The organism is uncultured Maribacter sp., from assembly GCF_947496775.1.
In the GTDB taxonomy this organism is placed as follows: domain Bacteria; phylum Bacteroidota; class Bacteroidia; order Flavobacteriales; family Flavobacteriaceae; genus Maribacter_B.
In genome coordinates this window covers 288,357-403,699 of sequence record NZ_CANMDU010000002.1, presented here as the reverse complement: position 1 = coordinate 403,699, position 115,343 = coordinate 288,357, and the positions used below count along the sequence as shown (strand labels likewise).

123 protein-coding genes and 1 tRNA gene (2 of these 124 cut by a window edge) are annotated in these 115,343 nt (G+C 32.3%); 63 read left to right on the top strand and 61 right to left on the bottom strand.

The genetic code is table 11. From position 1 onward, the window contains the following. From Q0856_RS06460 to Q0856_RS06440, 5 genes are all read left to right on the top strand, one after another. A protein-coding gene (locus tag Q0856_RS06460) for a hypothetical protein (RefSeq protein WP_298503531.1) crosses the window boundary here: on the top strand, window positions 1-65 show its end. Its footprint begins 895 nt before the window's first position; 65 of the gene's 960 nt are visible here — the last part of the coding sequence; the start codon falls outside the window, past its left edge; it ends in the stop codon at window positions 63-65. Window positions 66-468: 403 nt separating this feature from the next. Beyond that, window positions 469-1,170, top strand: a complete 702-nt coding sequence (locus Q0856_RS06455) for a hypothetical protein (protein ID WP_298503530.1) — start codon at window positions 469-471, stop codon at window positions 1,168-1,170. Between the two features lie 9 nt (window positions 1,171-1,179). Further along, on the top strand, window positions 1,180-1,617 hold the full coding sequence (locus Q0856_RS06450) for a hypothetical protein (protein WP_298503529.1): 438 nt from the start codon (window positions 1,180-1,182) through the stop codon (window positions 1,615-1,617). After that, on the top strand, window positions 1,547-2,179 hold the full coding sequence (locus Q0856_RS06445) for a hypothetical protein (protein ID WP_298503527.1): 633 nt from the start codon (window positions 1,547-1,549) through the stop codon (window positions 2,177-2,179). The genes Q0856_RS06450 and Q0856_RS06445 overlap by 71 nt, the downstream gene beginning before the upstream one ends. Continuing rightward, entirely contained in the window at window positions 2,176-3,168 is a 993-nt protein-coding gene (locus Q0856_RS06440; RefSeq protein WP_298503526.1) for a hypothetical protein, read from the top strand. The genes Q0856_RS06445 and Q0856_RS06440 overlap by 4 nt, the downstream gene beginning before the upstream one ends. 711 nt (window positions 3,169-3,879) lie before the next feature. On the opposite strand, the gene Q0856_RS06435 is transcribed toward Q0856_RS06440, so the two are convergent. After that, window positions 3,880-4,830, bottom strand: coding sequence for a DUF4138 domain-containing protein (locus Q0856_RS06435; protein ID WP_298503524.1), 951 nt, complete (start codon window positions 4,828-4,830; stop codon window positions 3,880-3,882). Window positions 4,831-5,142: 312 nt separating this feature from the next. On the opposite strand from Q0856_RS06435, the gene leuC reads away from it, so the two are divergent. The 4 genes from leuC (at window position 5,143) to leuB (ending at window position 9,911) form a co-directional block, all read left to right on the top strand. After that, window positions 5,143-6,555, top strand: coding sequence for a 3-isopropylmalate dehydratase large subunit (leuC, locus tag Q0856_RS06430; RefSeq protein WP_298503521.1), 1,413 nt, complete (start codon window positions 5,143-5,145; stop codon window positions 6,553-6,555). A 95-nt stretch (window positions 6,556-6,650) separates the two neighbouring features. Beyond that, window positions 6,651-7,247 carry a 3-isopropylmalate dehydratase small subunit gene (leuD, locus tag Q0856_RS06425; protein ID WP_298475816.1) on the top strand — a complete coding sequence of 199 codons (597 nt, stop codon included), beginning with the start codon at window positions 6,651-6,653 and terminating at the stop codon, window positions 7,245-7,247. A gap of 35 nt (window positions 7,248-7,282) precedes the next feature. Then, a complete protein-coding gene (locus tag Q0856_RS06420; protein WP_298475817.1) occupies window positions 7,283-8,800 on the top strand; it encodes an alpha-isopropylmalate synthase regulatory domain-containing protein in 1,518 nt (505 codons plus the stop codon). 55 nt (window positions 8,801-8,855) lie between these two features. Further along, the gene (gene leuB, locus Q0856_RS06415; protein WP_298475819.1) at window positions 8,856-9,911 is read left to right on the top strand and encodes a 3-isopropylmalate dehydrogenase; all 1,056 of its coding nucleotides are present in this window, start codon (window positions 8,856-8,858) and stop codon (window positions 9,909-9,911) included. Between the two features lie 114 nt (window positions 9,912-10,025). Here leuB and Q0856_RS06410 read toward each other — a convergent pair whose 3' ends face one another. The 13 genes from Q0856_RS06410 to Q0856_RS06350 all read right to left on the bottom strand — a co-directional run bounded on the left by Q0856_RS06410 (window position 10,026) and on the right by Q0856_RS06350 (window position 25,721). Further along, entirely contained in the window at window positions 10,026-11,339 is a 1,314-nt protein-coding gene (locus Q0856_RS06410; protein WP_298503519.1) for a serine hydrolase domain-containing protein, read from the bottom strand. Window positions 11,340-11,547: 208 nt separating this feature from the next. Further along, window positions 11,548-13,137 (bottom strand): NADP-dependent glyceraldehyde-3-phosphate dehydrogenase, encoded by a 1,590-nt coding sequence (locus Q0856_RS06405; protein ID WP_298503518.1) that lies wholly within the window; start codon window positions 13,135-13,137, stop codon window positions 11,548-11,550. Between the two features lie 168 nt (window positions 13,138-13,305). After that, a complete protein-coding gene (ilvA, locus tag Q0856_RS06400) occupies window positions 13,306-14,556 on the bottom strand; it encodes a threonine ammonia-lyase IlvA (RefSeq protein WP_298503517.1) in 1,251 nt (416 codons plus the stop codon). A 45-nt stretch (window positions 14,557-14,601) separates the two neighbouring features. After that, window positions 14,602-16,077, bottom strand: a complete 1,476-nt coding sequence (gene ilvC / locus Q0856_RS06395) for a ketol-acid reductoisomerase (protein ID WP_298475827.1) — start codon at window positions 16,075-16,077, stop codon at window positions 14,602-14,604. 29 nt (window positions 16,078-16,106) lie between these two features. Next, on the bottom strand, window positions 16,107-16,634 hold the full coding sequence (gene ilvN, locus Q0856_RS06390) for an acetolactate synthase small subunit (RefSeq protein WP_298475828.1): 528 nt from the start codon (window positions 16,632-16,634) through the stop codon (window positions 16,107-16,109). Between the two features lie 32 nt (window positions 16,635-16,666). After that, on the bottom strand, window positions 16,667-17,245 hold the full coding sequence (locus tag Q0856_RS06385; protein ID WP_298475830.1) for a class I SAM-dependent methyltransferase: 579 nt from the start codon (window positions 17,243-17,245) through the stop codon (window positions 16,667-16,669). After that, the gene (gene ilvB / locus Q0856_RS06380; protein ID WP_298503516.1) at window positions 17,245-18,978 is read right to left on the bottom strand and encodes a biosynthetic-type acetolactate synthase large subunit; all 1,734 of its coding nucleotides are present in this window, start codon (window positions 18,976-18,978) and stop codon (window positions 17,245-17,247) included. Before ilvB ends, Q0856_RS06385 begins: the two co-directional genes overlap by 1 nt. Window positions 18,979-19,045: 67 nt before the next feature. Beyond that, window positions 19,046-20,722: a dihydroxy-acid dehydratase gene (gene ilvD / locus Q0856_RS06375; protein WP_298503515.1), complete on the bottom strand. Its 1,677-nt coding sequence runs from the start codon at window positions 20,720-20,722 to the stop codon at window positions 19,046-19,048. Window positions 20,723-21,092: 370 nt separating this feature from the next. Next, on the bottom strand, window positions 21,093-21,941 hold the full coding sequence (locus Q0856_RS06370; protein ID WP_298475839.1) for a biotin-dependent carboxyltransferase family protein: 849 nt from the start codon (window positions 21,939-21,941) through the stop codon (window positions 21,093-21,095). Continuing rightward, window positions 21,934-22,665: a 5-oxoprolinase subunit PxpB gene (pxpB, locus tag Q0856_RS06365; RefSeq protein WP_298475842.1), complete on the bottom strand. Its 732-nt coding sequence runs from the start codon at window positions 22,663-22,665 to the stop codon at window positions 21,934-21,936. The genes Q0856_RS06370 and pxpB overlap by 8 nt, the downstream gene beginning before the upstream one ends. Next, complete coding sequence (locus Q0856_RS06360; protein WP_298503513.1) at window positions 22,662-23,402, bottom strand: LamB/YcsF family protein; 741 nt, start codon at window positions 23,400-23,402, stop codon at window positions 22,662-22,664. The genes pxpB and Q0856_RS06360 overlap by 4 nt, the downstream gene beginning before the upstream one ends. Window positions 23,403-23,411: 9 nt before the next feature. After that, complete coding sequence (locus Q0856_RS06355; protein WP_298475850.1) at window positions 23,412-24,605, bottom strand: Nramp family divalent metal transporter; 1,194 nt, start codon at window positions 24,603-24,605, stop codon at window positions 23,412-23,414. Further along, entirely contained in the window at window positions 24,606-25,721 is a 1,116-nt protein-coding gene (locus Q0856_RS06350; protein ID WP_298475853.1) for a DUF2891 domain-containing protein, read from the bottom strand. It abuts the gene before it with no gap. Between the two features lie 221 nt (window positions 25,722-25,942). Between Q0856_RS06350 and Q0856_RS06345 the strand changes: the two genes are divergently transcribed. Then, on the top strand, window positions 25,943-26,386 hold the full coding sequence (locus Q0856_RS06345) for a hypothetical protein (protein WP_298475856.1): 444 nt from the start codon (window positions 25,943-25,945) through the stop codon (window positions 26,384-26,386). A 17-nt stretch (window positions 26,387-26,403) separates the two neighbouring features. Further along, the gene (locus tag Q0856_RS06340; protein ID WP_298503510.1) at window positions 26,404-26,967 is read left to right on the top strand and encodes a hypothetical protein; all 564 of its coding nucleotides are present in this window, start codon (window positions 26,404-26,406) and stop codon (window positions 26,965-26,967) included. A 30-nt stretch (window positions 26,968-26,997) separates the two neighbouring features. Here Q0856_RS06340 and Q0856_RS06335 read toward each other — a convergent pair whose 3' ends face one another. Further along, the gene (locus tag Q0856_RS06335) at window positions 26,998-27,594 is read right to left on the bottom strand and encodes a recombinase family protein (protein WP_298475862.1); all 597 of its coding nucleotides are present in this window, start codon (window positions 27,592-27,594) and stop codon (window positions 26,998-27,000) included. 255 nt (window positions 27,595-27,849) lie between these two features. Between Q0856_RS06335 and Q0856_RS06330 the strand changes: the two genes are divergently transcribed. Both Q0856_RS06330 and Q0856_RS06325 read left to right on the top strand, forming a co-directional pair. Beyond that, window positions 27,850-28,125 (top strand): hypothetical protein, encoded by a 276-nt coding sequence (locus Q0856_RS06330; protein WP_298503508.1) that lies wholly within the window; start codon window positions 27,850-27,852, stop codon window positions 28,123-28,125. 50 nt (window positions 28,126-28,175) lie between these two features. Then, window positions 28,176-28,595 (top strand): hypothetical protein, encoded by a 420-nt coding sequence (locus Q0856_RS06325; protein ID WP_298503506.1) that lies wholly within the window; start codon window positions 28,176-28,178, stop codon window positions 28,593-28,595. Window positions 28,596-28,914: 319 nt separating this feature from the next. Here the strand turns inward: Q0856_RS06325 and Q0856_RS06320 are convergent, their stop codons facing one another. Both Q0856_RS06320 and Q0856_RS06315 read right to left on the bottom strand, forming a co-directional pair. Continuing rightward, entirely contained in the window at window positions 28,915-29,370 is a 456-nt protein-coding gene (locus tag Q0856_RS06320) for a hypothetical protein (protein WP_298503504.1), read from the bottom strand. Continuing rightward, complete coding sequence (locus Q0856_RS06315) at window positions 29,370-29,882, bottom strand: hypothetical protein (protein ID WP_298503503.1); 513 nt, start codon at window positions 29,880-29,882, stop codon at window positions 29,370-29,372. The genes Q0856_RS06320 and Q0856_RS06315 overlap by 1 nt, the downstream gene beginning before the upstream one ends. Window positions 29,883-30,248: 366 nt before the next feature. Here Q0856_RS06315 and Q0856_RS06310 point away from each other — a divergent pair, with 366 nt between their 5' ends. From Q0856_RS06310 to Q0856_RS06280, 8 genes are all read left to right on the top strand, one after another. Continuing rightward, window positions 30,249-31,127 carry a hypothetical protein gene (locus Q0856_RS06310; protein WP_298503501.1) on the top strand — a complete coding sequence of 293 codons (879 nt, stop codon included), beginning with the start codon at window positions 30,249-30,251 and terminating at the stop codon, window positions 31,125-31,127. A gap of 153 nt (window positions 31,128-31,280) precedes the next feature. Continuing rightward, window positions 31,281-31,700 (top strand): HTH domain-containing protein, encoded by a 420-nt coding sequence (locus Q0856_RS06305; protein WP_298503499.1) that lies wholly within the window; start codon window positions 31,281-31,283, stop codon window positions 31,698-31,700. After that, window positions 31,613-31,966, top strand: coding sequence for a WYL domain-containing protein (locus Q0856_RS18125; RefSeq protein ID WP_366139597.1), 354 nt, complete (start codon window positions 31,613-31,615; stop codon window positions 31,964-31,966). The genes Q0856_RS06305 and Q0856_RS18125 overlap by 88 nt, the downstream gene beginning before the upstream one ends. A gap of 61 nt (window positions 31,967-32,027) precedes the next feature. Then, the gene (locus Q0856_RS06300) at window positions 32,028-32,657 is read left to right on the top strand and encodes a GyrI-like domain-containing protein (RefSeq protein ID WP_298503497.1); all 630 of its coding nucleotides are present in this window, start codon (window positions 32,028-32,030) and stop codon (window positions 32,655-32,657) included. A gap of 215 nt (window positions 32,658-32,872) precedes the next feature. Then, window positions 32,873-33,430, top strand: coding sequence for a hypothetical protein (locus tag Q0856_RS06295; protein WP_298503496.1), 558 nt, complete (start codon window positions 32,873-32,875; stop codon window positions 33,428-33,430). Window positions 33,431-33,562: 132 nt separating this feature from the next. Next, complete coding sequence (locus tag Q0856_RS06290) at window positions 33,563-34,429, top strand: helix-turn-helix transcriptional regulator (RefSeq protein ID WP_298503494.1); 867 nt, start codon at window positions 33,563-33,565, stop codon at window positions 34,427-34,429. Between the two features lie 186 nt (window positions 34,430-34,615). Then, complete coding sequence (locus tag Q0856_RS06285; protein ID WP_298503618.1) at window positions 34,616-35,524, top strand: NAD(P)/FAD-dependent oxidoreductase; 909 nt, start codon at window positions 34,616-34,618, stop codon at window positions 35,522-35,524. 6 nt (window positions 35,525-35,530) lie between these two features. Then, window positions 35,531-35,773 carry a hypothetical protein gene (locus Q0856_RS06280; RefSeq protein ID WP_298503493.1) on the top strand — a complete coding sequence of 81 codons (243 nt, stop codon included), beginning with the start codon at window positions 35,531-35,533 and terminating at the stop codon, window positions 35,771-35,773. Window positions 35,774-36,461: 688 nt separating this feature from the next. On the opposite strand, the gene Q0856_RS06275 is transcribed toward Q0856_RS06280, so the two are convergent. Next, entirely contained in the window at window positions 36,462-36,818 is a 357-nt protein-coding gene (locus Q0856_RS06275; RefSeq protein ID WP_298503491.1) for a nuclear transport factor 2 family protein, read from the bottom strand. 89 nt (window positions 36,819-36,907) lie between these two features. Here Q0856_RS06275 and Q0856_RS06270 point away from each other — a divergent pair, with 89 nt between their 5' ends. The 5 genes from Q0856_RS06270 (at window position 36,908) to Q0856_RS06250 (ending at window position 40,441) form a co-directional block, all read left to right on the top strand. Next, window positions 36,908-37,345: a helix-turn-helix domain-containing protein gene (locus Q0856_RS06270; RefSeq protein WP_298475893.1), complete on the top strand. Its 438-nt coding sequence runs from the start codon at window positions 36,908-36,910 to the stop codon at window positions 37,343-37,345. 156 nt (window positions 37,346-37,501) lie between these two features. Further along, the gene (locus Q0856_RS06265) at window positions 37,502-38,068 is read left to right on the top strand and encodes a TetR/AcrR family transcriptional regulator (RefSeq protein ID WP_298475896.1); all 567 of its coding nucleotides are present in this window, start codon (window positions 37,502-37,504) and stop codon (window positions 38,066-38,068) included. A gap of 58 nt (window positions 38,069-38,126) precedes the next feature. After that, on the top strand, window positions 38,127-38,699 hold the full coding sequence (locus Q0856_RS06260; RefSeq protein ID WP_298503489.1) for a carboxymuconolactone decarboxylase family protein: 573 nt from the start codon (window positions 38,127-38,129) through the stop codon (window positions 38,697-38,699). Between the two features lie 93 nt (window positions 38,700-38,792). Then, the gene (locus Q0856_RS06255) at window positions 38,793-39,857 is read left to right on the top strand and encodes a helix-turn-helix domain-containing protein (RefSeq protein WP_298503488.1); all 1,065 of its coding nucleotides are present in this window, start codon (window positions 38,793-38,795) and stop codon (window positions 39,855-39,857) included. 83 nt (window positions 39,858-39,940) lie between these two features. Continuing rightward, entirely contained in the window at window positions 39,941-40,441 is a 501-nt protein-coding gene (locus Q0856_RS06250) for a hypothetical protein (protein WP_298503487.1), read from the top strand. Between the two features lie 413 nt (window positions 40,442-40,854). On the opposite strand, the gene Q0856_RS06245 is transcribed toward Q0856_RS06250, so the two are convergent. From Q0856_RS06245 to Q0856_RS06235, 3 genes are all read right to left on the bottom strand, one after another. Then, entirely contained in the window at window positions 40,855-41,493 is a 639-nt protein-coding gene (locus tag Q0856_RS06245; protein WP_298503486.1) for a class I SAM-dependent methyltransferase, read from the bottom strand. A gap of 210 nt (window positions 41,494-41,703) precedes the next feature. Then, a complete protein-coding gene (locus Q0856_RS06240) occupies window positions 41,704-41,940 on the bottom strand; it encodes a helix-turn-helix transcriptional regulator (protein ID WP_298503485.1) in 237 nt (78 codons plus the stop codon). Window position 41,941: 1 nt separating this feature from the next. After that, window positions 41,942-42,397: a hypothetical protein gene (locus Q0856_RS06235; RefSeq protein WP_298503484.1), complete on the bottom strand. Its 456-nt coding sequence runs from the start codon at window positions 42,395-42,397 to the stop codon at window positions 41,942-41,944. 296 nt (window positions 42,398-42,693) lie between these two features. Between Q0856_RS06235 and Q0856_RS06230 the strand changes: the two genes are divergently transcribed. The 4 genes from Q0856_RS06230 to Q0856_RS06215 all read left to right on the top strand — a co-directional run bounded on the left by Q0856_RS06230 (window position 42,694) and on the right by Q0856_RS06215 (window position 45,552). After that, window positions 42,694-43,473, top strand: coding sequence for an AraC family transcriptional regulator (locus Q0856_RS06230; RefSeq protein ID WP_298503482.1), 780 nt, complete (start codon window positions 42,694-42,696; stop codon window positions 43,471-43,473). A 131-nt stretch (window positions 43,474-43,604) separates the two neighbouring features. After that, on the top strand, window positions 43,605-44,666 hold the full coding sequence (locus Q0856_RS06225) for an SRPBCC family protein (RefSeq protein WP_298503481.1): 1,062 nt from the start codon (window positions 43,605-43,607) through the stop codon (window positions 44,664-44,666). After that, the gene (locus tag Q0856_RS06220; RefSeq protein WP_298503480.1) at window positions 44,666-44,809 is read left to right on the top strand and encodes a hypothetical protein; all 144 of its coding nucleotides are present in this window, start codon (window positions 44,666-44,668) and stop codon (window positions 44,807-44,809) included. Before Q0856_RS06225 ends, Q0856_RS06220 begins: the two co-directional genes overlap by 1 nt. Window positions 44,810-45,099: 290 nt before the next feature. After that, window positions 45,100-45,552 carry a nuclear transport factor 2 family protein gene (locus Q0856_RS06215; protein WP_298503478.1) on the top strand — a complete coding sequence of 151 codons (453 nt, stop codon included), beginning with the start codon at window positions 45,100-45,102 and terminating at the stop codon, window positions 45,550-45,552. Window positions 45,553-45,742: 190 nt separating this feature from the next. Here Q0856_RS06215 and Q0856_RS06210 read toward each other — a convergent pair whose 3' ends face one another. From Q0856_RS06210 to Q0856_RS06200, 3 genes are read right to left on the bottom strand one after another with little or no spacing between them, the layout of a single operon-like run. Next, entirely contained in the window at window positions 45,743-46,159 is a 417-nt protein-coding gene (locus Q0856_RS06210) for an MGMT family protein (RefSeq protein ID WP_298503476.1), read from the bottom strand. Continuing rightward, window positions 46,146-46,592 (bottom strand): hypothetical protein, encoded by a 447-nt coding sequence (locus tag Q0856_RS06205; protein ID WP_298503474.1) that lies wholly within the window; start codon window positions 46,590-46,592, stop codon window positions 46,146-46,148. The genes Q0856_RS06210 and Q0856_RS06205 overlap by 14 nt, the downstream gene beginning before the upstream one ends. Before the next feature lie 2 nt (window positions 46,593-46,594). Next, complete coding sequence (locus Q0856_RS06200) at window positions 46,595-47,401, bottom strand: RNA polymerase sigma factor (protein ID WP_298503472.1); 807 nt, start codon at window positions 47,399-47,401, stop codon at window positions 46,595-46,597. Window positions 47,402-47,668: 267 nt separating this feature from the next. On the opposite strand from Q0856_RS06200, the gene Q0856_RS06195 reads away from it, so the two are divergent. The 11 genes from Q0856_RS06195 (at window position 47,669) to lpxD (ending at window position 55,741) form a co-directional block, all read left to right on the top strand. Then, window positions 47,669-48,157 carry a sigma-70 family RNA polymerase sigma factor gene (locus tag Q0856_RS06195; protein ID WP_298503470.1) on the top strand — a complete coding sequence of 163 codons (489 nt, stop codon included), beginning with the start codon at window positions 47,669-47,671 and terminating at the stop codon, window positions 48,155-48,157. Then, window positions 48,144-48,815, top strand: a complete 672-nt coding sequence (locus Q0856_RS06190; RefSeq protein ID WP_298503468.1) for a hypothetical protein — start codon at window positions 48,144-48,146, stop codon at window positions 48,813-48,815. The genes Q0856_RS06195 and Q0856_RS06190 overlap by 14 nt, the downstream gene beginning before the upstream one ends. A 472-nt stretch (window positions 48,816-49,287) precedes the next feature. Beyond that, window positions 49,288-50,238 (top strand): NAD(P)-dependent alcohol dehydrogenase, encoded by a 951-nt coding sequence (locus tag Q0856_RS06185; RefSeq protein WP_298503467.1) that lies wholly within the window; start codon window positions 49,288-49,290, stop codon window positions 50,236-50,238. A gap of 112 nt (window positions 50,239-50,350) precedes the next feature. After that, complete coding sequence (locus tag Q0856_RS06180) at window positions 50,351-50,728, top strand: DUF2200 domain-containing protein (RefSeq protein WP_298503466.1); 378 nt, start codon at window positions 50,351-50,353, stop codon at window positions 50,726-50,728. Window positions 50,729-50,744: 16 nt separating this feature from the next. Then, a complete protein-coding gene (locus Q0856_RS06175; RefSeq protein WP_298475944.1) occupies window positions 50,745-51,320 on the top strand; it encodes a Crp/Fnr family transcriptional regulator in 576 nt (191 codons plus the stop codon). Window positions 51,321-51,383: 63 nt separating this feature from the next. Continuing rightward, window positions 51,384-52,346: an MBL fold metallo-hydrolase gene (locus tag Q0856_RS06170; protein ID WP_298475947.1), complete on the top strand. Its 963-nt coding sequence runs from the start codon at window positions 51,384-51,386 to the stop codon at window positions 52,344-52,346. Window positions 52,347-52,424: 78 nt separating this feature from the next. Beyond that, window positions 52,425-53,015 (top strand): TetR/AcrR family transcriptional regulator, encoded by a 591-nt coding sequence (locus Q0856_RS06165; RefSeq protein WP_298503464.1) that lies wholly within the window; start codon window positions 52,425-52,427, stop codon window positions 53,013-53,015. Window positions 53,016-53,088: 73 nt separating this feature from the next. Continuing rightward, window positions 53,089-53,553 (top strand): hypothetical protein, encoded by a 465-nt coding sequence (locus Q0856_RS06160; RefSeq protein ID WP_298503461.1) that lies wholly within the window; start codon window positions 53,089-53,091, stop codon window positions 53,551-53,553. Window positions 53,554-53,555: 2 nt separating this feature from the next. Further along, on the top strand, window positions 53,556-53,873 hold the full coding sequence (locus tag Q0856_RS06155; protein WP_298503459.1) for a DUF3817 domain-containing protein: 318 nt from the start codon (window positions 53,556-53,558) through the stop codon (window positions 53,871-53,873). Window positions 53,874-53,946: 73 nt separating this feature from the next. Beyond that, window positions 53,947-54,249, top strand: coding sequence for a hypothetical protein (locus Q0856_RS06150; protein ID WP_298475962.1), 303 nt, complete (start codon window positions 53,947-53,949; stop codon window positions 54,247-54,249). Between the two features lie 502 nt (window positions 54,250-54,751). Further along, the gene (gene lpxD / locus Q0856_RS06145) at window positions 54,752-55,741 is read left to right on the top strand and encodes a UDP-3-O-(3-hydroxymyristoyl)glucosamine N-acyltransferase (protein ID WP_298503457.1); all 990 of its coding nucleotides are present in this window, start codon (window positions 54,752-54,754) and stop codon (window positions 55,739-55,741) included. A gap of 142 nt (window positions 55,742-55,883) precedes the next feature. Here the strand turns inward: lpxD and Q0856_RS06140 are convergent, their stop codons facing one another. From Q0856_RS06140 to Q0856_RS06065, 16 genes are all read right to left on the bottom strand, one after another. Beyond that, a complete protein-coding gene (locus Q0856_RS06140) occupies window positions 55,884-56,216 on the bottom strand; it encodes a hypothetical protein (protein ID WP_298475968.1) in 333 nt (110 codons plus the stop codon). 265 nt (window positions 56,217-56,481) lie between these two features. Beyond that, the gene (locus Q0856_RS06135) at window positions 56,482-56,892 is read right to left on the bottom strand and encodes a hypothetical protein (RefSeq protein WP_298475971.1); all 411 of its coding nucleotides are present in this window, start codon (window positions 56,890-56,892) and stop codon (window positions 56,482-56,484) included. Window positions 56,893-57,052: 160 nt separating this feature from the next. Further along, entirely contained in the window at window positions 57,053-57,208 is a 156-nt protein-coding gene (locus Q0856_RS06130; protein WP_298475974.1) for a hypothetical protein, read from the bottom strand. A gap of 25 nt (window positions 57,209-57,233) precedes the next feature. Continuing rightward, window positions 57,234-58,028 (bottom strand): RNA polymerase sigma factor, encoded by a 795-nt coding sequence (locus Q0856_RS06125; RefSeq protein ID WP_298503456.1) that lies wholly within the window; start codon window positions 58,026-58,028, stop codon window positions 57,234-57,236. 61 nt (window positions 58,029-58,089) lie between these two features. Next, window positions 58,090-58,575 carry a nuclear transport factor 2 family protein gene (locus tag Q0856_RS06120; RefSeq protein WP_298475982.1) on the bottom strand — a complete coding sequence of 162 codons (486 nt, stop codon included), beginning with the start codon at window positions 58,573-58,575 and terminating at the stop codon, window positions 58,090-58,092. Between the two features lie 319 nt (window positions 58,576-58,894). Then, window positions 58,895-59,248 (bottom strand): DoxX family protein, encoded by a 354-nt coding sequence (locus tag Q0856_RS06115; protein ID WP_298475985.1) that lies wholly within the window; start codon window positions 59,246-59,248, stop codon window positions 58,895-58,897. A 1-nt stretch (window position 59,249) separates the two neighbouring features. After that, a complete protein-coding gene (locus Q0856_RS06110) occupies window positions 59,250-60,110 on the bottom strand; it encodes an SDR family oxidoreductase (protein WP_298475988.1) in 861 nt (286 codons plus the stop codon). A gap of 52 nt (window positions 60,111-60,162) precedes the next feature. Then, window positions 60,163-60,714 (bottom strand): TetR/AcrR family transcriptional regulator, encoded by a 552-nt coding sequence (locus Q0856_RS06105; protein ID WP_298475990.1) that lies wholly within the window; start codon window positions 60,712-60,714, stop codon window positions 60,163-60,165. Between the two features lie 97 nt (window positions 60,715-60,811). Then, window positions 60,812-61,834: a phosphotriesterase gene (locus Q0856_RS06100; RefSeq protein WP_298503455.1), complete on the bottom strand. Its 1,023-nt coding sequence runs from the start codon at window positions 61,832-61,834 to the stop codon at window positions 60,812-60,814. Between the two features lie 562 nt (window positions 61,835-62,396). Continuing rightward, window positions 62,397-63,032 (bottom strand): MOSC domain-containing protein, encoded by a 636-nt coding sequence (locus Q0856_RS06095; RefSeq protein WP_298503453.1) that lies wholly within the window; start codon window positions 63,030-63,032, stop codon window positions 62,397-62,399. Window positions 63,033-63,162: 130 nt separating this feature from the next. Continuing rightward, on the bottom strand, window positions 63,163-64,698 hold the full coding sequence (locus tag Q0856_RS06090) for a YifB family Mg chelatase-like AAA ATPase (RefSeq protein ID WP_298475998.1): 1,536 nt from the start codon (window positions 64,696-64,698) through the stop codon (window positions 63,163-63,165). Window positions 64,699-64,706: 8 nt separating this feature from the next. Further along, window positions 64,707-67,118: a penicillin acylase family protein gene (locus Q0856_RS06085; protein ID WP_298503451.1), complete on the bottom strand. Its 2,412-nt coding sequence runs from the start codon at window positions 67,116-67,118 to the stop codon at window positions 64,707-64,709. Window positions 67,119-67,413: 295 nt separating this feature from the next. Beyond that, the gene (locus tag Q0856_RS06080) at window positions 67,414-69,384 is read right to left on the bottom strand and encodes a cytochrome c biogenesis protein CcdA (RefSeq protein ID WP_298503449.1); all 1,971 of its coding nucleotides are present in this window, start codon (window positions 69,382-69,384) and stop codon (window positions 67,414-67,416) included. 1 nt (window position 69,385) lies between these two features. Beyond that, window positions 69,386-70,687, bottom strand: a complete 1,302-nt coding sequence (tilS, locus tag Q0856_RS06075) for a tRNA lysidine(34) synthetase TilS (RefSeq protein ID WP_298503447.1) — start codon at window positions 70,685-70,687, stop codon at window positions 69,386-69,388. A gap of 40 nt (window positions 70,688-70,727) precedes the next feature. Continuing rightward, complete coding sequence (locus tag Q0856_RS06070; RefSeq protein ID WP_298476007.1) at window positions 70,728-72,023, bottom strand: anthranilate synthase component I family protein; 1,296 nt, start codon at window positions 72,021-72,023, stop codon at window positions 70,728-70,730. 3 nt (window positions 72,024-72,026) lie between these two features. Next, a complete protein-coding gene (locus Q0856_RS06065; RefSeq protein ID WP_298476009.1) occupies window positions 72,027-72,563 on the bottom strand; it encodes an NAD(P)H-dependent oxidoreductase in 537 nt (178 codons plus the stop codon). Between the two features lie 129 nt (window positions 72,564-72,692). On the opposite strand from Q0856_RS06065, the gene Q0856_RS06060 reads away from it, so the two are divergent. Continuing rightward, window positions 72,693-73,877, top strand: coding sequence for a heparan-alpha-glucosaminide N-acetyltransferase domain-containing protein (locus tag Q0856_RS06060; protein ID WP_298503446.1), 1,185 nt, complete (start codon window positions 72,693-72,695; stop codon window positions 73,875-73,877). Here the strand turns inward: Q0856_RS06060 and mgrA are convergent. After that, window positions 73,874-74,884 carry an L-glyceraldehyde 3-phosphate reductase gene (mgrA, locus tag Q0856_RS06055; protein WP_298503445.1) on the bottom strand — a complete coding sequence of 337 codons (1,011 nt, stop codon included), beginning with the start codon at window positions 74,882-74,884 and terminating at the stop codon, window positions 73,874-73,876. The two genes, Q0856_RS06060 and mgrA, sit on opposite strands and share 4 nt — an antisense overlap. A 363-nt stretch (window positions 74,885-75,247) precedes the next feature. Between mgrA and Q0856_RS06050 the strand changes: the two genes are divergently transcribed. Then, on the top strand, window positions 75,248-75,478 hold the full coding sequence (locus Q0856_RS06050) for a CDGSH iron-sulfur domain-containing protein (protein WP_298476019.1): 231 nt from the start codon (window positions 75,248-75,250) through the stop codon (window positions 75,476-75,478). Between the two features lie 53 nt (window positions 75,479-75,531). Here Q0856_RS06050 and lpdA read toward each other — a convergent pair whose 3' ends face one another. Together lpdA and Q0856_RS06040 are read right to left on the bottom strand one after the other, a co-directional pair. Then, the gene (gene lpdA, locus Q0856_RS06045; protein ID WP_298503443.1) at window positions 75,532-76,938 is read right to left on the bottom strand and encodes a dihydrolipoyl dehydrogenase; all 1,407 of its coding nucleotides are present in this window, start codon (window positions 76,936-76,938) and stop codon (window positions 75,532-75,534) included. Window positions 76,939-76,989: 51 nt separating this feature from the next. Beyond that, the gene (locus Q0856_RS06040) at window positions 76,990-77,451 is read right to left on the bottom strand and encodes an Lrp/AsnC family transcriptional regulator (RefSeq protein ID WP_298476025.1); all 462 of its coding nucleotides are present in this window, start codon (window positions 77,449-77,451) and stop codon (window positions 76,990-76,992) included. 153 nt (window positions 77,452-77,604) lie between these two features. On the opposite strand from Q0856_RS06040, the gene Q0856_RS06035 reads away from it, so the two are divergent. The 5 genes from Q0856_RS06035 to Q0856_RS06015 all read left to right on the top strand — a co-directional run bounded on the left by Q0856_RS06035 (window position 77,605) and on the right by Q0856_RS06015 (window position 81,779). Then, the gene (locus Q0856_RS06035) at window positions 77,605-78,825 is read left to right on the top strand and encodes an aminotransferase class I/II-fold pyridoxal phosphate-dependent enzyme (RefSeq protein ID WP_298476028.1); all 1,221 of its coding nucleotides are present in this window, start codon (window positions 77,605-77,607) and stop codon (window positions 78,823-78,825) included. A gap of 73 nt (window positions 78,826-78,898) precedes the next feature. Further along, complete coding sequence (nhaC, locus tag Q0856_RS06030; protein ID WP_298503441.1) at window positions 78,899-80,368, top strand: Na+/H+ antiporter NhaC; 1,470 nt, start codon at window positions 78,899-78,901, stop codon at window positions 80,366-80,368. Between the two features lie 206 nt (window positions 80,369-80,574). Further along, complete coding sequence (locus Q0856_RS06025; RefSeq protein WP_298476037.1) at window positions 80,575-81,219, top strand: peroxiredoxin; 645 nt, start codon at window positions 80,575-80,577, stop codon at window positions 81,217-81,219. 7 nt (window positions 81,220-81,226) lie between these two features. Beyond that, complete coding sequence (locus Q0856_RS06020; RefSeq protein ID WP_298503439.1) at window positions 81,227-81,541, top strand: thioredoxin family protein; 315 nt, start codon at window positions 81,227-81,229, stop codon at window positions 81,539-81,541. Beyond that, window positions 81,522-81,779, top strand: a complete 258-nt coding sequence (locus tag Q0856_RS06015; protein WP_298476042.1) for a hypothetical protein — start codon at window positions 81,522-81,524, stop codon at window positions 81,777-81,779. The genes Q0856_RS06020 and Q0856_RS06015 overlap by 20 nt, the downstream gene beginning before the upstream one ends. A gap of 77 nt (window positions 81,780-81,856) precedes the next feature. Here the strand turns inward: Q0856_RS06015 and Q0856_RS06010 are convergent, their stop codons facing one another. Together Q0856_RS06010 and katG are read right to left on the bottom strand one after the other, a co-directional pair. Next, window positions 81,857-82,330, bottom strand: coding sequence for an ankyrin repeat domain-containing protein (locus tag Q0856_RS06010; protein ID WP_298476045.1), 474 nt, complete (start codon window positions 82,328-82,330; stop codon window positions 81,857-81,859). A 73-nt stretch (window positions 82,331-82,403) separates the two neighbouring features. Further along, window positions 82,404-84,596, bottom strand: coding sequence for a catalase/peroxidase HPI (gene katG / locus Q0856_RS06005; RefSeq protein WP_298503437.1), 2,193 nt, complete (start codon window positions 84,594-84,596; stop codon window positions 82,404-82,406). Window positions 84,597-84,835: 239 nt separating this feature from the next. Here katG and tpx point away from each other — a divergent pair, with 239 nt between their 5' ends. From tpx to ribB, 6 genes are all read left to right on the top strand, one after another. Beyond that, the gene (gene tpx / locus Q0856_RS06000; RefSeq protein ID WP_298476051.1) at window positions 84,836-85,342 is read left to right on the top strand and encodes a thiol peroxidase; all 507 of its coding nucleotides are present in this window, start codon (window positions 84,836-84,838) and stop codon (window positions 85,340-85,342) included. Continuing rightward, complete coding sequence (locus tag Q0856_RS05995) at window positions 85,335-85,700, top strand: diacylglycerol kinase family protein (RefSeq protein ID WP_298476054.1); 366 nt, start codon at window positions 85,335-85,337, stop codon at window positions 85,698-85,700. Before tpx ends, Q0856_RS05995 begins: the two co-directional genes overlap by 8 nt. Window positions 85,701-85,762: 62 nt before the next feature. After that, window positions 85,763-88,156: a DNA translocase FtsK gene (locus Q0856_RS05990; protein ID WP_298503436.1), complete on the top strand. Its 2,394-nt coding sequence runs from the start codon at window positions 85,763-85,765 to the stop codon at window positions 88,154-88,156. Between the two features lie 6 nt (window positions 88,157-88,162). Next, a complete protein-coding gene (locus Q0856_RS05985) occupies window positions 88,163-88,807 on the top strand; it encodes an outer membrane lipoprotein carrier protein LolA (protein ID WP_298476059.1) in 645 nt (214 codons plus the stop codon). 25 nt (window positions 88,808-88,832) lie between these two features. After that, window positions 88,833-90,326, top strand: coding sequence for an LptF/LptG family permease (locus Q0856_RS05980; RefSeq protein WP_298477205.1), 1,494 nt, complete (start codon window positions 88,833-88,835; stop codon window positions 90,324-90,326). 5 nt (window positions 90,327-90,331) lie between these two features. Beyond that, a complete protein-coding gene (gene ribB, locus Q0856_RS05975) occupies window positions 90,332-91,465 on the top strand; it encodes a 3,4-dihydroxy-2-butanone-4-phosphate synthase (RefSeq protein WP_298477207.1) in 1,134 nt (377 codons plus the stop codon). A gap of 3 nt (window positions 91,466-91,468) precedes the next feature. Here the strand turns inward: ribB and Q0856_RS05970 are convergent, their stop codons facing one another. From Q0856_RS05970 to Q0856_RS05950, 5 genes are all read right to left on the bottom strand, one after another. Then, window positions 91,469-92,665, bottom strand: a complete 1,197-nt coding sequence (locus Q0856_RS05970) for a DegT/DnrJ/EryC1/StrS family aminotransferase (RefSeq protein WP_298503434.1) — start codon at window positions 92,663-92,665, stop codon at window positions 91,469-91,471. 99 nt (window positions 92,666-92,764) lie between these two features. Further along, window positions 92,765-93,400 (bottom strand): nitroreductase family protein, encoded by a 636-nt coding sequence (locus Q0856_RS05965; RefSeq protein ID WP_298476065.1) that lies wholly within the window; start codon window positions 93,398-93,400, stop codon window positions 92,765-92,767. Window positions 93,401-93,411: 11 nt separating this feature from the next. Next, the gene (locus tag Q0856_RS05960; protein ID WP_298503432.1) at window positions 93,412-94,167 is read right to left on the bottom strand and encodes a sulfite exporter TauE/SafE family protein; all 756 of its coding nucleotides are present in this window, start codon (window positions 94,165-94,167) and stop codon (window positions 93,412-93,414) included. 112 nt (window positions 94,168-94,279) lie between these two features. Beyond that, complete coding sequence (gene kbl / locus Q0856_RS05955; RefSeq protein WP_298503429.1) at window positions 94,280-95,470, bottom strand: glycine C-acetyltransferase; 1,191 nt, start codon at window positions 95,468-95,470, stop codon at window positions 94,280-94,282. A gap of 7 nt (window positions 95,471-95,477) precedes the next feature. Beyond that, a complete protein-coding gene (locus Q0856_RS05950) occupies window positions 95,478-96,437 on the bottom strand; it encodes an NAD-dependent epimerase/dehydratase family protein (RefSeq protein WP_298503427.1) in 960 nt (319 codons plus the stop codon). 164 nt (window positions 96,438-96,601) lie between these two features. Between Q0856_RS05950 and Q0856_RS05945 the strand changes: the two genes are divergently transcribed. The 3 genes from Q0856_RS05945 to Q0856_RS05935 all read left to right on the top strand — a co-directional run bounded on the left by Q0856_RS05945 (window position 96,602) and on the right by Q0856_RS05935 (window position 97,717). Next, window positions 96,602-97,063: an Lrp/AsnC family transcriptional regulator gene (locus Q0856_RS05945; RefSeq protein ID WP_298503425.1), complete on the top strand. Its 462-nt coding sequence runs from the start codon at window positions 96,602-96,604 to the stop codon at window positions 97,061-97,063. 223 nt (window positions 97,064-97,286) lie between these two features. After that, complete coding sequence (locus Q0856_RS05940) at window positions 97,287-97,490, top strand: hypothetical protein (protein ID WP_298476079.1); 204 nt, start codon at window positions 97,287-97,289, stop codon at window positions 97,488-97,490. A 142-nt stretch (window positions 97,491-97,632) separates the two neighbouring features. Continuing rightward, window positions 97,633-97,717, top strand: a tRNA-Ser gene (locus Q0856_RS05935). A gap of 77 nt (window positions 97,718-97,794) precedes the next feature. Here Q0856_RS05935 and Q0856_RS05930 read toward each other — a convergent pair. From Q0856_RS05930 to Q0856_RS05905, 6 genes are all read right to left on the bottom strand, one after another. Next, window positions 97,795-99,099 (bottom strand): TRAP transporter large permease subunit, encoded by a 1,305-nt coding sequence (locus Q0856_RS05930; RefSeq protein WP_298503423.1) that lies wholly within the window; start codon window positions 99,097-99,099, stop codon window positions 97,795-97,797. Between the two features lie 2 nt (window positions 99,100-99,101). Then, window positions 99,102-99,593, bottom strand: a complete 492-nt coding sequence (locus tag Q0856_RS05925) for a TRAP transporter small permease (protein ID WP_298476119.1) — start codon at window positions 99,591-99,593, stop codon at window positions 99,102-99,104. A 13-nt stretch (window positions 99,594-99,606) separates the two neighbouring features. After that, window positions 99,607-100,500: a TRAP transporter substrate-binding protein gene (locus Q0856_RS05920; RefSeq protein ID WP_298503616.1), complete on the bottom strand. Its 894-nt coding sequence runs from the start codon at window positions 100,498-100,500 to the stop codon at window positions 99,607-99,609. Between the two features lie 85 nt (window positions 100,501-100,585). Continuing rightward, complete coding sequence (gene uxaC / locus Q0856_RS05915) at window positions 100,586-102,004, bottom strand: glucuronate isomerase (protein ID WP_298503421.1); 1,419 nt, start codon at window positions 102,002-102,004, stop codon at window positions 100,586-100,588. After that, complete coding sequence (gene uxuA / locus Q0856_RS05910; RefSeq protein ID WP_298503418.1) at window positions 102,004-103,182, bottom strand: mannonate dehydratase; 1,179 nt, start codon at window positions 103,180-103,182, stop codon at window positions 102,004-102,006. Before uxuA ends, uxaC begins: the two co-directional genes overlap by 1 nt. Before the next feature lie 16 nt (window positions 103,183-103,198). After that, window positions 103,199-104,026, bottom strand: a complete 828-nt coding sequence (locus Q0856_RS05905; RefSeq protein ID WP_298503416.1) for an SDR family oxidoreductase — start codon at window positions 104,024-104,026, stop codon at window positions 103,199-103,201. A 186-nt stretch (window positions 104,027-104,212) separates the two neighbouring features. Between Q0856_RS05905 and Q0856_RS05900 the strand changes: the two genes are divergently transcribed. After that, on the top strand, window positions 104,213-105,304 hold the full coding sequence (locus Q0856_RS05900; RefSeq protein WP_298503415.1) for a LacI family DNA-binding transcriptional regulator: 1,092 nt from the start codon (window positions 104,213-104,215) through the stop codon (window positions 105,302-105,304). 263 nt (window positions 105,305-105,567) lie between these two features. After that, a complete protein-coding gene (locus Q0856_RS05895; RefSeq protein ID WP_298503414.1) occupies window positions 105,568-106,023 on the top strand; it encodes a small multi-drug export protein in 456 nt (151 codons plus the stop codon). Here the strand turns inward: Q0856_RS05895 and Q0856_RS05890 are convergent. Then, window positions 106,020-106,412 (bottom strand): DUF983 domain-containing protein, encoded by a 393-nt coding sequence (locus Q0856_RS05890; protein WP_298503412.1) that lies wholly within the window; start codon window positions 106,410-106,412, stop codon window positions 106,020-106,022. The genes Q0856_RS05895 and Q0856_RS05890 overlap by 4 nt on opposite strands. Before the next feature lie 142 nt (window positions 106,413-106,554). Between Q0856_RS05890 and Q0856_RS05885 the strand changes: the two genes are divergently transcribed. The 4 genes from Q0856_RS05885 (at window position 106,555) to Q0856_RS05870 (ending at window position 112,099) form a co-directional block, all read left to right on the top strand. Beyond that, complete coding sequence (locus tag Q0856_RS05885) at window positions 106,555-107,424, top strand: AraC family transcriptional regulator (protein WP_298476139.1); 870 nt, start codon at window positions 106,555-106,557, stop codon at window positions 107,422-107,424. 221 nt (window positions 107,425-107,645) lie between these two features. After that, window positions 107,646-108,893, top strand: a complete 1,248-nt coding sequence (locus Q0856_RS05880; protein ID WP_298503410.1) for a cell envelope biogenesis protein OmpA — start codon at window positions 107,646-107,648, stop codon at window positions 108,891-108,893. 108 nt (window positions 108,894-109,001) lie between these two features. Next, on the top strand, window positions 109,002-110,756 hold the full coding sequence (locus tag Q0856_RS05875; RefSeq protein ID WP_298503408.1) for a type IX secretion system membrane protein PorP/SprF: 1,755 nt from the start codon (window positions 109,002-109,004) through the stop codon (window positions 110,754-110,756). A 722-nt stretch (window positions 110,757-111,478) separates the two neighbouring features. Further along, complete coding sequence (locus Q0856_RS05870; RefSeq protein ID WP_298476147.1) at window positions 111,479-112,099, top strand: response regulator transcription factor; 621 nt, start codon at window positions 111,479-111,481, stop codon at window positions 112,097-112,099. A gap of 145 nt (window positions 112,100-112,244) precedes the next feature. Here Q0856_RS05870 and thiH read toward each other — a convergent pair whose 3' ends face one another. From thiH to Q0856_RS05850, 4 genes are all read right to left on the bottom strand, one after another. Then, the gene (gene thiH / locus Q0856_RS05865) at window positions 112,245-113,360 is read right to left on the bottom strand and encodes a 2-iminoacetate synthase ThiH (RefSeq protein ID WP_298503406.1); all 1,116 of its coding nucleotides are present in this window, start codon (window positions 113,358-113,360) and stop codon (window positions 112,245-112,247) included. Between the two features lie 62 nt (window positions 113,361-113,422). Further along, window positions 113,423-114,193: a thiazole synthase gene (locus Q0856_RS05860; RefSeq protein WP_298503404.1), complete on the bottom strand. Its 771-nt coding sequence runs from the start codon at window positions 114,191-114,193 to the stop codon at window positions 113,423-113,425. An 11-nt stretch (window positions 114,194-114,204) separates the two neighbouring features. Beyond that, complete coding sequence (gene thiE, locus Q0856_RS05855; RefSeq protein WP_298503403.1) at window positions 114,205-114,852, bottom strand: thiamine phosphate synthase; 648 nt, start codon at window positions 114,850-114,852, stop codon at window positions 114,205-114,207. Window positions 114,853-114,880: 28 nt separating this feature from the next. Continuing rightward, window positions 114,881-115,343, bottom strand: the 3' portion of a protein-coding gene (locus Q0856_RS05850) for a hydroxymethylpyrimidine/phosphomethylpyrimidine kinase (RefSeq protein WP_298503401.1). Its footprint extends 317 nt past the window's final position; 463 of the gene's 780 nt are visible here — the last part of the coding sequence; the start codon falls outside the window, past its right edge — the gene reads right to left on this strand; the stop codon is at window positions 114,881-114,883.

The following is a 115,343-nucleotide window of genomic DNA, read 5'->3' as shown; positions in this document are numbered from 1 at the left end:
TCCCATCTATAGATTTATACCTACCAAAAGGTGAATCTTTAGAAAATCTACGAAGAATTGAGTAACCCCAGCTAGCACTCGTTTATAACAAGTGCTGTACAGAGTAAGAAACAATAAAGTAAAAAGAAAGCTATCTAAAACTTAGATAGCTTTCTTTTTACTTTATTGTTGTTTCTTTTGCTACTATATATTGGATAAATGTATTAGACAAGAATATTTTAATATTCTATTAGAAAGCGTTGTTTCTGGTTTTGTTAGCATTGCAATAGATTACAAATAAAATAGTGCTAAAAACTTTGCAGATGACCATACAGTACTAAAATTGACGATATTGGCTTGTTAGAATATAAAATAACTAGGACGGCACTCGCTATAAACGAGCGCTAGCGGGGGAAGATCAGGATATTTTAGAAGCAATTTTTAAGAAAAAACAAAAATATAAAATGATTAATTTATAATTGTATGAAAATGAAAAATGTAATCAAAACTGTAATTATATTATGTATATTAATTACCTCTTGCAACTCACAAAATAAGATGGATTTATCAGATATTAAGCTACCAGCTGAAAATAACGTATTTATTAACAAAAAGTATAAATTAACTGAGTCTGAATATATCGCAGAAACAGGTTACACCATATACAGATCCTTTGACCACGATTTATTAGTATTTAACGGTGAAAATATATCTAGCAACTTTGAAGGTGACCCTGATCATAATACAAACTACGGTTTTTTTTATATGAACAATGAAAACAAATTATTTTCATTAATTAAAATGACCAGTTTTGAAACTGATAAAACAAAATTACTCCATGATGCATTACTAGAAAAATTTGGAACACCTAATTATTATAAAAGTATTTCATTTGCCAGCTATAGTGTTTGGGAAAATAAAAAAACTAAAAACATATATTTTTATGAACATAATTATGGAGGTAAATCAAACAACATTCCTTTTGAAGAAGGCATTTTATATATTATAGATATGAATGATGAAACTCTAATTAATAAATATTCAATAGGTGGTTATACTTATTATATAAAATATTTAAAGCAAAGAAATAAAGATGGCAAAGAATATACCTATGAAGAATTTGCGAAGAAAGAAAATGAAGATGGAACAGATAGATATTTAAAAGCAATATCAAACCCTGTTAAACATTAAAAAAATCTAATGAAATTATTAATACATTTTACTCTTATCTGTTTACTTGCACTGACAACTTACAGCTGCAAACAAAAAGAAAAAGGGATTGATATTGCCGAAATTATTACCGATAAAAACCCTGAGGCTATAAAATCTTATCTACAAGATTTAAGTACTTCTGAGTCAGATTATGGTGATTTTACAATGACAAGTTATTTTTATGCTGGAGATTCTATTCCTAATCTTAAAATTATAGATATACCAATCCAAAATATTACAGCTAGCTATTTTGATAATGAATTTGTGCATTTATCAATTCATATTAATAAAAAAGAAAACCTAAGTAAACTAAGAGATAGCTTAATAACACAGTTTGGAGAACCAAAAATAACAGATGAAATGGGAGATACTAATTATATATGGATTACAAGCCAAACCCTTTTTAGCACTAAACCATACCTATGAATTTGATGACAGGGTCTTAGAAAATTTTAAAGAACTAAAAAAGTTTAACCTTAAGGTAGTTACTACAGGGGAAATTAACTTTGATTTAAAAATAAAATACCATAGTTTGGCTAAAACGTTCGTAGTTGAAGACCATGATGCAAATACAGAAAGAAAGTTAAACCCAAGTGATATTTATCAAATGCAGGGGGCTATTACCTTCTTACTTGATACCGAAGTAAAAGGAGAATTAAAAAAAGAATTTGAATTATGGAAATTAGGTTCTTTAGAAACGACATTAGACTTTGAAGGCAAACTTAAAGCAACTTCAGCAATACGTGTAAGCCGTAAAATAGGTGTTGATAAAATTAGAGGGCCTTACTTAGAAGATGTACTCGATTTTGATGGAGTTAAAGGTTCTTACTTTCAAAAGGTAGTTGGGAAAATTGGAGGTGAAAGAGGATTAAAACATGATACTAATCCAAATAATAAAATAGAACCTTTTACCCTTTTTGAATCCAAAAGAACTAATTTACGCAAACATTATTTATTCGAACTCTTTTCTAAACCCTCAGAAAAATGAAAAAAATTTTAATACTTAGTATTTTGTCTTTAAGTATAATAGGTTGTGCTCAAAAAACAAAAAACAAAAAACATATGAAAACAAGACCAATAGTCCAACTATACAATAATCCCAAAAAATTAGATTATAGTTCCATGCCAGTTTATCATTTAATGGATCCTTCTCAGAGTGGCTGTTATTATGAAGTTTATGTAAATGGAGTTTTAGTTTCTAAACTTTATGAAAATACTACTAGAATTGGAAACTTTGTTCCTCTAAATGATGTCATTTTAAAAAGTGGCAAACAAAAAGTAACTATAAAACTATTCCCTGTGGAGAATAATGATGGTACACCATCTTTAACATTAGGTTCCGATGTTATTTTCAAACTAGAAATTGCAATGTACGATGCCAAAAAAGAGAATGATGAGGGTGTATCGGTAAAAACATACTCCATACCTACCACAACCGGTAAATCGTACAATACATTTAAATACCCAGATGCACCTTATTACGAAGAAACCTTTACTTTTGAAGCCGAAGTACCTTATACTCTAACCGGTTGGAGCGAAAGCCAGGATTTAAGCAAAATGGATAAAGGTATGCTAGAACAGGAAGTATTGGATTTTTATGCTGAATACGATAAGCTAATACAGAGCCAAGATGAAGAAAAATGGGTGGAAATGGCACGTAATTCTGAATTGGAATATTATAAATCAGTTGCTTATAACAACGTAGAAGATTCTGAGATAAAAGATCGAATTAAAGAATACTCTAATTTCATGGATAGTGAGTTAATAAAATCATACCCATTAGATTCATATGAAATGGTTTTTTTGGCTGAGGGTAAGGTCGTAACTTTAAGAAGCTTGGAATTCCCAGGGGAATCTGCTTACACTTTTGGAAGAATGATTGATAATAATGGAAAAAGAGTTGAAACTAGATCCTCAAGATATTTATTTCTACATAAACCAAAAAGCAGTAACAAACTAGAAATTATACGTTTATAAAAAAATGAGAGTTTTTTGGTTTCTGAGTATTTTTAGGATGTTCTTTTTTGTCTGGTCCTGAAATAAGTTTACAAATTTATACTTAATCCTAATATAGATTTACCCCGCTAGCACTCGTTTTTAACGAGTGCCATACAGAGTAAGAAACAACAATAAAAACTATCTAAGTTTTAGATAGCTTTTATTGTTGTTTCTGGTTTTGTTAGCATTGCAATAGATTACAAATAAAATAGTGCTAAAAACTTTGCAGATGACCATACAGTACTAAAATTGACGATATTGGCTTGTTAGAATATAAAATAACTAGGAGGGCACTCGTTATAAACGAGCGCTAGCGGGTGATGCTTTTGATGAATACCGTAAAGCGGATTATAAACGTAGAAAAGAAGAAGGCTTTCCCCCTCCTATTTTTAGAAGTTTTATACAAACTCGAGAGTACAAAGACAAATGGCAAAAAGAAAGAGACAAACATTGGAAAGATATTATTGATACCAATGAAAAAGGAAACCAATTGCACCGTATATGGCAATCTGCAGAAAATGTAGAACGCCATGGAGAATGGGAAGCTGTAGTACCACAATAAAAATAACCATGAAAAAAACTATTCTAAATTTTAACAGAAAAGTTACCCATACTTCCTACATAAAGAAAAGAAAAAAAAATGCTTTTTGGGCAGGGTTATAAACAGCAACTTATATATACCTGAAAAAACTACCCGTTTATTATTTTATTAGTTAATGGTAACATTAAAAAACGATTACCATCAAATCCGTTTAAAATAATATAAACATGTTGATTTTCACTTAGTTTAAAATTTTTAAAAACATAAACACTACTAAAACTGCTATTGGGTTTTAAAACATTTTTAGTATTAAACTCATAAAGAGGAGTTAAAGAAAGCTCTTCCGAACCACCTCGAGTTTTAATATAAAATTGTAAATCGTTTATAGGGTAACTCTTTAGAGAGCCATTAGTTAATTGTAGTGTAATATACATTTCATTCTTATCAGAAGCAACATGGTTTATTTTTAACTCAATAACACCAGTTTTTCTCGCCACTTTTTTAATGGTTGGTTTTTGTAAATAAGTATTTTCGCAAAAAACTTCATAGTACGTTTCTGGATCCGACCTATACAAATCTAATTCTGGTTCCAGAACAGCCATAGGCTTTTCATTAAAATCTAGTACATTATTTTCAACAATCGGAATATTACTATTCTCTAGGACTGTACTATTTTCCTCTATCTTTTTTAATTTCGTAAGAGGTATGGATATAGTATCTTCTTTACTATGTATTGCTTTTGTACTAGAACCATGCATTTTTCCAATCGCTTGTTCTGGTGTTAAAACAAAAACAAAATGATTAACCTCTTTGGCATACTGCAAAACAAAAGAAAATATATTTCCATCATTTGTGGTAACTGTTAAATTACTTAAATCCTTTCCCTTTTTAGCTTTTAAGACACCCATATTACTTTGCTTGTCGTAACTAAAATGAAAATCATGAGATGGCTCTATTACAGTAGCTATTTCCGAAGGAAAAAATAAAGTAATGCTATTGGTTTCATTAAGAGTTACTTTTATAGGGCCTACGGAAGCACTTATAAACCAACAAGAAAAAAAGAAACCAATAAAAATACTATTCTTTAAAAAATTACGCATTGTACACTTTAATTTATTTAATAGTCCTATATATAAAGACAATTATTAATACTTTATAAAAAATATTTTTTTAATAAAACAGCAATATACATAAGAGTTAACTTACTTTTTGCACAAAATCGTTGTAAGTGCATTTTAATAAGACCAAAAAAAAAGAAACGTAGATTAATAACCCAGGTAGAAACTTTAATTGGGCCCTAAAATTTGTTATTTATAACAAAAAAAGGTCTTGAACATCGTAATTTACACCCACAATAATTTCTAAAAAGAACTAGTTTTCCTAGTTTTGTTAGCTTAGAATACAAATAAATTATGAGTACAAAAAAGACGTTATTTGATAAAGTGTGGGATTCCCACGTAGTAAAACATGTAGAAGATGGTCCAGATGTATTATTTATAGATCGCCATTTAGTACATGAGGTTACTAGCCCTGTTGCCTTTTTAGGTATAAAAAACAGAAAATCTGGAGTTTTATTTCCGAATAAAACCTTTGCTACTGCAGATCACAACACCCCTACCATAAACCAACATTTACCAGTTGCAGACCCTCTTTCTGCAAACCAACTTAAGGCATTAGAAGAAAATGCAAAAGAATACGGTATTAGTCACTGGGGGCTTGGTCATGAAAAAAACGGAATTGTACACGTTGTAGGACCTGAATACGGAATTACGCAACCTGGAGCAACAATTGTTTGTGGTGACTCTCATACATCTACGCACGGTGCTTTTGGTGCAATAGCTTTTGGTATTGGTACTTCTGAGGTAGAAATGGTATTATCTACACAATGTATTATGCAGCCTAAGCCAAAGAAAATGCGTATTAATATTGAAGGAGAGTTAAACTTTGGAGTTACTCCTAAAGATGTTGCTTTATATATCATATCTCAATTAACTACTTCTGGTGCTACAGGGTATTTTGTAGAATATGCTGGTGATGTTTTTGAAAACATGACTATGGAAGGTCGTATGACGGTTTGTAACCTAAGTATAGAAATGGGTGCTCGTGGTGGTATGATTGCTCCAGATGAAAAAACTTTTGAGTACGTTAAAGGAAGAGAATTTACTCCAACTGGTGCTGCATGGGATAAAGCCATGGCATACTGGAAAACTTTAAAAACAGACGAAGGCGCTGAGTTTGATAAAGAACTTACTTTTAGTGCTTCTGATATAGAACCAATGATTACGTATGGAACCAATCCAGGAATGGGTATGGGAATTTCTAAAAGTATTCCAAATGCTGAAGATTTAGAAGGTGGCGTTGCTACGTATAAAAAATCTTTAGGTTATATGGCTTTTAATGAAGGGGAAGATATGATTGGTAAGCCTATAGATTTTGTTTTTATAGGTAGTTGTACTAATGGTCGTATTGAAGATTTTAGAGCCTTTACTTCTATTGTAAAAGGACGCAAAAAAGCGGATAATGTAACCGCATGGTTAGTACCAGGTTCTCATAAAGTAGAATCTGCTATAAAAGAAGAAGGTCTTTTAGATATTTTAACAGAAGCTGGTTTTGAATTAAGAGAACCCGGATGTTCTGCTTGTTTAGCTATGAATGATGATAAAGTACCTGCAGGAAAATTAGCAGTTAGTACATCAAACAGAAACTTTGAAGGGCGTCAAGGTCCAGGATCAAGAACCTTATTAGCTTCTCCACTAGTTGCTGCTGCTGCTGCTGTTACAGGAAAAGTTACAGACCCAAGAGAATTAATGAAAGAATTGGCATAGCCAATTTGCTTTTAGCTATTGACTGCTGGTCATTAGCAAAATCAATGTTAAATTAAAGCTAGAGGCTAACAGCCAATAGCAAAAAGCTATAAAAAATGGCATACGATAAATTTGAAATATTAAATAGTACGGCTGTTCCACTTCCAATAGAGAATGTAGATACAGACCAAATAATACCAGCTCGTTTCTTAAAAGCTACAGAACGTAAAGGTTTTGGAGATAATCTTTTTAGAGATTGGCGTTACAATGGAGACAATACTCCAAAATCTGATTTTGTTCTTAACAACCCAACATATTCTGGTAAGATATTAGTTGGTGGTAAGAACTTTGGTTCTGGTTCTTCTAGAGAACATGCTGCTTGGGCAGTTTATGACTATGGATTTAGATGTGTAATCTCAAGTTTCTTTGCAGATATCTTTAAAGGAAACTGTTTAAATATTGGTGTTTTACCAGTACAAGTTAGTCCAGAATTTGCTGCAAAAGTTTTTGCTGCAATAGAGGCCGACCCAAATACAGAAATCTCTGTTAATTTACCAGAACAAACTGTTACTATTGTAAAAACAGGAGAAAAAGAGTCTTTTGATATTAATGGATACAAAAAACAAAATATGCTTAATGGTTTTGATGATATTGATTACTTAAACAATATTAAATCGGAGATAAGCGAATTTGCAAAAGAATTACCATTATAAAACATAAGATTTAAGCAGGTATTGCTGTACATACCATGGAAAAAAGAAAACTTGAAATAATGGATACCACCCTGAGAGATGGTGAACAAACCTCAGGAGTATCCTTTTCATCTTCCGAAAAACTTACACTAGCACAATTATTATTAGACGAACTTAAAGTAGATCGTATAGAAGTTGCATCTGCAAGAGTTTCTGATGGTGAATTATTGGCGGTACAAAAAATTACGGAATGGGCTGCAGAAACAAACAACTTAGACCGTGTTGAAGTTTTAACCTTTACAGATGGAGGTATTTCTTTAGATTGGATGGAAAAAGCAGGTGCAAAAGTGCAAAACCTTTTAACTAAGGGCTCTCTTAACCACCTAAAATACCAACTTAAAAAAACTCCTGAAGAACATTTTTCAGACATTGCTTCTATTTTTAGTAAGGCTAAAGAAAAAGGATATACTAATAATATATATTTAGAAGATTGGAGTAACGGAATGCGTAATTCTAAAGAATATGTATTTCAATTTCTAGATTTTTTAGCAACACAACCTGTAAAGAGAATATTGTTGCCAGATACTTTAGGCATACTAACGCATACCGAAACATTTTCTTTTATATCTGAAATAGTACAACGTTACCCTAATTTACATTTTGATTTTCATGGTCACAATGATTATGATTTAGGTGTTGCAAATGTTATGGAAGCGGTAAAAGCGGGTTGCCATGGCCTACATCTTACCGTAAATGGTATGGGAGAAAGGGCAGGAAACGCTCCTATGGCAAGTGCAATTGCTGTAATAAATGATTTTTTACCAGAAATAGCAATTAACGCTAATGAAACCGCTTTACACAAAGTGAGTAAATTAGTTTCTGCTTTTACTGGTTTTAGAATACCTGCAAACAAGCCAATTGTAGGAGACAATGTTTTTACACAAACCGCTGGTATTCACGCAGATGGAGACAATAAAAACAATCTTTATTTTAACGATTTACTTCCGGAACGTTTTGGACAAAAACGTAAATACGCACTTGGAAAAACTTCTGGAAAAGCCAATATTCAAAAAAATCTTCAAGATTTAGGTTTAACTCTAAATGATGAGGATTTAAAGAAAGTTACCCAAAAAGTAATTGCTTTAGGAGACAAAAAAGAAAGAGTAACTAAAGAGGATTTACCTTATATAATTTCTGATGTTTTGGATAGTCAGGAATATTTAAACAAAATAGTAATAAAGTCTTATGTGCTTACGCACTCTAAGGGATTAAAACCATCTACCACTATAGCCATAGAAATAGAAGGAGAATTAATTGAAGAAAACGCTCAAGGCGATGGTCAATTTGATGCTTTTATAAATGCCTTGAAAAAAGTTTATAAAAGTAAGAAGTTAGATTTTCCTAAACTTACAGATTATGCGGTTCGTATACCTCCTGGAAGTAATTCGGATGCGCTTTGCGAAACTAGTATTACTTGGGAGAAAAATGGAAAAGAGTTTACCACACGTGGATTAGATTCTGACCAAACCGTATCAGCAATTAAAGCTACAGAGAAGATGTTAAACATCATATAAAAAAATAGAAACCAATATTAACACCACAATAAAAATTATTGTAAAATAAAATAGAATGAAATTAAATATAGCATTATTAGCTGGGGACGGAATTGGCCCTGAAGTAATAGACCAAGCCGTAAAAGTATCTGATAAAATTGCAGAAAAATTTGGACATGATATTTCATGGACTCCAGCTTTAACAGGTGCTGCAGCGATTGATGCTGTAGGAGAACCTTATCCAGATAGCACACATGCTATTTGTGAAGCTGCAGATGCTGTTCTTTTTGGAGCTATAGGTCACCCTCGTTTTGATAATGATCCTTCTGCTAAAGTAAGACCAGAACAAGGATTACTTAAAATGCGTCAGAAATTGGGGCTTTTTGCTAACGTAAGACCAACATTTACCTTCCCTTCTTTAATTGATAAATCTCCATTAAAAAGAGAACGTATAGAAGGTACAGATTTAGTTTTCTTAAGAGAACTTACTAGTGGTGTTTATTTTGGTGAAAGAGGAAGAAAAGATGACGGAAACATTGCTTTTGATACCATGACTTATACTCGCGAAGAAATTCAAAGACTAGCAAAAAAAGGGTTTGAATTAGCAATGACACGTTCTAAAAGATTATGCTGTGTAGATAAAGCCAATGTTTTAGAATCTTCTAGACTATGGAGAGAAACCGTACAAGCAATGGAAAAAGAGTATCCAGAAGTAACAGTTTCTTATGAGTTTGTAGATGCTGTAGCTATGCGTTTAGTACAATGGCCAAGTGATTATGATGTTTTAATCACTGAAAACTTATTTGGTGATATTTTAACGGATGAAGCTTCCGTAATTTCTGGTTCTATGGGATTAATGCCATCTGCATCTGTAGGAACGGATAATAAATTATATGAGCCAATTCACGGTTCTTATCCACAAGCAGCTGGGAAAGATATTGCTAACCCACTAGCAACGGTTTTATCTGCGGCAATGATGTTTGAAGATTTTGGTTTAACAGCAGAAGCTAAAGCTATAAGAGATGTAGTAAACAAATCTTTAGCAGAAGGTGTTGTAACAGAAGATTTGGCAGATGGAGCTAAAGCTTATAAAACGAGTGAAGTTGGTGATTGGTTAGCAGGAAACATCTAACAGAAGAAATCTCTACTACTATAAAGAAAAAGGCTGTCTAGAAATATTTTAGACGGCCTTTTACAGTTTTACACACTACTATTTTACTTGTTTCTTACATATTGAAGTCTCACCCTATTCCGTAGCTTGCAACGCAGCGTAACCATCTAATTTCACTTCTTTTTTAGTTAAAGAAAGACTATATACTTTTTTCACTATATCATGTAAATCTGGTATAACATTTCTTGCGAGTTTAGAATTGCCATTTAATAAAACGCAAATACCTAAATCCGATTCGGGGTAGACTGCAATTTCATTTCTATAATTATTTACACTTCCTCCATGATGCCACATAGTAGTGCTTTCATTAGTTTCATGGTCCTTAAACTCATGTATACGCCAACCAAAACCGTAAGCAGACTTTACATGCCCCGGCCAACGTTGGTAATACTTTCTATGACCTTTAAGCTCTATAAAAGGTTTAAAAACCTCTCCAATAGCATTTTTTCGCATAACCTCAGGGTTGTGCCCCAATAAAAAACGCATCCATTTCGCCATATCTAATGAACTAGCATTTATACCTCCTGCGGATACAGCGTTATAATATTTATTCGTTAAAGGTAAACTTCTCCATCCCTTAGTTCCTTTTGTATGTGGTAAGGCTACATTGTTATAACTTAATAATGCTTTGTGATCCATAGATACTGTAGACATTCCTAAAGGTTTAAAAAAGCGATTCTTTAGAGCCATTGTTATTTCATTACCAGTAGTTTTCTTTATAACTTCTTGACTCAAAGAAAACATAGCATTTTGGTAACTATATACCTGCCCTGGCTCACTAATAGGTTTTATAGCATTAAAACGCTTTGCTATAGTTGTTATGGGTAAACCTGCTTCTACTAAATTGGTAAAGCTATGATACGCTGTACCCGAAGTATGAGATAAAATATGGGCTAATTTTATATGCGATGTATTTTCGTCATCACCGAAATGAAAGTCGGGCAGGTAATCGGTAATTTTATCATTCCAATTAAGTTTTCCTTCTTCTTTTAAATCGGCCGTTAAGATGCCTGTAAAACCTTTAGATAGCGAACCTAAACGAAAAACTGTTTCTCCATTTACCCTTTCTTTTTTATGTATATCTCTTTTTCCAAATCCATCTGAAAGTATAATAGAATCTCCTTTTACAATACTGATTCCTGCTCCAACAATACCACCTGATTTAATTTCCTTTTCAAAATAAAGGCGTATTCTCTTATACAACTCTTCCTTATTTTGTAGATACCTAAGTTCCTTTTCTTTATTAATTTTTATTTGTTCTGAAGAAAGTATTAAAGCTGATTTTTCAATATCAATTAAATCTTCTCTTTGCTTATTAATATAAGTAAATGCAGCAATATATAGCAGGATTAAAAGTGTGGTGCCTGCCAAAATTTTAAAACGTTTCACGTTAAGTCTTAATTTGGTTAAAAATTTGGGGTTAATGGTTAAGCCATTCGGCTTAATTAACTAAACGCAACTATTGTAAAAATGTTTTGCTCATGTAACAGTTAATTAATAACAGTATACACTATAAGTTTTAAGACCTATAAAAAACAAAATCCGCCTTAGGTTATGTAGAAAGAAAACCTAAAGCGGATTTTTATATGAGATAGTATTATAAAATATAATCGGTGCTTATAAAGTTAGATATTTTTGCATCTAATAGCTTCTCTAATATTTCATTATTAATATCATTATCTTTGGATGCAACAAAAGTTCTAATCGAGAACGAACGTAAAGCATCATGAACACTTAATGTTGCTTGCGCGGAATCTTTTCTTCCTGTAAAAGGGTATACATCTGGTCCTCTCTGACAAGAACTATTTAAGTTTACTCTACAAACTAAATTTACCAAAGAATCTACTAGTGGAGCAATCGCATAAATATCTTTCCCAAATAAACTTACTTGTTGTCCATAGTTACTTTCCGCCATATCATCTAACGGTTCTTCTATATCTTTAAAAGGAACCACAGGAATTACGGGACCAAATTGTTCTTCTTGGTACACTCTCATCTCTTTATTAACAGGATATAAAACTGCAGGCCAAATATAATTATCTGTTATAGCACCACCCTTTTTATTCAATATTTTAGCACCTTTTGTTTTTGCATCAGAAATTAGCTCTTGAATATATTGTGGTTTACCCGGCTCTGGCAATGGGGTTAACTTAGCTCCATCATCCCAAGGATTTCCAAACTTTAAAGCATCCACTTTTTCTGCAAAACGTTTATTAAATTCTTCAACAATATCTTCATGAACATATAACACTTTTAAAGCTGTACATCTTTGTCCGTTAAATGATAAAGTACCTGCCAAGCATTCATTAATTGTTAAATCTAAATCTGCATCTGGTAAAACAATACCTGGGTTTTTAGCCTCTAAACCTAATACTAAACGTAAACGGTTACTTTTTGGGTGTTGGTCTTGTAAAGCATTAGCTGATTTACTATTCCCTATTAAAGCCAGCACATCTACCTTTCCTGTTTTCATTATTGGCGCTGCTACGGCTCTTCCCCTTCCAAAAACAATATTCACTACACCTTTAGGGAAACTACTTTGAAAAGCTTCTAAAAGCGGTGTAATTAACAATACGCCATGCTTTGCTGGTTTAAAAATAGTAGTATTTCCCATTATAATTGCAGGAATTAACAAAGCAAAAGTCTCATTTAAAGGATAGTTATATGGGCCCAAACATAAAACAACACCTAATGGACCTCTTTTTATATGTGCATATACACCATCCTGCTTTTGAAATTTAGCAGCATTACGGTCCAATTGCTTATAATCTTCAATGGTATCGTTAATATATTCTACCGTACGATCAAATTCCTTTTGGGAATCTGGTAGCGATTTTCCTATTTCCCACATTAATAGCTTTATAATCTCTTCTCTTTTAGAGCTCATTTTCTTTACAAAGGTTTCCATACATTCAATACGGTCCTTAACATGCATGGTAGGCCAAACCCCTTGCCCTTTGTTATATGCGCCCAATGCAGCATCTAAAGCATTTAAAGCTTCTGGTTCTCCCATATCTGGAATACTACCTAAAAATGTAGGTTTGTATTCGTCCGTTGAAGAGATTGTAGAATAAACATCTGATGTATTACCGTCCCATTCTTTTAACTCACCATTCAATAAATACTGTTTTTGATGAATTTCCTCATTAATTTTATATGCTTCAGGGATAGTTGTATTTGTGCTCATTTGTTGTAGTTTTTAATCAATTTATTACGCTAAAATTCAATTGAATTACACGAATTTAGTGAAAACAAAAAGTAAAATACCTTGTTTAACCCCTTATTTTAAAGACTTTAGCAATGAAAACGTTTTCGCAATTATAATTTAATGAAACATCAACATTCTGTGATTATACTACACTAAGTATTGAAAAAGGTCTGGTTTATTATTTAAATACTCTCCAAAAAAGTTGTTTTGTTTCATCCTTAAAATCAAAGGTTCCAAATCTTTGGGACTTTTTAACTCTATACCTACCACGGCTGGTGCATTTTCTTTACTAGATTTTTTGGAGTATTCAAAATGAGTAATATCATCTGTAGGTCCTAATATTTTAGTAACAAACTCTTTTAATGCTCCTGGACGTTGCGGAAAACGAACCATAAAATAATGCTTTAACTTGCCATATAGGAGAGCTCGTTCTTTTATCTCTGCTGTCCGTGTAATATCATTATTACTACCACTAATTACGCAAACCACATTCTTTCCTTTTATTTCTTCTATAAAATCATCTAAAGCACTAATTGTCAATGCTCCTGCGGGTTCTACAACAATTGCATCTCTATTATACAAATCTAATATAGTCTGGCATACTTTGCCTTCCGGAACAGTAACCATTTTATATAGGTTTTCCTTGCAAATATTAAACGTATAATCTCCTACTCTTTTAACAGCTGCGCCATCAATAAATTTATCTATCTGACGTAATTCTGTATTAACGCCATTAGTTAAAGATGTTTTCATGGAGGGAGCACCCTCTGGCTCTACTCCTATTATTTTTGTGTTCGGGGAGAGTGCTTTTATTACTCCTATTACACCAGAAATAAGTCCACCTCCACCAATGGGGGCAAAAATATAATCTATGGGTCCTTTAGATTGTTGAAGTATTTCTAGACCTACTGTTCCTTGCCCTTCTATAATTTGTGGATCATCGAAAGGATGAATAAAAGTTTTATCCTCTTTTTCGCAATAGTTTTTAGCAGCTTTAAAAGAATCGTCAAAAGTATCTCCTTCTAAAATAACTGTAATCCAGTTTTCTCCAAACATTTTGGTTTGTTCTACTTTTTGTTTTGGCGTTACAGCTGGCATGTAAATAGTGCCTTGTATACCTAAGTGACTACAAGCAAAAGCCACACCCTGTGCATGGTTTCCTGCACTTGCACAAACTACTCCTTGTATTCTTTCTTCTTTGGAAAGGGAACTTATTTTATTAAATGCACCCCTAATTTTATAAGAACGCACACGTTGCAAATCTTCTCTTTTTAAAAGAATATTAGCATTATAAATTTTGGAAAGTCGTAAACTAGAAGAAAGCGGCGTAACATCCACAACCTGTTGAATGTTATTCGCCGCTTTCTTTATATTCTCAATGCTCGGGAAGTACTTCATAGTCCTGTACTCCCTTAAGCTCTCCCAAGGGAGGGAAAATATTAATTATACAATTGGTTTCATTGCTGTCATAGAAGCTCTAAGTCTTGCTCCAACAATCTCCACTGGGTGCTCTCTTAAAACTTTATTAATTTCAATTAATTTAGCATTATCAACTCCATTACCATTAGATTCACCAAAGCTTTTACCAATAACATCGGTATCAATATTCTTCATGAAGTCTGTTAATAAAGGCTTACAAGCATGATCAAATAAATAACAACCGTATTCTGCTGTATCTGAAATTACTCTGTTCATTTCAAATAATTTCTTTCTTGCTATAGTATTTGCAATTAATGGCGTTTCATGCAAAGATTCGTAGTAAGCGGACTCTCCAATAATTCCTGAATCGGTCATTGCTTCAAAAGCCAACTCTACTCCTGCTCTTACCATTGCAACCATTAAGACACCATTGTCATAAAACTCTTGCTCTGAAATCTCTACATCACCAGCTGGCGTTTTTTCAAAAGAAGTTTCTCCTGTTGCCGCTCTCCATCCTAATAAATTTTTATCATCATTAGCCCAATCCTCCATCATAGTCTTAGAAAAATGACCTGTCATAATATCGTCCATATGTTTTTGGAATAACGGACGCATAATATCTTTCAATTCTTCAGAAAGTTCAAAAGCCTTAATTTTAGCTGGGTTAGACAAACGATCCATCATGTTCGTTATTCCACCATACTTCATTCCTTCTGTAATAGTTTCCCATCCAAATTGAATAAGTTTAGAAGCATACCCTGCATCAATTCCTTTTTCTATCATTTTATCAAAACAAAGAATAGAACCTGTTTGCAATAAACCACAAAGAATAGTTTGTTCTCCCATTAAATCAGATTTTACCTCTGCAACGAAAGAAGAATCGAGAACACCTGCTCTATGACCACCTGTACCAACTGCATATGCCTTTGCTTCTGCCTTACCTTTTCCTTGAGGATCATTCTCTGGGTGTACTGCTATCAATGTTGGCACACCAAAACCTCTTTTATATTCTTCTCTTACTTCAGAACCAGGACTTTTAGGAGCTACCATAATTACCGTAAGATCCTCTCTAATTTGCGTTCCTTCCTCAACAATATTAAATCCGTGAGAATAAGAAAGTGTTGCTCCTTTTTTCATTAACGGCATAACTGCCTTTACTACAGCGGTATGCTGCTTATCTGGAGTTAAGTTTATCAACAAATCTGCTGTAGGGATTAATTCTTCGTAAGTACCAACGGTAAACCCATTTTCGGACGCATTTTTAAAAGACTGTCTTTTTTCTTTTATAGCAGCATCTCTTAATGTATAGGATACATCTAAACCAGAATCTCTCATGTTAAGACCTTGGTTAAGCCCCTGAGCACCACAACCTACAATTACAATTTTTTTTCCTTTTAAAGCCGATACACCATCGGAGAATTCACTAGATTCCATGAATCTACATTTACCCAATTGGGTTAATTTATCTCTTAAGGATAGTGTATTAAAATAATTTGCCATTTTATGTTCTTATTTTGATTTTTGATTATTTATTTTTCTTGAAATTCTTGTAATAATGCTGTAATATTCATTTGTTCTTTAGAAACAGATATGCGGCCTGAACGTACAAATTGCATAATTCCAAAAGGTTTTAATTGATTATACATTTCTTCAATTTCATTCCTTCTTCCAGATTTTGCAATTACAAAGAAATCTCTTGCCACTGTTACTATTTGAGAATTACTATCTTTTATTATATTTTGTATTTGACGCTCATCAAACAATAAATCTGACTTTATCTTAAACAATGCCGATTCTTGATAAATAGTTTCATCGTCTGTATGATAAAATGCCTTTATTACTTCTATTTGTTTTTCTATTTGACCAACAATATTAAGCACCCATTTTTGCGTTGTGTAAACAACAATAGTAAATTTAGATACATTATCTATTTCCGATTTAGAAACATTTAAACTTTCTATATTTATATGGCGCTTTAAGAATATTCCTGATATTCTATTTAGCAAACCTACATTATTCTCTGAATAAACCGATATGGTAAACCATTCTTTTTCCATTACTACAAATTCTTTTCTCTTATTCTTTTCTACTATTTTTTTACTGCTAAAATTAATCCAGTAGACCAATTAAACTTAGTAATAACAAAATCTTTACGTTGTTCTAAATAATCTACTAGTTCTAGCACTTTTTTCTGGTGTCCTTTTGGCCAATTTGGTTGCTCGGACATATCGTCGATAACATAAAATCCGCCAACTTTAACCAAATCTAAAATTTCTTCTATTTGGCTATACTTTCCTGGCCAAGCATCTGCAAAAACTAGGTCGAACTTATTACCACGATACTCTTTTATCCAATCTGCTGCATCTTTGCATACTACCTCTATACGACTATCTCCTCCAAAATAACTCTTTGCTATTTCTGTTAACTCAGTATTATTATCTACTGTAATAAGTGTAGACTCTTTATCTAACCCCTCTATCATCCAAGCTAAAGAAAGACCTATTCCTGTTCCTAACTCTAAAACTCTTGCTTTAGGCTTAGATACTATTAATGTTTTTAAAAATGATCCTATATATAAATCAGAAGGCATCCCAAAAGAAATTTCTTTGGACTTCCTTTCTATCTCTGAAAGAATTTCTGGTTTATTTAAGAATATTTTATCGTTCATTACTTTAATCGTATCTCTGAAACAGAAGCTCCAGCAGGTATCATTGGAAATACATTATCTTCTTTTTCCACACGTACTTCTAAAAAGTAAGGATCTTTTGAGGCCATCATTTCTTGTACTGCACCTTTTAAATCTTTTCTATCAGATACTCTTGTAGATTTTATATGATAACCTTCTGCTATTTTTACAAAATCGGGATTAGTCATTACTGTAGAAGCATATCTTCTATCGAAAAACAATTCTTGCCATTGACGAACCATACCTAAGTGTTCATTATTCAGTACCACAATTTTTACGGGAACATTGTGTTGAAAAATAACTCCTAACTCTTGAATAGTCATTTGGTAGCCACCATCTCCGATAATTGCAACAACTTCGCGATCCATTGCTCCCATTTTAGCGCCAATGGCAGCTGGTAATGCAAAGCCCATAGTTCCTAATCCACCAGAAGTAATATTACTTTTTGTCTGCTTAAATTTAGCATACCTGCAAGCAAACATTTGGTGTTGCCCAACATCAGAAACAATTACTGCTTTGTTTTCTGAAGCAATATTGATTTCCTTTAATACTTCTCCCATCGTTAATCCTTCTTTTGTTGGATTAAGCTGCGGAGTTATTATTTGATCTAATTCTATTTGGTACTTCTCTTTAAAAAGATTGTGCCAAGCTTCATGTTTATTTTCTTTAATTTTTGGTAAAATAAGAGATAATGTTTCCTTTGAATCTCCTAAAACAGCAACTTCCGTCGTCACATTCTTATCTACTTCAGCGGGGTCTATCTCAAAATGAATAACCTTGGCTTGTTTAGCATAATCATTTAATCTACCGGTAACACGATCATCAAAACGCATTCCGATAGCTATTAGAACATCGCACTCATTCGTTAAAATATTTGGCGCATAATTCCCGTGCATACCAACCATACCTACATTTAATGGGTGGTCCGTATCCATAGCAGAAAGACCTAAAATAGTCCATGCCGCTGGGATTCCTGCTTTCTCTACTAAAGCTTTTAATTCTTCTTCTGCCTCTCCTAAAATAACCCCTTGACCAAAAACAATTAAGGGTTTTTTAGCATTATTAATTAGTGTAGCAGCAGCATCTATCGCCTCTAAATTAGGCTTAGGTACAGGTTTATAACTGCGAACACCTGTGCATTTCTCATAACTAAAATCGAACTCATCTATCTGCGCATTCTTGGTAATATCAACCAAAACGGGACCTGGGCGACCAGATTTTGCTATATAAAAGGCTTTTGCTAAAATTTCTGGTATTTCACTAGCTTGCGTTACTTGGTAATTCCATTTTGTAACTGGTGTAGAAATACCTATAATATCTGTTTCTTGAAAAGCATCTGACCCTAATAAATGCCTAGGAACCTGTCCTGTTATACAAACCATTGGTGTAGAGTCTATCTGAGCATCTGCAATTCCTGTAACCAAATTTGTTGCTCCGGGACCAGAAGTCGCCATTGCAACACCAACTTTTCCGGTTACTCTTGCATATCCCTGCGCTGCATGGGTAGCTCCTTGCTCATGACGAGCTAAAATATGCGTTAATTTATCTTGAAACTTATACAGTTCGTCATAGACAGGCATAATTGCTCCTCCAGGATAACCATATAATAAATCTACACCTTCTGCTACTAAACAATGTATAATAGCTTCAGCTCCACTAATTTTAATAGTGGCTTGCTTTTTAGTTTCTTTCTTATTTGCTTTTAATGTTTCCATAAGCCTTATCCCAACTTAAGTGTTAAGTTTTTTTGGGGATTGTTTAATTAACTATTCCTTTTATACTTTAAAATTCGTCTGTAACACAACCTTGCGCTGCGGAAGAGACAGAGCGTGCATATTTATACAGTACTCCTTTTTTAAACTTTAATGCTGGTTCTACCCATTCCTTTTTACGCTTAGCCAACTCCTCATCAGAAACTTCTACGTTAATAGCATTTGTTTCTGCATCAATAGTAATTACATCTCCGTCTTTTACCAGTGCAATAGTTCCTCCCTCTTGCGCTTCAGGAGAAATGTGCCCTACTACAAAACCATGTGTTCCTCCAGAGAAACGACCATCTGTAATAAGTGCTACTTCTTTACCTAAACCTGCTCCCATAATAGCAGCTGTTGGCTTAAGCATTTCTGGCATTCCTGGGCCACCTTTTGGTCCTTCATAACGTATTACAACAACATTTCCTTTCTCAACTTTTCCTCCTCGGATAGCATCATTAGCATCATACTCGCTATTAAAAACTTTTGCTGTTCCTTTAAATAATAATCCTTCTTTTCCTGTAATCTTCGCTACAGAACCATTTTCTGCTAAATTTCCATAAAGCATACGTAAATGGCCAGTAGCTTTTATAGGCTTATCTAATGGCATTATAACATCTTGACCTTCTTCTAAATCTGGAACACTTTCTAGATTTTCGGCCAATGTTTTTCCAGTAACTGTTAAACAATCACCATGCAATATTCCATTTTTTAATAAATATTTTAAAACTGCCGGAATACCACCAATACGGTGTACATCTTCCATTAAATATTTACCACTTGGCTTTAAATCTGCAATAAATGGCGTTGTGTCACTAATATGTTGAAAATCTTTCAAAGTAAAGTCAATATCTGCCGCTCTAGCAATTGCTAAAAAGTGCAGTACTGCATTAGTAGAACCTCCCATTATAGTAACCAAACGAATGGCATTTTCTAATGACTTACGTGTTACTATATCTAATGGTTTAATATCTTTTTCAATAAGAATACGCATCTGCTTACCAGCTGCAATACATTCTTCTTCTTTGTTATTGCTTATTGCTGGGTTAGATGAATTGTATGGCATAGACATACCCAACGCCTCAATTGCGGAAGCCATGGTATTTGCAGTATACATTCCACCACAAGCTCCTGCTCCTGGAATAGATTTTTTGATTACCTCTCGATATTCATCGTTCTCCATGGTGCCTGCAACTTTTTCTCCCCATGCTTCGAACGCAGAAACAATATCTAATTTTCTGTCGTTATGACAACCTGAAGCAATTGTACCTCCGTAAACCAATATGGAAGGGCGGTTCAAACGCAACATAGCCATTAAGGCTCCAGGCATATTTTTATCACATCCTACAACAGTTACTAAACCATCGTAAGACATACCTTGTACTACGGTTTCCATAGAATCCGCGATAATATCTCTAGAAGGTAAAGAAAAGCGCATTCCCGGAGTTCCCATAGAAATACCATCACTAACACCTATGGTATTAAAGATAAGACCAACTGTTTCTTTTGAGTTAACTCCTTCTTTTACCAATTTGGCTAAATCATTTAAATGCATGTTACAAGGGTTTCCTTCGTACCCTGTACTTGCTATTCCTATTAAAGGTTTTTCAAAATCTTCATCTTTAAAACCAATAGCGTATAACATGGCTTGTGCTGCTGGTTGTGTTGGATCCTGAGTAACGTTTTTACTATATTTATTTAATTCCATTTGAGACATTTCTAAGTATTCTATAAAATCACTATAATATTGCTAGTATATCAAAGATATATGTTTATAATACCTTAATATTTTAACAAGAATTACTGGTTTAAATTCAATTACACAATATTTTACATAATCATCTGTTTTTCAGGTTTTTAGTATTTGTTTTTATATCACATTCAATAGTTATAATTTTTAGATTCGGAGAATAAAAAAAGCCTGTATCTAATAGGTTTAGATACAGGCTTCTCTTTAATCAATAGAACACTATATCACCCCAAACAAGGGATAAGTACAATGACATTGCTAAGGACTAAATTTGTTTTCATGTTACAATAGTAAGATTTTTTTTAATATCTACCTATAATAACAAACCTTAATTAGAAACACTTAATCTAAAAGATAGTTTATCTCTATACTTTTTTTGAGCTAAAATACATATTGCCTCCTCTGTTAATTGTAATATTCTTGGGTAACCTCCGGTAGTTTGACCATCTTTCATAAGCACAATTAATTTACCTGAAGGAGTTAATTGTATTGTTCCAGGTAATGTTGCTGATGTTAGCATAGAATAAGTTAAACCTTCAATGTTTTCCTCTATTTGGTATGCCATCCTATCATTCTCTTTAGCTACTGAAAACTCTTTAGAGAATAATGAGGCTAACTGATTGTCATTAAGCAAATAAAACTCTGGCCCTTTATACACTTTTATTACATTCTCACCGAGTAAACTTTTTAAACGTAGAGGACTTATTTTTGGAGAAAAATCGGAACACTTTTCATATACCATTGTAGTATTAGATTCCAAACACCTTTCTTTTGTTATAGGATAATAATAAGACCTACTTCCTAATAGTTTCTCGGTAAGAAATCCATTCTTGATAGCTAAATACCCCCTAAGTCCTTCTAATAACTTACCATAAGATAAAATATCGCCTGCATAAATTTTATATACCTTATTATTTGTTATTGGTTTATTATTTAGCGTTGCTGATAACTTTGCGCCTGTTAAAGAAATATAGGTTTCTTTTTCAAATACTAATGTAGGACCTGTCATTGTTATTTCTAATACCGCAGCATTATCCCTATTGTCTAAAAGTTGGTTCGCAATTAAAGCCGCATTAGCATCCATATTACCAGATACTGGTACCCCTTTATTTAAATACCCTATTCTTCCTATATCTTGCACTGTAGTGTAAAACCCAGGCTTTAATACTTTAAGCATGTATCTTTGATTTTTCTATATTAAAAACACCTACTTCATTTTCTATTTTTATAAGATCATACACTTTTTTTTCTATCCTATAAAATTGCACCTTATCACCAACAGAAACAAAACAAGGCTTCTCCTCCTTTGGATTAAACATTGGTACCGGACAATTACCTATAATATTCCAACCGCCTGGGGAGTTTTGAGGATATATTCCTGTTTGTTTCCCTGCCAACCCAACCGAGCCCTTTTCCACTTTTGGCCGTGGAGATGCTCGTCTTGCTATTTCTAATTCTTTTCCCAATCCTCCGAGATACATAAATCCTGGTAAAAAGCCTATTCCATAGACGGTATATTCTTTTTCTGTATGGCATTTAATTAGCTCTTCCATAGACAAGTTTAATACATCACAAGTTTCTTTTAAGTCTATACCGAATGAGGCATCATAACAAACTGGTAATTTCCACAAAAATGAATCTTTTATATATGGTGTTTTCTGGGAATACCATTGCTGTAATTGCTCTTTAACCTTATTAAAGACTATTTCTTTCTTTCTAAATATTAAGGTAAGAGAATTGTAGGCAGGTATAACCTCCCAATCTTTTGCATCTATACAAGTATGTATTAAATATTCTTTAAATGATAAAATGTCTTCTAGAATATCTTCTTTTACATGATTTGGCCATTCTATTAAGATAGCATGCACTCCGTAGGCTCGTATTGAAATACTGTAATTCACTTAGTGTATATATTAAATGTTGGTAACTCAGTAGAAATATACTCTAAAATATCTAATGCAGAACTAGTATCTCCATGAACACAATATGTATTTGCTTTTATATTTACCAAAATACCAGAAATAGTAGCTACTTTACCTTCTAAACACATCCTCTTTAAGTGCATTAAAACAGCTTTTGGTTCTTTAATTATAGCTTCTTCTAATTTTCTAGAGACCAAACTTAAATCGCTATTATAGTTCCTATCGGCAAAGGCTTCATATTGTACAAGGAACCCATTTTTAATTGCCTCTACTGCGATTACAGAACCATAAGGTGCATACAAATATGCCTTATCTTTATAACACCCTAGAGCTCCCAAAAAAGATTTTGCTAACGCTACATCCGTGGCAAGATCGTTGTACAATGCTCCATGTGCTTTAATATGATGTAACTTCTTTTCTTTTTGGCCTAAAACAGTATCGATATTATGCATTTGTTCCTGTATAGATTTTATAAATGTATCTTTTGGCATATTAATAGATACTCTCCCAAAATTATTCTTATCTGGGTAAGAGGGGTGCGCCCCTATTTTTACATCATTCTTAATGGCCAAATCCACAGTTTTTTTAATCGAATCTGCCGTTCCATAATGACCTCCACAAGCAATATTACAAGAAGAAATATACGGAAACAAACTCTCTTCGACAGGAATACCTTCTCCTACATCGCAATTAATATCTATATATTTTTTATTCACATTTTTTGATTAAAAAAGTCCCATTACTTTAAGTATACTTTTAATCCCTAATACCAACGCAAGAATTATAATAATACTCCCTATTACATTTTGCCAATTAGAATTCTTATGCTTTCCCATTACAGATTTTTTATTTACTACCCAAAGTAAAAAGATAGCAATTACAGGCAATAGAAGGCCATTGGCTATTTGCGCAAATTTTATTACTTCTATTGGTTTTATTCCAAAGAACATAAAAAACACGCCCAAAAAAAGTATAATCATCCAGACCAGCCTAAATCTATAATCTTTTAAACCTGCTTTCCAACCAAAACAACTATTTACTACATATGCTGCTGCCAAAGGTGCTGTAACAGAAGATGTTATACCAGCAGCAAATAAACCTATTCCCATAAAATATTTCGCTGCGTTACCATAAAGGGGTTCTAATCCTTTTGCTAAATCGAGAACATTGGTAATTTCTTTTCCGGGTATGTTAGATGCCGCTATAATGATTGCCATAGAAACTATTCCACCCAGCGCAATTGACATTACCGTATCTTTTCTTGCCGTTTTTAAATCTGTAATAGATTTCCATTTTTCACTAACCAACGAAGCGTGCAAAAACAAATTATATGGCACCACCGTTGTACCCACCAACGCAATGACAGTAAGTATACCATTTTCTGGCATTGTTGGAACAAACAAACCTTTTACAACCTCTATTATATTTGGCTTTGTAATTAATGCAGTACACAAGAAAGAGATGCTCATCAGTACCACCAAAGTAACCAGTATTTTTTCTAATCTTTTGTAACTTCCTAAATACAATAACGCAAAAGAGAAAAGACCAATTATTATAGAATAAAAACTAGAGAACTCTTTACCAAAAATAGCTTCTAACCCTAGTACGGCACCACCTATATTACCTGCTTCATAAGCGGCATTACCAATTACAATTGCTGCAAGAATTATTGTAATAACTGTAAATTTAAGAATAGGTGTTTTTAGCTCTTCTTTGATAATATCTGCTAGTCCTTTTTGCGTTACAATCCCTAACCTAGCTGACATTTCTTGCAGTACTATAGTTGCCACTACAGAGAGTAACATTGCCCATAATAAAGCGTACCCAAAGCCTACACCTGCCAATGTACAAGCGGTTACTGTTCCCGGGCCAATAAAGGCCGCGGCTACTAAAACACCAGGTCCTATTTTTTTAAACATCTACTTGGGAGATTTATTTAAAGAATAAAGCGCAAACGTTCCTAACCAATGGGTGCCACTGTAATTACCGTCTACAATATTAGGAAGGGAATGTAAAATATGATTCCCTGCTATTACCTCTAGATGCTTATACTCTGGAATACTATTAGAAATGCCGTATAAACACCAAGCTCTACTAAAATTTAAACCATCTAAATGCACCATTTTGCCATCCGCACGGTCTGATACTTTACCTGGCTCTAGCTCAAAATCTACATTTGTTAATTGCGGTAAAAAAGCATCTAACCATCTTTTAAAATCCGCGGGAGTCATAAATCGCCTAACAATATTTGCTTCTTCTAAACATGGCGAAAGAAAATCGAATCCGCTTGGCTCCCAGCCCAATGGGCAATTTTTATCTTTTATGTAAAATCTATTTACTGTAGATTCTATACTATTTTTTAACTCTACACTATTTACAACTTCTGCATAATCTAATGCTAGACTTAGTCCAAATGCCGTATTAGAATGTTCTCCCACTCTAATTGGATAGTTTAATTTAGGTAAAAAAACGGTATATGCTTTTACTATATAATCTGTTAATGGCTGTAAGTTAGTTTCTAACTCTCTTGCTAGGGGAGTATCCCAAGTATGTAACTCTTCGGCTAATTTTAATACCCAAGCCCAACCATAAGTCCTTTCATAGGTAGCATTTCCTTTTCTTTTAAAATAAGCTAGTTCCGCTTCTATGTTTTCTTTAGATATATTGGTCTTTAATTTTTCTTTAATCTCTTGGCCATTTTCTATACTAGGAAATTGTTTTAACAAAGATACCAAGGACCAATGTCCATGTACCGCCGAATGCCAATCAAAACAACCATAAAATGCCGGATGCAATTGTTTAGGCATTCCTAAATGCGCAGAATCATTCATGGTCTGGTTTAATTTATTAGGGAACTCCACCTGCATACATTCTAAGGGCAAACTCGCAAGACGATTAGCCTCGGAAAGCGTTAGTTTTATTTCAGGTAAAGTTATAGAAGTACCTGTTTTTCCCGTGGCACCCTCCTCCTTACAACTAAACACAAAAAAGGCTATAAAGGCATAAATTATAAAATTTCTTTTTTTAAGAACCATATCTAAACAAATTACAAAATGAGATATTAAAGATAAGGGCTTTAATTATAACATATGTGATCCTTAATTCCTTTTATCTAAAAATAATTTTAACACAAAACGTGCAGTTCGTCTAAAAAAATGCAGTTCGTCTAAAAGTTAGGTGCATTACATCGAACTAGTATAATAATCCAAAAAATACAAGGTTATAGTAGTCCCAAATTTAAAGTTCCCTACGAATAATGACATGTTTAGAATGTAATAAAGAGCTCGGTTATTTAGATCATAAAAACGCTATGGAATCTCTTGGCGTAGAATTATGTGATCAACACCAAGCTAGAATAGAAAAGTTAATAGAAAAGAATAACACCCCTCTAGAAGCTATACAATTGTATTATGGCTTAAAAGAAGCTGGTGTTAGCGCTATGCTAGAATGGTGGGATGGAAAAAAATCTATTGACATTGCCATTTCTAGAGTAAAACTAAATATTGAAATAGACTCTCAATACGACAAACTTAGTCACGAGCAGGCTATTAATGATTTAGAAGAAGATATGCATTCTTTTAAAAATGGGTTTACAACCATACGTATTCCTCATGTATTAATTAGATATTATTTAAAGGAAACAGTTAATAACATCATAGGTATTATGGAAGGTTTAAAAGCCAATATAAAAGCAATATGATATAAAATTAAAAAGTTATGGCTAGTACTAAAAAAATACTAAAAATACCGATTCGAATTACTATCGCTGCTCTCTTAGCAGGAATGCTATCGAGGGTTTTAAATTGGCCATACGCTTTTGAAATTATTTTAATTTCTTTCTGTTTACTAAGTATATTATACGCCATTAGGTTTTATAAAAAAGAAGAGAAAAAAACAGTAGATTATGTTAAAATGACACTTGTATTATTCTGGACTACTAATGGAATTTTAAACCTACTCGATTTCCCGTATACCCTATTTTTTCAGATAGTAACGGGGATAACTTTTATAACTTGGTTTGTTATGGAAGGCACTGCGTATTTTATGGATGAAGATCGAAGAGCCAAAAACAGCTTAACACAAATCTTTTGGAATATTGCAATGCTTATTGGTACACTTGCTATAATTTCTGGAAGCCTTTTAAAAATATTAGATTGGCAATATGCCATTCCGTTACTTACTGTTGGTATACTAATTATTGCATCTTATATTCTTAAAGACCTTTTTATAATGCAATCACCAGAAGAGAAAGACCAAAATAACGGAGAACTACAACTTTAAGAAGAAAACAGAAAAAGAATGGTTCTTTTACTAAAGTAGCTTTTTAACTTTTTGTACCGTTCCTAAACTAACCTTACAAATTTTTGCTGTTTCTCGCAGGCTTTTCCCTGTAGAAAGCACCTTAATAACTTTATTATATTTCTTAAGAACAACTTCCTTAGGCTCTACAGAACCTTTTATTCGGCCTTTATACACCCCTTTGGCTTTGGCTTTAGCAATGCCTTTTTTCTGTAAATCTAACATAGTTTTCTTTTCCATATCCGCAATATTGGTAAGCGCATTTACAAGTAAAACAAAAGTTTCATTTGGTTTTCCTTTTACCAAAGACTCTATCTTTAGGTTATCTATTTTAATTGTTAAACCTAACTGATTAAATACTGTAATAGTGGAAAGTATATCGTGTATATTTTTACCAAATTCATCCAAAGAGTTTACGCTTATATAATCTATTTTAAATCCTTCTAATGTATTTAAAAAGTTTAATAATTCTTTACTCCTTAATCTTTCTTTAAATGGTATGCTAGAACTGCATACATCTATAAACAATTCTTCTGTTTTGTATTTTTTTTCTAATTCTTTCTTGGTTTTAGACGTAATAGAATCTACCCTATAATATCTTGCTCTCATATTGTAAATATAAGGCTAAATATATATTTGTATTAATTTTAAGGTAGTTGTTTTTAACACACTTTAGTGATTTACAAAAAACACAATTGTATCATGTTTAGGATGTGTTATATTGACACATTTGTTTAAGAAAAATAATATTTTGAAGAATTTTCTTTCGATTTAATAAAGATTAATTAGATTCGTCCTATAAAAGATATATAGATTACTAGTGATCTATATTCAATTGTTACCACACATTAAAAACAGTTATTTATGGAGGAGTTTAAATTAAAATATGAAAAATTAAATTGTGATAGATTTTACTCCGAAATAATAATAAATCATAAAAATTCAAAAGAAGAAAGGTTATTTGATAAAATAATCACACCTAAAAACTTCAAAAATATTGATTACGATTCTTTAATATCTATGAAATGTGCTTTAAAGGAATTCGCTCCTGTTGACCCAGAATTGGTAGAAAACCTAGCTAATAGGAGTAAATTGATTCAAGAAGCAATAGATGCTATTTTTGAAGACGATTGTAAGTAGTAAAATATTAATTCTGAAAAAACTTTATCTCCTAACTAATAAAAACCAAAATGACAGAAAACGAATTTGAGCAATCTTTTCAAAAAGCAATAAAACTTTCGTTCTTTAAATCTCGTGATTACAACAAAGAACCGCCTGTTATTGCAATAATATTTTCTAACGATAAAGACGGAATAGAATCGTACCGTTTTTTACAAAATGAATTGACAAAAGATGAAATAAGCATTGTATTTAGACCTATAGAAAATGAAAAAATGAACTTAACAATCGTAGATAATAAAAACTCTAAGGTATTTAATATCTCTGATTTAAATTACTCAAAATCCGAATTAACTGATTTTAGAAAAAACGGGGAATTTGGTAAGTATTGTGTTTTCTGTATTTCACAAATAATTAATAATCAACTTATTTTGTCGTCTGTTGTCAGAGAAAAACCTTTAATGGTTTCGGAACTTGTCTTTTCTAAATAGGGAATAAATTTGACTCCCCCTTTTCTCTATTTAACTAAATAAAACGACCATTTAATTTTAATACTGATATAGCAACTGAATAAAAACGTGTGGTAACACTATATATAGCAAATAGGGCGATTGGTGTTTAATCAAAAAATAGTTGTGTATTTGCGAAGTCGCCAAATCTTTTGATTTGGTATTAAAAGAGAAAAATTAAAACAAAATAAAAAGATTTGGCTTGTGGCTAAAACGAAATTAATCGCTTATTTTTTGCCCAACTTGCCATATATTTAACGTTAGGCGTAATTTGAACCAAATTTTATGCGAAACTAAATTATTAAAAAGTGTAAGATATTTGAATATTTTCTCTTTCTAATTTAGGAACTATCCAGCCTTTTATATTTGATAAATATTCTTTAGAATCTCTTAATCTACCTTTCCTTAAAGTTTTACCAATCTTTGAAGAAAAATAACCATCATATCTAGAATTGTACGATAACTGTCTTAAGTTAAGATAATCATTTCTGATTTTTCCATCAATAATTAATTCTGGTCGCATACCTGTTCCCTGTGATTTTGTTTTTTCGTTAAAATCGGTATGACTTTCTAAATTAACTCCCTTTGTATTGGCGTATGATTTCATATAATGCAAACCACAATAAAAAACTATTGTTGTTTTCCAATCATAGAATTGTGACGGATTGTTTGCTTCAACAACTACTAAAAAATTTTCATTTGATACTGCTTGCTTGCAGAAACTACAAACAGTTTTAAGCTGAACTGATTCTGACATTAAATAAGATTCCTGATTTCAATAACGTCATCTGAAATAACATCTTCCTTTACAATTTCCTTAGGCAGGAAATCAATATCTACATTTAGAATATCGCTATATGGTTTACTATAAAACTTTTCTTGAATTTCATTTCTAAAAGAGTCTCTATTTTCAAAAGTATTACTTAAAAGCTTTACTAGATAAAAATTTGAATTGCTTTTAGGTATAAACAAAAGTTCAATTTCTTCCTTCCTTTTAGAAAAAATTTCTTCAATCATTTTATTGTGTATCAATTCGCCCAAAAACATTTTAGAGATAGTGGCCATTTTATAATTTGATTCAATTGGGTGGCTATGAATTTGCTCTATATTTTTAGCAATTTCATCTTTTTCACCTTTCAAATCCAATTTAACAACGCTACTTTGAATTTTATCCAATAGCTCACTTACTTTTTCGCCATACTGTTCGACTAAAAAAGCAATTATGCTGTTATTATCAGCAATTTTAGAATTTTGTATTGTATTGTTCACCAGGTGTAATTGATATAAAAAGCTTTAAATTATCCGTTTAGGGAAAACTCACCTCTTTAAATATAACGAAACAAATATAGTAACTTATATAAGTTTAGCTAAATTTATTTGATAAACTTACCTAATTATCTATTTAAATACAAAAACTACGCCTAACAAAACCTAAAATTAATGCGGGAGGTTTGGTGTTTATTCCAAAGGGTTATGTAATTTTATAATGTCGCCAAATCAGTTTGATTTGACATTTTAATTATTAAAAAAATAAACGCAAACAAAAAACTTTGGCTTCGTGCGTAGACTGAAACAAAAGTGTTTCCTTGCTCTCCGCACTAACTTTAGCTCGGGCGTAAGCAATAATTAAACTAAATGCGCGAACTAATTGAAAAACTAAATAAAAGTACAATTAACCTCTCAAAACTTGAGAAAAAGGAAGCTCTAAAGTTTTCCAAAAGACTTGAATCTTACACTCACGTTCCAACGAACAAAAAGGAAATTGAACGAATGAACTCCTTTATATCTAATGAGTTTCTTGTAAGCTTCGTACTTCAAATAATAGAGAACTATAAGTACCCAAGAGAAAGCAAATATCCTTTTGACATTATTTCTTATTGGTACTGTTTGTGTTTTTTGATTTTATCTAATCAAGATAAAGCCACAGAGTTTAGTATAAATTTAGGAAACCAATTTCTTGAAAAGAATCATAATGATTTATGGCAATTTAGACGATTGTTGGAATTTATTGATAATCCAAAATTTAAAGTATTAACTAAAAATATAGAGAATTACTTTTTATCGAAACAAAATGACTTGGAGTCCTATAAATGGGCAAAGGAAATAGGATTGGAATTACCCAATGACAATAATTGGGCATTGTTTTTTGAAATATCTACAGATGGAAGGTTTCGATTTGGAAATGATTTAACACCCAAAGAAAAAGAAAGCAGATTAAGAATAACAACTTCTGTTTATCCTCTTCAAGGGGGAAAATGCTGGGAAATTGAACTTAAAAATTGGAACAATACTGTTTCTGCTAGGTGGCCTACTCTTTTTAAAAATGAAATCAGACTTGAAAAAAAACGAAAGAATTATGTTTTAAAAATAGAACCTTCATTAAGAAATTTAAAACTAGTTATTGAGGAAATAGAAACTATTTTAGATACTCGATTTGATAAAACTATGTATATGAAGCGATTTAAAGGGAAAATAAAAAATAAAAATGCTGTTAAGAAATGGCTTTTAGAGTAATAAACTATTGCCGCAAATAACTGAGGTAAAAACAAATAAAATCTTCTTTAATTTAAAACAATGCATCGCCCTGAAATAGGCTGACTAAAAATTTAATCATTTTTAGAAATCTATGGAAAAACAAGACAAAACATCTTCATTTAATTAAAAATAGTGAATAGATTAACCAGATTAACATCAATTTTAATTCAATTACAATCAAAAAAAGTAATTGTTGCTAAAGATATTGCTGAACGATTTGAAATTAGTTTGCGAACCGTATACCGAGATATTAAAACGCTTCAAGATGCAGGAATACCAATTGGGTCGGAAAATGGAATCGGCTATTTTTTGGTAGAAGGGTTTTCTTTACCACCGATTATGATTACCGAAGAAGAAGCGAATGCGTTAATTATTTCAGAAAAACTTATAGAGAATCAAGGAGATTCTTCCTTGAGAAAAGATTTTTCCTCTTTACTTTTTAAGATTAAAGCCGCACTTCGAACATTACAAAAAGAAAATATCGAATTATTAGAAAAAAGAATATCACCATCATATTTAAAAGAGCCATTAAAAGCGATTCTCTTTCTATAATTCAAAAAGCAATATCATATAATAAAACATTAGAAATTTCATATCGAGCAGTAAATAAAGAGAATATAACTACTCGAAAAATAAAACCCTTAGGAATCTACTTTACAAGTAACGCTTGGGTAGTTATTGCATTTTGTTCATTAAGAAATGATTTAAGAGAGTTTAGATTAGATAGAATTACAAATAAAAAATTGATTGAGGAAGTAATTTCATATAAAGCAGATTTTGATTTAACCCAATATTTTCAAAAAAAATATCAATCATAGTTGACATAGTGTTGTCTGTCTTGTAATTTAAATTTGTTTAATAACTTAAACATTGAACAATATGAAACACGAATGGAGGAAAAAAGAAAAGACAACTTATTTACCAAAAGAAAAACCTGAACTAATAGATATTCCTGAATATCGTTTTATAACATTAAGTGGAGAAGGAAATCCAAATGGCGATTTTTTTGCTGAATGTATAGGTGTTTTATATAGTGTAGCCTATGCTATAAAAATGAACATCAAAACACTTAAAGAAAAGCCTATGAATTATAACGATTGGACGGTTTATCCATTAGAAGGTGTTTGGGATATTTCCGAAAAAGCGAAAGAAAATTTTAACGGAAAAATTAATAAAGACGATTTAGTTTTTGATTTAATGATTAGACAACCGAATTTTATAAACGATACCTTTTTCTACGAAATGCTCGAATTTACCAAAAAGAAAAAACCACATAGACTTTTAGAAAAGTTGAGATTTGAAAAAGTAATAGAAGGAAAATGTATTCAGATGATGCACATTGGGAGTTATAATAATGAGCCTGAAACATTTGGAATAATGGAGAATTTTGCAAAAAACCAAGGTTTGATTCGTGAATCTAAAATTCATCGAGAGATTTATTTAACTGATTTTAGAAAAGTACCAGAAGACAAATTAAAGACGGTTTTACGATTTCAATTAGAGAATTAAATTAATGAAAATTAAACTTAAGATGTATAAAAAACATAGGGCGTTTGTCCGAAATCGAAAGGTCTTGCATATTAATAAAGTCCTCTAAATACATAATTTGGCATTTATAGTAAAAAAAGATAAAAACAAAATATTTATATTTGGTTTAGTACCAATCCGAAATGTATAGCTTACCCACTACCCTACGTTTCTTATACGAGCCTTTGGCGCACATTATGAAAATATTACTCTATTTAATATTTTTCTTACCTACTATCATGCTCTCGCAAACAGATGAAAGATATTGGAATAGAGAAATAATTGACAGTGTTCACTCCAAACGTCTTTGCACTTGTTACCCTGGTTTAACAAGAATTATGTCTACCAAAGAAGCATTCGAAGAATCTAAAATTATTTTTACTGGAAAAGTAATTGAAATAATTCGGGTTGAAACATTAGACAACCCTTCTGCAATTGACTCTCTTCCACCTCCTGTATCCGAAAATCAAGAATTAATAAACATTCCTTCTGACTATATTGAACCTATACAGCATTATTGGTATGTATTGCAAACCGAAGAAGTTTTCAAAGGAGAAAAAAAAGACAGTTATAAAGTTTATTCAAGAATCTATAGTACCATTTCTCCTCTTTTAATGCTTAACAAAAAATATTTGATTTATGCAATAGAAGGTGAAATTCAAGAGTATCCTTATTTCTATTGTAATGGAAATTCATGTCATATAGAACATGCTGAAAAACAAATAAAAGAATTGAGAATATTAACGGAAAAATAACGTACGCCAATAACGCCATCCGTTGCGCAAGCTATTAATTCATAAAATATAGTACTAATATAAGCCTCACTAAGATCTTTAACTTGTGTAAACTATGTCCCTTTAAGAACATTACAACAAATAAACAGCCTAGTGAAAAGAAAACATAAACAAATCCCAATTGTACATATCGACCAAGAGTTGCCGATGAAATTTGTTATCAGAAAATCTACAATCGTAGATTTTCAAGACTTGCCCGTATCAAAACCACATCGTCATAATTTCTATTATCTATTGTTTGTACAAAAAGGAACAGGTTCACATAACATTGACTTTAATGCATATCCAATTGCAGAAAATACATTTTTCTTTTTAAAACCAGGTCAAGTACATCAAGTACAATTTACTTCTCCAGCACAGGGTTACTTAATTCAGTTCAACCGCGAGTTTTACAATTCGGCAAAAGAACAAAGCAACATGCTGATTAGAAAATTGGGACGAAAAAGTCATTATGTTTTCAGCAAAAAAGGTTTTGAAGAACTAGAAAAAATACTTAATACTATACTTCGAGAGTATAATGAAAAAGCGTTTAATTATCGCTATTCGATTAAGTCATACGTAGATATTCTATTTACTGAAATCATTCGCCATGGCTATAATAAAATATCAAATATGGATTCTGAAAATTTGTACCATCAGGAACGTTTTGAAGAACTTATGGAGAAGGTAGAGATAAGTTTTACCACCCATAAAAAAGTCTCTGATTATGCTAAAATGATGAATTTAACAAGCTATCAACTAAATGCAATAACTAAAGCTATGGTTGGAGCAACTTGCTCAAAGCTTATCAATGCGCAAATCATTTTGGAAGCAAAAAGAAGCTTATTGGCAACCTCGAACCAAATAAATGAAGTTGCTTTTGCACTGGGTTATGACGACCCGTCTTATTTTATTCGATTTTTTAAAAAAAATACGGGGCGTTCTCCAGAGAGTTTTCGGCAAGAATTTAAACAACTTTAAAAATATCCTATTCCACTTTAAGGTTGTCCTATTCGTCAAAAGATATTCACTCTAATTTTGCTATGACAAAACGGAATAAACTAAGGAATGAATAGCACCGGCAGGCGAACATTTGTTAAACAAATCGGAATGGCTTTAACGGCTTTTTCATTTCCCTTGAGTTTGGAAATCTTACAACACAATTCTATGAGTGATTCACAACATTTTGACGTAATTATTATCGGTGGGAGCTATTCGGGTTTATCAGCTGCAATGACACTTGGACGTTCATTGCGCAATATTTTAATAATTGATAGTGGATTACCATGCAACCGACAAACACCACATTCGCATAATTTTTTAACACAGGACGGAGTTCCTCCGCATGAGATAGCAACCATTGGAAAACAACAAGTGGCAAGATACGAAACCGTAAAATTTGTGAATGATTTTGCCACTTCAGGAACAAAGACAAAGAATGGTTTTAAAATCAAAACTGCTAAAAATCAAAATTTCAAAGCTTCAAAGTTAATTTTCGCAACTGGAATTAAAGATTTAATGCCTGAAATTAAAGGTTTTTCTGATTGTTGGGGAATTTCTGTAGTTCATTGCCCATATTGTCATGGTTATGAAATAAGAAATAAAAAAACAGGGATTATTGCTAATGGTGATACAGCATTTCATCTGGCTCCTATGGCAAAAAACCTTACCGATGACCTGATAATTTTAACAAATGGAAAAGCAACGTTTAATCCTGAACAATTATCAAAACTTAAAAAAAATAATATACCAATTATCGAAAAAGAGATTATTGAAATTGAACATGATAATGGATATGTTAAAAATGTAGTTTTTGAGGACAATAGCAAACAACATTTTGAAGCAACTTATGCTGCACTTCCTTTTGAACAACACTCTGACATGCCTGAAACATTGGGATGCAAACTTAATGAACAAGGGTATATTGAAGTGGATATGATGAACAAAACAACTATAGAAAATATTTTTGCCAGTGGAGATAACTGTACAAGAATACGTTCGGTTGCCAATGCAATTTCCTCAGGAAATATGGTTGGCGCTATTATAAATATGGAACTTTCTAATGAACATTTTTAGGAGAACATGAAAATTATGGTTGAAGTGTTCATAACAGATATTAAAAGAAAATGTCAGGCCATGGAAATTGTAACATCTATGAAGAAGGCTTATCCCAAACTAAAAGTTAATTTTGATATGGATGAAACGGGTTTACCTTTTCCGGAAGGACATACTGTATTGCGAGTAGAAGGTGAAGATATATATACGGAGCAGATTATATTAATGGCAAAAAAGTTACAACTTAATTGCGAAATAATGGAAGAATAAAAATAAACCGCAGATAGAAAATGAGTTGTTTAAAAAGCAAGAGAAAGAAGGTTATATTGAAGATTATTCTATTCTTGATAACAGTAACCGCATTTAGTCAGCAACAAATAACTAAAAAAATAACAACTGAAATTTGTGATACTTTATCAATGATAGAAAAACCTATTGAGGAATTATCGAATAAAGAATCAAAAAATACTATTTAAGCAATATTACATAATAAATCTGCGGATTGGACTAGTCATCTCGGTAAATTCAAGAAAAATACTGGGCAGCCAGATTATTCTTGTTAGGAGTATTTTCGTAACATTTTACAAATAGATTGTCTTAGTTGTAGAAAAATAGAATCTAATCTCGAAAAACAATCAAAGTAAACAACCTCGGGGCAAGCCCACGAGGCATTAGAAGGAAAATTAGCATTGATTTCGACGCAAGCGTCGGAGCATTTAAATCTCGATTATCTAATAAAACAGGAAATCGTCATTACTTCTACAAAAACAAAAGAATTTATAATCGGAGGGTTCGGCTTTAAACCCAAGTTTTGCCTACTTTTATAAGCCGCCAAATTGAATAGCTACTCAAAAAAAAGCCAACAAAAAAGCTATGCCAAAGCGCTATGACGAAATCTTTATAGATTCGTAAAACGCGCTAACATTTGCTTATACATTGTACTTAATACGAATAAATTTTACGGTTTCGGAAATAAAGCGGTATCAAAGTAGAAATATTGATGCGTAATCTTATTATCGGAAACAACAAATACTTCACAGCAAGGAATAGTCGCCTTCACAGGAGAAATAACCTTTAACAAAGACCTATGAGTAACACCAGTTTTTGCAACTAACATATCTTGCGTCTCGACTTCAAATTCCATTTCGAAAGCTCTTAATTTCTCAAAATAATCTTCTGGGTTTTCAGTTGAGAACATAGGACCAGAATAATGATGATTATTAGACATAAATGTTTTTGCTTCTTCGAAATCGCCTTTGTTTATTGCCTTAAAAAAATTTTCCACTACCTCTATCGCATTGTTTACGTTTTCCATTTTTAAGTAAATTATAATTAGTAAATTTGTTACTTGCAAAAAGCAAGTGGTTCAAATATATAAATTAACTTGCAAAAAACAAGTAACTAATGAAAATAAAAGAAAAACGTTCTGAGTGCCCTATTAGTGCGTCTTTAGAGTTATTTGGAGATAAATGGTCTCTACTTATTATAAGAGATATTGTTTTTAAAGGATATCATTTTTACAATGAATTTTTAGAATCAGGAGAAGGCATTGCGACAAATGTATTGTCTGATAGATTAAAAAAATTAGAGCTAAACCAATTTATAACAAGTGAAAAATATCAACACTTAAAGACTAAGAAACTATATAAACTGACAGAAAAAGGTATTGGACTAATTCCGATTTTGTTAGAAATGATGGCTTGGGGGTTCAGTAATGATGAAACTTTACCTATTCCAGAAGACAGAATAAGTATTGTAGACAGAATTTGGAATGACAAAGAAGCTCTTTTAGACGAATTAATCGTTTCGGTTAGAAACTTTGACAGTCAAGATTTCTGTTAAAAGGCCTAAACATAATACAGAACAAAACGTATCATATAAAAACAAATGCCAAACATCATTTTCACAAATACAAAAGCATAATCATTCTAATAAATTACGGTAAGTCATTTTTTTATTTCTAAGCAATTGATTAGTTTTGTGCCATTAAGAATAATAATGGCTAGAAAAAAAGAATACATAGAAGAGGAAGTTATTGAGAAAGCTATGGAATTATTTTGGCGAAATGGCTATGAATCCACTTCAGTTCGAATGCTAGAAAAAGAAATGGGAATTAACCAATTTTCAATCTATGCAAGCTTTGGAAATAAAAAAGGTGTATTTATAAAAAGCTTAGCCTGCTATAAAGCAAAGGCTAAACTTGAACTTATTAATAAATTACAAAATTCCACTGACGGAATTAATGCAATTAAGCAGTATTTCTATGATTTTATAAACTTCTCTAAAGAAAGTAGACTTAATAAAGGATGTTTAATTACAAATACCGTAAACGAATTAGGCGAAAAAGCAGACCAAGAAATAATGTCTGAAATTGTGAATTTCGCTACAAATGTTAAAACATTATTCATAGAAAAATTAGAATTTGACAATTTAAAAACAACAGAAATAATTAATAAACAAGCAAATTATTTAATGGTTTCGTTGCAAGGACTATCTGTTGCTTCAAAAATGTTCAACCAAGGAGAATTAGATGATTTTATAGAAAATACATTCAAAAATATATAACTTTTTTTTGTTCGATAACTAAGCGTCTGCTTAGTTAAAATTTAAATAATTAATAATTATGAATACTACAAAAACAATGAATTTGAAACCTAAGACCCAAGAAAATGCCGATGCCATTTCAAGTAAAATTTTAGAAAAAACAAAACAAAAATTAGGCCTAATTCCTAATATGTATGCAGGCATGGCAAATAATACAGCACTACTTGACGGCTATGTATCAGCATACAACTCATTCAGGGCAAATTCCGGATTTAGTCCACAGGAGCAAGAGGTAATATTTTTATCAATAGCTTTTGAAAATGGATGTGAATATTGTATGGCTGCACATAGCTTTGTTGCTGATAATATGACTAAAGTACCTACTGAGGTTACTAATGCTATAAGAAATAATACCGACATACAAGATGTAAAATTAAAAGCACTAAGCCTATTTTCGAAAGCAATAACCTTAAAAAGAGGACTTCCTACTCAAACAGATATTAATGATTTTATAAACGCAGGTTATACCGAAAAACATATTTTAGGCGTAATCGCTGGTGTAGGAATTAAAACTATGAGTAATTATTACAACCATATTTTTAACACACCTGTAGATGATGCTTTTAAAAGTAGAATTTGGAAAAAGAAATAAAAGGCCATATAAAAAATAACTAAGTAAGCACAAGCTCATAGGTAAGTTTGTGCTTTTTATTTATATTTAGTTTATGAAAAAATAGTAATCCATTTGCTACTTTCATATACCAACAATACTGTATTTAAAAAACAAACTTCGCACTTATTAGTGGGCCCAAATAATATTATACTAGTTCTTGCATCTTTAGGTCTATTTCAAGGGATATTCCTTTCTATTTATCTTATTACATTAAAAGAAGGTAATAGGAAGTTAAATATTTATTTGAGTTTAATTTTATTGGGTCTAACAATAAGAATTGGAAAGTCATTACTTGGTTATTACATTCCATTAGAAGTCTGGCAAAAGAACATTGGTATCTCTGGTAGCCTAATTGTCGGACCTTTTTTATGGTTTTATGGGCTCATCTTGTTTCAAAAAAGAAAAACTATACCTAAAAACTATTACTTGCATTTATTGCCTTTTTTCATTTTTGCTTTAATACTAACAGTCATCCCAAGTAATGGTAATTTAGAGACGTTTTGGAATTATGGTCTAGTAGTTTTTCATTTAGCTGTTTATATTATTATTTCTTGGATTAATTTAACAAAAAGTAACTCAAAAATTGCTTCAAAAAAATTAATATGGTACAGAAATATTTTAATCGGAGTAACATTAATATGGGCTTATTTTTTAAGTAATTTTTTAAACTTAAAATTTCATTATATATCCGGGCCAATTTTTTATTCATTTCTGATTTACGCCTTTACCTATCTTTTTCTAAACCGTAAGAGTTTTAATCTGGAGAAATATGACAATTCAAATTTAAATTCAGATAGTTCAAAAGCTTTGTTTAAAAAGATTAAATACCTAATTGAAAACGAGAATCTTTTTTTAGAGCCTACTATTTCAATAAAAACGATATCAGAGAAACTTTCAATAAATTCAAAAGAAATTTCTCAATCTGTTAACGAAAATGCCCAACAAAATTTTAGAGAATTTGTAAATCACTTTAGAGTAGAAAAAGCAAAAATATTATTGGTCGATTTAGAAAATAAAAAAATGGCTGCCATTGCCTATGATTCGGGTTTTGGTACTGTTACAGCATTCAATGTTGCTTTTAAGAAAATTACTGGCTTAACACCATCCGAATATCGAAGAGAAAATATTTTTAATTAAGTTTTTCATCTTAAGAAACAGGTTTCTTAAAGAATTTTAGCTTTTAAACATTGATTTTAGCTCTTATAATTAAAATCAATTTCATGAATAGAAAAACATTTATTAAAAACTCATTGGGAGGAATTGCCTTAGCTAGTTTTACTCCAACTTTTTCATTTGCTCAAGAGTTTAAAGAACCAGAACCTATTGACATAAAGTTAGTTAAAGAATTTGTAGTTGCTGGTCATAAAAACTTGCCTTTGGTAAAAGAAATGCTGAATGAACATCCAAACTTACTATATTCCAGTTATGACTGGGGTAATTCGGATTATGAAGAAGCGATTGAAGGGGCAGCTCATTTAGGCAACAAAGAAATTGCCAATTACCTAATTTCGAAAGGAGCAAGAGTCAATTTATTTACGCTTACTATGTTAGGAAAAACAGACTTAGTAAAGCTTACTTTAGAGACTTATCCTGAATTAATATTTGCTAAGGGGCCCCATGGTTTTACATTACTACATCATGCAAATGTTGGTGATGTCAAGGAATTAGGTTATTATTTAAAAGATAAAGGTCTAAACGAGACTCGCATTAATATCAGATAAACATACCATTAAAAAGCACTTTATAACACAACTTATAAACAATACGGTATTCGGGCTTAAACGCAGGGTTTTGTATTTTTATGAAGATCAACAAAATCTTTGGGTTTTTGCTTTAAACAAGGATAAGAAATACAAAACAAAAGGATTTAATTATGTGCGCAGGGGAAAGTAAATGCTAGTTTACTCCCCCTGCTTTACATGGCTTTATTGAAAATTTTGAACCGAAACAAAACCTGACTGAATTGCATTGAAAACACTTGTGAGTAAAAACCAGTAAGTCCATTTTTGCACTTATGTTCCACACAAACGCTCTGTGTCTCATTATAACCAGCCCTGAAAGAAGCTATAAAAGAAATATCTAAACTTTAAGAATAATTTTTTTCGGCATTTTGCTTTTCACTCATTTTTTCAATCTATACTTTTTTTGCTACGATAAAATAGCTTGATGCATCTTTATATATCATTTCGGTTTCAACAGTCTTAAAATTACCCTTTACCATTAAATCATCCAATTCTATACTTTTAAGCCGCCTAATTGGAACAGGAATTATTCCAACTTTACACATGATTCGTACGAGCTGAATCTGCATACTAACCAGAAATGACATTTTATCGCGTAAGCAAGGTGTTATAGAAATAAATAACCCTTCTGGTTTTAGTAATTCATTGATTTTATTCAAGACTAAATGCGGATCAGGAACTGTATGTAACATATTGAATGCCAAAATCTTATCAAATGATTCCTTTTCATATTTTTTATCAAAAATTTCGCCATGCTCGAAGTTTACATTTTCAACTTTATTAACAATTGCTTTCTCTTTTGCTATTTCAATCATCTTGGGTGATATATCTATAGCATGAATCTGTTTCACATGACTAGAAAGCTCACATGACGTGGTCCCTGTTCCACATCCAAAATCTAGGACAATATCACTGTCATTAAGGTACTTTTTTGCATTTTCTCTAGACTTACTGTGAATATATTCAAAACGTTCCTCCGTATTATCATAGTTTTTTGATGCATTATCCCAGAATTTTTTCGACTTACTCATTTTTTACAATTTTTAGATTTTAAGTATTTATCAATTACAACTCCAATTTTGATATTATAAAATCATTAGTCTATTAGAGCTTCACATACAATGCCTACACTTTTAACCATTTATATAATATCTTGCTCTTTGCGGAAATTAGATGAGACTACAAGGTCCTAATCGGCATCTTCTATATCCACGGACAAACTAATTGCATTTGGGCTTGAATCATTTTTTTTTGAATTTATCCTTTGACGAATCATAAGTAAATACTTCATCCAAAGTGACATTAAAAACGCTTGAGATTCTAAAGGCTAGTTCAAGAGAGGGAGAATACTTCCCACTTTCGATAGCAGCCACGGTTTGTCTTGTAACCCCAACTTCCTCGGCCAATTGTTTTTGTGTCATTTCGTCTTTGAAAAAACGTAAGGTTCTTATCTTGTTTTGAATATGGTCTTTGCCCATCTTAAAGTCCTTTATTGTAAAAATAGATTTTCCAAACGTCACTCATTACTGATGACACAAACCCAAAACTCAAAATGGTTATAAACATATAATGGACAGAATAACCCATAGATACAGGAATCATTGAAACCATAAATCCAAACATTGCAATCCAATGACTGTAACGATCCGATTTCATTTCTATGAGCTTATCTCGCTCATCTATAAAACCTAAATCTTCTTCATCTTTATTTCTGTTATTTACTTTTTTGAAAATCGCAAATAAAATGAACAGGATGATTTTTGCAAGAACCATTAACATTGTTAATTCTAATATGAAAACACCCCAAAATTTAATATCCAAAACCTTCGGAAGATTAATATCTCCTTGAATTTCAAAAACATAAAATAGATATCCTCCCATTATTAAAATGGTTGTAACGAAATTAAAAACTACCTTTTGTACTTGTATGGTCATTATCACTTCTTTTTAACTAAGTTAGTTAATCATAACTCAAAGTTAACAATTATTTACATAATGTAAACTATTTTTAACATTTAGTGTTAAATTCTCTTATAGAGATATGATATACAGAATGTTAAAAAATAACAAGTACACAACAAAGTAGTGTTTCATATATCGGATAAATAAAACTTCTCAGACAAGCTCAAATGAAATTTTCAGTTTAGTTTTGAACTATTATGGAAATAAAAACAATAGAACTATTTGGAAAACCGCTGTTCAATTTAGTTACAATAACACGACCCATTAAAATGGCCACACCAATGCCAGAAGATGAGGCTGGGTTTGTCTATATCCTTGAAGGTGGCTGTATAAATTACTCTGAAACCGAAGAACTTCATTTAAATAAGAATCAGGCAGTATTAGCCAAATCCGGTAATAGCACATTTAGTACAACAGCTGTAGATGGCAGAACCAATTACAAAGCCATTGTTATTAAATTTCATAAGGACGTTCTTGAAAAGCTTCATGATAGCTCTCCCCTTCCTTTCCCAACAGAATCAGCTCATGAGCTTACTGTAAATTCAGCAATGATTGGTACTAATAAATTATTGGAGCAATACGTAAATAGTCTTATTTCTTTTTTCGAGAACCCTGAATTAGTATCTGATGAATTGCTTAAGTTGAAACTAAATGAACTCATCATTCATCTGCTAGATTCTAACAATAGTTCTCAGGTACTCAGCATAATGGCTAACCTTTATGAAAAGAAAACATTCGAATTCAAAGAAGTTATTAATGCTCATATTTGCTCCTCCCTTGGAATTAAAGAATTGGCTCAATTAACAAACCAAAGCCTGTCTACTTTCAAAAAGACCTTCAAAAAGATTTACGGAGATACTCCAAACAATTACTTAATTCGAAGGCGCATAGAAAAGGTTGCAGAGCTTCTTCCTGTTTCTAATGATTCTATAAGTAATATTGCCTTCGATTGTGAATTTAAAACTCTTGCACACATGTCAAGAGTGTTTAAAGCCAAATATGGAATTTCTCCATCTGAGTATAGATCAAACTTCTCAGATAAAAGCTAAAACTTTCTAGACAAGTTTATGCCTGCTTGGTCGCATATTTTTGTAGTATTAAAAATAAAAACATGAAAATAAAGCGACTGAACATTTTAATGGTAATCGCATTATCAATTGCAACAATTACTTCGAAAATTATGGCACAGAATGGAGAGAAATATACCGAGATAAAAACAGTAAGAACAAGTGAAATAATAGATGTATCGGCCGATTCACTTTGGAAAATAATCAACCAGCCCGACATCTCTGTTTGGAGTACATTACTAGACAGCACGAAGTTTTTTGGGGCAGAAAAATTTAAAGGTGTTCCTTGGAGTAAGAGGGTTAGCATTGTGAACACTAAAGGTCATCATGAATCTCATGAAGACTTGATTGTTTACGATCCTGTTAATAGAATAATAAAATTTGCTTCCACCAAATTCCCTAGGTTTATTATTTCTAACGAGACACATTATGAGGTTATTGATTACGGACATAACAAGTCAGCACTCAAAACGACAACTCTGATGAATATGAAAAAATTTCATGCCTTTTTCCTAAAAAAGCCTATGTTAAAAGTAATAAATAAAAATGGTGATGAATTATCATATGATATAAAATATTATGCCGAAAATGAAGATGTTTCACCCTCAAAAAAGGATAGAATTAAAGAACTTGAAAAAGATGAGGCCAATCAAAAATCGAAATACAGGATTGTTAAGAAGAAACTAAAAAGTGACACTATCAATGTTTCGGCCGACTCACTTTGGGCAATCCTCAGAGAGTTTGATAAAGTAAGTGATTGGACTTCTACTTTAGATCATTCAGAAGGAGCTGGAGAAGCAAAATTTGAAGGAACCACTTGTAATGAAAGAGTGTGTGTATCAAATCATAAGAAGTTGGTAGAAGAGTTGATTATGTTTAGCGATGAGAAAAAAGAATTGGCATACGAATTAACTGAAGGTGCTCCTGGTTTTGTGAAGCTTGCCCAAAATCATTGGAAAGTGTATAAAATCAGTCAAAATAAATCGGTAGTAGAAATGAATGTAACTATGCATTTAACCAAATTTATGGGATTTATTTTAGGAAGAGTAATTACAAAAACAATGACTAAACAGGTTTTATTAGTATTAAATGACCTGAAAATATATGCCGAAACAGGAGAAATTTCTGAAGAAAAAAAAATACGGATTTCGAAATTGAATAAAAATAAAAAATAATGGAAACACAGCAAATACGTTTTAATCACCTGGAAAATCTATATAATAAAACAAGACCACATGAAGTTTTAGATATGCAAACAGCTGCTGATTTACATGATTTTACCACCAGACCTTTTGTGGAAAGAATACCCAATTTTTAATATGATATCAAATTTATAGTTCTTAAAGTTAAAGAAAGAGGAGCGGTGAGATAAAAGCCCTATTTTTGGGTAAGCAGCCTCAAAAAGAAAATACGCCTCCATTGAAGAACTTGGAAATGGAATTTGGAGAGTGTTTTATAGAAACGTACTTTTAGGATACTTTGATGAAAAACATCTTAGAAAAACAACAATTTACAAGGTTAAAAACTAATTTAGTGTAAACCCTAATATTTTACTTATGTAAACTATGTCCCTTTTCTAACAAAATAAGATATCTATAAAAATTTATTATGAAACAATCTTTGATTCTTACAGTATCACTTCTTTTTTTTTCAACTTTTTATGTTTTGGGTCAAACAAAACAAGATTCTTTGGATATTAGACAAGCTGCTTTAGACTATATAGAGTCTCAATACGATGCTAAACCCGAACAATTTGAGAGAGCTGCTCATCCCAGAATGGTTAAAAGAACTTTTTGGACGCATAAAAAAACTGGAAAAGAATATTTAAGAGAATCTTTTAGGGATTATATGATTCTACTTTCAGAAACGTATAATAAGGATGGCAAAAGATTTTTAAAAAACTCTAAAAAAGAAGTTATAATACTGGATGTTTTTGACAAGACGGCTTCAGTGAAGCTTATTGCTGAAGATTGGATTGATTATATGCATATAGTAAAACTGAATGACAGATGGAAAATTGTTAATGTATTATGGCAATTCAATGATTCCGAAAAACACTAAAATTTTAAAAAGCACTACAATAAAAACTATGCCCTCAATAGGCCCAACGCTATCTTCCTATCTTAGGAACTTCTTATCATGATAATTTCGCCTCAGTTTTAATTAAACATTAAAGTGTTAATAATAAAAAAAGTGGAAAAAAATGTTTTAGCTGCATTAAGAATAATAGTAATCGTTAGGGTCTATTTTTCTAAAAAAAGAACATTCTGTTGCCATTGACATCTAGTTTTATAGCACCAGATTTTGTGAAAAGTAATTTGAAGCCTTCGTCCTCGATTTTAGATGCACAAAAATCAAAATTTTTCGACTTAATAATCATTTTATCAGAACGGATTACACGCCAAAACGGAGTTTTCAAATCGATATTATCATTTGAATAGCGTTCAGAGATTTTCTTTATAGCATTTCCTGTTCTCATTGGACAAGTTACGTCCGTGCCAAAATCTTTTGCCAGACGCTTTGCGAGTGCATCTATCGTAGCCACGAAACCTTTAGGAATGGTTTTTACAAGTTCTTCTATTTCTTCGATCGAAGGGTGTAACATTTTTCCTTTCCCATAAAACTTTTCCATCTTTGTTGGGATATCTATTATTTTACATTTCGTCATTTTCGTATTTTTTATAAAGTTTAGATGCAATCCAAGCACCAATTGTCATTTCCAGCCAACTTAAAGGCAATGTTATCCATAGAATTTTCCATTCCGACAATCCCATATTTGCTGTTGCAACCCAAAAAATAACGAAAACAGCCGACCAAACTATAGTGCCCGAAATGAAAACTGACCAATTGGAACTCCTAAAAACCCTAGAATAGAGCCAAAAAACAAAAACTAGGAAACCTGTTAAAAGAGTGTCCCAAAACCCCCAAATAGCGAAAATACCTAAGTCCATATCCGCAACACCCTGCTTATAGTCAAAAAAAGACTTTATACGTGGTTTAACAAATACAAAATATCTAAAAACCTCGGAAATGTTAATCCAAATACTGGTCAGCAACGTAATGACAACAAAGTGTTTCCTATTGAATTTTTTGGTAATCATATTTAATCGAGTGCTAACGCTTGTTTTATATTATTAAAAATTGTCATTGGTGCATGAGCTTTAGGAACAGAACGGTAAATGGCAATGGACTTCTCTAATTCGCCTAATTTCTCAACCAAATCGATACTTCTTTTCGAAAAACCAGCAAACCTTAATTCTTTTGGATTTACAATTTTTTGGTCAACAAGAAAATCAATCTTTTTATTACAGCGACAGGGGTTTTTAGGGTTTGACAGCCCACATTTATTATTTAAAAAATTTCGAATTTTGGCTCTCGAGCGTGACACTTTCTTTCTATAATTTTCAGCCGTAATTTCCATTATTTCTGAACCTTCAACACTATTAAACTCTAAAATTTCAGTCAAAATGTACACCATTCTATCCACGGAATTCAAACAAAGCAACAAACCTTGCGTACAACTTACCTTTACCTCTTCTTCTAAAAGAGAAAGTTCACCTTCATTGCTCGAATATCTAACTGTATCGGAACGACCGGTATCTATTAAGTCTGCATAATCACCAAAAGACATTGCAAACTCTTTACTTTTTTTACCTTTATAGGTTATTAAATAATTAGTTGCTACTCGATAAACCCAAGTCACAAACTTGCTTTTATGATTGAAAGTGCTCAAATGAGTTATCACCTTGATAAGTATTTCTTGCGTTGCATCTTCAGCATCCTCAGAGTAGAGCAACATTTTCAAGGATAGGTTGTAAATGTAATCCTTGATGTTTAGCACTACCGATTCCAAAGCTTTTCTGTCGCCCAAATTGGCCTTTTCCACTAAAATTTCTAATGTATCTTTCATATCTCTGTTAATTAGACATGGAAAAGATACGAAGTGTGACAATTGGTGAAGAAAAATTATTCGCTGACAAAGAATTTGAGTAAAAAACATATAAATTCCTTTTTAACTAGAAACAATATTATTTTAGGTTCCAATATTCAATACTTTAATTATTTCTTTTTTTCTTTCTAACTAGCACTTTTTCTATTTTTTTTAAAAATAGTTTTCGAATCTGTAATTTCTAACACTTAATATTTGTCTAATAGGGTATAAAAATGTTCACAATTTATGAAAGACAAGTTTACCGAGCTGTTATATGAAAATCAAGGAATAGTTCATAAAATATGTAATATATATTTTAGAGATAGGCTTGAAAAAGAAGATTATCACCAAGAACTTATCATTCAATTATGGAAGGCATTTCCCAGTTTTAATAATACTTCTAAGTTTTCTACATGGATGTATCGCGTCTGTGTTAATGCAGCAATTAATATAACTAAAAAAGAAAAAAAGCAAGTAACGCAAGTAAAATTATTCGACAGTAATCTACATAACTTACCCAATAACGACGATACAAATTGTAGTAATCAAGAAAAACTATATGAGGCCATCAGTAAACTATCTAATGTCGATAAAGCCATAATTACATTGTATCTAGATGAATATAGTTATGAAGAAATTTCTGAGATTATTGGTATCTCAAAAAACAATACAGGGGTTAAAATAAAAAGAATTAAATCTAAAATTTTAAAATCATTTGAAAATGGAAACAGTTGAATTAAAAAAAATATGGAGTATTCTTGCTGAAGAAAAATTAATAGATAAGAATTTAGCAAAAGAACACATTCTAGAAATAATTACAAAAAAAGGAAACGGAATTATTAGCAAATTAGAAAGAAAACACAAGCATGACTTTAATGTTTATATGAGTATTGCTATCTTCATGTTATTTGTTATACTATTTCTCATATATCGTGATAGTCTTGGACTACTGTCTAAAACAAATTCAAGACTTGGTGGGGCGTATCTTATTCCATGCCTTATGGAAGCATTTATTATTTACGTACTAATAAGTTTAAAAAGAAATTTAAATTTTACTAAGTACTCATACAATACTGGTACGTTGAAGGAATCACTAATAAATGTTAAAACCTATTTTAAAACTATAACAAAAAAAGGCAATTGGATAGGTACAATATCATTGATTGCTATATTCGTCCTAATTGAGATTGATACATTGATGAAAATTGGAGGGATTAGTAATATGAATTTTTCATCTAATGGATCATATATTTTTGAATCATACTTTGCACTATTTCTGATGATTATGATTTTTGCTATGCCATTTATCGTTAAAATGAATGCTAAACAATATACTAGTATATTGCAGGACTTAGATCGGACTATTGAAGAGCTAAACGAAGAACCAACATAGAAACAAAATATTTATAACAACAAAAGACAAGAGTTTGTATAATGCTCTACTAGCTTTAATCTAGTTACAAAAGTATTAGTTCCCCAAATCTTATTTATAGTTTAATATATAGCTCTTTAGTAACAATTTAGCTCCTTTAGCGTCTTATTCTTGTGGCATAATATTACGTTCCTATGAAAATAGCATGTTCAATCTTCCTGACTTTATTGATTACATTTTTTTTCAATAGCCCAAAACAAATCTACCAATGAAAACAAATTTGTTTTTACTGAAGAAATAGAACAATGAATTACTATAAAAGATGACGATGTATCAAAGTCTGTAATTCTTTTTATCCATAGCGGATTCGGTAGCGCATAAATGCAGGATACGATCATAATGAATCTAAAGTAGTTAAACAATTTGAAGTTGTGACTATCGTACAAATTAAATAAAGAATCACTAAAAGGCATAACATAATTTTTAACTTACGATGAAAGCTATAACAAAACATATATACGGAGGTCCTGAAGTGCTTGGTTTAGAAGAAATTGAACAACCAATATTGAAAAAAAAACATGTATTAATTAAAGTCAAAGCAAATTCTGCAAATCCTGCTGACTGGCATATTTTAAGAGGAAAACCTTTTTTTTCTAGATTTACTTTCGGTCTGTTTAAACCAAAAAATAAAGTTCTTGGAGCTGACTTTTCTGGCATTGTTCAAGAAGTAGGGACAGATATTACAAATTTTAAGGTTGGTGATCGTGTTTTTGGAGAAATGCTCGGAGAAGGAGCATTTGCTCAGTATATTTGTGCTCCTGAACATGTTTGCGGGCTAATGCCTGAAGGAACAACATATAACGATATGGCATGTGTACCACTTGCCGGTTTAACAGCATGGCAAAGTTTATTAACATATGGAAAGCTAAAAAAGGGAGAAACAGTGCTAATTAATGGCTCTTCTGGAGGAGTTGGCCATTTTGCAGTACAAATTGCAAAAGTTTATGGTGCTCATATAACAGCTATATGTTCCAACAAAAATATTGATTTTGTAAAATCTATTGGCGCTGACAAAGTCGTTGCTTATGATAAAGTAAATATTCACCAACATAACGGAAAGTATGATTTGGTATTGGATACAAATGGCAATCTTAAGTTTTCCGATTACAAAAGAATGGGGAAACGTGGTATTATGGTAGGTTTTACAACCATGAAACATATGTTTTCTGTACTGATAAATGCTGGTTTTAGTAAATTTCCTTTAACACAATTTACTGCTAAAGCCAATTATAATGACTTAAATACCTTAGCCAATCTTATAGAAAAAGGGGGCATTAAACCGCATATTGAAAAAACTTATTCCTACTCTCAAATTCCTGAAGCTATTAAATATATAGAATCTATGAGAACACGAGGAAAAGTAGTTATGACATGGGAAAAATAAAATGCATTTTTTTGTTTTTTATAGAAAAAAAACTTTATTGTAAGTAGGTTATAAAAACTTCCTCGCTTTTATTAGCAAACCATTAATAGCAACTAATTTAAAACCAAAAAGGATGAAAGTAACAGCAGAGAAAAATGAAAAAATAGGGAATATGATATTTGCATCTATTTATCCACTTTATTTAAACAGGTTAGAGAAAAATGGGAGAACAAAAGAAGAGTTTCACCAAATAATAGAATGGTTTACTGGTTTTAATGAAAACAAATTACAAGAGCTTATTAAAGAGAAAGTAACTTTTAAAACTTTTTTCGAAAAAGCCAATATACATCCTAATGCACATTTAATTAAAGGGGTGGTTTGCGGTTATAAAATTGAAGAAATAGAAGATGAATTTAAACTGTATAAGGAATGTAGGCAAATGGAAAAGCTAATTGATGAATTGGCAAAAGGTCGTAAAATGAATAAAATATTGCGAGAAGAAAAGAAATAAACCATCTACTATAAAAATGAACGAACTGTATCAAATTTTAAACAAATTAATAGGGTTAACAAAAGAGGAATGGCAAGATTTTTACACTAAACTAAACAGAAAAGAGTATAATGCGAAAACCGTAATAATTAATGAAGGAAGCATTGCTCAAAATTTATACTTCATAGAAAATGGCCTACTAAGAACGTATCATTTACAGGACGGAAAAGAAATGAACACCTACTTTGCTTGCGATACGCAATTCATATCTACTTTTTCAAGTTTTATTAGTCAGGCACCCTCGTTCGAAACTTTAGAGGTAATTGAACATAGTATAGTATATGAGTTATCCTATAAAAAACTTAATATTTTATACCAAGAATCTTCGAAGTTTGAAAAACTTGGGCGAATATTAGCAGAAAAAAACTATTTATGTGTTCTTGATAGAACACTGACTATGCAAACCAAAAATGCAAAAGAAAAATACCTAGAATTCATTAAAAATTACGAGACAAAAATTGTTCAAAGAGTTCCACAACATATGATTGCTACTTTTTTAGGTATTACTCCAGAATCATTAAGTAGAATAAAAAAAGAAATATTCATTTCTTAACAAATGGTAATGCAAAAAAAATCCTCATGGCGTTCTTTTGTGTTTTGATAAACCTAAAGAATAATGAAGAAATTTAAAATCATATCGTCGGTCTTATTAGTAGCTAGTATTCTCTTTTTCATTTTATCTTGTAAGACTACGATTGATGTTAGTACATATACAACTCCCAAATTTTCAAAAAAAAGCTACCCCATAAACCAAGAAGTTACATTTTCTCTATCCATCATTGAAACTGGTTTTGCAAAAACCCCGGAAGCATTTGTGTATAGAGGAGGAAATTTATTTAAAACACGTAAGTTGTCACATGTTTCTGTATTGATTCAACATCCAAAGGGAACATTTGCGTTTGATACTGGTTTGGGTAGTGAAATAAAAGAACAGTTTCATGATAATTTTTCTTTTATAGACCGTCAACTTTTTAAGTTTACAAAACTAAAATCCATGAAAGAGATGTTAGTTACTAATAAATTCAATCCAGATTCTATTGATTTTATTATACCTAGTCATCTTCACTTTGATCATGCTAGTGGAATAAAAGATTTTCCAAACGCTACGGTTTGGACAACAAGAGAAGAATACAACCATGCTATTAGCAAGGGAGCAACTCCTCCTGCATTTATCAAAGAACAATATAATGCGGATTTTATAAAATGGAAGTTTCTAGATTTTAGCACAACGGAATACGAAATATTTAAAGAAAGTTATGATGTTTTCAATGATGGAACTGTAGTTCTAGTAAAACTACCAGGACACACCAAAGGTTCTTTAGGAATGTTCGTTAACCTAAAATCGGGTAAGCGCTACTTCTTTACTGGCGACTTAACTTGGGCAGTAGAAGCCTTTAATGGTCCATCAGAAAAGCATGCTATTCCAAGAAGAAAAGTAGATGGGGATAGAGAGAACATTAAAAAGACTATTGTAATGATACATCACCTAATAAAAGAGAAGCCCAATTTAAAAGTTATACCAGCTCATGATTTTAATGCGCAAAAAAATATTGCCCATTTCCCGAACGTGGAATGGTAAATAATAGTCGAAGCTATCCGAATTTTGGAACCCAATCATTTTATCTTTTCTTTGTAAAAATACTATATAGTACCTTTTATGAAAAAAGCAGAAACTACACGACTTAGCATTTTACACAAAGCGTTTAAACTGATTTATACGAAAGGCTACCAAACAACAAGTATTGATGAAATTATTGCCACAACGCAAGTAACAAAAGGTGCCTTTTATTATCATTTTAAGACAAAAGACGAAATGGGACTTGCAATTATCAACGAAATTCTAAAACCCTCCCTTACTGAAAGTTTTATAGACCCACTATATACTATAGAAAATCCGTTAGATGCTATTTACACCTTAATGGAAAACCTCTTAATGAAAACCGAATTTTTAAAAGTTGAATATGGTTGCCCAACTTCAAACTTTACGCAAGAAATGACTCCTTGGAATGTAGATTTTGGAAGAGCTTTAAAGGAAATAACCAAACTGTGGATACAAAGTATGACTTCCTTGATTGAAAAAGGAAAGGAAAATGCATTTGTTCGCAAGGATGTAAATGCAAAACACGTAACCGTATTCGTAATTTCTGGTTATTGGGGTATACGAAATTTTGGAAAATTAGAGAATACTAAAAAAGCATACCTCCCCTATTTAAATCAACTCAAAACCTATTTACATACTTTACAATAATTTTTTTATTTAAAAACATACTAAGTAGTATGTTTTTAGTTTAATTTTGTTAATCATCAAAAAAAGTCTGAAAATGTATTCTACTATATTAGTTTTACATTCCATAATTCGTTGGCTTGTACTTACTTTCTTATTGTATTCTATATATAGAGTATACATAGGGTATACTTATAAAAAAACCTACTCCAAAACCGACAATAGTTTTAGGCATTGGACAGCGACGATTGCCCATATTCAATTAATGTTGGGTATGATTCTCTATTTTCAAAGTCCTGTAGTAAAGAGTTTTTGGTCTAATACTAAAACTAGCATATTAAACTTTGACGCAGTATTTTATGGCCTCATTCATATGGGCCTAATGTTCATAGCTATTATTGTTTTAACCATTGGTTCCGCATTAGCTAAAAGGAAATTAACGGACAAAGAAAAGTTTAAAACCACGCTGGTGTGGTTTTGCGTTGCGCTTTTTATCATTTTAATTGCCATTCCATGGCCTTTTTCTCCTTTTGCTAGTAGACCAATTTATAGAGTTTTTTAATTATGATAAAATATTTTTCATCATCCGTAGGTCGTTTACGCCTTTTTGGTTTTCTAGAGGGTATTTCTTTAATTATTCTAGTTTTTATAGCCGCTCCATTAAAACATTATTACCATAATCCTTCACTAACTAAAAGTATGGGGCCAATTCATGGAGCATTATTTATTTTTTATATTCTAAATGCTTTAAGTGTTAGTGTAGAAAAACAATGGAGTTTTAAAAAAATAACTTGGCAATTCCTTATAGCATGCCTTATTCCTTTTGGTACCTTTTACCTCGACTACAAAATTCTTCGTCATATAAAGACAAATGAAAAATAAGATAAAAACAACTATCTTACTTTTTATATGCTAATGGTTAGCTGTGAATTGGTATAACAAAAAAAGAAAAATCATGATTTATATAACCCAATTAATATACATCGTAAATGGACAAGAAAAGGTTTTCAATGAATTCGAAAATATAGCAATCCCTACCCTATTAAAATATAATGGTCGGTTAACTTTAAGAATACGACCAAGTGAAGATTCCATTATCGAAAGAAATATCGAAAAACCCTATGAAATTCATTTAGTAGAGTTTAGCACACAACAAGATTTCGACAATTTTAAGCAAGATGAAAAAAGAAAAAAATTCTTGCATTTAAAAGAACAGTCTATAAAATCTTCTATTTTAATACAAGGTGAGCTATTGTAAATATTAAGGACAAAATATACATTACGGAGACTACATCTTTGCTCTCCCAAGTAAGCATATTCAAAATTCATCATTATAACCAATCGTTTATACATACTAAAAAAGTAACTTGGTAAAAACAATTCATATCGGTACCCTCGTTAGACCTTAAAGTTACCCCCCTCTCAAATATGAAAAGCGCTGATTAATCCAGAAATAGCAAAAAGGTACTTCTTCGGTACTGAAATTAGTACCGATTGAGAAAAAAGAAACCCTAAGAACATTTGTCACAAGTACCTATTCACCTCTATTTGAGAAACAAGATAACCTTATCCAAGATTACCTGTAAAGCTTAATTAATTCTAGTAAATAATTACTTATTGTAGCGGAAACAATGCCTAAAAACAAATCTCAATATAAAGCCTCTACGGAATCCCTACATTTGCCAAAAATTTAATTCATATAGGATTCTCCCAATTAATTATACCTATATTGTTAAAAAATAAATAAACTATTAACCATTATGAAATCATTCACCGTAGCAGAAATTAATTCTGAATTAAATGGAGAAATTTTAGGCAATACATCCGCAATTATTACTGCACCAGAGCAATTAGAAAATGCTAAAGAAGGAGAAATTACTATTATAGGAAATAGAAAATATGCTAAACTTTGGGCATCTTCCAATGCCAGTGTTGCCGTAATTGATGAAAAAATAGATTTAGAACCCGGAGAAAACAAAGCCCTTATTAAAGTTCCTAATGCAGATTTAGCTATGGCTAAAATTCTAGAATTATTTGACCCAGGCCTACCTGCATTTGAAGAGGATATTCACCCAACAGCCGTAGTACATAAAACAGCCACTCTAGGAAAAGGGTGCCAAATTGGAGCTAATACTTATGTAGGTAAAAATGTTATACTTGGTGATAATACCATTTTATATCCTAATGTTACTATTATGGACGATACTACTCTTGGTAACGGATGTACTATTTGGTCTGGAACCGTAATTCGAGAACGTACTATTATAGGGCATAGCTGTATTATCCATACCAACGTAAGTATTGGTGCTGATGGTTTTGGATTTAGACCAAGTACAGATGGTAAAGGATTAGTGAAAATTCCGCAAATAGGAAATGTTGTTATTGGTAATGCAGTAGAAATAGGTTCTAATTCTTGTGTAGATCGTGGTAAATTTAGTTCTACCATAATCGGTGATGGTTGCAAAATAGATAATCTAGTACAAATAGGCCACAACTCCGTTATGGGTCGTTCTTGTATTATGGCTGGTCATAGTGGTTTAGCTGGTTCTGTTACTTTAGGAGATGGGGTAATTATTGGTGGTAGTGCCTCTATAAATGACCATACCACCTTACACTCTGGCGTAACTGTTGGTGCAGGTTCTGGCGTGGTTAGTGATGTTGCTGCTGGCAAAACCGTACTTGGCTACCCAGCTTGCGATTCTAGAGAAATGCTAAAACAATGGGTTACCCTTAGAAAATTGGCAAAGTAATTTTTTAATCGATAATAGAGATTTATATTGTTAGAAGCTTGCGTCGAAATCAATGCTAATTTTCCTTCTAGTGCCTCGTGGGCTTGCCCCGAGGTTGTTTACGTTTTAAAAATAATACTTCGAAGCTATTAGCCTCGAAGTATTATTTTGCCATAATCATATACGCTGAAATAGCTTTTTCTATTAACAACGCTTCCCTTATCTGTTCTTCTACTTGTTGTTTGGGAACTTCTATAAAATTAACCGGAGTTTTTAATTTAGTCATAAGGTTTAAATGCGAAATGCATAGCAACTCTATTCGTAATTTCAACTCTTCTAATTTTTCATGTAAATCAGATGTTCGCGGCTCATATGTATAAGAACATAATCTACCTTTTAGCTGTATAATATGTATATAGCTATGCTCTATTTTTACTAAAAATTTGGAAATGTCTAAATCCCTTTTTGATGTAGAAATTTGTTTTTCTATAAACATTATTCTTTTATTTAAAAGTGTAATAACAAAACCTAGTTTGCATAAATGAAAGTAAAAGCTCTCACTATAAAGGCTTTCATAATTAATTAATAAAAACCAATTAATCTTGTAGAATCACTTATAATTTAAACAAAAAATAGCTTAAAAAAATGATAACTATCATTTTTTAAAAGATTTAACCATTAAGACAACCGGCATGTCTCTTTTATTTTAGAAAAACTGTGTAAATAGTTTAAAGTTGTAAACTTCAGAGAGCTGAATTGTTTTACCCAAAAATTGTATAAATACCATAGGCTAATAAGCTAAAGCCTATAATAGGCGCAAGTATTTTATACCACTTATACATTACAAAAGCTGCAAAAAGACCAATAGCAAGGGAAACATAAATACTATTTGACGTTACACCTTTAGAAAGAAAACAAGTGACTACAAATACAACTACTGACCAACCTATTTTAATAACTCTTAAGCTTACAGGTGGGGTAGTTTTTTTTCCTTTAAGATCTATAGCTTTACCACCATTTGTTCTTCCATCTGTTTCTTCTCTTATTTGTTCAGCTACTTGAATGTAACCTGTTCCATCACAAGCATAGCATTGTTCGTAAGTTGAGCTACTCCCAGCCACAAAATTTCTTTCTCCTAAACCTGAACAAACGCTGCATTGTTTTGACCTCATACACTAATATAAGGGTTTTTATTTACTAAAATTTATGTCATTTAAGAAAAAATATATAGTTGTTTAGCCTCTTCTCTTTCAATTTCTGCATAATTAAGCGAGGTCGAACCATGAGGGTCTTTTAATAATATTAGATTCGGCTACGTTCCTATTGTTGTATTTAATCTAATTCGATTATCCCAGTCTTTACTTTGTCTAAACTAAAATACCCAGCAAGAACAAATTCCTTTACGAATTCAACTTTATATGGTTTTGGTTCCGTTTTATTTGCTCCAAAAATTAAACTAGGAATCATACCTAATCTCAAATTAATCATGCCCAGTGTTGCGCGATCGGCTATTTCAATTCATTATTTTTTTTGAAGCAATAAGTTGACTCAATTGAGAGTTGAAATTTAACTTACTTTCAAAAGAACCATGATTTTGATATATCCCTGTAAGTGAATGTAATTCTTCCATTTCTTCATTATACAGTTCAATATGGCTTAAAAATTGCAAATTTCCTCTTTTTATTCTACCGCATTTCATTCCTGTATTGATTCTTGCATTACATCTACAAGGGTTTTTCGGATTGTAAACTCCACAGTTATTATTCATAAAGTTACCAATAAGTTTTCTCGATTTTTCTACTTTTTTTCTGAAATTTGAAGAACTTGTATTGGTGATTTCTGCTCCAACATTACTTTTTATCTTTAAAATACTTCCTAAAATGAAAGCTATTCTATGTTCTCTATTTAAACATTGTAACATGGCTAGCGTACAATTCGTTTTCATTTCTTTTTCCAAAAGGTTCTTATCTGGTAAATTATAATCTTTAGGGGCTATAAATGTTTTTAGGTCATTTGCATAGTAATCGAAGGATATGTTTTGTTGCTCTATTTTTGTTTTTTTAAAATTAATAAGATAATTTGTTGCAATACGATATGTCCAAGTTTTAAATTTACTTTTTGCTTTAAACTTACTAAGGTTGGTTACTATTTTTATTAAAATTTCTTGAGTGGCGTCTTCCGAATCTTCTCTTGAATAAAGGAACCTAATGGCCATATTGAAAATAGAATCTCTAACTGAATTAATCAGTTCTTCTAAGCTTTTTCTATCTCCGTCTAAGGATTTCTTTATTAATTCTTCTTCGTTCATATCCTAAAATATATAAAAAGAAACACAGGTTATTAAAATAACCTGTATTGTATCTAGTAATTTAATTATTTAAACGAAATTGACCATGAGGATTATCCTGAATCATTAACCAACTTCCATCTGTTTGTCTTCTAAGGATAGCCACTGATAGTCCATTCTGCTCAATTTTATTACCATCAGGTAAAGTACCTACCATGTTCCATGGAGCAATATGAGTAGCAATATCTCCTGAAATATAAACCTCGTGACTAGAGAAAGTATAGTTTGGATTGAAGTTTACAAATTGCGTAAACGCTTGTCTTAATTCATTATGACCTGTTATTGGTTTGCCCGGTTCAAACATGACTATTGCATTCTTTTCATAAGTTGACAAAACACCATCAATGTCTTTGCTTTCAAATGCAATTACCATTTTTTCAATAGTACTGTAGACTTCCTTTTGTTGTGAGTTAAAATTTGTTTCCATTTTTTTGTTTGTTTGCGCATTGCCAACCCAAATTAGGCTAAAAGTCAATGCAATAAGTAAATAACTTTTTGTCTTAAACATTGTTTTTAATTTATGTATCCTATTATTTTTGGTTACATAAGTTTAGACAAGTAAAAATGGAAACTGTGAATTTTTTTTGCATTTTTTTTTCAAAGCTGATGAAAAACAGACTTGTGTATAGATAATCGAATGTAAAAAGACAATAACTCTAGATATAAAGTGTTCTCCATTGGGTAAAAACACAATTCCAATATTATTTAGCGCTGCAGTTATGTCTGTTTTTTTGTGTTTTCTCTACCAGTCCGTTTATATAAAAGCACAAACCATGCTGATTTGTGCTAGCCCAGCTATTTTTTAAAAACCATGTTACCCACCGTATTTATTTAAAAAACTTATTCATATATATGTTAGATATTATTAGAATTCCCAATAAAATTAGTAATAGAATCATAATAAAGATAGAATCCTTATGTTTAATATGTGCAACTAAGGCCGTTATTAAAAATAATCCAACACCTGCATACGCCCATTCTTTTAGTTGCGTTGAAGCTAAAGGTATTAGCAATATAATTGCAGCTATTAACTTTAAAACAGCTAATTCTACTCTGAAAAAATCAGGAAAGCCTAAATTTTTAATCCCTTGAATTGTACTTTTACTAAAAAAATAACTATAAGAGCTTAAGAAAAGAAAAGCGGATATTATTGCTGTTGAAGACCAATAAATTACTTTCATATTATAAAAAAGTATCTTGTAATTGTTTCACTATTTTATGTCCATCTGGATCAGCTTTTGTTTTTAATTCACAAAAAGCTTCGGCCCATTGGGAAGTTCGGATTCTTAAAGGTGGATTTTCGTTTTGAGCAATACCTAAAGTAGCTTCTGCTACTTCTATCCCTGTTTGGTACACTTGCTCTTTGCTTTCATTTGCTCTTTTTTGGTTTCCCGCCATATATCTTTCAAATATTGGTGCATACTCGCCTGTTGCAAATTGTCCATTAACAGCTGTTTTTTCAATTGCAGAAGTCATAAATTCGGTAGCTATTCCTCCCGGTTCAATACAAGTGATTTTGATATTGAAAGCATTTCCAATATAAGTTGCTAGTCCTTCCATATATCCTTCTACAGCAAATTTGGCACCGCAATACAATTCGTTAAAAGGTTGTCCAACCAAACCACCAACAGAAGTAATACTAATTATTTGACCCGATTTTTGTTTTCTCATATAAGGTAATACAGCTTGCGTACAAAATACAACTCCGTGATAATTTACATCTGTAACCCATCTAATTTCTTCTTCAGAAGCCTGTTCTGTTGTTTTTGCAAAACCAGCTCCTGCATTATTAAGTAACACGTCTATTTTCCCATCTTTTTCTATAATACTATTTACAGCAGCTTTAATAGAATCTATTTTAGTTACATCTAAAGGAAGTATTTCTATATCAAGATTTTCTTCCAAGATTCTCTGCTTAAGATTCTCTGCTTTTTTAAGATTACGCATTGTAGCATAAACCTTATAGTTGTTTTTGGCGAATAGAAGAGCACTTTCAAATCCTACTCCTGTTGATGTTCCTGTAATTAATATGTTCTTTTTCATAATTGTTAGTTAATGGAATGAATGTTCATTCCAAAATGTTGATAATTTTTTTTTATTCCTTAATTGCGTCCCAAACCATTATTACTTGATTCTTAAGTGAGGTTTCATTTTTCTTGGTTTGATTAAAATACCATCTTAAATACGACAAAATAGCTCCACCTATAAACATCAAAATTTCTTCTGTGTCCATTTCTTTTATAATACGTTGTTCTTTTCCTACTGATAAAAGTTCAAAAATAGGAGTTATAGATTTTCTGCCTTCTTCTTTGCTCCTTTCCGTTATAATAGGAGAAGCTTGTAGTTGCTCCATAAATAGGAAATAATTGGGATTATTTATGAAAAAATCGACCGCTATGGTAAAATAGTTTTCAAATTGAGTCTTGATCGGCTTATCCGCTTCAAAATTTTCAAACAGCAATTTTTCTTGCTTTTTTATATCTGTGTAAATTTCATTAATTAGGGCATCTTTATTTGGGAAGTAATTATAAATAGTTCCCATTCCCGTTTCAGCAGCTTTTCCAATAGCAGACATAGGTGTGTTATGTACCCCTTTTTTCACTAGAATTTTAAGGGCAGCTGATAATATGATTTGTTTTTTTTCCACTTTGCAAATGTATAACACTTGGAATGATTATTCCAAGAATTACGCTACTCTTTTCAAAATATGTTATTTTTTATATGTTTTACAATGTCTTGATGTATTACTGACTATTTTTGTCCGAAGGAGATTTTCTGACTTCTATTAAAAAGGCCTTTGACGGATTGACGCTTAGCAATACTTTGAATTCTTCCTCTGTAAACCCATGAGTTTTTAGTTCTGGATAGAGTTTCTTAAAAATATTTGTATATGGTCTGATTGCTTGATTTTCTCTTTGCGGATCATACCAACCAGAATCGTGCGAAATTAAAATTCTGTCTAAAATTCCATTTCTTTTTGCGAATAATAGTTTTTCAACATGTTTTTCCAATTCCCAGCCTAATCCATCAAGACTTATCCAACATCCCAACTTTGCTGCTTTAAGATAATTGTCATTATTATCTTCTTCCTGCGCATGCACCCAAATAAAAGCCTCCGGCGAAACTCCAATTTCTTTAAGAATGTCTAATTGCGACCATAAACCTATCGCTTTTCCCGTGTGTGATGCTATAGTTAAACCTGTTTTTAGATGAGATAGAGCTGCAGCTTTTACCAACTTTTTATGTATTACAGGTAAGGAATCAGAAGTATCTATACCAATCTTAATAAAGCCTGGTCTTATTGAAGTTCCATCAATACCATTCTTATATTCATTAATCCACATCTTAGCAAGATCTTCTGCTGCCATTTCTTGAGCATATTCAGGAATAAATTTATTATTTCGAGCTCCATAAAGACCAGTATTTGTAATAATATTGATACCCGTTTTATTGGCAATCTTCTCAAGAAGTAATACATCTCTTCCTAAGTAATCTGGCGTAGCGTCAACGAAATAAGTAACATTAAACTCTTTAAGCTCCTGGAGATAAGGCATTACTTCTTTAATTATCGTATCATGGTTCCATTTATTTGGTTGTATACTGTCTGCTCCTATAAAATCGACTAAAATATGTTCGTGTGATAACCATATTTGATTAGAAGTTAATCGGTGTGTTCCGTTTACATCTTGTATTAACGGTTGTTTTTTAGAACCACAACCTATTAATAAGAAAAGAAATAAAAAATTAATTTTTAGTTTCTTATTCATGGATTTACGCTATAATATTTTAATAAATTTAATCAAATTTCGTCTATTATTTATTGACACCTAACGGTTTAGGATATAATCAATGCCCCAATTAGGGCTGAAAAATTTTAGTTCATTATGTACATAGCACCTTGTAACCAGTTAATTTACTAATCTTTATGAATTTGATGTAGGGTCGCTTTTTTATGGTAATTCAATTCCCGTTGCATTAATCGTTTTATCACAAAAATGAACAAAGTTCTTCTCTCTCATTTGTTTTAATACTATAAGTTCCTTGATTGAACTCATTAATTTTTAAAATCATATTTTCGCAGCGATTTTTCAATTACGATTGGCTCATATAATCGTTTAACATACTTTCAACTTGATCCAAACGGTCCGTTGTGTTCCAATAACTATCCCTTCTTTGTTGCTAAACATTTAGCCTATCTTTTATGCTTCTAGGAGGTGATTGTTATTTTAAAAGGGTATTTCCGTAGAAAGTGTTCATTACAAAAATCATTTCCGTTTAAGTAATTAAACCACTATTTTATATAAGTTGTTACTTTCGTTTTTTAACAGTCTATTTTAAAAACTTACTAAATAATATTCTTTTTTTCGGCGGTATGGCCTTACTGTCAACAATTATTTTCAATAATTCCTGATTTTTTTCTTTTGCATGAACTAAATGAAACAATTCTGATACAGTTAAACTTTTTTTCGGACGTTCTATTAAATCAAATTCATCATTAATGGTAACATATCCTTCTTCAAGAATACTTAAATAAGTTCCTCCAAATCCGTGTTCAATGAATTGTTTAAGTACTTTTTGAGTTCCAAATTTGTGTCCCAGCTTATAACAAGGTTCTCTATATTGCGAAATTTGTACTACAGCTTGTCCAACTTTATAAATATCTCCCAAATACACTTGTCGTTCATCAAAGCCAGAAACCGTTAAATTTTCTCCAAACATTCCCCAAGTCCAATCAAGTTTAGGGTATAATTTTTTCCAATACGGATATTGTTCAGATGAAAAAATATAACAAGCTTTATAATAACCTCCGTGATTTAACCGGTTAGAAATTTCATCACTTATTACATCATTCTTTGTTAAGTAAATAGGCTTGTTTGTTGGATTTTTATATATTCCTGTAGCTTCTTCTTTTCCATTCCAAATGAAAGTAGTTCGCTTCCCTATATTAGTTGATATTATTTTCATTAAGAGTGATTCTGTATTATCCTGATATTGGTTAACCATTTTATAATCAAATTAAATGGTTAATGATTTAAATTTATTTATTCTATAACTCTTATACTGTATTTAAAAGCAATTTAACACAAATGCACTATTACCCCAACCAGCCTTCCCTATCTAAACTTCTATATTGAATGGCTTCGCCTATATGGGTGCCATTTACTTCTTTTTTATTTTCTAAATCGGCAATGGTACGTGCTACTTTTAGTATCCTGTCATAGGCTCTGGCAGAAAGGTTTAGTCTTTCCATGGCGTTTTTTAAAAGTTGCTTAGAAGCTTCGTCTAACTTACAGTATTCCCGTATTTGCTTGGTATTCATTTGGGCATTGTAATGCACATTATCTAAATCTTTAAAACGTTCTGTTTGCAGTTCTCTTGCCACCGTTACTCGTTTTCGTATCTCCACACTACTTTCTCCTTTACGTTCTTCAGAAAGCTTTTCAAAAGGTACAGGAGTAACCTCTATATGAATATCTATTCTATCCAATAAAGGACCCGATATTTTTCCAAGATACCGCTGCATTTCTGCTGGCGATGAAGTTACTGGAGCATCTGGGTCATTAAAATACCCTCCAGGACTAGGATTCATACTAGCAACCAACATAAAACTACTAGGATACGTAACCGTAAATCTTGCTCTAGAAATAGTTACTTCTCTGTCTTCTAACGGTTGGCGCATGACTTCTAATACACCACGTTTAAATTCCGGCAATTCATCTAAAAACAAAACTCCGTTATGCGATAAAGATATTTCTCCGGGTTGCGGGTATGCCCCTCCTCCTACCAATGCTACATCGGAAATGGTATGATGGGGACTTCTAAATGGCCGTTGACTCATTAACCCCATATTCTTTACCTTTCCTACCACACTATGTATTTTAGTGGTTTCCAAAGCCTCATTTAGGGTCATCGGAGGTAAAATAGAAGGTAATCTCTTGGCCAGCATAGTTTTTCCCGCTCCCGGAGGGCCGATAAGAATAATATTATGCCCGCCTGCTGCTGCAATTTCCATACACCGTTTTATGCTTTCTTGTCCTTTTACATCGGAAAAATCGAACTCCGGAAAATCCAAATTCTTAGCAAACTCTTCTCTAGTATTTACAATAGTCTGTTTTAAGGGCGTTCCTTTATCAAAAAAATCGATAACCTCTTTTATATTTTCTACACCAAAAACTTCTAAATCAGATACTATTGCTGCTTCTTTTGCATTTTCATTAGGAAGAATAAATCCTTTAAAGCCCTCTTCCCTAGCCTTTATTGCAATGGGCAAAGCTCCTTTTATAGGTTGCAAACTACCGTCCAAGGATAGTTCTCCCATGATAATATACTTTTCCAAATCCTTAGATTGTATTTGGTTCGATGCAGTAAGAATTCCTAATGCCAAAGTTAAATCGTAAGCCGACCCCTCTTTTCGTAAATCGGCAGGTGCCATATTTATGGTAATCTTTTTTCCCGGAATTTTAAAACCATTATTTAAAAGCGCCGCTGCAATTCTGTAATTACTTTCTTTTATGGCATTATCTGGTAAACCCACCAAATGATAACCAACTCCTTTATCTACATTAACTTCAACGATAATCGTGGTAGCCTCTACCCCAAAGACAGAACTACCATAAACTTTTGTAAGCATAATCCTATTTAGTTTGGACTAAATATAAGCAATGATTTTGAAGTCTCTTCTATCTCTTTCTTATTCATTAACATTTTTCGAAACTCTCCATTAACAAACATTTGGGCTTGGTCTTTGTAATGTCTACTAAATGGATTACCAGATTGCCCGGTTGGAAGAATACTTATACTATTTTCTACATCAGAGAAATCTATAATTCTACGTGTAGAAGGGCCGGAACTTACTTTATACTTTCCTGTGTTATTATAGCCAAAAAACATATTATTAATTACTTCTCGGCTACCCATAACTGGAAAAGGACCAACATTGAAAAAAGAACGTAACGCTTTTACTTTTCCAATAGGATGCTCGTGTTCCAAGGTATGCACTTTATCCCAAGTCCATTTTTTATAATTAGCTCCAAAATCGTCTTCTAAAGATGCCCATGCTTCTTTAAAAGAAGTATTAATTATATCAGCTTGCGTTTCCTTTTTTTCTTTGGTGTTTACATTATCCCACCAGACAGAAGAGTTCTTACTTGCCATTGGAGCTATAAGTCTTTTATGTAAGTGTGTGGATAATAATTGGTTGAACATTTCCTCCCCTAATTCATCGGAAAATGTATTTTTTAAAAAGTAATACACCCAACGATGATAAACCGTTGCGGAGTAACTATTTAAGGGATAATCTCCTTGCCACTTATTTAAATCATCTAACAACGACAACTCATTGCTATTCAGATTTTTAACATCTATTACCTTACATAAACCTGTAAGCACTAAAAGGTTCACGGGTGACGCAGCATCAGTTATCATTTTACTTGCCGATTTCTTATCCCAATCGTTTTTCGGCTCTAATAATTGAGTAATACGTTTGGCTCTATTTTCTGGTAAATAATATCCCGGATATAAACTTCCTTCCACGGAATCTGGCTGGTTATTTGCAGAATACACATAATTCCATGGCGGATTAATCGCTTTTGGATTTTTACTAAAATCTAAATATCCTAATCTTTCATAAGCACCAGAGCTGCCATTCATAATCATTTTGGAATTTACCCTATCTGGTAACGTATGCAATTTTGCCGTGGCAAACCAAGCAATATTTCCTTTAGCATCTCCGTACATAACGTTCAGGCCTGGGGCATGAATATTAGGTAAGCCTCTTTTAAATTCTTCTAAATTATTAGCATGAGACATACTATACAAAGCACTAAATACTTTGTTTTCTTGGCTAGTATACGTCCAAGACATACTAATGGGTCTTTCTCCGGTAATTTGATTTGCAATCCCATTTAATACAGGTCCATGTCTTGTTTTCTTGTAGGTAAAAATAACATCTTCTTCGTCTTTAACCTTAATACTCTTGGTTACCAAAGTATATGGCTCCCAACCCGTCGGGGTTTTATACTGAGTGCTATCCGCTGGGTTAGTTTCTTCATAATAAAAATCCACATCGTCATTCTCGAACATAGTTAAACCATACGCGAGTTTTCTATTATGCCCTAAAAGAGGAAATGGGACTCCTCCTAAATGATAACCATACTTTTTGTAGGTTGGTGTACTTATGTGCGCCTCATACCAAACTGAGGGTTGTGCAAAACCAATATGTGGGTCATTAGCGAATATTACTGCTCCATTTTTAGTTTTCTCAGGAGCTATAACCCAACTATTACTTCCCTCGAACAAAGGAAGTGCCATTTTACCAAGAGTAGTATTTACTGTAGAAGCAATTGTATTCTGAATTTCCGTTTTACGGGTTAATGAATCGGTTTCTTGCGATGCGTAGTTTTTTATCCATGTAGTATTAGGATCTACATTTATTTCTAAATCAGCTAAATATGCAACGCCTAACTTATCTTTTATATTGGTTAGTAAAGGATCCGTTTTATGTGCCATAGCAAAGCTAAAAGCCATGTAACCTACTGTATTATACATATCTACCAGAGTAAAGTCTTGCTTTTCTATTCCCGTAAGATAATATTCTATTGGTGTTGGTCCGTCTTTTATAAACTTATTAACCCCTTCCAAATAAGCTTTAGACAATGCTATTATCTCACTATTTAAATCTAAGGTTGCAACTGTTTTCTCTGCTGCATCTGCTATTCCTAAGGAAAGAAAGAATTTATCCATACCTATTAAATCTTTTCCAAATACTTGAGATAATCTACCCGTGCTAATTCTACGCATAAGTTCCATTTGCCAAAGCCTATCTTGCGCGTGTACATACCCTAAGGCCTTATAAGCATCCTCTTCTGTTTCGCCGTAAATATGTGGTATTCCATAGGTATCATAATGTACAGAGACTTCCTTTTTAAGAGACAAAAATTTTACTTCACCTTTATAATTTGGCTTAAGAAAAGATATAGATACAAAAAGTAATAGGAGAAGAACTCCTATAAACATTAGTACATAAACTGCTACTTTTTTAAATTTTATCATCTATTAAAATAACTTTGAGGGTACTCTGGAAAGATAAAAAATTATTTCATAAAAAAAGCACCCAACTTGGTGCTTTACACGTTTTATATTCCATAATTAAATGTTCCGAATTAGAATAATTTTATTACATAACTAATAAACATTATACTGTAAAATACCACACCAAAAAGCATTAGTAGCAAAACTGCAAGTTTTTTTAATTTTATCATAAAGCATAATATTTTAAGGTAAAACAAATAACATTACCGTATAAACCATAAAGGTTCTTATGCTTAAAACGTAGTATTATTCCTACTTATTGCTTTTTCTTAAAATTTTCTACACCTAGTCTTAACCATTTTTCATAAGTATCGCTATCTGTACTTTGAATGGCTTTATTTAGAATTTCCATATCCGAAGAAATAAGAACATAATAAGGCTGGGAAGCGGCATTGAAGTTTATATCCTGAAAAGTCCCCCATTTCTGGCCAATGGTTTCTATGATTTTAACACGACCAGAGTCGTACTTAAACTTAAATTGTTCCTCTTTTGGTAGTTCTTTTCTATAATCTACATACAGCGAAATAAGCACATACTCCTCTTTTAATAGCTCATATACAGCTGGCTCGCTCCATACATTTTCTTCCATCTTACGGCAGTTTACACATGCCATACCCGTAAAATCTAACAAAATAGGTTTATTTACTTTTTTAGCATAAGCTAGACCCGATTCAAAATCTTTGTAACAATCTAATCCTAAGGGACAATCGCTTTCCTGCGAAATTATACTATAGAATTCTGGGGGCGGAAATCCGCTCAACAATTTTAAATTAACAACCTTCGTCATTCCTAATACCAAATATAGCATGAAGGAAAAACTTAAGATTCCAGTTAATTTTCTTCCAAATGATAATTTTTGCTTTGGCCCGTCATGCGGAAATTTAAAGACTCCTAACAAATAAAGCCCCATTAATAAAGAAAGCACTACCCAAATTCCTAAAAACACTTCTCTTTTTAATATCCCCCAATTTCCAACTAAATCGGCATTGGATAAAAATTTAAGTGCTAAACCTAGTTCTAGAAAACCAAGAACAACTTTTACTGTGGTCATCCATCCACCAGATTTAGGTAAGGAATTTAACCAAGCTGGGAACATGGCAAATAATGCAAATGGTAAAGCTAAAGCTACTCCAAAACCAGTCATTCCTGCGGAAAGATTATTTGCAACATCACCTTCGGCAAGTGTTGTGCTGCCTAATAGTCCTCCTAATATTGGACCTGTACAAGAAAAAGATACAATTGCTAGTGTTACTGCCATAAAAAAGATGCCAATAAAACCACCAACCTTAGTGGAAGCTGCATCCATTTTATTAGCCCAAGAACTTGGTAATGTAAGTTCGTAATACCCAAAAAACGAAAACGCAAAAAACACAAAAACAATGAAAAATGCTAGGTTTAACCATACATTAGTAGCTATGGTATTTAGTATTTGCGAGTCCACCGAATCGAACAAATGGAAAGGCAAACTCAATAGAAAATATATAAGAACTATAAAAAAACCATAGAGCAATGCATTGACGACCCCTTTAGATTTATTTTGCGATTGTTTAGTAAAAAAAGAAACCGTAAGCGGAATCATTGGAAAAACACATGGGGTTAAAAGTGCAATTAATCCTCCTAAAAAACCCAATCCAAAAATAACCCAAAGCCCTGATTTCTGCTGTACATCGGTTTCCTCATTATTTAATAGTTCTTTATTCTTTAAATCTAACTTTAAAGCAGAACTCATTGCTAAACTGTGGTCATCAACTTTATCTTCTGCTTTTACTATTGGGGCTCCATTCAAAGAAAAAGTAAACGACTCGTCTCTAGTAATACAAACTTCTTTACATACTTGAAAAAACATCTTTACCTCTACCTGCGCTAGTCCTGGCTTCAGTGCTTTTATTTTTTGCTTAAAGATTGCTTTTTCAGAAAAGAACGTTTCTTCTACTTCGAAAACTTCACTAAACTCAGAATGAGTCTTGCTTTCTTCAGTTTTTCCTATCAACTGGTAATCCTCATTAACATTTACAAAACTAAATTCCGTTGCTAAAGACCCTCCTTCTGCAGTATGCTGGGAATACAAATGCCATTCAGGAGCTAATTTCCCAATAAGGATTAACTCATAATCTGTATCCGATACTTTATGTATTTCTTGACTCCATACTACGGGATTGTCTTCATCTTGCGCAAGACCTATAAAACTAAAAACAAACGAAAAAAACACTGCTATAATACGCTTCATTTTATAACTGAAATTTTAAAATATTTTTTGTTGTAGAAGTTACTTTAAAACGATTGTCTCCTCGCTTACCAATAACCCAAACTATTTGATCCTCACTGCAGAGCAACCATTGATTTTCTTTAGACAAAACATCTACTTTCTCATCCTTAAAGTATTTTGCTAACTTTTTTTTGCCATGCATACCAAAAGGATAAAAGTAGTCGCCTTTTTTCCATTTCCTTATCGTTAAAGGGTATTTTAACTTTTCTTTATCTACAAAAAGGGTGTTAGAAGTGCTCTTCTCTAATGAAACTACTTCTTCTACCTTAATAGTTACAGGTTCTTTAATAAACGTATTATCCTCCGAAATATTAAATGTTTTCTGAGAAGCCTTATGTAAAGGAGCTAGTAATAAATGTTTTCTATCCTTTAATAAACGGTAGGTGTCCGAATGAATTTCCTTTCCAGACATGGCTGTAAGCAAATCTGCAACATTTTGCCATTCCGTAAATCCGTACCTTTTAAAAAGGCCATGAATGTAGCCTTTTAAAGGTTTCAGATGTTGCAATTCTTCTATGTCTATTTTAATGTTATCTCCTTCAGATACAAATAGGTTGTTTCTAGTATTTTGAATTGCATCTTCTGAAATAGCTGCGGTTTGTTCTAAATACCGTTGCGTCTTTATAAAATTATCTAAAAAAGAAGGGTGTAATTCTTTTAAAAGAGGCACTATCTGATGTCTTATTTTGTTTCTTAAATATTTAGTATCTCCGTTACTCTGGTCTTCTCTCCATTCTAATTTTTGGGTCTGCGCAAAAATCATTATTTGCTCTTGTGAAAATTTTAATAACGGCCTTTTTATATTAGTGGTGTTAGATGGAATCCCCTTTAAACCATCTATACCGGTTCCTCTGGAAAGGTTAATAATAAAAGTTTCTAAATCGTCATCTGCATGATGTGCAGTAACTAAATATTGTATAGAATTTTCTTCTTGAATTTTGGCAAACCACTTATAACGAAGCTCTCTTGCTGCTATTTGAACAGACACCTTATTATTATTAACGTAATCAACTGTATCAAAACGAGTTATATATATTTTTTTGTTTATTTTTTTTGAGAAATTCTGTACAAATTCAGCATCTTTATCACTCTCTATTCCTCGCAAATTAAAATTACAATGTGCTATTTCAAAATCTAGATTTACATTAGCACATAAATGAGCCAAAACAATACTATCTATTCCACCACTACAGGCAAGTAGGAACTTAGTTTTTTTTAATTCCGGAAACTTATTTTCTATATGTTTATAAAACAATTCTTGCACTTTACAAAGGTACTTAAAGTCTTGCCCTTTACCCAATGCCTTATTTACTTTCTAAAACTTGGCGCATAGCCTTTGCTTTTAATAAGCACTCTTCATATTCCCTTTCTGGAATAGCCTTGGCGGTAATTGCTCCCCCCACAGCATAAGAAACGTACTTTTCCGTGGCGTTATACAAAATACTACGGATGATAACATTAAAATCGAAATCTTGTTCTGGTGTTATATAACCAACCGCACCGCTATACACTCCTCTTTTAAAAGATTCTAACTCCTCTATAATTTCCATAGCAGAGACTTTTGGAGCACCCGTCATACTTCCCATCGGAAAGGTTTCTTTTAGTACATCTACCACATTCTTATCCAGTGGAATTTCAGCAGTAATTGTTGATATCATTTGGTGTACCTGCTCAAAGGAATATACTTTACACAATTCCTCTACTCTTACAGAACCCTTGGTAGCACTTTTAGATAAATCATTGCGAACCAAATCTACAATCATAATATTCTCCGCTCTTTCTTTTTCATCTTGGGATAAATATTTTTTTAACTCTTCATCCTCTTCTGTATCTTTAGATCGCTTTGCTGTTCCTTTAATAGGCTGAGAAATAAGAGTATTCCTTACTTTTTTTAAGTATCGCTCGGGAGAAGCAGATAACACATATTTATCTTGTACTTTTAAAAAAGTAGCAAAAGGGGCTTCTGAAATATTATTTAGTTTATTAAATACCTTTAACGGGTTAATCTCAGTATTTTCTGCGTAAAACTCTTGACAAAAATTAGCTTCGTAAATATCTCCTCGTTGAATATAAGCAAGCATTTTCTTTACTTTTCTAAAATATTCATCCTTAAAGATTCTCATCTTTATTTTAATATCCTTCGATTTTTTTTCGTCTTCTACTAAAGCTAATGAAGAAATAGTATCAAAATCTTCCTCAATTTCATCATCAACCATATTTAAGTAAATAAACTCAACGGTATACCCTATTATTTTTATAATTTTTTTAGGCTGATAAAAATAAAGCTCTGGAAAATGCAGATTATCTAAATTAGAAGAAGAAAGGCGTTCTACATCATTTTTTAAATCATAAGACAAATAGCCAAACAACCAATCTTTGGTTGTTTTCTGGTATTCTTTAAAATCATGAAAGGCGTTTTTTGTATCGGTAACAAAAGCGGTTAAACCATCTACTGCCAAAAGGGCATCGAAAGAACTGTATTTAGATGTATGGTTGTTACTATCTAACCAAGTAACCTCATCAAACTGTTGCGACCATTGCAACGCAGCTTTTTTAAATTGGGTAATATTAGCGATAGAATACGCTATGGTTTTTCTCAAATTTTAAGCTATTTTATCAATAAGTAAATTTAAAACCTTTTGGTGCTTTTTAGCTAATTCTTCATTTACAATTCCTTCCTCTTCCTTATAATTTAAATGGAATTCTGGCAAGGAAAAAGTAGTAACTATTTCTGCACCCATTCTTGGGAGCATCCCTTCTATCATAGCAAGTGCTCCGACGCCTCCTCTTTTTCCTGGAGAAGTAGCCATTAGTATTACTTTTTTACCTTCAAAACAGTTCCTTTCTAAACGAGAAAGCCAATCTAATACATTTTTAAAATAGGCCGATAAACCTCCGTTATGCTCATTTACAGAGATAATAATACCATCCGCTTTTTGTATATCTTCTTTAAATTCTACAAGGGAATTAGAAAAACCTTTTTCTTTTTCATAATCCTCACTATACATTGGAAAAGGATAATTTGCAAGGTTTAAGGTTTGAACTGTATGTTCTTTAGCCAAAGCAGCAGTATACTTTATTAATTTATAATTTATGGATGTAGATGAATTACTACCTGCAAAAGCCAATATAGATGCCATATTTTTATCTAAAATGATTATTTAACGAAAATAAAGCAATTACGCCTTATTTGCGACTTTTTTACATAATTTTGCGACAATAAAAAACCTAAATAATTGTTATTCAATACAATATCTTAAAAAGAGGTGATGAATATAGATAAAAAACGTCTTTATTTTATTGATGCAATAAGAGCTTGGGCTATCCTTATGATGCTTCAAGGACATTTTATTGATGGTTTGTTAGACCCAATTTTTAGAGATGACACTAATCTATTTTATAGTGTTTGGAAATACTTTAGAGGAATAACTGCTCCTGTATTTTTTACAGTTTCAGGGTTTATTTTTACTTTTCTTTTAATAAAAAATCCAATTAAAGGGTTAAATAATCCTAGAGTTAAAAAAGGTATTACTCGTGGATTACAATTAATTGGTATTGGTTATTTGTTACGAATAAATTTATTAGGTCTTTTGCATGGCGAAATATACGATGCTTTTTATTTGGTAGATGTACTACATTGTATTGGTGTTTCTCTCCTTGGGATTATTACCATATACATACTTACCTGTAAACAAAAAAACTATGTATTTCCAACAGTTTTAGGTTTAATAGGAGTTACTCTTTTTATTTTTGAGCCCTTATACGAAAAATCTTCTTTTAGTTTTCTACCGCAAGCAATGGCCAATTATTTTGCAAAATCTAGCGGCTCTGTTTTTACTATAATACCTTGGTTTGGTTATACCGCTCTTGGTGGAACAATTTCCTTTTTGTTTAAAAAGTATAAAGAAAAGGACTTTTTTTATCCCGTAAGTATAATAGGGAGTCTTGCTATTGGATTGGTGTTAATTTTCTTTTCTTCTGATCTATTTATGAGCTTGTCTAAAACCTCAAATATTTCTCTCTTTGCTTCTATATACTATAACAACTACCTCTTTATACGTTTTGGAGACGTATTGGTTGTTTTCGCTGTTTTTATGACTATTCGTCAATTGTTAACCAATAAGACTATTATAAAACTAGGACAAAGCACTTTGTCTATTTATATTATTCACTTTATAATTTTATATGGTAGCTTCACTGGAGTAGGATTATATCGATTTTTAAATCATTCCTTGTCTCCTACTCTAGTTATAGTGGGAGCGGCAGTATTTATGGTTGTTTGCTCTACTCTCGCCTTGTTCTATGAGAAACACAAACAAGTTATTATAAGGAAAATCACAGAAGTTATTGCAGAAAAAATCCGAGCTATAGAACCCGGATTATTACTACTATTGAAAGTCATTAAATCTTTTAGTAACAAAATACTTAAATTTTTAGGTGCGGTAAAGAACTAAGAGTTGGCATTTATTATTTTCTTTTCCTCTTCAGAAAACACTAAATTATCTAAAGCCTTTACATTTTCTATTAATTGTTTTGCAGAACTAGCACCAACCAATACAGATGTAATAGCTGGTCTATTCAAAAGCCATGCAATAGCCATTTGCGATAGTTTCTGTCCTCGCTTTTCCGCAACAGCTGCTAAGTTTTTAATCTTATGTAAATTATTCTCTACTTGTTCCCTATCTAAATAGGTTAAATTCTTTGCTGCTCTAGAATCTTCTGGAATACCATTAACATATTTATTAGTAAGCATACCTTGGGCAAGAGGAGAAAAAGCAATACATCCTACTCCATTATTTTCTAATGTATTTAAAAGTCCGTCTTCTACCCATCTATCAAAAATAGAATATCTTGCTTGGTGTAATACAAAAGGAACACGCAATTCTTTTAAAAGGGCTGCCGCTTCCGCCGTTTCTTTGGGCTGGTAGTTAGATATCCCTACATAAAGCGCTTTGCCTTGACGAACTATATCCGCTAGCGCAACCATAGTTTCTTCTAAAGGTGTGTCGGGGTCTGGTCTATGGTGGTAAAAAATATCTACATAATCTAAGCCCATTCTTTTGAGACTCTGATCTATACTTGCCATTATATACTTTCTAGAACCTAAATTACCATAAGGTCCTGGCCACATATCATAACCTGCCTTAGATGCTATAAATAATTCATCTCTATAGGGTTTAAAATCTTTTTTATACAGCATACCAAAATTCTCCTCAGCAGAACCATATGGTGGGCCATAATTATTTGCTAAATCAAAATGCGTAATTCCTAAATCGAAAGCGGTTCTTAAAATTTCTCTTGCATTATTTTGATTATCGACAAAACCAAAGTTATGCCATAAGCCCAAAGAAATTGCTGGCAACAAAACACCACTCTTTCCACAGCGATTATACGTCATGGTATTATACCGTTCAGAATCAGCCACATAATTAATAACACCAGATTTATCATTTATCTTCATAAAAATACCTTTCCTTATTTTACTCGATATTCGAGATACAAAAGCTGCTAAGCTTGCCTCGAAATCAAAATTAGTTTCCTATAAATTCCTCGCAGGCTTACCCCGAGGTAATTTACTATTTTTAAAAACCTAAAGTTACATAGAAAAATAATATTTACGAGTCCAGATTTAAGAACAAACGTATTCGCCTTAAAAGCATTAATTAATTATTCGATAATGGAGTTTTAAATACTTCAATCCCTATCCTGGAGTAGTTTCCTTTGATATTTTTATTTGGATTGATTTCAAATTAAAGCCTAAAGGGAGTGTATATGCCAGATTCTTTTATTTTTAACCCTTTCAACTATAAATAAAAGCAACTACATGAGTGATAAAAAATTTGCCCCCGTTAAATTAGCATTAGAAAAAGATAAGAGATACGCATGGTGTACTTGCGGACATTCCGAAACCAATGTTTTTTGTGATGGTTCCCATAAACAACACGAAAAACCAGGCTCTTTGGTTTTCCAGGTAGAAGAAGACAAAACAGCTGGTATATGTACTTGTAAACTAACAAGCAATCCACCATTCTGCGATGGTTCGCATAAAAACTAAAACAAAAAAATCCCGTCTAAAAATAGACGGGATTTTTTATAAACGCTGTTTTTTTACATATGTATCGAACGGTCTTCTGTAGCTCCTAACGCTGCTTCTTTTACCGCTTCTGCGTATGTTGGGTGCGCATGACTCATACGAGCTATATCCTCTGCAGATGCACGGAATTCCATGGCTACAACGGCTTCAGATATTAAATCTGCCACACGTGCTCCTACCATATGTACTCCTAAAACCTCATCAGTCTTTTTGTCTGCTATAATTTTAACAAATCCGTCAATGTCCATACTTGCTCTTGCTCTACCTAAGGCGCGCATAGGGAATTGACCAACTTTATAATCAACACCTGCTTCCTTCAACTGCTCCTCCGTTTTACCTACAGCAGCAACTTCTGGCCAAGTATACACTACACCTGGAATAAGGTTGTAATCTATATGTGGTTTTTGTCCGGCTAAAACTTCTGCCACTAAAGTTCCTTCTTCTTCCGCTTTATGAGCAAGCATAGCTCCTTTAATAACATCACCAATAGCGTATATGTTAGGGACATTGGTTTGTAAATGCTCATTAACCGCTACTCTACCTCTTTCTTCTTGTTTAACGCCTGCAGCTTCTAAATTTAAGCCATCCGTATATGCATGGCGACCAACAGCAACCAAACAATAATCGCCAGTAAAAGTAACTTCTTCTCCTTTTTTGTTATCTGCCTTAACCACTACTTCATTACCATTACGTTCTACGGACTTTACTTTGTGCGATAATGCAAATTTTATTTTTTGTTTTTTAAGAACTTTTGTCAATTCTTTAGAACATGCCCTATCCATTCCAGGAATTATGCGGTCTAAATACTCCACAACAGTAACTTCAGCGCCTAAACGCTTATATACTTGCCCCAATTCTAGACCAATTACACCTCCACCGATTACGATCATGTGCTTTGGCACTTCTTTTAATTTTAAAGCTTCGGTAGAAGTAATAACACGCTCTTTATCTATTTTAATAAAAGGTAAACTAGAAGGCTTAGAACCCGTTGCTATAATTGTATTTTTAGCCTGGATAGTCTCTACCTTACCATCTTCTTTTGTTATATTAATATTGGTTGCATCTTTAAAACTACCAATACCCTGAAAAACATCAATCTCATTCTTTTTCATTAAAAAATCAATACCTCCAATCGTTTGGTCCACAACTGCTTGCTTACGAGCTATCATTTTTTCTAAATTCACCTTAACCTCTCCAGGGATTTCTATTCCATGAGTATCAAAATGTTTTATGGCATCTTCGTAATGGTGAGAAGAATCTAATAAAGCTTTAGACGGAATACAACCCACATTAAGACAAGTACCACCAAGCGTGGCATATTTTTCTATAATTGCTGTTTTCATTCCTAATTGTGCACAACGAATTGCTGCTACATATCCTCCAGGGCCTGAACCGATAACGGCTACATCATATGAACTCATAAAATTGTATTGTTTTATTTGATAAACAAAATTAGTGTTATTTTCTGATTTTTAAATATCTATTGCTGTTGTATGCTTAACTTCATTTATAATAAATGTGCTTTGTGTACTACCAATATTAGCTATGACTGTTAGTTTAGATACCATAAATGCTCTATATGCTTCCATATCTTCTACATGAATCTTTAAAATATAGTCGTAATCTCCACTAACATGATAACATTCGGCGATTTCTTCTAATTTTAAAATTTCACGCTCAAATTGCAGCACATTATCCTTTATATGCTGTACTAATTTTACATGACATAAAACAACAAACGCCTTATTTACTTTTTTCTTATCGACCAGAGCAACATACTTGTTTATAACATGAGATTTTTCTAACCGCTTAATACGTTCGTATACGGCAGTAGTAGAAAGACCTAGCTTATTTGCATATTCTTTATTTGTCTTTTTACTATCTGCTTGCAGCATTCTTAATAGCTCTTGGTCAATTTCGTCGAACTTAAACATGTGATATTTTCTAATTAAACAATAAACATAACATATTAACTTATTATTACACTACAAAACTCGATATTTACAATTTTATTTTCTAAATAACTACTATTTGGTTGATAAAAATACATCATAATTCTATTTTTATAGCATAAAAGAAATACAATTATGTCAGATAACGCTTCTAATAATTTACAAGACTTACAATATTTTGGAGAATACGGAGGGGTTAACCCCTCTATATCCGATTCATCTACCTATACCTTTATTTCTGCAAAAACCATGTTCGATACTTTTGAAGGTAATACAGAAGGCTGTTATTTATATAGTAGGCATTCTTCCCCATCTAACCTATATTTAGGAGAGGCTCTTGCTGCTATTGAAGGGACAGAGACAGCTAATGTAACAGCCAGTGGTATGGGTGCTATAACAGCCGTAATTTTACAATTATGTGATACTGATGACCATATTGTAAGCAGCAGAACTATTTATGGTGGCACCTATGCTTTTATGAAAAACTTCTTAAGAAAATTTAGAATCGGAACTACTTTTCTGGATATTACAGATATAAAAGCCGTTGAGAACGCTATTACTCCTAAAACAAAAATGATATACTGCGAAAGTGTTAGTAATCCTTTATTAGAAGTGGCAGACATTGAGGCATTATCGAAAGTTGCAAAAAAATATGGTATTCCTCTAGTGGTCGACAATACTTTTTCTCCATTAACAATAGCACCTGCAAAATTAGGGGCAGATATTGTTATCCATAGTTTAACTAAATTCATTAATGGCACAAGCGACTGTGTTGCGGGAGTAGTTTGTGGAACAAAAGAGTTTTGTTTAGCTCTTAAAGATGTAAACTCTGGTGCCGGAATGTTACTTGGTAGTACTTTAGATAGTTTAAGAGCCGCATCCATTCTAAAAAACATGAGAACCCTTCATTTACGTATTCAGAAACACAGTGATAATGCTATGTTCCTTGCTAATAAATTTGAAGAGGACGGATTAAGAGTTGTATATCCTGGATTAGAATCGCATTCTGGACATAAAGTGCTGAAAAAGCAAATGAACACACAATTTGGTTTTGGTGGACTTTTAACTTTAGATGTTGGCTCCTTAGAAAGTGCCAATGCACTAATGGAAATGATGCAAAATGAAAAACTAGGCTATTTAGCAGTAAGTTTAGGTTTTTATAAAACACTATTTAGCGCTCCAGGTACTTCTACATCGTCTGAAATACCTATGGAAGAACAAAAACAAATGGGCTTAGGAGATGGGTTAATCCGTTTTTCAATAGGATTAGATAATGACATTGAAAGAACCTATAAAATGATGAAATCCTGTATGATCAAACTTAAAATATTGAAAAAAGAAACCACGAACGCTTAAATGTATAATTAAATAGTAGTTTGCAGAACTGTTTTCAAAGTTGTAATATTACGAGGAAACCAAGAAATTTTAAATGCAGAATAATACACTAAACCCTGAAGGACCAGAGAACGAAAATATTGTAGAAAACAAAGAACTTAATATATGGGAGGCACTAATTCCTGTCGTTCTTTTAATGACTATGCTTGCCTACAACATTTTTTATGCTGACGGGGAATGGCTTGGTGAATACTCCAATCAATTTATTTTACTTTTTGGAGGTTTTTTTGCTGCTATTGTCGGTTTTTTCAACAAAGTAAGTCTAAAAACCATGGGACAAGAAATATATGAAAATCTTAAAAGTGTCTTTGTTCCTATTATGATTTTGTTTTTAGTCGGAGCCCTTTCTGGCTCTTGGTTAGTAAGCGGCATTATTCCTGCAATGGTATATTACGGATTAAAAGTATTAAGTCCTGAAGTGTTTTTACCCGCTTCGGTATTAATATCTGCAATAATATCTATTGCTACAGGAAGCTCTTGGACTACTTCTGCTACTGTTGGTATTGCTTTAGTAGGAATAGGAACCGCGTTAGGTATACCAACAGGTATGATTGCCGGGGCTGTAATTTCTGGTGCGTATTTTGGCGATAAAATGTCTCCATTAAGTGACACAACAAACCTTGCCCCTGCAATGGCCGGAACAGATCTATTTACACACATAAAATACATGGGATATACTACGATTCCTACTGTTATAGTAACGCTTATAGTTTTTATAATTTTAAATCTAAACATTAATACTACTGGAAGCGCAGATGTGAGCGGACTCTTAAATACAATCGATAATACGTTTAATATAACCCCCTATCTTTTTATAGTTCCCATTTGTGTAATTGCACTAATCCTACTAAAAACAAAACCATTAATAGCCTTAGGAACTGGTATTGCACTTGCTGGAGGTTTTGCTATATTCTTTCAAACAGATATTTTAAGTAGCCTTTCTGATTCTAATTTAACGGCAGTTTTTAATTCTATTTTCGCGGATACCGCCATTGTAACAGATAATGAAAAGTTGAACGAGTTATTTAGCTCTGGTGGAATGAAAGGGATGCTTTGGACAATTTATCTTATTTGTTGTGCAATGGTATTTGGAGGAATCATGGATGGTATTGGCGCATTAGCTAAAATAACTAAAGGTTTATTATCTATTGCTAGCAGTGTTCTAGGTCTTTTTGCTAGTACTGTATTAAGTTGTTTAGGATTAAACGCTATAGCTAGTGACCAATACTTAGCTCTAGTTATTCCTGGTAAAATGTTTAAAAAAGCGTACCAAGATAAAGGCCTTGCTCCGGAAAATTTAAGTAGAACCCTAGAGGACTCGGGAACGGTGACATCTGTTTTAATACCCTGGAATACCTGTGGAGCATACCAGTCTAGTGTTTTAGGAGTTGGTGTTGCAGAGTATTTTATATACGCCATTTTTAATTGGTTAAGCCCTTTTACCACACTTTTATTTGCTGCGTTAAACATTAAAATCAGAAGATTAACTAGCAATAAATCTTAAAAATTTCTTATTTAAAAAAGCATTTTTCGCATTATTTTCTATACTTATTAAAAAAACACACTTCTTTACACATTGTAAATGAAGGAGTTATAAACTGCATTGGCAATTACTATAATTCAATTAGATTTTTAAATAGTTTATGTCATTTTTTACCGAGCTTAATTCTAAATTTGCAGCTGAAATTTAACAGCATAAAAAATTAAAAAATGGCTATAGTAGGAAAAAAATTCCCCAATTTAGAAGTAAACGCAATGAATGAAATGGGCGATACATTTAAATTAAATGTATTAGAAGAAGCTCAAAAAAATAAGAAGAAAGTTTTATTATTCTGGTACCCAAAAGACTTTACTTTTGTGTGTCCTACAGAATTACATGCTTTCCAAGCTGCTTTAGGCGAGTTCGAAAAAAGAAACACTCTTGTTATTGGCGCTTCTTGCGATACTGCTGAGGTTCACTTTGCATGGTTAAACACTGCAAAAGACAACGGCGGAATAGAAGGTGTTACGTATCCTTTATTAGCAGATAGCAATAGAAACTTAGCTGCTACATTAGGAATTTTAGATGTTACCAACGAAGAGTACAACGAAGAAACAGGTATTGTTACTGTAGAGGGAGACAATGTTACCTATAGAGCTACCTACTTAATTGATGAAGAAGGTACTGTTTTTCATGAAGGAGTAAACCACATGCCAGTTGGAAGGAATGTAAATGAATTTTTACGTTTAGTAGATGCTTATACGCACGTACAAGAAAAAGGTGAAGTTTGTCCTGCAAACTGGGAAGAAGGTAAAGATGCTATGCAAGCAAATTCTAAAGGTACTGCAGAATATTTAGCGGCTCACGTAAACTAACAGCCTTATGTTACTAGAATTAGAAAAGGATAATTTAGCTGAAATTATTGCAGAGAATAACAAAGTAGTTGTTCAGTATTCTGCAACATGGTGCGGTAACTGTAGAATAATGAAGCCAAAATTCAAAAAGGAATCTTCTTCCAATGAAGATGTTACATTTATTCTTGCGGATGCAGAAAAATTTCCGGAATCCAGAAAGTTAGCTAATGTAGATAATTTACCTACGTTTGCTGCTTTTGAAAATGGAACTTTAAAAAATCAAGTGCAGACTAATAAATATGATGTTTTAAAAGAACTTGTAAATGAAATTACCAGTAATTAAACACTTAACGGGTTTTATTAAAGAGAACGATGAAGATTATGTATTGGAGACTATAGAAACTCTAGAAGCTCTAACAGAATTATCCTCAATAAAGGATGATGAAATGGATGTTATTGGAGAGTTAATTTCTAATATGTACGGTGCAATTGAAGTTCAGAAATCTATTAAAAAAGGAATTCCTGAAAAAGAAGCGCTAAACCAGTTTATGCAAAGAGTTCTTGGCTCTATTGATAAGTAACATTTTCTTAGAAACTAGAAGTATTAAAAAAGTTGTAATTCTACATATAGAATTACAACTTTTTTTATTTATGACTATTAAGAAAGTAATGCTACCAAATGATCAAAACCTTGCATTTTAGCATGATTTAAGGCAGTATTTCCTCGCTGATCTTTTATATTCTTATCTGCGTTTTGCGCTAATAATATTTTTACAATGGACTCTTTATTAAATGTACTAGCATATATTAATGGTGTTGCCCCGGAACTATTTACCACATTTACATCTGCCCCTTTTTTTATTAAATATACAGCGATGTGGTAAAACCCTTTAAAACAAACCCCCATTAAAGGTGTATTTCCTGAGCTATCCTTTTCATTTACGTCCGCATTATTTTTCAACAAAAGTTCAACAACCTCTATATTGCCATAATATGTAGCCAAAACTAATGGAGTTGAGCCTCTTTCATCTCTACTAGATACAAGTTCGGGTTGCGCTTTAATACTATTCTCTACTTCCTTTATATTATTGGAACGTATAGCTTCAAAAAAAGAGGTAATATTTTCTTTCATATTATTATAAAACTAAAAAAGAGGCAAGGTGTTCTTGCCTCCTTATATTAACTATAAAATCTTTACTAAAGTATTACACCAAATCGAACCTATCTAAATGCATTACTTTAGTCCATGCTGCCACAAAGTCTTTTACAAATTTCTCCCTAGCATCATCAGCAGCATAAAATTCGGCTACTGCTCTTAACTCCGTATTAGAACCAAAAATAAGGTCGGCACGAGTTCCTGTAAATTTAACTTCTCCTGTTTTTCTATCTCTTCCTTCGAAAATACTATCATCGGTAGATGCAGCTTTCCATGTGTATGCAAAATCTAAAATATGAACAAAGAAATCATTACTTAACTCCCCTTCCTTATCCGTAAAAACACCATGTTTACTTGCCATATAATTTATTCCTAACCCTCGCAAACCTGCTACTAAAACAGACATTTCGGGAATAGTTAAAGTTAACAGATTAGCTTTGTCAATCAACATTTCCTCACCAGATAGAGTTACATCCGTTTTTAGGTAATTTCTAAATCCGTCAGCAACAGGCTCTAAATACCCCATAGATTCTATATCTGTTTGTTCTTGCGTAGCATCTCCTCTACCACCTACAAAAGGAACATCCACAGATAAACCTGTCTTTTTTATAGCTTGCTCTATAGCAACTGTTCCTCCTAAGACTATTAAATCTGCAATGGAAATAGTTCCAGCAAAACTGTCTTGTATTTTCTCTAATACGGATAATACTTTATGTAATTCTTTAGGGTTGTTTACTTCCCAATTTCTTTGCGGTTCCAAGCGAATATGAGCACCATTAGCACCACCTCTTTTATCTGAATTTCTGTATGTTGAAGCAGAAGCCCAAGCTGTACTAACTAATTGAGGAATAGTCAATTCAGATTCTAAAATAGATTTTTTAAGATTTTTAATTTCTTCTGTAGTAAGTTTATAATCTACTTTTGGAATAGGATCTTGCCAAATTAAGTCTTCTTTTGGCACTTCTGGTCCTAAATATAAAGAACTAGGCCCCATATCTCGGTGTGTTAATTTAAACCAAGCACGGGCAAAAGCATCTTCAAAAGCTTCTGGGTTTTCCTGAAAATGTTTGGATATTTTTAAATAATCTGGATCTTTTTTTAATGCCATGTCCGCATCTGTCATCATTAATGCTTGCTTTTTAGATGCGTCACCAGCTTTCGGAGCCATCCTAGCTTTAGATGCTTCCGTTGGTGTCCATTGACTAGCACCCGCTGGGCTTTTTGTTAACTCCCAATCATAATTCAATAAAACATCAAAAAAATCGTGATCCCATTGTGTTGGGTTTGGTGTCCAGGCACCTTCAATACCACTAGTAATAGTATCATCTAAAACTCCAGTACCAAAACTATTTTTCCACCCTGTACTCATCTCTTCTATTGAAGCCCCAGCAGGTTCTCTACCAACATATTCATCCGGATTTGCAGCTCCATGAGCTTTACCAAAAGTATGTCCTCCCGCAGTAAGTGCAACAGTTTCCTCATCATTCATGGCCATACGCCCAAAGGTTTCTTTCATAAGTTGCGCCGTTTCCAATGGATTAGAAACACCATTTGGACCTTCAGGGTTTACATAAATTAACCCCATATGAGATGCTCCTAATTGCCCTTCTAATGTTTCCTCTGAAAAACGATCTTCATTTCCCATCCACTCTGTCTCTGAACCCCAGTAAACATCTTGTTCTGGTTCCCAAACGTCTTCTCTTCCTCCTGCATATCCAAAAGTTTTAAAACCCATAGACTCTAAAGCTGCATTACCCGCTAAGATGAGTAAATCTGCCCAAGATAATTTATTGCCATATTTCTTTTTTATTGGCCATAAAAGTAATCGAGCCTTATCTAAATTACCATTGTCGGGCCAACTATTTAAAGGTGCAAAGCGCTGATTACCAGTAGAAGCTCCTCCTCTACCGTCTCCAACTCTATAAGTTCCTGCACTATGCCAAGCCATACGAATCATAAAAGGGCCGTAATGCCCATAATCCGCAGGCCACCAATCTTGAGAATCAGTCATTAAAGCTATTACTTCTTTCTTTAATGTTTTAAAATCTATACTATTAAAAGCATCTGCATAGATAAAATCTTTATCCATAGGATTTGATTTTTCGCTATGTTGCCTTAAAATGTTCAATTTTAACTCATTAGGCCACCAATCTCTATTGGAAGTCCCTCCTCCTGATGTTTGCTTTACTTCTCCTCCCAGAAAAGGACACTTATTAATATCGCCACCTTTATTACCATCCATGATTTATATATTTTTTTTAGGTTTGTATAAAATTACTTAAAAATATCACTCTATATTAAGTCTAAAATTGAATCCCCTTATCTTTATATCATTTTTTCTTATATCAGACAAGAAATCAATAACCATTAACTATTCTTTAAAGAAGAGAAAATAAGTCATCCGTTATTTATTTATAAAATAGTTACATATCCTCTTTATATTTTTTAATTTCACAACTTATAATAATAAACATCTTAACCATGGCATCAGTAACATTAAAAGGAAACGCATTATCAACTATAGGAAACTTACCAGCCTCTGGTACTCAAGCTCCAAATTTCACTTTAATAAAAAACGATTTATCTGCTGCAACTTTATCCGATTACAGTGGTAAAAAAGTAGTTTTAAATATATTTCCAAGTGTAGATACAGGAACTTGCGCTCAATCTGTTCGCCAGTTTAACCAAGAAGCGGCAGAATTAGAAAATACGGTTGTTTTATGTATTTCTAAAGACTTACCTTTTGCACAAGCAAGATTTTGTGGCGCTGAAGGAATAGAAAATGTAGAAATGCTGTCTGATTTTAAAGACGGTAATTTTGGAAAAGCGTATGAAGTAGATTTTTCTAACGGTCCTTTACAACCACTTCATTCACGAGCTGTTGTAGTTTTAGATACTAACGGAAAAGTTCTTTACAACGAACAAGTATCAGAAACTGTAGATGAGCCTAATTATAAAGCAGCACTAGAAGCTCTGATAAATGGCTAAAGAATCCTTTCTTGTAAATAGAATAAAAAGTGTTGGTTTTGCTCTTAAAGGCGCCTTTCTTTTAATTAAAACAGAAGCTAGTATTAAAATTCAATGTTTTATAGCTATTGTAATGACAATTGCTGGGTTTTACTATGAGATTTCTAATTTAGAATGGATTCTTCAAATCTTTGCAATAGCATTGGTTATGGGAATTGAAGGTATGAATACTGCTGTTGAAAAAATAGCAGATTTTGTTCAACCAAACTTTGATGAAAGAATAGGGTTCATTAAAGATATTGCCGCTGGAGCAGTAATGATTGTTTCTATTGCGGCAACTATTATTGGGCTAATAATATATCTACCTAAAATATTTTAAAAAATAAATTAAAACACCTTCTAGGGTAAATTTGTAATTTAGCCCTCAGAACATCCGATTTCATGGCAAAAAAAAAGGCAAAAAAAACAAAACCAAGCACTCCTAAAAAAGAGCTTAGTTTTAAATTATCTAAACAGAATAAAGTTTTATTAGGAAGTATATGTATACTTTTTAGTATTGCATTATTCTTTTCTTTTGTCTCTTTCTTTTTTACCTGGCAAGATGATCAAAGTTTGCTTTCCGAATTTACAAACAGGAATGAACAAGCCAGTAATCTCCTTAATAAATTTGGGGCAAGTGTAAGTCATTTCTTTATCTATCAAGGATTTGGCGTTTCTTCCTTCATTTTTCCTTTTTTATTATGCATAACGGGATTATATCTTTTCTTTGGCTTGGATAAGAAAAACATGTTAAAGAAATGGATATGGGGTGGAATTTTTATTATTTGGATTTCTATTGCTCTTGGATTTTTTGCTTTTAAACAACCTCTACTGGGAGGCTTAGTAGGATATGAAATGAATGACTTTCTCCAAGATTACACTGGTAAAATTGGGGTCTTGTTACTATTAATTTTTGGTTTCATTTTTATTCTAGTTCGCTTATTTAAATTTTCCCCGGACGTATTAACCTCTTATTTTAAAGACAAAAAGGAATCGCTATCAGCTGATTTTAAAAGTGATACCACGAAAGAATCTACTACTAGAAGCAAATTAGAAAAAGAAGAGGAAACCCCTATAGTTATAAATACTTATACACATAAAGAAGAAATTCCTCCTTTGAAAAAGGATATCCCTATCGTAAATGATTTAGAGGTTAGTCTTCCTGTTGAAGAACCTGAAATTAAAAATAGACCGGTAGTTGATGATGTAGCTATGGAAGTAGAAACTGTCGTTGAAGAAAAGGAAGAACCTACTAATAAAGCTGAAAAATTAGTTGCAGATTTTGGAGAGTTTGATCCAACTTTAGAATTAGGAAGTTATAAATTCCCAATTATAGATTTATTAGACCAACATGGATCTACTGGAAGTATTACCATAAACCAAGAGGAGTTAGAAGAAAACAAAAATAAAATTGTAGAGACCTTAAAAAACTATAAGATTGGTATTGCTCAAATAAAAGCTACTATTGGCCCTACAGTAACTTTATATGAAATTGTTCCCGAAGCTGGTGTTCGGATTTCTAAAATTAAAAACTTAGAAGATGACATTGCTTTATCCCTTGCTGCTTTAGGAATACGTATTATTGCTCCTATCCCAGGTAAAGGAACTATTGGTATAGAGGTCCCAAATAAAAATTCTACCATAGTTTCCATGCGTTCCGTAATTGCATCAAAAAAATTCCAAGATGCGGAAATGGAATTGCCAATTGCATTTGGAAAAACTATTAGCAACGAGACCTTTGTAGTTGATTTAGCAAAAATGCCACACTTATTAATGGCGGGTGCTACTGGACAAGGTAAATCGGTTGGTTTAAACGCCGTACTTACATCACTTTTATACAAAAAACATCCTGCCGAGGTAAAGTTTGTATTAGTAGACCCTAAAAAAGTAGAACTTACTCTTTTTAACAAAATAGAACGCCATTTCTTAGCAAAATTACCAGATACGGAAGAAGCAATACTTACAGACAACGGCAAGGTTATTAATACCTTAAATTCTCTTTGTATTGAAATGGACGACCGTTACGAACTTCTTAAAAAAGCTATGGTTCGTAATCTCAAAGAATACAATCATAAATTTAAATCTAGAAAATTAAATCCCGAAGACGGACATAAATTCTTGCCATATATTGTTTTGGTTATTGATGAATTTGCAGATTTAATTATGACTGCTGGCAAAGAAGTTGAAACCCCAATAGCCAGACTAGCACAATTAGCAAGAGCTATTGGTATTCATTTAATAATAGCAACACAAAGGCCTTCCGTAAACGTAATTACAGGTATCATAAAAGCCAATTTCCCTGCCAGAATAGCGTTTAGAGTAACTTCTAAAATAGACTCTAGGACTATATTAGATGCCGCTGGTGCGGACCAGTTAATAGGTCGCGGAGATATGCTTTACACCCAAGGAAACGATGTAACGCGTATACAATGTGCTTTTGTAGATACTCCTGAAGTGGAAAAAATAACAGAATTTATTGGCTCTCAAAGAGCTTACCCTGAAGCGCACGAACTGCCAGAATATAGTGGAGAAGAGTCTGGCACAAGTCTTGATAATAACATATCTGAAAGAGATTCTATGTTCCGCGATGCAGCAGAAGTTATAGTAATTGCCCAACAAGGTTCTGCCTCTCTTATTCAAAGAAAATTAAAACTAGGATACAATAGAGCAGGAAGAATTATAGATCAATTAGAAGCTGCAGGAATTGTAGGCCCTTTTGAAGGAAGCAAAGCTAGACAGGTATATGTTCCAGATATGATTGCTTTGGAAGAAATATTTAATAACGAATCAAAGTAGAAGAAAATGAAGAGAGTATTTATTATATGTTTAATAGCGCTGATTGCTAATTCGGGATTGGCTCAAAATACACAAAAAGCAAAAAAACTTTTAGATGAAGTCTACACGAAAGTAAAAAGTTACGAAAATATATATGTAGATTTTAAAATAGTATTAAACAATACAGAAGCTGGTATTAACCAAGAAACCAAAGGAAACGTAACTATTAAAGGAGACCAATACTTATTTAACTATTTAGGTGCAAAACAAATTTTTGATGGCAGTAAAGTATATACTATTGTTCCAGAAAATGAAGAAGTTACCATAGAAAACAAGTCAGAAGATGAAAACACAGTTACACCTTCTAAAATGCTTACTTTTTATAAAACGGGACATACTTACGAATGGGATATTCTACAAAATGTACAAGGTCGAAAAATACAATTTGTTAAGGTTACTCCAATAGAAACCAATACAGAAATAAGTTCTATATTATTAGGGATTGATGTAGAAACAAAACATATTTACAAAGTAATTGAAACAGGAAAAAATAGCACTAAAACAACTATTACTGTTAATTCTTTTAAAACAGACCAAACATTATCAAAAACCTTATTTACTTTTGATGAGAGTAAGTACAAGAATGATGGTTACTACATTATAAGAAATTAGACATTTGAGAATTCTAGACCGGTATATATTATCAAGGTTCGTATCCAATTTTATCAGCTCGTTTATAATATTGATGTTCATATTCATATTTCAAACGATTTGGTTGTTTATTGATGATTTTGCAGGCAAAGGCTTGGATGTGGTGATTATTGGAAAATTTCTACTTTACCTAATGCCAGACCTTACAGAAAAAGTTTTACCCCTAACGGTATTGCTATCTTCTATTTTAACTTTTGGAACATTTGCAGAAAATTATGAATTTGCCGCAATGAAAGCTTCGGGCATATCTCTACAAAGAGCTATGTTAAGTTTAATCATTTTTGTAACCATTCTCGGTGGAGTAACTTTCTTTTTTGCAAATACTGTTATTCCTGCTTCTCAAAGAAAAATATATAACCTTAGAAAGAACATTGCTCAAGTAAAACCTGCCGCCATTATTGGAGAAGGAGTTTTTAGTGATTTTGAAGGAATGAGCATTAAAGTAGATGAAAAATCTGGTGAGAATGATAAATTTTTAAAAAATGTAATTATTCATAAAAAGACTCGCCTAAATTTAAATAGTACCGTAATAAAAGCAAAAAAAGGAGAATTAATCAGTAGCGAAGAATCAGAAATAATACAATTAGTACTTACTGATGGGCATTATTACGAAGATGTACAATCCAAGAAAAATGATAAAAAACTAAAGCATCCTTTTGCTAAAGCCAGTTTTGACACGTACACCATTAATATGGAAGTACCAGAAAACAATCAAGATTTAGAAGCAGACAGAGACGTAAGTACCGATAAAATGAAAAATGTTTCTCGTCTAAATAAGGATATAGATTCCTTAAAAAAAGACAATTTTAGAATTGTAAAAGCTTTTTCTAAAAATATTACCAACAGAATAGGACTCTTTAATAAATTAAAATCTAAAGATTCTACAAAAAACAAACTAAATAGAGAAAAAATAAAATTTATAGAGAAAAACAAAGCCAAAGACTCTGTATCTAATATAACTCCTATAGATATTAATGCTGAAGATTTTGAAATACTTAATTTATATGAAGATTGGCAGCATATGCAGGTATTGAACTCCGCCAAAAACAATACAACAAATATTTTAAATACTATAAGAGGAAAAAAAGAGGAATTGCAGAAGCGCTATAAAATATACAACCTCCATATTCTCTCCTTACATAAAAAATACGCCTTAGCATTCTCTTGTATCATTCTTTTCTTTGTGGGAGCTCCTTTGGGTGCCATCATTAGAAAAGGAGGTCTAGGATTACCTATGGTAATAGCTATTATACTGTTTTTAATCTACTATTTTATAGGTGTTTTTGCAGGAAATTATTCTAAAGAAGGTAATATTCATCCTATTTTAGGAGCATGGTTATCTACTCTTATAATGTTACCTTTGAGCATCTTTTTAACCAGAAGAGCAACAGCGGATAAAGGGATGCTAAATATTGGAGGAATTATTGTTGATTTTTTCAAAAAAATATTTGCAAAAAAAAATAAAACTTCGGTTTCTTAATAATGATGAAAGAAAACTCCATACAATTGAACACAATAGAAGAGGCTATTGAAGATATTAGAAAAGGAAAGGTAATAATTGTCGTTGATGATGAAAATCGGGAAAACGAAGGAGACTTTTTAGCTGCTGCAGAATTAGCAACTCCAGAAACCATTAACTTCATGGCATTGCATGGTCGAGGATTAATTTGCGCTCCTTTAACTGAAGGCCGTTGTAATGAACTTGGTTTACATATGATGGTAAACAATAACACCGACCCTATGGAAACCGCTTTTACAGTTTCTGTTGACCTACGAGGCGAAGGTGTTACTACTGGAATATCTGCTTCTGATAGAGCAAAAACTGTTTTAGCGTTAACCAAAAACGATACAAAACCGCACGATTTAGCTAGGCCTGGTCATATTTTTCCATTAGTTGCCAAAGAAGGGGGCGTTTTAAGAAGAACTGGCCATACAGAAGCGGCTATAGATTTTGCAAGATTAGCAGGATTAAAACCGGCAGGATATATTGTGGAAATAATGAATGAAGATGGTTCTATGGCTAGACTTCCGCAATTAATGAAGGTTGCAAAAAAATTCGATTTAAAAATCGTTACTATAGAAGATCTAGTCGCTTATCGCATGGAACACGATAGCCTAATTAAAAAAGTTAACGATTTTAATATTACTACTCGTTTTGGAGATTTTAGATTACGTGCTTTTAAACAAACTACAAACAACAATATTCATATTGCTTTAACTAAAGGAAGTTGGTCCAAAGACGAACAAGTATTAACAAGAATACATTCTAATCTGGTTAATAATGACATCTTAGGCACTCTAACCAACAACCCGAACAAGAAGTTAGAGCTTATGTTTAATGCTATTAACCAAGAAGAAAAAGGAGCCATTATTTTTATAAACCAAGATACGGAGTCAATGAATTTACTATCCCGACTGGTAGATTTAAAAGAGCTTCAGAAAAAAGGTATTTATGAAACCCCACATATAGAAATGGATTCCAGAGATTTCGGAATAGGTGCACAAATTCTGCATAATTTAGATATTTCTAAATTACGCTTATTAACCAATAGTGTTGCCACAAAAAGAGTGGGTATCATTGGTTACGGATTAGAAATTGTAGAACGCGTAAAGTACTAATTCCTAACTCAATACACTTTTTATAGCTTTTACCATTTTTTGTACTCTCATCTCTACCTCTTCTTCTGTCCAGGAAAGCTTTACAAGACAAGATATATTTCTGCTTACCCATTTATCCGATAAAGAGAAATCAGATTGGCTATAATCTGGTAATTGTTCTTGCACCTCTTTTGATAGTTTTCCTAAAGAAATTTTATGAGTTAAATGCTCCCATTTTTTATAGTAGTGCCAGTTATTATTAAACCAATAAAAACAAGCATCTACTCCTGCTTCGCCCAATGCTTTATGCGCTTTTTCTGCCAATTCTTGCGATGGCATAAAGAAACTTATAAAAGAATAATTTTCTACACCACCATTTGGAACTGTTCTAAAGGTTATTTCTGGTACCGCTGCTAATCCTTTTCGAATACTATTATAATATTTTTTCTGTCTCTCTAAAAACGAATCTAAACGCCTTAATTGCGCTATTCCTACTGCTGCATGCAGCTCCGATATTCGGTAGTTATATCCTAAAAATGGATGAGATTCTGCTCCCCTATCATTACCAACATGATCATGACCATGATCCGAGTAATGGTCCGCATTAGTATAATACTTTTCATTATTGGTAATTATCGCACCACCTTCACCACTAGTTATGGTTTTTACAAAATCGAAAGAGAAACACCCCAAATCACCATAACTACCTAAAGGTTTCCCCTCAAATGTTCCTCCAATGGCTTGACAAGCATCTTCTAACAATAATAAATTATGTGTATCACAAATAGCTTTTAAAGCCTTTAAATCTGCCATAGAACCGCACATATGCACAGGCATTACTACTTTAGTCCTTGGTGTTATTGCATTTTCTACAGCAGCAGGATTTAACGTTAAAGTATCATCTACATCTACAAGAATAGGAACAGCACCTAAAGCTAAAATAGATTCAAAACTTGCTACAAAAGTAAACGTTGGCATAATTACTTCATCACCAGCACCAATTCCAGCACTGGCTAGTGCTACAGTAAGTGCCGCCGTTCCACTGCTAACCATTTGTACATGCTTAGATTCCATACGAGTCGCCAATGTTTTTTCGAACTCTTTAGCTTTCCATTGCCCATTACGCATTCCATCGAAACCATAACGCATTAAAACACCGGTTTCTAAAACATCATTTACTTGTTTTTTCTCTTCTTCTCCAAATAATTCAAATCCTGGCATATTTTTTTTGTTGATGGTTGATGGTTGATGGTAAAATCAAAAAATAAACACAAATAGAAATCTCTATAAAAATTGCTTTTTGGCTTTTAAACTTACTTTTTATTTTATATCGATAACACTTTCTGAAATTTCTTTACGTACTTTTTTAAAGGAAGCAAACATATCATCTTCTGCTCTAATTCCAACGGGTAGCACTAAAACTGGTATCAAATTTAATTTTTCCAATCCTAATACTTCGCTATAACCTTCTGGAATAAATCCTTCCATAGGGCAAGAATCTATTTTCTCTATAGCACATACGGTCATTAAATTACCCAAAGCTATATATGCCTGATGCTTAGACCATATAAAAATATCTTCTTCGGATTTATTATCAAATGAAGTATGCATCATATTTCTATAAGGCTCTATAATTTCATCACTAGTTCCTCGAACGGCCTTCACTTTATCAAAATACCCATTAACACTATCCTTAATTACACTTTTCTCTACACATAAGACCAATACATGGGAAGCCTGGCCAACTTGTGCTTGGTTAAAAGAGTGTGATACTAACTTTTCTTGCACTTCTTTATTCTCTACAACTACTAGTTTTATTGGTTGTAAACCATAAGATGTTGCTGTTAAATTAAATGATTTCTTTAATTTCTCTACATTTTCCTCTCCAATGCTTTTAGATGCATCAAATTTCTTAACCGCATAGCGCCATTCTAAACTTTTTATTGTGTTACTCACTTTTTCTTGTATTAATTAAAAAACCATAGTTTAATAGACATTATAACGACCATAACTATTAAAAACATTTTTATAAATCCATCTCCCTTATTTACAGAGATTCTACTTGCAAACCATGCTCCAGTACCATTTCCAATGGCTAAAATTAAACCTATTTTCCAGTTTACCTTATCATTTAATACAAAAACTGCCAAAGCCGAAAGCATATAAATAAATACCACTGCCACTTTGGTTACGTTTGCACGTACTAAATTCATATGGTTTACGTAATGTAAAAACAATATCATTATAAAACCTAATCCTGCATTAATAAATCCGCCATAGATACCAAAAAAGAAAAAAGCTATTATTCCCACCCACAAATACTTCCCCGCAAGGCGTTCTTCTAGGTCCGCTATCTTAATCTTAGGTTTAAATATTATGATAAGTACTACGGCCATCATAACCATAGAAAGAATTTTATTAAAAGTATCCCCTTTTATATCAACAGCTATATTTGCTCCTATTATAGACCCTAAAAAAGCCGAAACACCTAAATATACATTAAACGGAAAAGTAGAAACACCTTTACTTTTAAAGCCAGCAGTAGCTATAGCTGTTTGTATTACTATTGCTACTCGGTTTGTACCATTCGCTACATTAGAAGGTAATCCCAAAAAAATAAGTACTGGCAACGAAAGTAAAGATCCACCGCCAGCTAAAGTATTTATAAAACCTACAGCAAATCCAACGATAATCAATAAGGCGTAATGATACCATTCTTCCATCTTGCTAAAATAAGTCGTTAATTTTAATCTATACGCATACCTTATTAGTTTTTAAAGCATAAAAAAACCGCAACATTGAACGAGTTGCGGTCTTAGTTGCTAGGATATACAATTAGCCTAATACACCTAGCTCTCTACCTATTTTAATAAAGGCATTTACTGCCTTGTCTATTTGTTCTTCGGTATGAGATGCTGAAATTTGCACTCTGATTCTTGCTTTTCCTTTCGGAACTACAGGATAAAAGAAAGCAATAACATAAATACCCTCGTTTAGTAATTTACCTGCAAATTCTTGTGCCAATTTCGCGTCCATAAGCATTATAGGAACAATAGGATGTACCCCTGGGGTTATTGCAAACCCTTCTTTTGTCATAGCATTTCTAAACCTCTTTGTGTTTTCTTGAGACCTATAAATCAGTGTGTTATCTTTTTTTAATTTCTCTAAAACTTTAATAGATACACCTGCAATAGCGGGTGCTAAAGTGTTAGAAAATAAATATGGTCTAGATTTTTGTCTAAGTATATCTACTATTTCTTTTCTAGCGGCAGTAAATCCGCCAGATGCTCCTCCAAGTGCTTTGCCATAGGTGCCTGTAATAATATCTACTCTACCCATCACATTTTTGTACTCATGAGTTCCTCTACCCGTTTTCCCAATAAATCCTGTAGCATGGCATTCATCTACCATTACCATGGCATCATATGTATCTGCTAGGTCGCAAATTTCATCTAGCTTTGCTATAATACCGTCCATAGAGAAAACACCATCGGTAACTATAAGTTTTCTTCTAGCACCGGAGGCTGCTTTCAATTGCTCTTCTAAGGAAACCATATCATTATTTTTATACCTATATCGAGCTGCTTTACATAGACGTATACCATCAATAATACTAGCATGATTTAACTCATCCGAAATAACGGCATCATCTGCTGTTAATAAAGGCTCAAAAACACCTCCATTGGCGTCAAAAGCAGCTGCGTAAAGAATACAATCATCGGTTCCAAGAAATTCTGCCGTCTTTTTTTCTAATTCTTTATGAATATCTTGAGTCCCGCAAATAAAACGAACCGACGAAAGGCCAAAACCATGAGAGCGCATGGCATCAATACCTGCATCGATAACATCGGGATGTGAGGATAGCCCTAAGTAGTTATTAGCGCAAAAATTAAGTACAGTTTTCCCTAATGTTGTTTGTATTTCTGTTCCCTGTTTAGTGGTGATAATTCTCTCCTTTTTATATAATCCAGAATTTTCTATTTCTTGTAACTCTATTTGGAGCTGCTCTTTTGTTTTACCGTACATACCTTATTTATAATTGCGAATGCAAATTGTATTTTTTCTTTAACTCTGTAATCATCTCATTACTAATATCATCTAATAAATAATGAGGTTGCCATTGCCAATCTTCTTGCGCTTGCGTATCTAAAATAGAAGAAGGCCAACTTTGCGCTATAGCTTCTCTATAATCCTCTTTATAAGTTACTTTAAAATTTGGATACCATTTTTTAATAGATTCTACCACTTGCGAAGGCGTAAAACTTAAAGCATTTAGGTTGTAAGATGTTCTTGTTTTTATCTTTTCGGCAGGGGCCTCCATTAGTTCTAACGTAGCCCTAACGGCATCGTTCATATATATCATAGGTAAAGTTGTATCTTCCTTTAAATAGCATATATACGGTTCCTTATTTACGGCTTTATGATAAATTTCCACAGCATAATCCGTGGTCCCTCCTCCTGGTAGAGATTGATATCCTATAATTCCAGGATAGCGTAGAGAACGAACATCTACCTTATATTTTTTAAAATAGTAGTTAGCCCATTGCTCTCCTGCCGCCTTGCTAGTACCATAAACCGTTGTTGGGTCTAAATATGCATCTTGAGGTGTGTTTTCTTTGGGGGCCGAAGCACCGAAAACAGCAATAGAACTAGGAAAAAATATTTTATCCAAATTGTATTTCCTAGCAACCTCTAAAATCGCAAATAGAGATTTAAGATTGGTATTCCATGTTAGCAAAGGGTCCTCTTCCCCTTTTGCCGATAAAATTGCTGCTAAATGATATATCTGAGTTATTTTATTTCCAAGTACCATTTCTGCTACAGCCTCTTCATTCGTAGCATCTAGGGGAAATATCAATCCTTTATCTTCCGGTTTTATATGCAAATCAGTGGCCAATACATTCTCGACACCTTTTAATTTCCTTAAGGTCTTTACCAAAACTGTACCGAGTTGTCCACCCGCCCCCGTAACCAATACCCGATCTACTTTCATACCTTTTCATTGAAAGTATAAAATTATACATATATCACTTTATACCATAAATTAAACTTCTATTTAAAATAAAATAAGTAATTTTATCTACAAAAAATCATAATTAAAGTAATTTTTATGCATATAACATAATTATTCCTTTGCAAAAACGAAAATTAACTGTTATGCCACAGATAGATGAAACAGACCTTAGAATTCTACAAATTCTACAGAAAGATGCCAAAAAAACAACTAAAGAAATCGCAGAAGAATTAAACCTTACAGCCTCTCCTATCTATGAGCGTATACGAAAATTGGAGAAAAAAGGAATTATCAAAAAATATGTTGCCCTATTAGAGAAAAGCAAATTAGAAATACCAGTTACCGCTATATGTTTAGTTTCTCAACGTTACCATAATGAAGGGTTTATTGAAAAGTTTGAGAAACAAATTAAAGGATTAAAAGAGGTACAAGAGTGCTATCATATGGCCGGAAAAGTGGACTTTTTTCTTAAAATAAATATTAAAAGTTTACCCGCTTATCATGAATTTGTACGCACGAAATTATCCAAGATTGATAATATTGGGGTACTAGAGAGCTATTTTATTTTAAAGGAAATTACCAATACCACAGAGTATTCTTTTTAAGTACTTGGTCTTAAAAAATATAATTACACCAAAAAGTGACATTAATTCTTCTAAAAAGAACATTAAAACAGTATATTAGGCCGTTATTTACTCGATAATCGAGATTTAAATGTTCTGAGGTTTGCCTTAAAACAAAAAATTAGTTTCTGATAAATTCTTTGTGGGCTTAGCCCGAGGTAACTTACTATTTTAAAAGACAAAAAAAAGAATAACATACAGCTCTATGCCCGACAAAGAACCTGGACATTATGTACTATTAACGGATGACAATACGTATTTTGTAGAATACCTATTGGGTCATTTAGAGCTAAGCCCTAGTATAGACCAAGCCATGGTCTTTGAGGATAATGAAACCGCTTTTAATTTTCAAAAGTATTTAAGAAAAGAATGTAATTTAATTACATCTGTAAATACTTTTATAGATTAATTAGACAGTAAACCACTTATATTTAGGCTATTATAACACCAAGTTTATTTTCTTTCTCAAAAAAACAAAAAAACATTTCATAGAGATAAAAAAGCTTTATATATTTGCAGCCGCATTCAGCGAATAGCTGATGAGGCACTCAGGAGAAATGGCAGAGTGGTCGAATGCGGCAGTCTTGAAAACTGTTGAGGGTCACACCTCCGGGGGTTCGAATCCCTCTTTCTCCGCATAAAGAAAAGCTCAATTTCTATCTAGAAATTGAGCTTTCTCTTTTGTATAAACTTTTGATTGTTTAAAAAATACTTTATAACTCAAACAAACCCGGAAGATACATAGATATTGCAGGGATGTAAGTAATTAAAAGTAATACTGCGACCATAATAACTAAAAACGGAATTAAAGGTCTTATAACCTGCGAAACGGATACATTTGCTATACCACTGCCTACAAAGAGAATAGTCCCCACAGGCGGCGTGCAAAGACCAATACATAAGTTAAGCACTAATACAATTCCAAAATGAACTGGATCCATTCCTAAAGCTACCACTACAGGTAAAAAGATAGGTGTAAATATCAATACCGCTGGTGTCATATCCATAAAAGTTCCTATAATTAATAACACCAAATTAATCACTAAAAATATCACAATTTTGTTACTAAACTGCTCTAATAAAAAACCGCTAATAAGTTCTGGGATACCTTCAAAAGAAAACAACCAAGACATGGCCATAGAAGTACATATTAAAAACATTACCACTGCTGTAGTTTTGGCACTTGTCAATAAAATTGAAGGAAAATCTTTAACACTTATGTTTCCATAAATTAAAGCTAAAATTGCTGCATACAGAACAGCAATAGCCGAAGCTTCTGTTGCCGTAAAAATGCCTGCAACAATACCGCCAACAACTATTACTAATAAAAGTAAACTAAAAAAAGCTTTTCTAAAATAGGTCCAAATCAAAGATAATGGAACACGGCTTCCTTTAGCCAATTTACGAGTTATAGCAACAAAGGCTATATAAGCCATAATTGCAACACCCAGTAAAATTCCTGGGAAATACCCTGCAATAAATAATGCCGCTACCGAAGCTGTACCTCCACTTGCTAAAGCATATACTATTAAAATATTACTTGGCGGAATTAATAATCCGGTAGTAGAGGATGTAATATTCACAGATGCACTAAATTCTCTTGGATACCCCTCCTCTTCCATCCTATCTGTCATAATACTTCCTATGGCCGAAGTTGCTGCAATTGCGGAACCAGATATTGCTCCAAATAACATAGACCCTAATACATTTACATACGCCAACCCCCCAGGTAAACTTGCAACCATAGATTTTGCAAAATTTATGAGTCTGTTTGCAATACCACCACGTTTCATGATTTCACCTGCCAATACAAAAAATGGTATTGCTAATAAAGCAAAACTATCAATACCCGTAGTCATTCGTTGAGCTATAGTGGTAATGCCCGGCAGGTTATCAATATTCAACAATAAACTTATGGTTGTAGAAATACCAATACTATATGCTACAGGTACTTTTAACATTAAAAAAACGAAAAAACTAACAAATAAAACAATAATACTAATTATCTCTATACTCATATCTAGCTGGTTATTTTGTTTGTATTAATTTTGGTAATATGGTAAACGGAAAAACACATAATAAGTAAACCGCTTATTGGCAAAATAGCATAAATGTAGCCTAATGGAATTCTTAGAGTTCCAGATAGTTGCCCCAAATGCAAAGTAGTATACACCAAATTAAAACCGCCAACAACCATAACAATAAGAGCAAATAGAAAAATACATATTTCTATAAACAGCAATACCTTTTTTCTAGTTCTACCTGTAAATTTTTGATATAAAAAATCCATGGACAAATGCTCTCTTTTTCCATTTAAATATGCTGCTCCAAGAATAGACAACCAAATTAGAGAGAACCTTGCCAATTCCTCTGTAAATGCAAAAGAAGTATTTAATATATATCTCGAAAATACTTGACCTAAAACATCAATAACCAATAAACCAAAAATAGAAACCAAAATAATTTCTAATATCCGACAAACTCTACGGAAAAGAATATCTGTTGTTTTCATAAATATTATTTTATTATTTTATTATTTTATTGATGATAGGATTCATTTCTGGATGTTCTTTCCTAAACGTTTCTAAAACCGATTTCGATTGCTCTTGAAATAATGCCTTGTTAGGAATAATTACCTCTACTCCTGCTTTTTTTGCAGTTGCCATAGACTGCTCTACAGATTCTTGCCAAAATCTCTTTTGCGCTTGAGATGATTCATCTGCTGACTCTTGTACCCAAACTTTCTCTTGATCCGATAAACTACTCCAATATTTTGTTCCTATTAACAATACATCCGGAACAGAAGAATGTTGATCTAATGTATAATATTTACTAACCTCATAATGGTTAGAAGACACAAAGGACGGAGCATTGTTTTCTGCACCATCTACAACACCTTGCTGTATAGCCGTATACAATTCTCCAAAAGACATTGGAGTTGCCGAACCGCCTAGTGCATTTACCATGTTTATTGCCATTTGATTGTTCATCACACGAATTTTAAGGCCTTTTAAATCCTCCGGTGTTCGTACTGCTTTATTTGATGTGTAAAAGCTTCTACTACCAGCATCATAATAACATAAACCTCGGAGCCAAAACTTCTCTCCTTTTTGTAAAATAGATTTCCCAACTTCCCCTTCCAAAACTGCAAACTGATGTTGCTTGTCTTTAAACAAATACGGAATTCCTAAAACATGATATTCTGGTACAAAATTAGATAAGGTAGCCGCACTTACTTTGGTTATAGCCACACTACCAATTTGAAGCAACTCTAAAGCCTCTCGCTCAGAACCTAATTGCCCATCTGGAAAAATTTTAACATTCATTTTTCCTCCAGACTTTTCATTTAAAGCCTTTTTAAATTCTAAAATACCTTTATGCACAGGATGGGTTTGCGGTAATGTATGTGCCAAATACATAGTTTTAACATCCTTGTTCTTTTTACACCCAAGCGTAATCAAGAAAATTAAAAAAACACAGAATATTCTATTTATCATTTATAGTTTAATTTTCAAAATTGAAATAATTAACAGCGTTTTGATAGCATATATCCGAAATCATTTTTCCAAGAAATTCCATATCATTAGGTACCAATCCATTTACAACATCATTCGCAATTAAATTACACAAAACACGCCTAAAATATTCATGTCTTGGAAAGGACAAAAAACTTCTACTATCGGTAAGCATTCCCACAAAACGACTTAACAATCCCATATTAGAGAGTGTATTTAGTTGTTTCTCCATACCATCTTTTTGATCTAAAAACCACCAACCAGAACCCCATTGCATTTTCCCCGGACAATCCGAACTTTGAAAATTACCCATCATTGTTGCGAACACTTCATTCTGAGAAGGGTTTAAATTATAGCATATAGCTTTTGCCAATTGATTAGTAGAATTGAGTGTATTAAATAATTTTGACATAAACTCTGCCATAGGATAATCTCCAATAGAATCTACACCAGCATCAGTACCTACTTGGTCTAACAATAATGTATTATTATTTCGGATAGGCCCTAAATGGTATTGTTGCACCCAATTATATTCATGATATTTTTTACCTAAATAAACAAATAGGAATGACCTATACTCATCTATTTCATTTATAGTAAGTTTATTTTCTTTTAGTTTTTTATCAAAAATTAAAGAAACCCCCTCTAGTGTATAATCGACCATACGTAAAGCTGCTCCAATTCCAAAATCGGATAAACGACATCCATTAGTATTAAAGAAATGAATACGCTTATCTATTGCTTTTAAAAAATTTGCTAGCGTATTAATTTCAAGATTAGCACTCACCCCTAATTTCTGAATGTAATTGGAAAACTCTTTTTTATTTATAAAAAACAACTCATCTGCTCTAAAAGTCGGTAATACTTTGGTATAGAAATTTCCTTTTTCTTTTATTTGCTTATGGTACTTAAGATTATCCGTTGGGTCATCCGTGGTACAAACCACCTCTACTTTCATATCCTCTAGTAACTGTGCGGGTGTTTTATTTTCTAAAACGGTATTTGCTTTTTTATAAATAGCTTTGGCTGTACTCGACTGTAGAATATCATCTACATTGAAATAACGCTTTAACTCTAACTGTGTCCAATGAAACAATGGATTTCTTACTGTATAAGGTACTGTTTCTGCCCATTTATTAAATCGTTCTTCTAAAGTTGCTGTACCTGTAATATATTTTTCCTCTACACCATTGGCACGCATTCCACGCCATTTATAATGATCCCCATCTAACCATACTTCTGTAATATTCCGGACAGGTTCATTCTCGGCAATCTTCCTTGCAGATAAATGGTTATGATAATCTATTATTGGCAAATCTTTGGCATATGTATGATACAGAGTTTCCGCTATCTCTGTTTGCAATAAAAAATTATCCGTAATAAATGTTTTAGATTTTATGAATGTCATTATCTAATGCTTTTAGATATTCCAAATTCTAACCCTCTTAGTTCTGCTAACCCTCTTAATCTACCGATTCCGGAATACCCTGGATTGGTTTTCTTACGTAAATCATCGAGCATTTGGTGTCCATGATCCGGTCTTACCGGAATGGCAAAATCTGAATATCCTTCAGTTTTACGTCTTTTTTCTTCTTCGATAATTAGTTTAACTATACTATACATATCTACATCACCCTCTAAATGATTAGCTTCATAGAAGTTTCCATGCAAATCGCGCTTTGTACTCCGCAAATGAAGAAAATGAACACGATTAGCAAAACGCTTAAAAATTTGCACTAAATCGTTATCCGCTCTTACTCCTAAAGACCCTGTGCAAAAAGTAATTCCATTTGCTCTATTGGGAATATTATCAAATAAATAAGCATAATCTTCTTCTGTACTTACTACTCTTGGCAATCCTAAAATAGGATATGGTGGATCATCTGGATGAATACACATAAGTATTTTGTATTCCGAAGCAACAGGGATGATTTCTTTTAGGAAGAATACTAAGTTTTCTCTTAAAACGGAAGCATTAACATTTTTATACGTATCTAAAATGGTTTGAAACTGCTCTAAAGTGTACCCTTCTTCTGCACCTGGCAAACCTGCAATTATATTTTTTATTAATTGTGTTTTATTTTCATCTGAAAGATTATCAACATACGTTTTAGCATCCTTTTGCTGCTCTTGCGTATACATGTTTTCAGCTCCCGGTCTTTTTAATAAAAAAAGTTCAAAGGCTGCAAAGGCAATAACATCAAACCGTAATGCTTTAGATCCATCCTCTACAGTAAAATTTAAATCAGTACGGGTCCAATCCAAAACAGGCATAAAATTATAGCACACAATACGAATGCCACATTTTGCTAAATTCTCTATACTCTGTTTATATCGCCTAATATAGATTTTATAATCACCCGACCGAGTTTTTATATTTTCATGTACCGGAATACTCTCTACTACACTCCAAACTAAACCAGAAGTTTCTATAGCATCCTTTCTTTTCTGAATTTCATCCACACTCCACACCTCTCCGTTCGGAATATGATGTAATGCCGAAACAATACCTGTTGCTCCTGCTTGTTTTATATCTAATAGAGATACAGGGTCATTTGGTCCGTACCACCTCCATGTTTGTTGCATTATATTATATTTTTAATTAAACACCACTATAAGCAGCAAAACCGCCATCAATTGGTATTACAACTCCTGTTACAAAAGAAGAAGCATCATCGCACAAATAGAGCGTTGTACTTATTAAGTCTTCTGGTTTACCATATCGCCCCATAGGAGTTTGATCTATAATTTGTTTCCCTCTTTGTGTTAAGGAACCATCTTCATTGGTTAATAAGGTTCTATTTTGCTCCGTTAAGAAAAAACCTGGTGCCAAGGCATTGACCCTAATTCCTACTTTAGAAAAATGTACTGCTAACCATTGTGTAAAATTAGATACAGCTGCTTTTGCCCCACTATAAGCAGGGATTTTTGTTAATGGCGTAAATGCGTTCATAGAGGATATATTTAAAACACTACAACCTTCTTTGCCTACCATATCCTTTGCAAACACTTGCGTAGGAAGTAAAGTGCCTATAAAATTTAAATCGAATACAAACTTAATTCCCGAAGGGTCTAAATCAAAAAATGTCTTAAAACCTTCTTCGGTATTTTCTAAATCGCCAGAAGTTAAATGTGTGTTAGAAGTTGTTCCTAAAGGATGATTACCTCCGGCTCCATTAATTAGAATATCGCATCCTCCCAATTTATTATTCACTTCTTTTTTCGCTTCATCTAAGGAGTCTCTTTCCAAAACATTGGCTTCAATACCTATAGCAATACCACCATCTGCATTAATTTCATTTGCAATTTTATCTGCAGCATATTTGTTTAAATCTAAAACTGCAATTTTGTGTCCTTTCTTTCCGAGTTCTTTTGCTAGTGTTCCACACAAAACTCCTCCTGCTCCCGTTAACACAATCACTTTTTTCATATTTAAGAAACTTATTTTTATGAATTATTAGCTACACTAGCAATATATTCGTGTGCGCACACACAAATATATTGAAAATTTGCGTACACACGTTAAAGAACATTTTTTTTATTACATTGCTAAGATTCATCTTTATGTTTCTACTATTTTTACGGTCTATAGAAACCAGCACGCATAAAAAATAATATGATTACAATAAAGGATATAGCCAAAAAAGCCAACGTCTCTGAAGGCACAGTGGATAGAGTTATACATAACCGAGGTGGCGTATCTAAAAAAACAAAAGCTAAAGTAAAAGAGATTCTTGCTTTTTATAATTTTAGAGTTAATCCTGTTGCCAGCGCCCTTGCAATGAAAAACAAACATTTTATTGCAGCGCTTATTCCTGAACACAATGACTCGGATCTATTTTGGAAATCTCCTTATTTAGGAATCTTAAAAGGAGCTAATGATGTAAAGCGGTTTGGCGTACAAGTAAATAACTTTACATTTAATCAATATGATCCTGATTCTTACTTAAAGACCTTTTTTTCTTTATTGGAGACCAAACCAACTGCGGTTATTATGGTTCCTAACTTTTTAAAAGAGACAAAAATAATTGTATCAAAATTAGAAGCTCTAGACATTCCCTATTTGTTTTTAAATATTAATATTGATGGTTTTAACAACAAAGCTTTTGTTGGCCAAGACTCCTATATGGCAGGTTATATTGCGGGGAAACTCATGAATTTAAGTGTACCTAAGCCCTCTTCTTTCTTAATAATACAGGCTAGGCATAATATCATTAAAAACAACTCCATATCGAATAGAATAAAAGGTTTTAATGAATATTTATTAAAAAACAGGATATCTTCTAAAACCCAAACATTGCAAATTGACAACTTAAACGATTCTTTGAATACTAAGGAAAAAATAAATACCTATTTAAAAGATCATCCAGAAGTTGAAGGTATTTTTGTGCCTTCAAGTAGAATTTACATTGTTGTTAATTGTATAGAAGCTAGTTATTTAAAAAATATTAAATTTATTGGCTTTGATAATACACCCCAAAATATTGAATGTTTAAAAAATGATTCTGTTTCTTTCCTAATATCTCAAAAACCATTTGAACAAGGTTATGAATCGGTTCGTTTAATGACCAACTGTTTAACATTGAAAAAAGACTATTTAAATAATAAAATACATTTGCCAATTGACATTTTAACCAAGGAAAATGTAGACTATAATGAAAGAAACGAGATTGTTTTTGAAAGTGAAGTACAGAAAAACAATTCTTAAAATACACCATTGTTTTACAGGAATAATTGTACCCCTGAGGTTTTTAAAACAATTATACTTCCCCTATAACAGTCCTTTAATATTAACAAATAACAAGCAACAAAAAATCTTATCTGTTAATTTAGAATATAAAATTACCTATTTCTACTACTTTCTGCTTTATAAATGGGAATCTTTTAAATACTTTAAATAATTTTTAAGATTTAAAAGCGTTAAAAATGATTCCTGTGTATTAGCTTCGCAGGTTCTAATACTATGACAATTTGATTTTAGATTTTATCATATCATTTTTATGGAGCATATCTCCTTTTGGTGAAGCAAAAGTTGGTATTCCATACGGTTTAATTAATGGCTTAAACAAATACGTTGTATTTGTTGTTTGCTTTGCCGCTAACGTATTAGTTTTTCCTTTAATGCTTTTCTTTCTTGAAAAAATTAATAAGTATTTACTACGCATGCACTTGTACAAAAAGGCTGCTCTATATATTGCTAGAAAAGCAAAAAAAGGTTCTGGAGATAAAATTCATAAATACGGCTTCTGGGGCTTAATCTTTTTTGTAATGCTACCAGTACCTGGAACTGGTGTTTACGCCGGAAGCATAGCTAGCTACTTGTTTAAGATAGAAAAGAAAAAAGCATTTATAGCAAATACAATTGGTATTTATATATCATCGGTTATTATATGGGTTACCACAGTACTAACTATGAAAGGAGTTTAACTTCTTTTAAAAGTTTTACTGTCTTTATACTTCATAAACATATTTATCCAAATATTTCTTGATATTCTTAATATTATTGGTAACGATATTATCATTACTATAACTATTACAACATAAGAGGCTACCAAATCTAAATGAAATAAATAATACGAAATTACCAAAGCAAACGCTCCAAAAGCTATACCCACGGGATAACTAACATACATAGCTCCATAAAAAAAAGAAGGCTCTATTTTATATTTAGTATTGCAAGAAGAGCACCTTTCTATCATCTTTAAAGTACTGCCTAACTTATAAGGGCTAGACTCTAAATACATACTTTCATTTTGACAAACAGGACATTTACCACTTAATATACTATATATTTTTGTTCCTTTTAGAGATTTCATAATACCATTTTAACTTTAAACACAACCCTAACTAACTTAATAATAGCGCTTTATTCAAAACACAAAAGTATTTAATTACAATAACAAAAACATCAAATAAAACACTCATTTTTTTGTACTTTTAAGACATTTACAATCTTATATGAAAGTAATTCCTACTCTTAATATTGAACAATTCGAAGAAGAAGCATCTTTATCTGAATTCTATAGCAACCATTTAGATACTCATTTAACAAAAAATAAAAATATTATTCATAAACCGCATAGGCATGATTTTTTTCTTTGTGTTATTTTTAAAAAGGGATCTGGGGTTCATGAAATCGATTTTGATTCTTATCCTATTACCAATGGAAGCGTTTTTTTCTTGAAACCTGGGCAAACCCATAGTTGGACTTTCGACAACTCTCCTGAAGGGTATATCTTTTTTCATACCCAAGAGTTCTACTCTTTATTTTTCTCTAACAAATCTCTAGCACAATTTCCTTTTTATTATTCCTATAAAAACCCGCCTAATCTAATTTTAAAAGTAACCGAGTTAAAAAAAGCAATTTCTCTTTTTAAAGAAATAAATACAGAGTTTTACCAAAAATTAAGTTATCAAAAACAAAAAATTGCAAATCTCGTAAACCTCCTATACATAGATTTAAGTAGGTCATATGCACCCTCAGAACCTTCTATTATTATTTCATCTAATTACATATCTACGCTAGAAACTTTAGAACAGGCCATTGAAGAATTCTTTAAAACTCAAAAATCTGTAGCTTTTTATGCCAGCCATTTACATATTACTACTAAACACCTGAATAGGATTACCAAAACCACTTTAAACAAAACCCCTACGGAATTAATTACAGAACGTATTTTACTTGAAGCTAAACGTTTAATGGTGCATACAGATAATACATTAAACAAAATTTCAGAAATTTTAGGATATACAGATTATGCTTATTTTTCTAGATTGTTTAAACAAAAAACAGGTATTACTCCTTTACAATTTAAAAAAAGGTATTAGTTCTTAACCAAAAAAACCTAAAGAGCTTCTATTTAAACTCACGGTATACTAGCCACAGGCAACTCTATTAAGTACCTATTGAAAAAAACATTTGGAGCCAAACCTAGGAGGCTTTGCATATCTATTATCAAGTAAATTTTTAAAAACCTATGAATTTTTACTAACAATCTATTGAAAATGTTTCTGCAACTTTGAGGAGTAATATTAAAACCCCCATAATCATGAAGCACAAATTAACCTACATTAAAGCGTTAGCATGTATTTTTCTCTTATGTTGTTTTACAAAGATTAACGCTCAGGAAACTGGCGACCAAATAGGTCCAAAAAAATTAAAATATCGCACTAATATTAAAGCAGAACAATATGCTCAGTTAAAAGAATTAGGATATAGCGATGTAGAAATTTATCAAGATTTAGGTAATGCTAATTTTTTATCTAACAATTATGAAAACGCTTTGTTTTGGTATAGCAAGCTACAAAAAATAAAAGGCTTGTCCCCTACGTACCAAGAACGTTTTACGCATGCCCTTTCCCAAACTAGCATGCCAACTATAGCTGCTACCAATTCTAACAAAGATTGGTTAGCCCAAATTAAAAGAGATTACGAGCTAGATAAAAATCCCAGAAATAAACGGTTTAAAAAGTTAAATTTTTTAAACAATAATACTTCAAGCTTAAATTTAACACTAGAAAAAAAGTCTCCAGAGATTACTAAAAACATAATCGATAAGAGCATAGAATATAAGAATGCGTACGAAACCCCCATATCGGTAACTGCAGATGGCAAAACTGCCTATTTTAGTAAACCCACAGCTATAAAACCTTCTACCGGAGTTTTTTCTAAAATGCAAATAGTGCACAAAACATACTCTGCCAAAAAAGTAAATGGAAAATGGACAGAAATAAAAGAAATAGTCCTTTGCCCCAAGCGGTACTCTTCTGTACACCCAACAGTTTCTGCAGATGGAAGACGTTTATTCTTTGCTTCTAATATGCCCGGCACTTTTGGTAAGTATGACATTTATGTGTCTGACATGCAATCAGATGGCTCTTTTGGAATTGCCAAAAACTTAGGAACTAAAGTAAACACTAAGAAAAATGATTTATACCCTAAACTTGTAAACGGAACTTCCCTGTTATTTGCCTCTGACGGTCGTAAAGGTTTTGGTGGACTAGATGTTTATATGGTACAGGTACAAAAGAAAAAAGTAGGATGGGCTACCAATTTAGGAACATCAATAAATAGTAACAAAGATGATTTTGCCATCGCATTAAATGGAAACGGCCAAGGTTATGTGGTTAGCAACCGAGGAAATTCCACTGGAGAATTACAACACATTGCATTTTCACTAAAACCAAAAAGAAAAGACAAACAAGATAATCTTCAATTTAATCCTATTGACGTGCTTACTACACATGCTACAAATACAGATTATACAAGTTCCATTTTTGAAGATGAACAGCCCTAGAATAAGGTAACCCCAGACCTTACATCTTTTCCTCAACTCCAAGTTTTAGCACAATTAACTATGGTGTTGCTGTAGATTTTTACATAGAAGAACCCAAATTTAAGTGTTATGAAACATTCTAATCCCCTCATTGTTAAGAGTAGTTTTGTTATTATTTTTTTATTATGCTTTTCTCCATTTTCGAAAGCACAAGAAGTTAGCGGCACTAACTCTAGCAATAACTATCACAACCAGCTGTTTTTTAATAGATACCTTATAAACCCAACCTTTTCTCTGGTTAGAGAAAATAAATCTTATTTAAATATTCTACATAGAAATCAATATTCTACATTCGAAGATAATAGCCAGAACTATTTTCTTGGATTTAGTAATTTAATTAATGAAAAAACTGCCCTAGGTATAGGTGTATATAGCCAATGGTCCGGCGTTGTTCAGCAATTTGGTTTTAATGCAAACTATGCTACATCTGTACAATTGGGAGCCAAAAGTAAACTAACATTTGGAACCAATATTACCTATTACAATGAAGGAGTAGATAAAAACCGTATTGTTGCAACGCAAAATGACGGACAAATAAATAATGCCAAAAAAGAAAGTAAGCTAGCAATACAACCTGGAATGGCTCTTTCTATCGGTAAGTTTGATATTGGTATATATGCTACAGATTTATTAAAATATAATCAAAGTTCCAATGAGTTTAGCACCAACTTAAACACAAAGACACTCCAAACCTCTTTACAATATACACATACCTTTAATGCCGGCAGAGGACTTTTTAAGGACGCTAGATTATTACCATTAGTACAAATAGGGCAAAACGCAGACAATTCTTTTAATTATATGGGGTCTTTTCTATTAGATATGCCCAGCTACGGCTGGATACAATCTACTTACGATGCTGCTCATGGTATTTCTGCAGGAGTTGGCTTTAATTTGAGCAAAAAAATGTCATTAGGATATTTATTAGAAAAAAATGTGGTTACAGAAGAAGCGAACCTTGGATGGAATCATGAACTTTCTTTGGCATATACTTTTAAAGATAACACTGCCTACGGAGGTGCCTTTACAGAAAACTCTAACGACCAAAAAATAGATGGCATTATTCGTAATTACGAAGAACAAATACTACAGCTCATTGCCGATAAAAATGAAATGCTTGCTGAAAACCAAGCGATTCAAAAGAATAATTCTTTTCAAGAACAGAAAACAATAAAAGTAAAAAAGACAGATACTATTAAAAAAAATACGCTCCAGGAAACAACTATTAAGGACTTAGCTTATGAAAATAGACAACTATTAGATGCTCTAATTCTTAGGCAAGATTCTATCGAGGCTGCAAGGAACGCTGATTTAGAGAAACGTTTTAAGACCTTAGCGCGTCTGGTAAAATCTGAAATAAAAAGAAACAGCACTCCAACACCTACTAACATTACAAAGAAAAGCAATAGCAATTTGGCTAGTGTAAAATCGACCACAGTTAAAGAAACAAAACCTATTGCTGTTAAAACGGAAAGAGCATTTGCTAATCATGAAACCAAGGATTATGTTAAACTCCCTATAAAAGTTCTTGATCAAGATAATATTGTTGGTGTTAAATCTGGCTACTACGTTATTGCCAATGTTTATAAAACAAAAAAATACTTAGACGCCTTTATTCATACTTTGAAAGACCAAGGACTAAACGCAAAACAATTTTACAATAAAGAAAATGGATTGTATTACGTATATCTAGCCGATTACAACTATAAAAAAGATGCAGAAACCGCTTTTGTATCAAACTTAAACGGAAAGTACAATGATGAAAAATGGATTATGCAGGTAGATAATAGAATGGCAACCGTATCTAACACTTATAATGATTAAAACCAATTTCAACTTCTAAGATATTTTGTGCTGATAAAAGGAGGGGTCTCCGGGGGGAGTAACACTTCCCTCCTTTTTATTATCATCCACAGAAAGCTTTCCTTAACAATTCATTCCTATACATATTAAAAAAATAGATTCTTAAACTCTTTCCAATAGCAATCTAAGTACAAAGGCTTACACTTCATCGACAAAAACAGACTTCCTACTATAGAAATAGTGCATTTTAACGAATATTCATGCAATTTACCCTAAGTTATGTAATATATAACTATATTTAAGTAAGCGAATACGTATTTTATGTTTAACCCCAAATCCCCCCAAAAAACATGGAATTAAATCTTTACTCTAACAAATCTAGTGTTTTTAAAACACTACAATTTTACCATAACCAACTCTACAATTGGTTATTTCTAAGAAAAAATATCAGCACAAAGAGAGAGTATATTTTTCCTCTTTTGTTTGATAAAAATCCTAAAGTCTCCTGACAGTTATAATCATTTTGTTTTTTTCTATAATACGTAATAGTCGTATCGACTTATTATCCATATTCCTATAGAAAAAATACGCCCTTAATTGTGTTTAAAGTAGAAACTCAACTACTTTGAAAAGGGTTTGCTATGTCCATTTTTAAAATGGTTTTAACTAATTAACTCATTTTATAATAATGCTTGCATTTTTAGTTCCCCCCGATAAAAATGCAAGCCTTTAAAACAAAAATTATGAACTCAGAATTACACAAAATAATAGTTTTAGAAAAAGACCCAAGTTATCAAGCTATATACAAAGAGTATTTTAAACAATATGATGAATTTCATTTAGCAGCTATCTACCCGTCTGCCATAGAAGCCTTACAGCAATATGACAAAATACAACCAGATATTATAGTCTCAGAAATAGATTTATTATACGCCAATGGTATTGATAGTATTACCCTGTTTAAAAAGAAAAATACAGATATAAAAATTATCATGGTTAGCAAAAACCCATCTTTCGATACCATAAAAAAAGCCTTTAAAAATGGTGCCAATGGTTATTTAACAAAACCTCTAAGCAACAAAAGACTCTACAATGCTTTGCAAGCTATAAAGATAGAAGGAGCCGCAATGGGTCATGATATTATAAAACAAATAATTCAAAATTTTAGAAAAAAAACCTATGCCTTTTTCTCTAGCAGAGAAAATCAAATAATAGATTATTTATGCAAAGGAGCTACGTATAAGGACATTGCTAATAAGTTATTTGTAACTACCAGCACTGTAAATTTTCATATTCAAAATATTTACGAAAAATTGAATGTTAACAGTAAATCTGAAGCTTTATATAAGCTACAACACATGTAAAATTGACTGAGTGCCAAGGAACCCTTATTCTTTTATTTAGAACGGGGTTCCTTTTTATATCTCTTTTAAATAAATAACCTCAGGTAAACCTATAAGATATTAACTGTTTTTTTTGCTGTGGACAAACCACAAAGTATTTAGATATTTATTCTTCAGAAAAACTTTTATCCCAATCTTTCCAAACCACTTCATATCCTTGTGATTTTATCATGGTAGCAATTTCTTCCGTAGAACGCTCATCAGATATTTCAAACTGCTCTAAAGATTGTGGTTCTACGCTATACCCACCAGGATTTGTTTTAGATTCTGCGCTTATAGAAGTAATTCCTAATTTTATAATATTATTTCTAAACACTTCGCTTTCTCGAGTAGACATAGACAATTCCACGTCTTCATCTAACAACCTATACGCACAGATTAGTTGCACCAAATCAGAATCGGTCATTTCCACTTTTGGTTGCACTTCTCCTTGGTGCGGACGTAATCTTGGAAAAGAAATAGAATACTTTGTTTTCCAATACGTTTTTTGTAAATATTTTAGGTGCAAAGCGGTATAAAAACTATCTACACGCCAATCTTCTAATCCAAATAAGGCCCCTATTCCTATTTTATGAACACCCGCTTTACCTAACCTATCTGGAGTATCTAAACGATAATCAAAATTAGATTTTTTCCCTTTTGGGTGATGTTGTTTATAAGTTGCTTTATGATACGTTTCTTGATAAACCAAAACTGCGTACAAACCTTCCGCAACTAATTCTTCGTATTCTGTTTGATGTAATGGCTGTACTTCTATACTAATATTAGAAAAATGTTCTTTAATTAAACCAATAGCATGTTTTAAATAAGAAACTCCAACCGTTCTATTCGCTTCTCCTGTTACTAATAAAATATGGTCATACCCCAATTTTTTAATATGAGAAACCTCTTTTAGTATCTCTGTATCGGTAAGTGTTTTTCTAGGGATTTTATTGGTCATGCTAAATCCACAATATGTGCAAATATTCTGGCATTCGTTAGATAAATACATAGGCACATACATTTGCATTGTATTCCCAAATCTTTTTTTAGTAATTGCACTACTACGTTGCGCCATCTCTTCCAAAAATGGTATGGCTGCTGGTGAAATAAGAACCTTAAAATCTTCTAAATCTATTTTTTCTTTTAGTAAAACTCTACTAACATCTTCTCTAGAAAAAGAATAAATTTCTTTTTCCAGTGCATTCCAATTATAAGTATCAAAAGTATTTTTAAAAGACATTTATTTTTTCTTTTGGTCTTTAGCTATTTGCCTCTGACTATTTACTTTAGCTAATTGCTATTTTAATTTAAAAAAGAAGTTAGCGGACTACTTGCTTCAGCATGTTTTTGCTTTGGTGCTAGTTTTGCATTATATGCCATACGCCCTGCTTCTACTGCCATTTTAAAAGCTTTTCCCATACCAATAGGGTTTTCAGAAACTGCAATTGCAGTGTTTACTAATACTGCATCTGCACCTAATTCCATAGCATAAGCCGCATGCGATGGTGCTCCAATACCTGCATCTACAATCACAGGAACATTACTTTGTTCTATAATAATTTCTAGAAAATCTTGTGTTTTAAGACCTTTATTACTACCAATTGGAGCTCCTAAAGGCATTACACACTGTGTTCCTACTTCTTCTAAACGTTTACATAAAACAGGATCTGCATGTATATATGGCATAACAACAAAACCTAATTTTACCAATTCTTCTGCTGCTTTTAAAGTTTCTATGGGATCCGGTAGTAAATATTTAGGATCTGGATGAATTTCTAATTTAACCCAATTAGTTTCTAAAGCTTCTCTTGCTAATTGTGCTGCAAAAACAGCCTCTTTAGAGGTACGTACACCTGATGTATTTGGTAGTAAATTTATATGATTTTCTTTTAAATGTACAAGTATATCATCACTTTCATTTTTTACATCTACTCGTTTTAAAGCCACTGTAACCAACTCACTTTCAGAAGCCAATATGGCTTCTTGCATTTTTAACGAACTACTAAATTTACCCGTTCCAGTAAATAATCTAGAGTTAAATGTTTTATCTGTTATTTTTAATATATCACTCATTTTCCTTTCTGTTATTTTTCAAAACTGTGGCGCTGCTCTAAAGCACTTCCTGTATTTAATAATTTATGGAACTCCCCTATTTTATTAAAATCTTGTGTAATCTCTCCTGATATTGCAATACCAGAAATTCCTGTTTCCAAAATTTCTTTTACATCATCAACTAAAATACCTCCAATTGCAATAATTGGTGTATTTGTTTTTAGCACATCTAAAATTCCTTGATATCCTAAAATTCCTAGTACAGGACTCAAATTTTTCTTTGTTGTTGTAAATCTATACGGTCCCAAACCTATATAATCTACTTCTTTTTCTATTAAAGCTTCGCAATCTTGTAAAGTGTTTGCTGTACCTCCAATAATCTGCCAAGAATACAAATGTTTTCTTGCTTCTTTAGGGCAAGTATCTTCTTTACCTAAATGCACCCCATCTGCTTTTACTTTTTTAGCAATTTTATAATGGTCGTTTATTATTAAACGTGTTTGAAAATGCGACGTTATTTCTCTTGCCTGTTCTGCCGCTTTTAATATTTTTTTTTCTGAAACATTTTTTAGGCGTAATTGTACTAACTCTGCTCCAGATTGACACGCTTTTTGTATGTTTTCTAGATGCTCTTTAACTGTAGCGCCTTGTGATATATAATGGAGTTTTGGTATAATCATGGTTATTTGAATATGAGAATTATGGGAGTTAAGAATTTGAATAGTTAAAACTGTTTTTGTAATTATGAACTCCTAACAAAGACTTATTACTATTTAAAAACGTTTCGGTATAGTATTTAGAGTTTTTTGAAGCATCCTCTAAGCTTTGCTTTAATAAAATATTACTTGCTAAAGCAGAAGATAAAACGCAACCGCTACCGTGTTTTTCCGAAATTTTTTCGGTTGTTGGCGGTATGTTTATCATTACAATTTTATTATAGTACAGTACATCCCATCCTTTTTTATCGATTCTATGTCCTCCTTTTAGATAAATATTGGTAAAACTACTGATGTGTTCAATAGTTTCTTCGATATCTTTTTCTGGATATAACTGTTGAATTTCATCATAATTTGGCGTGATTAAAAAACATTGTTCCCAAATATTATCTAATAACTCTTGACTTTCGGTGGTATGAAAATCAAAACCAGCACTTGCTTTTATAATAGGATCT

Excerpts from the sequence above, each read along its gene's own strand:
- Q0856_RS06455 (WP_298503530.1), top strand. The coding sequence starts at position 469 with ATGAAAAATGTAATCAAAACTGTAATTATATTATGTATATTAATTACC.
- Q0856_RS06450 (WP_298503529.1), top strand. The coding sequence starts at position 1,180 with ATGAAATTATTAATACATTTTACTCTTATCTGTTTACTTGCACTGACA.
- Q0856_RS06445 (WP_298503527.1), top strand. The coding sequence starts at position 1,547 with ATGAAATGGGAGATACTAATTATATATGGATTACAAGCCAAACCCTTT.
- Q0856_RS06440 (WP_298503526.1), top strand. The coding sequence starts at position 2,176 with ATGAAAAAAATTTTAATACTTAGTATTTTGTCTTTAAGTATAATAGGT.
- Q0856_RS06435 (WP_298503524.1), bottom strand. The coding sequence starts at position 4,830 with ATGCGTAATTTTTTAAAGAATAGTATTTTTATTGGTTTCTTTTTTTCT.
- leuC (WP_298503521.1), top strand. The coding sequence starts at position 5,143 with ATGAGTACAAAAAAGACGTTATTTGATAAAGTGTGGGATTCCCACGTA.
- leuD (WP_298475816.1), top strand. The coding sequence starts at position 6,651 with ATGGCATACGATAAATTTGAAATATTAAATAGTACGGCTGTTCCACTT.
- Q0856_RS06420 (WP_298475817.1), top strand. The coding sequence starts at position 7,283 with ATGGAAAAAAGAAAACTTGAAATAATGGATACCACCCTGAGAGATGGT.
- leuB (WP_298475819.1), top strand. The coding sequence starts at position 8,856 with ATGAAATTAAATATAGCATTATTAGCTGGGGACGGAATTGGCCCTGAA.
- Q0856_RS06405 (WP_298503518.1), bottom strand. The coding sequence starts at position 13,137 with ATGAGCACAAATACAACTATCCCTGAAGCATATAAAATTAATGAGGAA.
- ilvA (WP_298503517.1), bottom strand. The coding sequence starts at position 14,556 with ATGAAGTACTTCCCGAGCATTGAGAATATAAAGAAAGCGGCGAATAAC.
- ilvC (WP_298475827.1), bottom strand. The coding sequence starts at position 16,077 with ATGGCAAATTATTTTAATACACTATCCTTAAGAGATAAATTAACCCAA.
- ilvN (WP_298475828.1), bottom strand. The coding sequence starts at position 16,634 with ATGGAAAAAGAATGGTTTACCATATCGGTTTATTCAGAGAATAATGTA.
- Q0856_RS06385 (WP_298475830.1), bottom strand. The coding sequence starts at position 17,245 with ATGAACGATAAAATATTCTTAAATAAACCAGAAATTCTTTCAGAGATA.
- ilvB (WP_298503516.1), bottom strand. The coding sequence starts at position 18,978 with ATGGAAACATTAAAAGCAAATAAGAAAGAAACTAAAAAGCAAGCCACT.
- ilvD (WP_298503515.1), bottom strand. The coding sequence starts at position 20,722 with ATGGAATTAAATAAATATAGTAAAAACGTTACTCAGGATCCAACACAA.
- Q0856_RS06370 (WP_298475839.1), bottom strand. The coding sequence starts at position 21,941 with ATGCTTAAAGTATTAAAGCCTGGGTTTTACACTACAGTGCAAGATATA.
- Q0856_RS06355 (WP_298475850.1), bottom strand. The coding sequence starts at position 24,605 with ATGTTTAAAAAAATAGGACCTGGTGTTTTAGTAGCCGCGGCCTTTATT.
- Q0856_RS06350 (WP_298475853.1), bottom strand. The coding sequence starts at position 25,721 with ATGGTTCTTAAAAAAAGAAATTTTATAATTTATGCCTTTATAGCCTTT.
- Q0856_RS06345 (WP_298475856.1), top strand. The coding sequence starts at position 25,943 with ATGACATGTTTAGAATGTAATAAAGAGCTCGGTTATTTAGATCATAAA.
- Q0856_RS06340 (WP_298503510.1), top strand. The coding sequence starts at position 26,404 with ATGGCTAGTACTAAAAAAATACTAAAAATACCGATTCGAATTACTATC.
- Q0856_RS06335 (WP_298475862.1), bottom strand. The coding sequence starts at position 27,594 with ATGAGAGCAAGATATTATAGGGTAGATTCTATTACGTCTAAAACCAAG.
- Q0856_RS06330 (WP_298503508.1), top strand. The coding sequence starts at position 27,850 with ATGGAGGAGTTTAAATTAAAATATGAAAAATTAAATTGTGATAGATTT.
- Q0856_RS06325 (WP_298503506.1), top strand. The coding sequence starts at position 28,176 with ATGACAGAAAACGAATTTGAGCAATCTTTTCAAAAAGCAATAAAACTT.
- Q0856_RS06320 (WP_298503504.1), bottom strand. The coding sequence starts at position 29,370 with ATGTCAGAATCAGTTCAGCTTAAAACTGTTTGTAGTTTCTGCAAGCAA.
- Q0856_RS06310 (WP_298503501.1), top strand. The coding sequence starts at position 30,249 with ATGCGCGAACTAATTGAAAAACTAAATAAAAGTACAATTAACCTCTCA.
- Q0856_RS06300 (WP_298503497.1), top strand. The coding sequence starts at position 32,028 with ATGAAACACGAATGGAGGAAAAAAGAAAAGACAACTTATTTACCAAAA.
- Q0856_RS06295 (WP_298503496.1), top strand. The coding sequence starts at position 32,873 with ATGAAAATATTACTCTATTTAATATTTTTCTTACCTACTATCATGCTC.
- Q0856_RS06285 (WP_298503618.1), top strand. The coding sequence starts at position 34,616 with ATGAGTGATTCACAACATTTTGACGTAATTATTATCGGTGGGAGCTAT.
- Q0856_RS06280 (WP_298503493.1), top strand. The coding sequence starts at position 35,531 with ATGAAAATTATGGTTGAAGTGTTCATAACAGATATTAAAAGAAAATGT.
- Q0856_RS06275 (WP_298503491.1), bottom strand. The coding sequence starts at position 36,818 with ATGGAAAACGTAAACAATGCGATAGAGGTAGTGGAAAATTTTTTTAAG.
- Q0856_RS06270 (WP_298475893.1), top strand. The coding sequence starts at position 36,908 with ATGAAAATAAAAGAAAAACGTTCTGAGTGCCCTATTAGTGCGTCTTTA.
- Q0856_RS06265 (WP_298475896.1), top strand. The coding sequence starts at position 37,502 with ATGGCTAGAAAAAAAGAATACATAGAAGAGGAAGTTATTGAGAAAGCT.
- Q0856_RS06260 (WP_298503489.1), top strand. The coding sequence starts at position 38,127 with ATGAATACTACAAAAACAATGAATTTGAAACCTAAGACCCAAGAAAAT.
- Q0856_RS06250 (WP_298503487.1), top strand. The coding sequence starts at position 39,941 with ATGAATAGAAAAACATTTATTAAAAACTCATTGGGAGGAATTGCCTTA.
- Q0856_RS06245 (WP_298503486.1), bottom strand. The coding sequence starts at position 41,493 with ATGAGTAAGTCGAAAAAATTCTGGGATAATGCATCAAAAAACTATGAT.
- Q0856_RS06240 (WP_298503485.1), bottom strand. The coding sequence starts at position 41,940 with ATGGGCAAAGACCATATTCAAAACAAGATAAGAACCTTACGTTTTTTC.
- Q0856_RS06235 (WP_298503484.1), bottom strand. The coding sequence starts at position 42,397 with ATGACCATACAAGTACAAAAGGTAGTTTTTAATTTCGTTACAACCATT.
- Q0856_RS06230 (WP_298503482.1), top strand. The coding sequence starts at position 42,694 with ATGGCCACACCAATGCCAGAAGATGAGGCTGGGTTTGTCTATATCCTT.
- Q0856_RS06225 (WP_298503481.1), top strand. The coding sequence starts at position 43,605 with ATGGCACAGAATGGAGAGAAATATACCGAGATAAAAACAGTAAGAACA.
- Q0856_RS06220 (WP_298503480.1), top strand. The coding sequence starts at position 44,666 with ATGGAAACACAGCAAATACGTTTTAATCACCTGGAAAATCTATATAAT.
- Q0856_RS06215 (WP_298503478.1), top strand. The coding sequence starts at position 45,100 with ATGAAACAATCTTTGATTCTTACAGTATCACTTCTTTTTTTTTCAACT.
- Q0856_RS06210 (WP_298503476.1), bottom strand. The coding sequence starts at position 46,159 with ATGACGAAATGTAAAATAATAGATATCCCAACAAAGATGGAAAAGTTT.
- Q0856_RS06205 (WP_298503474.1), bottom strand. The coding sequence starts at position 46,592 with ATGATTACCAAAAAATTCAATAGGAAACACTTTGTTGTCATTACGTTG.
- Q0856_RS06200 (WP_298503472.1), bottom strand. The coding sequence starts at position 47,401 with ATGAAAGATACATTAGAAATTTTAGTGGAAAAGGCCAATTTGGGCGAC.
- Q0856_RS06195 (WP_298503470.1), top strand. The coding sequence starts at position 47,669 with ATGAAAGACAAGTTTACCGAGCTGTTATATGAAAATCAAGGAATAGTT.
- Q0856_RS06190 (WP_298503468.1), top strand. The coding sequence starts at position 48,144 with ATGGAAACAGTTGAATTAAAAAAAATATGGAGTATTCTTGCTGAAGAA.
- Q0856_RS06185 (WP_298503467.1), top strand. The coding sequence starts at position 49,288 with ATGAAAGCTATAACAAAACATATATACGGAGGTCCTGAAGTGCTTGGT.
- Q0856_RS06180 (WP_298503466.1), top strand. The coding sequence starts at position 50,351 with ATGAAAGTAACAGCAGAGAAAAATGAAAAAATAGGGAATATGATATTT.
- Q0856_RS06175 (WP_298475944.1), top strand. The coding sequence starts at position 50,745 with ATGAACGAACTGTATCAAATTTTAAACAAATTAATAGGGTTAACAAAA.
- Q0856_RS06170 (WP_298475947.1), top strand. The coding sequence starts at position 51,384 with ATGAAGAAATTTAAAATCATATCGTCGGTCTTATTAGTAGCTAGTATT.
- Q0856_RS06165 (WP_298503464.1), top strand. The coding sequence starts at position 52,425 with ATGAAAAAAGCAGAAACTACACGACTTAGCATTTTACACAAAGCGTTT.
- Q0856_RS06160 (WP_298503461.1), top strand. The coding sequence starts at position 53,089 with ATGTATTCTACTATATTAGTTTTACATTCCATAATTCGTTGGCTTGTA.
- Q0856_RS06155 (WP_298503459.1), top strand. The coding sequence starts at position 53,556 with ATGATAAAATATTTTTCATCATCCGTAGGTCGTTTACGCCTTTTTGGT.
- Q0856_RS06150 (WP_298475962.1), top strand. The coding sequence starts at position 53,947 with ATGATTTATATAACCCAATTAATATACATCGTAAATGGACAAGAAAAG.
- lpxD (WP_298503457.1), top strand. The coding sequence starts at position 54,752 with ATGAAATCATTCACCGTAGCAGAAATTAATTCTGAATTAAATGGAGAA.
- Q0856_RS06140 (WP_298475968.1), bottom strand. The coding sequence starts at position 56,216 with ATGTTTATAGAAAAACAAATTTCTACATCAAAAAGGGATTTAGACATT.
- Q0856_RS06135 (WP_298475971.1), bottom strand. The coding sequence starts at position 56,892 with ATGAGGTCAAAACAATGCAGCGTTTGTTCAGGTTTAGGAGAAAGAAAT.
- Q0856_RS06130 (WP_298475974.1), bottom strand. The coding sequence starts at position 57,208 with ATGATTAATTTGAGATTAGGTATGATTCCTAGTTTAATTTTTGGAGCA.
- Q0856_RS06125 (WP_298503456.1), bottom strand. The coding sequence starts at position 58,028 with ATGAACGAAGAAGAATTAATAAAGAAATCCTTAGACGGAGATAGAAAA.
- Q0856_RS06120 (WP_298475982.1), bottom strand. The coding sequence starts at position 58,575 with ATGTTTAAGACAAAAAGTTATTTACTTATTGCATTGACTTTTAGCCTA.
- Q0856_RS06115 (WP_298475985.1), bottom strand. The coding sequence starts at position 59,248 with ATGAAAGTAATTTATTGGTCTTCAACAGCAATAATATCCGCTTTTCTT.
- Q0856_RS06110 (WP_298475988.1), bottom strand. The coding sequence starts at position 60,110 with ATGAAAAAGAACATATTAATTACAGGAACATCAACAGGAGTAGGATTT.
- Q0856_RS06100 (WP_298503455.1), bottom strand. The coding sequence starts at position 61,834 with ATGAATAAGAAACTAAAAATTAATTTTTTATTTCTTTTCTTATTAATA.
- Q0856_RS06095 (WP_298503453.1), bottom strand. The coding sequence starts at position 63,032 with ATGAAAATAATATCAACTAATATAGGGAAGCGAACTACTTTCATTTGG.
- Q0856_RS06090 (WP_298475998.1), bottom strand. The coding sequence starts at position 64,698 with ATGCTTACAAAAGTTTATGGTAGTTCTGTCTTTGGGGTAGAGGCTACC.
- Q0856_RS06085 (WP_298503451.1), bottom strand. The coding sequence starts at position 67,118 with ATGATAAAATTTAAAAAAGTAGCAGTTTATGTACTAATGTTTATAGGA.
- Q0856_RS06080 (WP_298503449.1), bottom strand. The coding sequence starts at position 69,384 with ATGAAGCGTATTATAGCAGTGTTTTTTTCGTTTGTTTTTAGTTTTATA.
- Q0856_RS06065 (WP_298476009.1), bottom strand. The coding sequence starts at position 72,563 with ATGGCATCTATATTGGCTTTTGCAGGTAGTAATTCATCTACATCCATA.
- Q0856_RS06060 (WP_298503446.1), top strand. The coding sequence starts at position 72,693 with ATGAATATAGATAAAAAACGTCTTTATTTTATTGATGCAATAAGAGCT.
- mgrA (WP_298503445.1), bottom strand. The coding sequence starts at position 74,884 with ATGAAGATAAATGATAAATCTGGTGTTATTAATTATGTGGCTGATTCT.
- Q0856_RS06050 (WP_298476019.1), top strand. The coding sequence starts at position 75,248 with ATGAGTGATAAAAAATTTGCCCCCGTTAAATTAGCATTAGAAAAAGAT.
- lpdA (WP_298503443.1), bottom strand. The coding sequence starts at position 76,938 with ATGAGTTCATATGATGTAGCCGTTATCGGTTCAGGCCCTGGAGGATAT.
- Q0856_RS06040 (WP_298476025.1), bottom strand. The coding sequence starts at position 77,451 with ATGTTTAAGTTCGACGAAATTGACCAAGAGCTATTAAGAATGCTGCAA.
- Q0856_RS06035 (WP_298476028.1), top strand. The coding sequence starts at position 77,605 with ATGTCAGATAACGCTTCTAATAATTTACAAGACTTACAATATTTTGGA.
- nhaC (WP_298503441.1), top strand. The coding sequence starts at position 78,899 with ATGCAGAATAATACACTAAACCCTGAAGGACCAGAGAACGAAAATATT.
- Q0856_RS06025 (WP_298476037.1), top strand. The coding sequence starts at position 80,575 with ATGGCTATAGTAGGAAAAAAATTCCCCAATTTAGAAGTAAACGCAATG.
- Q0856_RS06020 (WP_298503439.1), top strand. The coding sequence starts at position 81,227 with ATGTTACTAGAATTAGAAAAGGATAATTTAGCTGAAATTATTGCAGAG.
- Q0856_RS06015 (WP_298476042.1), top strand. The coding sequence starts at position 81,522 with ATGAAATTACCAGTAATTAAACACTTAACGGGTTTTATTAAAGAGAAC.
- Q0856_RS06010 (WP_298476045.1), bottom strand. The coding sequence starts at position 82,330 with ATGAAAGAAAATATTACCTCTTTTTTTGAAGCTATACGTTCCAATAAT.
- katG (WP_298503437.1), bottom strand. The coding sequence starts at position 84,596 with ATGGATGGTAATAAAGGTGGCGATATTAATAAGTGTCCTTTTCTGGGA.
- tpx (WP_298476051.1), top strand. The coding sequence starts at position 84,836 with ATGGCATCAGTAACATTAAAAGGAAACGCATTATCAACTATAGGAAAC.
- Q0856_RS05995 (WP_298476054.1), top strand. The coding sequence starts at position 85,335 with ATGGCTAAAGAATCCTTTCTTGTAAATAGAATAAAAAGTGTTGGTTTT.
- Q0856_RS05990 (WP_298503436.1), top strand. The coding sequence starts at position 85,763 with ATGGCAAAAAAAAAGGCAAAAAAAACAAAACCAAGCACTCCTAAAAAA.
- Q0856_RS05985 (WP_298476059.1), top strand. The coding sequence starts at position 88,163 with ATGAAGAGAGTATTTATTATATGTTTAATAGCGCTGATTGCTAATTCG.
- ribB (WP_298477207.1), top strand. The coding sequence starts at position 90,332 with ATGAAAGAAAACTCCATACAATTGAACACAATAGAAGAGGCTATTGAA.
- Q0856_RS05970 (WP_298503434.1), bottom strand. The coding sequence starts at position 92,665 with ATGCCAGGATTTGAATTATTTGGAGAAGAAGAGAAAAAACAAGTAAAT.
- Q0856_RS05960 (WP_298503432.1), bottom strand. The coding sequence starts at position 94,167 with ATGGAAGAATGGTATCATTACGCCTTATTGATTATCGTTGGATTTGCT.
- kbl (WP_298503429.1), bottom strand. The coding sequence starts at position 95,470 with ATGTACGGTAAAACAAAAGAGCAGCTCCAAATAGAGTTACAAGAAATA.
- Q0856_RS05950 (WP_298503427.1), bottom strand. The coding sequence starts at position 96,437 with ATGAAAGTAGATCGGGTATTGGTTACGGGGGCGGGTGGACAACTCGGT.
- Q0856_RS05945 (WP_298503425.1), top strand. The coding sequence starts at position 96,602 with ATGCCACAGATAGATGAAACAGACCTTAGAATTCTACAAATTCTACAG.
- Q0856_RS05940 (WP_298476079.1), top strand. The coding sequence starts at position 97,287 with ATGCCCGACAAAGAACCTGGACATTATGTACTATTAACGGATGACAAT.
- Q0856_RS05930 (WP_298503423.1), bottom strand. The coding sequence starts at position 99,099 with ATGAGTATAGAGATAATTAGTATTATTGTTTTATTTGTTAGTTTTTTC.
- Q0856_RS05925 (WP_298476119.1), bottom strand. The coding sequence starts at position 99,593 with ATGAAAACAACAGATATTCTTTTCCGTAGAGTTTGTCGGATATTAGAA.
- Q0856_RS05920 (WP_298503616.1), bottom strand. The coding sequence starts at position 100,500 with ATGTATTTGGCACATACATTACCGCAAACCCATCCTGTGCATAAAGGT.
- uxaC (WP_298503421.1), bottom strand. The coding sequence starts at position 102,004 with ATGACATTCATAAAATCTAAAACATTTATTACGGATAATTTTTTATTG.
- uxuA (WP_298503418.1), bottom strand. The coding sequence starts at position 103,182 with ATGCAACAAACATGGAGGTGGTACGGACCAAATGACCCTGTATCTCTA.
- Q0856_RS05905 (WP_298503416.1), bottom strand. The coding sequence starts at position 104,026 with ATGAAAAAAGTGATTGTGTTAACGGGAGCAGGAGGAGTTTTGTGTGGA.
- Q0856_RS05900 (WP_298503415.1), top strand. The coding sequence starts at position 104,213 with ATGATTACAATAAAGGATATAGCCAAAAAAGCCAACGTCTCTGAAGGC.
- Q0856_RS05890 (WP_298503412.1), bottom strand. The coding sequence starts at position 106,412 with ATGAAATCTCTAAAAGGAACAAAAATATATAGTATATTAAGTGGTAAA.
- Q0856_RS05885 (WP_298476139.1), top strand. The coding sequence starts at position 106,555 with ATGAAAGTAATTCCTACTCTTAATATTGAACAATTCGAAGAAGAAGCA.
- Q0856_RS05880 (WP_298503410.1), top strand. The coding sequence starts at position 107,646 with ATGAAGCACAAATTAACCTACATTAAAGCGTTAGCATGTATTTTTCTC.
- Q0856_RS05875 (WP_298503408.1), top strand. The coding sequence starts at position 109,002 with ATGAAACATTCTAATCCCCTCATTGTTAAGAGTAGTTTTGTTATTATT.
- Q0856_RS05870 (WP_298476147.1), top strand. The coding sequence starts at position 111,479 with ATGAACTCAGAATTACACAAAATAATAGTTTTAGAAAAAGACCCAAGT.
- thiH (WP_298503406.1), bottom strand. The coding sequence starts at position 113,360 with ATGTCTTTTAAAAATACTTTTGATACTTATAATTGGAATGCACTGGAA.
- Q0856_RS05860 (WP_298503404.1), bottom strand. The coding sequence starts at position 114,193 with ATGAGTGATATATTAAAAATAACAGATAAAACATTTAACTCTAGATTA.
- thiE (WP_298503403.1), bottom strand. The coding sequence starts at position 114,852 with ATGATTATACCAAAACTCCATTATATATCACAAGGCGCTACAGTTAAA.